Below are 106,622 nucleotides of genomic sequence, written 5' to 3' on the forward strand. Positions count from 1 at the left end.
CCACGGTGGATTTTGTCTATGTCCGCAGCGAGGGGATCGCCGCTGAACTCGAATTCAAGGGCGCTTGCAGGCTTCATGGATTGTTTGACCTTAGTCTGGGTTTAGGGACGTACCCAGTTGTAGAGAGAGTAAGCGAACGGATCTTCGAGCGAGCCCTGAGCGAAACGAACCTGTTTGCCGTCACAAAGGAAGCCGGCACTGCACGGGAAATCCCAGTGGAGCCGCGCTTCAGGGCGGCGATCGTCGACCACCACGATCCGAGTGCCAACTTTCTCGACGAGGTAGCGTGCGGCTACGTCGCCCTCGGGACGAGCATCTTCGAAGAAGTGGCCAGGTTCGAGCTCTCGCTTGAACTTCGAAAGGGAAACAGTCCCGTCGATGACATCTGGCCCAACGCGTTTTTGGAGATTGGCCCAGTAGCGCTCTGCGACCGAGACTTCGACGGAGAAGGATCGGGTGAACTGGTCCGTTTCGAATTTGGAATTGTCGAAGCCGAAACGCCAGACTTGATCGGCGATTTCCTCGAAGAGCTTTTCGCGCTCAGCCTTGGCGTCGCTTTTCTCGAAATCGATCTCGGCGGTCGCATACACTTCGACAATGATCTGGCGGTGGCCGGGCGAATTGCGGCCGGTGACCTTCATCTTCGCCGCATCGAATGATCTGTCGAGGTGGCCCTGGATTTCGGAGATGAGATCGTTGAACGGCTGGCCGACCTTGTAGAGGTCGCCCGTGAAATCGAGCGCGCCTTCGGCGTCACGCTCAGCTTTGCTGTGAAGCGGATATGTCATGCAGATAGCCTATAGCTGGTGTTTCGGATAACGGGAGCCTCGTTCGCGGAGCGAGGCGAACCCCCGATCAGCGATAGACGTCGATGCGCCAGTCGATCGGCTCGCAGCCTGAAGTGAATGCTTCTTCGACCTGGTCGGCGATGCTGTTGAGCTGTGCCTCCGAGGGCTTAACGCCGACTGCGGTGCGAAGAGTCCACTGAGGAACGATGCCGCGACGAACGCCTTTGCGAAGCAGCTCTGCGATGCGGAGCGTGGTAGGCACGTTGGGTTGCTCAACGAGGCGCGAGCCTTTGTTGCCGAGCTCGAGCTCGGAGCGGATAATGTCCGCGGCGGTTTGTGCGACAGCGCCCATTAGTCATCACTCCCAAGAGTAAGCCCTTCGGTGTTGATCTGCTCACAGAGCTCGTCGACGGCCTTCGGCGTGATCATCTCCTGCGTACCGCCGTTCGTGGCGATGTCCTTGATGGCGGGCGGAAGCCGGTCGCCATGTTCGAGAAGAAGCCGAAGTCCTGCGAGGATGGCGTTGTGACGCGCACCCTGGATGGGTTGTTTTGGCATAGAAAGATCCCTGAGAGTGGTTGAGAGTTAAGCTGCTTCGTCGAGCAAATCGCCGACGATGTCCTTGAGCCACCGCTTTACCGGAGGCTTACCCCTGCCCATTGACTTGAGGGGTAAAATCGTGTGATCGTGCTTTTCTTCCAGAGCAATTACCCTGCGAGCATACTCGCGACCTTTGGAAGAATGCTTAACGGCCGCAAGAATATCCTGCTCTTGGGAAAAAATGCAAACAAGGCAGGATAAACGCCTCGCGTTGGCGGTGGTGTAGGCCCAGTGTGGATCCTGACCGCCCGCCGCGATCGTCGCGAAAACTTGCTCTTCCGAGAAGTGGTGGATCGGGTGCCAGTCGAAGAAGACCCGGCGCGTCGCGCGAGTTTCGGCTTCGAGGATTTCTGGGTAGGGCTTAGGCGGACAGGATGCCGATTTCACGAACTGGAGAGGTTCGAGTTTCGCGCGAGCGCTGGATTCCTCGCCGCGAAGGCCCATGCAATTCAGGACGTATGGGCTGGTATGACCAATCTCCTCGCGATAGGCATTGATGGTCCGCCTGATCGGCCCGCGCTTCCAGTCGCTGGTGCAAAATCTGGCAGACGAAGACATGAACTGGCCGCGCTGGTCGACATAGTCGAGCAGGTCTTTCGCCTCGCCGTCCTTGTTCTGCGCTTTGCAGACGAGGAAGGGGATGCCGTAGGCTTCCGCGTTGGCGCGGGCGTGGTCGGCTGTGCCTTCCCACTCGGCTTCGCCCAGATCGGCGTGGATGCAAACAATCTGGGAAGTGGGGACCTTCAAGCGCTCCACGAGATGGACGAGCATGGCCTGCCCGTCCTTGCCGCCGGAGTGCGAAGCCACGACGAGCGCGCCCTGGCGCACTAGATCCATAGGGTCGGGCAGGGCATCGTCGTCTGCGAAGGCGAAGCCAGCCTGCTCTTCTGCAGGGAAGAGCCGGGGCAGCTCTACGCCGCGGCGTTCGAATTCGGCGTGGTCAAAGGCCATAAGCATTCTCCGGGGTGTTCGGCGGCGCCAGGCAATTTCCTCGCGCACGCTCCTTCACCGGAGCGAAGCAATCCTTGTCGCCTGCATAGAGAGGGTCGAATCTGCGAGTTCGGACATCTCGATATGCAGGTAATCTCCCCTTCCTTTGCGAGGAGGGTCGAAGACCCGTACGACCTTGCGGCAGTTGGGATCGAAGATGCACGCAGTCGCGGCTTCGAAGCTGCTGAGCGACATGTTGTCGACTTGGCTCTCGTCACTGTAGGAGATCACGCGAGAGCCGGGCGGTAGCTTGTTGACGCGCCGGATCAGCTCCATTTCGCTTACAGAGGCGAAGAGGAAGATGTTGGCATCCTTCATCTTGGAAACGAAGGACGCGCCCATCTCCCGGGCCGTAGCGCGCTGAATGTTCAGGGTCGGCGACACATAGATGCAGTCGCCGCGGCGCAGTCCGATGGCATTGATGACCAGCGCGTGGAGACGAGCCTCGAAGCGCTCTTCCTGCGTGACAGCAGGGAGCTTCAAGGCGCTTGCAGCGCTAGGTTCTGCAACCTGGCTCAATCGTCGGCCCCCGAACAATCCCGGAGGGATGAACGGACGCGAGAAACGGTATTGGGAATGTTCCCCCGCATGTATTCTTCCCCCGAAGAAGGTTAGTCGCAGCAAGATTTTTGCAGCGCTTGGGAAGACAATAGCGTTTCAGGAAGAATGGGCCAATGGAATTTTGCAAAACATCCAGAAAAGTTCCTGCGATGAGGAATTTACAGGAAGCTTTGGTCAGGCGGCGGCGGAGAAGAGGTTCGTCTGGCCGGTGGTTTTCTCGGTTTCGGCGGCTGTGCGAGCCGCTCGAACCTCGCGGAAATCGCAAAGAGCAATTTCGGTGCGAATGCTCGTGCCGCGCCATTGCTTTTCAGCGAAGCTCGTGTCGATGCCCATGTTGGGCTGCAGCTCGATATGCGTTTCTCGCTGAAATTTCTGGTAGGCTTCCGAGCCGTTGTCGAAGGTGTTCTGGCTGACGCCGCTCATCTTGAACGGAACTGATTCCTGAGGGATGAGGAAGACGCCAATATCGGCAAGGTCGGATGCGACGTCGATGACGCTGTATTCGCATTTCTTGCCGGTATAGCGGGGCGCGGCGCCGTTTGCAGCGTTGAGCGTGCCATAGGGAGGGTTCGCAATGGCTACGTCATAGCGCTGCTTGCGAAGCATGGCCTGAACGTCAGGGTCGAAGATCGAGCCACAGATGACGGTCGCGTCGGGCAGTAGCCGACGCGCAACCTTGCAGTATTCGGGATCGAGCTCGACCAGGGTGAACTTGTGTCGACCGGGGTTCTGCTGGTGATAGGCAAGGGTTGCGACGGAAAGCGCGCCGATGCCTGCGCACAGGTCGAGGATGTGGCCGCCAGCGGGGACTTCCATGGCGAAGTGGGTGGCGAGCTCCACCGGAGTGAAGAACGCCGAGGTTGCAGCGTTCGAATGGGTTGCGCCTTCATGGTAGCGCTCAAGGATTGCGAACCTCTCATCGATGGTCAGGTCCCGATCGACGTTGAGCATTTCCATTGCGTGGTTGTGGCCCTGGAGTTGGGCGCGGGTGAGCTTAGCCATAATTCTTTCCTGCGATAGGAGGGGTATCCCTCTAATTCGTCAGACCACTGCCCTTACTTCCTGTCGTGCGATCTTAGCGCCGGCCAAGTGACCTTCGACGACGCGGAGGCACGCGGCGGCGACTTCGTCGGCGGCCGGGGAGGCGTCGATCATTGCATAGGGCGAGCGGAGGAGAGCTCCGCAAAGGGCGAAGCGATCTGCTGCTGCGCGGTCGAACGCGTCGTCATATTCCTCGAAGCGGTCCACCGGAGCTCCGGCGCGGTGGGCAATTCGCTGCGCGCGAACCTCGTGCGGCGCATGGAGGTAGACGGTGAGATCGGGCATTTCGTTGAAGCAGTAACGCCGGTGTGCATCGAGCACTTCGTCGACCGAGAGGTCGGGGCCGCCGTCAGGCTTCAGGGTCTGAAAGACCAGGCTGGAGGAGATGAAACGATCGCACAGCACGATGCGGCCAGCTTCGACATTCGGACGGATGACGTCGAGGATGTGTGAGCGCCGCGCTGCGTTGAAGATCAGCAGCTGGGTTGTCGTATCCATCGGATGAGATGGATCAAGAAGAAGTCCGCGGAGTTCTTCGGCAAGTTTGGTTCCGCCGGGTTCGCGGGTGACGACGACGTCGCGGCCGCTAGAGCCCAATGCTTCAGCGACCGTTTTCATGGCCGAGCTTTTCCCGACACCGTTCGGGCCGTCGAATGCGATGAATGATCCAGTCATGACTTTTCAATCCGATCAGTTGTGAGGGACGTGTCCCAGGAGCTTCGAGCGCATGTCGATGCGCGCGTTGGTTTTGACGGCACCGCCGGCGACCGGGATGCTCTGGTTCACCAGCCGTTCGAAGCTGACATACGGAGCGATCAGGCGCTCATAGTCGGAGGGCGTGGTGAAACTGCCGCTCGCGTCATATGCAGGCTTGTAGAAGAAGAGGTTCTTCATGGCGCGGCTTACCGCGACGTAGAAGATGCGCATCTCCTCGCCGAAGTCCTCAGGGGACTGCGCGTAATTCGAGGGCATGTGACCACGAATGAAGGACGGGCAATGGACGGTGGGCCATTCGAGGCCTTTCGCGCCATGCACGGTAGAGATCGTGACCGGCTTCTCGTCGGTTTTCTGGGACGCTTCGGCGGCCTTCTTCTCGAGCGAATGGTCGAGAGTAATGGCGGTGAGGAAGTCGTCGAGCGTGTGATGTTCCGCTGCGATCAGCAGAACGGCATCGATATCCTTGCGCCGGTCGGCCCAGTCGTCTTTCCATACAGTCTCCCAGAAGGGGTCCATGATGGCGGCGACATTGCCGAGAAGGTCGGCTGGCGGCGCGCTCGATGCGAGTGCGCTGAGAGCGTAGCCGAGACCATCGAAGGATGTCTTGCGAGCGGCCTCCTCCTTGGCGAGGATGCGCTTCGCTTCCGCGGTATCGGTGACCTTCGAGAGTTGCTCGACGATCTGGTCAGCGGATTTCGGTCCGATCCTCGGATACCGCTGGATCAGACGCAGCCAGGCGGGCTCATGCTCAGGATTCACGGAAACCCGGGCAATTGAGAGGAGATCCTTGATATGGGCTGCCTCGTCGATACGAATTCCGCCGACAACACGGTACGGGATTTGGCGGCTGATGAACTCGGCTTCGATGCGACGGGCGTAGGACATCGAGCGAACGAGGACAGCGTGATTGGAAACTTCACCGCCTTCGTTCTTGTCTTCGATGATAGCGTCGGCGATGGCGCCGGCCTCGGCGACGTTGTCTGCGACTTCTCGGACTTCCGGCTTGGACTTCGAAGGGCCCTGGTTGGAGCGCAGGGTGCGTTCAAAGCCGATTTCCATGTCGGCGTCGATCGCATTCACGATGTCGACGATTTCCTGCGCGGATCGGTAGTTGGTCTCGAGCTTGATCACGCGGGTCTGGGGGAAGCGCTTGATGAAGCCGACCATGGTATCTGGCGCGGATCCCCGGAAGCCATAGATGGACTGGCCGGGGTCGCCGACGATAAGGACGTTCTGCTGTTCGCCGGCAAGACCGTAGACGATGTCGAGTTGCAGTGCGTTCGTGTCTTGGTATTCGTCGACCATGATGTGCGACCAGTTGCGGCGCACAAGGGGACCGATGGTCGGGTCTTCGAGCAGCGCAGCAAAGTAGATCAGGCAATCGTCGTAATCGAGAAGGCCCTTGTCGAGCTTGTAGGTGGTGAAGAGGTCGCGGGTCTGTGAGATCTCGTCGACGAATTCGAGATAGTCGGCATTCTTCCGCTCGATTGCTTCCTCGATAGGAAGCTTGGTGTTGGCGGCGAAGCTGATGATTTTCGCTATGGTGGAGGCGCGCGGCCAGTTGCGCTTATCGCCTTCCTTGAGAGGAGCGATGATGCGCTTCACGATCTCGGTCACGTCTTCGGGGTCTAGAATGGTGAAGGGCTTGTCCGCGCCAAAGACATGGGCGTTCTGGTTGATCACCTTGGTGGCGGTGGCATGGAAGGTGCCGCCCGAAATGAACTGGCAGCGGTTGTCGAGAGCCTTGGCGCGCGAGAGCATCTCCTTTGCTGAGGCACGGGAGAAGGTGATCAGAAGAATGCGCTCGGGTGCGATGCCGCTCTGGACCAGCCGAGCAGCGCGCTTGGTGAGGGTCTTGGTCTTGCCCGAGCCAGGTCCGGCGATTACAACGGCTGGTCCGTCGGTGTGAAGGACGGCCTCGCGCTGTGATGGGTTGAGGTCGGCGATGAGTTCGTCGTTCACGGATAATCCAATCAGGATGCTTCTGCGGGCGCGCGGTAGGATGCGGCCTGCTGGAGGATGGCGTAGGTGCGCGGAGCTTTGCCCGTGCCGTCGGCCAGTTCTTCGGCGTAGGTCTTCAGGAGATCGTCCCAGCGATCGATAAGAAGGGCCCACTGAGCGGAAACAGTGCGCATTTCATCCATGCGGGGCTTCCACTCGGGGACATGCTCGAGCAGGAGGAGGCATCTGCGAAGGTCGGATGGATCCTGGGGAACGCTGGGCTTTGCTCCGGCGTGCCCCATGAAGTGGTTGTAGATGGTCTTCGCGGAGAGTCCGACTTCACCGCGATATTTCCAGTTCTCGGCGCGTGTCCGCCAATGGCCGTCGGCGATGAGTGCCTTGTTTTCCTCATCGGTGAGGCCGAGGCCGATAGAGATCTTGTCTGAACCGCAATGTGGACAGCGAAGGCTCTTTGCGAAGGCGTAGTAGACTTCGACGGTGCAGTGGGTCGGCGTTTCTTTGTGAAACGGCGTTTCGCAACCGCCGCAGCGGTAACCCGCCCGGTAGGTGGTCATGTCGGACAATTTTTCCTCCGAGGAACTTAGTTCGTCGGATAGCCTACCACTTCCTGAAACATCCAGACAAAGGGTTTCTGGCGCTTGTTTGGGGGTGGCTCTGCCTCAGCGCTCGCCGGCGGGCGGCATACCGCGATTTTCGAGAAGCATGTCTAGGGCTTCTCCGACGAGAGCCTGCATCGACTTATCTTCCTGAATGGCGAGTATCTGGATTTGCTTGCTCAGCTCAGGAGAGAAGTACCCGACGATAGCCTTCTTGCCGTCGCGCGCTTTTGCGCGTGACTGCTTCCTTGGCTTGGAAGTTGGCTTGGCGGGTGAAGATTTCTGAGTGCTCATGGTCGCGTGTAAGCATGTTAGCAGCTTGTGAGGGATCCAGAAAGACCCCAAGCGACCATGAGCATTCCATTTGGGCGTTAGTCGGAAGGCTTGGCGCGCTCGTTCCATTCGGCTTCGGTAATGGTTTCCACGCCGAGGTCTTGGGCCTTCTTGAGCTTCGAGCCAGCGCCAGGGCCGTAGACGAGCATGTCTGTCTTGGCCGATACGCTGCCGGAGACCTTGGCGCCGAGGCCTTCTGCCATGGCCTTCGCTTCGTTGCGGGTCATGGTTTCGAGCGTGCCGGTGAAGACGATGGTCTTGCCGGTGAGCGCGGACTGGGTCGTTTTGTGGATCACGTCCTCGATCGTCATCTGCTCAGCCAAGCGGTCTGCGATAGCGCGGCTGGTCTCGTCTTCGTAGAAGTCGAGCAGTCGGCCGAGGATTTCGGGACCGATGCCAGGCATCTCCAGCGAAGCTGCGAGTTCGGAGATGGTCCGACGGTAGTGTTTCTTCCAGTCGTCGGGATGCATCACGGCTTCGACGTTGTTGCGCGCTTCGATGAGCTCGTCGACTTTGGCGATGAACGCATCGTACGACTGGAATTTGCGGGCAAAGTCCCGCGTGGCGCTACGGCCGACTTGGTGGATGCCGAGGCAGTAGATCACGCGGTTGAGCGGCGAAGCGCGGCGCTCTTCGATTGCGGTGAAGAGCTTGTGAACGCTCGTGGTGCCCCAGCCGGGAATGTTCACGATCTTGTCGCGCTTCTCGTGGAGGCGGAAAATGTCGGCGGGTTCGGTCACGAGGCCGAATTCGACGAACTCGCTCATGGCTTCCGAGCCGAAGCCTTCGATGTTGAGCGCGTCACGCGAGACCATGTGGATCAGGCGCTCAAGGCGCTGGGCGGTGCAGCTGAGACCTTCGGTGCAGCGGCGGACGGCTTCGCCTTCGGGACGATTGGTGTGGCCACCGCAGGCAGCGCATTCGGTGGGAAAGACGTAGGCCTCGCGGCCGCTACGGTCTTCGTCCGAAGGAGCGACACCGAGGATCTGCGGGATAACGTCGCCGGCACGCTGGAGGATGACAAGGTCGCCGACGCGGATGTCGTTCTCGCGGATGTAGTCCTCGTTGTGGAGGGTGGCGTTCGAGATGACGGTTCCGCCGACAGTGACGGGCTCGAGGCGCGCGACGGGTGTCTGGGCGCCTGTGCGGCCTACCTGGATGTCGATGGCGTTGAGGCGGGTGATTGCACGTTCTGCAGGGAACTTGTGTGCGATCGCCCAGCGCGGAGTGCGCGAGACGTTGCCGAGCTTCTTCTGGCGGCCGACCTCGTTCACCTTATAGACCACACCGTCGATGTCGTATTCGAGGTCAGCGCGCAGGGTGCCGATCTTCTCGTAATGTTCGACGAGTTCATCGACGTTGGAGCATTCGATGAAGAGAGGATTGGTCTTGAAGCCGAGGCGTTCGAGTTCCGAGATGACTTCGGTCTGGGCGATGCCGAGGTTCTCGCTCAGCTCACCGGTGGCATAGGCGAAGAAGTTGAGCCGGCGCTGTGCAGTCTTGGCCGGGTCCTTCTGACGAAGCGCACCAGATGCGCCGTTGCGCGGGTTGGCGACGAGCTTCTTGTTGTTGGCCGCGCGCTCTTCGTTGATTGCCGCGAACTCGGCTTTGGCCATGTAGACCTCGCCGCGGACCTCGAGCACGTCGGGGACGGGCGCGGGCAGCCGCTGAGGAATATCATCGAGCACGAGGGCGTTTGCGGTGACGTCTTCGCCGGTTTCGCCGTCGCCGCGGGTGGCGGCGCTGACGAGAACGCCATTCTCGTAACGAAGCGAGAGCGAGAGACCGTCGATCTTGGGCTCGGCGGTGAAGGAGATGAAATCGTCAGCCGTGAGGCCGAGGTGCGAGCGCACAGTCGCGATGAATTCCTCGACGTCTTCGCGAGTGAACGCGTTGGCCAGGCTCAGCATGGGAAGAGCATGGGTGATCTTCCCGAAGATCGGGGAGGGCGCGCTGCCGACCTTCTGGGTCGGTGCATCGGCGGATGCGAGCGAGGGGAAGGCTGCCTCGAGCTCGTTATGCCGGCGGACGAGGGCGTCATAGTCGCCGTCGCTTATCTCGGGATTGTCATCGCCGTGATACAGCTGATTGTGACGTGCGATGTCAGCGCGCAGCGTTTCCAGCTCGGCCTTTGCCTCGGCTTCGGTGGTCTCGGGCTTATCGAGAGTTTCGAAAAGGTCCACGGGCATTTCCTCATATTGGTGCGTACGCCTCAGTGGGCGCAGCAGTCTGATTGGTATCTGGATAGGTCGAATTCGCTGGAGGCGATTATTGTGGAGAGGTCACTGCCTCTTTTTCAAGCGCTTTCCCGATGGCTTTGCCCGCGCGGTACATCGCGTAGGCAGCGCTATCTCTGAGGCCGGTATAGTCGAGATCGACCTGGTCGAAGCCGCGCCAGAAGTGGACGGCCCAGCCGTTGCCTTTGCAGCGGATGCCGCTGGGATGGATAAAGTTGCGATGCTTGGTGTCGTAGGTCTGGATCGCTGCATCGAAGTTGCGGCGCATGAAGTCGGCCTTGAAGGGGTTCTTCACGAGCGAATGCATCTCGCCGTGCCGAGAGCCGATGTTCGAATTGGGTGCAAGCGCAGGCATTATCCAGCTTTCTTGACGACGTCGTCGATCATGTTGTTCATGCGCTGGTGCGCTTCGACGCGAATGCCCTTCGGTGGTTCGGCAATTCCTCGCGGGGTCACCGCCTTGGTAAAGCCGAGCTTGGCGGCTTCCTTCAGGCGAAGGCCCATGTGGGCGATGGAGCGGATCTCACCAGACAAGCTGATTTCACCGAAGGCGATCGTTTCATTGGGGACCGGCTGGTCGGCAAGGGCGGATACGAGGGCCATTGCGACAGCGAGGTCCGCGCCCGGGTCATTGATGCGGTAGCCACCGGACACCGCGAGATAGACCTCTGCGTTCGAGAAGGAGAGGCCGTAGCGGGATTCGAGCACGGCGAGGACCATCGAGAGGCGGTTGTTGTCCCAGCCGACGACGGAACGGCGCGGCGTGGCCCCTGACTGGAGGCGGACGACCAGCGCTTGGATCTCGACGAGAACAGGCCGGGTGCCTTCAAGAGCCGGAAAGACGACCGATCCTGATACAGCCTGGTCGCGTTCGGTGAGGAAGAGGCTGCTTGGGTTGGTGACTTCTTCGAGACCCTTCTCGCCCATGGAGAAGACACCGATCTCGTCGGTGCCGCCGAAGCGGTTCTTCACGGCCCGCAGCATGCGGAACTGGTGACTGCGGTCACCCTCAAAGGAGAGGACGGTGTCGACCATGTGTTCGAGGACGCGCGGGCCGGCGATGTTGCCATCCTTGGTGACGTGGCCGACGAGGATCAGCGCTGTGCCGGTCTTCTTGGCAAAGCCGATCAGTTCGTTCGAGCAGGCGCGAACTTGGCTCACGGTGCCGGGAGCGCCTTCAATCTGGTCGGAGTGAACGGTCTGGATCGAGTCCACGATGAGAACTTCGGGTCGAAGCTCGGTCATGGTGGTCAGGATATCGCGAACAGAAGAGCCAGAGGCGAGTTCAACCGGTGCATCGGCGAGGCCCAGCCGCTGGGCGCGCAGGCGCACCTGATTGTCGGATTCCTCACCGGAGACGTAGGCGACCTTGTTGCCGGCGCGCGCGAGCTGCGCGACGGTCTGGATGAGCAGGGTCGACTTGCCGATGCCCGGCTCGCCGCCAAGGAGGGTAGCGGAGCCATGAACGATGCCTCCGCCCAGGACGGTATCGAGTTCGCCGATGCCGGTCTTGAGACGTTCGGGCATGACGACCTGCGTGTTGAGCGGGGTCATCGATAGTTTCGAGCCGCCGCTCGAAAGGTCATGCTTGGCAGAGAATGGGGTTACATTGCCCCCTGCATCTTCCTGCAGGGTATTCCATTCTGAGCAGTCACTGCATTGGCCAGACCACTGGGTGCTCGCACCCCCACAAGCGGTGCAGACAAAGCGTTTCTTTGGCTTGGCCATTTTTCCTCACGAATTTCAGTTCTCAGACTGATATTCATAGGGCAGTCCGATGGCTAAATCGGACGATGAGGACTACTTTTTTTGGAGGCTAGGTCTCGTTGAGCGATGCTTCGACGAGGCCTGCATACTCTTCCTGTTCACGCCCTGACGTGACTGTAGCAGTGGAGCGCACAGGCTGGAGCGCGCGAGAGCGGCTGGCAGCTGTTGTGGATCCTGATCGCTGACTGGATGCCAGAGCATACCTATGGGGGGAGGAAGCATTTTGGATGGGGATGCTTCCGGTTCGGTCGATGGCGATCTGGATTGGTGCGCCCGGGTTAGGGCCAACTGTCAGCTGGGTTGATTCATCAGGTTTGCGGCTGGCAGCTTCCCTATAGTCCAGCGTGGTTGGGGCGGCGGTGCGAGCGACGAGGTATTGGCCTTGGGGAAGGCGGATACTGGCTGAGCTGCCCGCGCGTACGTGAACAGTTGCAGCCGGGCGCCAAGGCGCTGAGCGAGATCCGGTGGCGATGTAAAATCGGACGATGCCGTTCTGCATGCTTTCGGTATTGCCGATGCTCACAGGAATGGTCTGCTGACCAGGGCGAATGGATATGCCCCACTCAGCCGCGTTATTCGCGGGAAACCAGACTGGTTCAGGTTCGGGAGCGTGTTGGATCGGCTCGATCGATGCCTGGGGCATCTGGTGTGCTTGTGCGGATTCCGGAATCGGTGAGGCAGGTGGGGTTGCCTGCTTTTCACGGAATGTCAGGATTGTCTCAGAGACACCGTCCATGAACATGCCAGCCGCTGCTCCACTGAAGGTGAGGAATGTGGCGGCAATGCCGATCTTCAATGATCGGCTGGTCTTGGACTTCTTGCGGCGAGATTTGGCCGAACTTCGCATGTTACCTCAAACAATCTGCGTCTCCCTAGCTCTCGCTTTCGTGAGAGTGTGTAGGTAGAAATGCAGATTGAGGGCGAGAGTTTCGGTTAAGGGGCCTTCGCTCGGCGAATTGAGTGCCTGCGAGCGTTGTGTCGCAAAACACGACGCTCGATTGGGGGTTAGCTGGGCTGAAGCGCGAGCTGAATACGTACAGGCCTGCTCAGGTGACGCTTGTGAGACAGGCGCGCAAATCTGGCAGCTCCGCGCTTCATGGCGGTGTCTTTTTTGCTGTCGGGTTGCGCGATAAGGTTCACTGTTCTCTTTCAGGTCTGAGCTTTGGGTGGGACAGAATCTGTCCGCCTCTGATGCCGAGCATTCGTCACATCACCGGTGCGAATGCAAGGCCAGCCGTCCTGTTTTGAGACGAAGTGTTATGATTTGGGACGAGTTGAGGTTTCGTCGGGGATTTCAATGTCGCCGTAATCGATTTCCTGTTTTTCCTGGGGCTCATCAGGAGCGACGGGGAGGTCTGACTTGGCAGCGCGGATTGTCTGGCCTTTCCTCCGGCGCAGAGATCCACCGTCGGTTATTTCGAGGTGTTTCTGGGCAATGATGGCGGACTGGTCGCTCTCGATATTCATCTTGAGGCGAGGGGAGGCGTATTGGTCCTTCGCGATGTCCCAATCCATGTTGATGGAAGTGCTGACGACATCGAGCCGATATTCGGCCGGAGGCAATTGGATGATGGCTTTACCGTTGGCCCGAACATAGAGAACCGCTGCGAGTTGAGGGTCGCGATCCTCGCTTAGAACCTGGAAGAGGACGCGGTGGTTGTCGCGCTTGGAGAGGTTGTCGAGCTTGACCGGGATTGTCGGCACGCCGGGCCGAAGCGATATCGACCAGTCGACGCGGTTGGTCTCAGGGAAGAACTGCGGTTTCGTGCGCCCACCTGGCTTGTCGAAGCTAACCAGCTCGAGAGGAGGTGGAGGCGCCTCGGCTCGGATATTGCGGGCCTTGAATTCATCCAAGGTGGCCGCGGATTCCAGAGCTACGGTCGCGGTCGCGCCGCCAGCCGCGAATGACATGGCGGAAAAGCAGAACACGGTGAGCCAACCAGGGCCGGTGTGGCTTTCGTTCCTCTTCGCTTTGGCTTTTGCCGCAGGCTTTTTGCGAGGAGTGCTCATGAGAGGGCGATATAGTCCAGAGAGAGCCCGAGGACGCCGAAGAGGATGATTACGACGATCCCTACACCGGTGAGAGCCTTGGCAAGCTGAGCATTCAATTCGCGGCCAGTGATGCCTTCGATGGCATAGGTGGCCAGGTGGCCGCCATCGAGTGCGGGAATCGGGAGGAGGTTGATGATGCCGACGCCGATCGAGAGAATGGCCATCATGTAGAGGAAGGGCATGAAGCCCATCGATATGGTGTGGCCGGACATCTTGGCGATCCTGACAGGGCCAGAGAGTTCGACGACGGGTCGCTGCCCTGTGACGATTTGCTTCAGCGCCATGAACTGGCTGTAGGTGACGAACAGTCCTTCGCTCACACCCTTGGTGAGAGCGGCACCGACGCTTGGGGACCGTTCGAAGGCGCGGGGAAGGGTGACGCCCAACTCGCCGATCCGGCTTACATTGCCGAAGCCGTCATCGTGAGAAACGGCATTCAGCGTCGCGGTCAGGCTGTAATCGCTTCCGTAGCGATCAACATCGATGACGACTGTCTCGCCTGGTGCGATCATGATGCGCTGGCGCACGTCGTATGCGGTGATGATTTCGTTGTTGTTGAAGCGCGTAATCACGTCGCCTTCGCGCAGACCAGCTTCAGCCGCGGGACTATCGGGCATAACGGATTCAACGACCGGCTGGCCGGCAGGATAACCGTAGAAGTAGGCAATGCCTGCGAGGAGGAGACCGGCAAGAACGAAGTTGATGCCCGGACCAGCCGCAACGACCGCGGCCCGCGGCCATCGGGGAAGGTCGTTGAGGCGTTTCTGCCCCGGCTTCACCTCCACGCCTTCGTCGTCACCAGCGAACTTGACGTAGCCGCCGATAAGGAAGGGCGCGATGCGCCATTCCGTGCCGCGCTTGTCCTTCCATGACAGCAGGGCAGGGCCGAACCCGACGGAGAAGTGGGTTGCGATAAGCCCGAAGCTGCGCGCGGCGAGATAGTGCCCGAATTCATGGATGCTCACGATGGTGGAGACCATGAGGATGAAGGCGACGAAGGCGATGAGAAAGTCGGTCATATTGCCCAGTTGTTACGGGATTGTTCTGCGACAAAGATTGCGAGCTGGCGCTGGCAAGCGCCCTCGATCGTTGCAGCGCGCTGGTCGGGAAGACCGGCGAGTTCATCGCGCATGACGCCGCTGATGGCGCATGCTGCCGCATTGCGGATCTCGTGTTCGTCGAAGTGAACGAAGTCACCGTCGACTTCGAAGGCACAGACGGTCCGATTGACGAGGGGGTGGAACTCGTAGTCGAGTCCCTCCACCACCTTCGCCATGGTTGCGGTTATGACGTTCCGACTGTCGTCGGAGCTGCTGATCTTGGGGGCGCTTGCCATATCCATGCTCAGGCCTCGTTCGCGGTTGCCGGCTGGTTGCTGGCGTTCTGCAGCTGACTGATCTGCTCGTTCTGAGCGGAGATCTGCTGGTCGCGGGCGAAGTTGCCCGACGAGACGTAGCCTTCCATGTCGGCTTTGCCGAGATCGAGAACGGCCTTCACTTCTTCGCCACTGCCGCCGCCGGGGATAAGGGCGCGGATCGTGCCCTGACCGTCAGGCTTGTTCTGAGCAGTGTCGATGAAGGCGATATGGACCGGCGGCTGGTCGCCGAGCGGCCGCATGTAGAAATTCTCTCCGTCCTTGATGAGAAGAACGCGTACGGGAGATTTGTCTGCCATCTTTTCTTTACTCCAGTTTTCCGGCCATCATGGCCGGCTCATTGCGAAATGTGGGTTTGTTTAAGACGTGGGATGGGCCTCCATCACATCGTCGACCAGGAACTGCATGCTGGTTCGCCCCTGCCAGACATTGATGTCTGCCTGCCCGGCGATCAGCAGCTTCTTTCCCGATTGGAGAGCTTCGAGGATGCCGTTGTCGGCAGCCCGGAAGGCGATAGCGTCGATGCTTCCGTTATCGTCAGCGATCTGGAATTTGACGTGCCCGCCCTTGAGTTCGTGAATCCTGTCGATGCTAGCGGGGCCAAGGATGTATCGAGGTTTCGGCCAGCCCTGACCGTAAGGGCCCATCTGTTCGATTTCATTGACGAAACCGGGCGTGAGGTCGGATGTGTAGACGAAGTCATCGAACTGCGTGCTGTTTTGCTCGCGGGCCTGCGCGGTCTCGGCAGAGAGGGTGGCATTGAGATGCTCGCGAAGGCCGTCAATTTTCGAAGGCTCGATCGTGAGGCCGCATGCCATGACGTGGCCGCCGCCGGCTACTAGGTGTCCTGACTTCACGGCATCCATAATGGCCTTGCCGAGGTCGACGCCGGAGATGGAACGGCCGGAGCCTTTGCCGATGCCGTTCTCGTCGATGCCGATAACGATTGCGGGGCGGTTGAAGGTTTCTTTCAGGCGCCCAGCGACGATGCCGATTACGCCATGATGCCATCCTTCCTTGCCGACGACGATGATGTCGTCGTCGTCTGAGACCATGGAGGTGGCTTCTTCGAGGACTTGGTTCTCGATTGCGCGGCGGTCGGCGTTCAGCTGATTTAGCTCATCTGCAACCTGGTCGCAGAAGTCGGGGTCATTGCTGGCGAGAAGGTCGGCTCCCAGCCGCGCTTTCCCGATGCGGCCGCCGGCGTTGATGCGAGGACCGAGGTGGAAGCCAAGGGCGGTGGCGCCTGCACCTTCGCGGACGCCAGACACACGGGCGAGGGCGCAAAGGCCCGGGTTTTCTTTGCGCTCGAGACGTCGCAATCCGAGTTTGACGAATGATCGGTTGAGGCCGGTGAGCTTCATCACGTCGCAGACGGTGCCGAGAGCAACGAGGTCGAGGAGCGTCGAAGGGTTGGGCGCTTCGCCTTCGCTGAAGAATCCGGCGTTACGCAGGTCGCGATTGACCGCGGCGGCGAGCATGAAGGCCAAGCCAGCCGTACAGAGATTGCGCAGCTTCTGGCCGTCTTCGGTCTCGTCGTGCCGGTGTGGGTTTACCAGGGCGAGAGCGTTGGGAAGAGTGTCTGAGGGCTGGTGATGGTCGACGACGATTACATCGATGCCTTCGCCGGTGGCCTTGGCGATGGTCTCGTGGTTCTGTGTGCCGCAGTCGAGAAGAACGATGACGCCGGGCTTCTCGGCAATGGCTGCGGCGCAGTTGTCATCGCCGAAGCCGTAGCCGTTATCGCGATCGGGAACATGCGTGATTACATGCTTCGCCTTTGCAGAGGCGAGGTAGCGCTGGACGATAGCGGTAGAAGTCGCTCCGTCGACATCGTAGTCGCCGAAAACGAGGATGACCTCGTCATGCTTCACGGCCGAGGCCAGCCGCATAGCGGCCTTGTCCATGTCGGTGAGGACAGAGGGGTCGGGCATATGCTCCTTGAGCGCAGGGTTCATCAGGCCGGGTAGATCTTCCTGTGAACTCCCGCGAGCGTGCGCGACGCGCGCCTGAAGCCGTGATGGCCCGTCAGACTCCGGTGCGTAGTCAAACCCAGTTGAATCTCGCAGCGACCATTTGCGGCCAAGGGCGGATGTTCGGTTTTCGAGAATAGATGTTGTCTCGGTCACGTAAGGGAATCTTTCAAAATTTTCCTGAGCCACAAATCTGGGTTTGACAACCGGCTCAGCTACCCCCAATCCATAAACATCCACAGGGGTACTGCAAATGATCCAGATCGGGGCAATTCTTTCAGGTTTTTCTCTCTATGCGCTCTTCGCATGGAAGCCGATATGGCAAATGGCCAATGCGAGAAGCGCGGAAGAAATTTTCAGCTATTTCATCGTCGTCGGAATGCTCCTCTTCGGGGTCTTCATGACGTCGGGCGGAAAAACGAACTTCTCGATCATGCGGTTCACTCCGTCGTTCGTGGCAGGCGTGATGTGCTCGATGGGCTATGCGACCGAGACGTATTGGTTGATGGCGGCTGGTGGAGTGATCTTCGCAGCCTTCTGGATCTGGTTCGGCGAATAGACGCCAGGGTTTAGTCGGTGCCTACTCGGGCAAAGCCACCCTGCGTCTCGCTTGTGGCTGCAGGCGCTTCTGCCTCAGCGATAGCGCGCTGCCTTTCTGACCAGTCCTGAGGTCGCACCGAGCGGAACGCGCTGGCGCGCGGATCAGCTGACGTAGTCACGTCGGCCAGGGATTCATCCGCGCTTGCGAGCTCGATAGTTCCCATAACGCGTTCGCGCTGCTGAGCGGCTGGTCGCGCGGCGACTTGGGGAGCCTGGGCGATGATCGCAGGGATGTTCGTAATGCCCGGATCGAGCGGGTCACCGGTGGGAATTTGGCTGGCACTCGCGCTGAGATGCTGTTCGGGGCCGCCCATCGGAGGCTGGCGATTCATTCCGCTCTGGATGCCGGCGAGGCTGGCACGACTGTCGTTATAGCCGGGAATGACGAGAGGCGTGGTCTTCACGCTGTCGCGAGAAGCTACAGAAGATCCCGTAGGAGTTCTGGGGCATTGGACGAAGCCTGTGCTCGAGTGCGTGATGCGCAGGTAGTTGTTCCAGACCTTGCATCCGTACCAGTTGCGGCGGCGCTGAACCTTCTTGTTGTGATAGTCCATCACGCCCTCTCGCCACGACCCGCGCGAGTGTGCGAGCTGGATGAGGTAGCCAGCACCGTATTCGACGTTTGTCTTGGAATCGAGGAGGTCGGTCAACTGGCCGAACTTGTGGCCATGATACATGAGGTTGACCTGCATGCAGCCGACGTCGATCGACTTCACGCCGCGGTTCCAGTTCGCTGAGATGATGCGAGCCATCTCAGCTTTGCTCTTGGCGAAGTGGCTGCGGCCGGCGATGTTCATCGCATAAGGGCTGGGCTGCCCTTCATTGCCGGACTCGGTAATCGCGATGGCCATGAGAAGTCCGCGCGGGATCTGCCGGCGTCTTTCGACCTCTGCGATCATGGTCGAGCAGGTGTAGCCCGTTTCAGGAGCGGTCTGGGCGCTCGCGGTCCCTGAAAAACCCACGAGTGCGCTGAGACCCATGAGGGTCGTAGCCACTGTTCGAATCATTTTCTTGCCCCCCCGGCAGGATAATTGAGGAATTACGCGGCGGCCTTGATACGGGAAAGTAGACCCGTTTGTCGAGAAGTTCCATCAAGAGTTTCGATTGCGCGCTGCAAAGCGCGCTTCGATCCCACGATGACGCAGAGCTTTTTGGCTCGTGTAACGGCGGTGTAGAGGAGGTTACGCTTCAGCATCACCCAGTGGCTTGTCGTCATGGGTATCACGACGACGTCGTATTCGGAGCCTTGGCTCTTGTGGACGGTGAGAGCGTAAGCGAGATCGAGGTTCGCCCAATAGGCGCGCTCGAGAGCGACATCCTTCTTGCCGAAGTTGTTATGGAGAAACGCGTTCCGCTCAGGGTCGACCTCAATGTCTGTGATCACACCGGCGTCGCCGTTGTAGATATTGAGGTTGTAGTTGGTCTTCATGCACATAATGCGATCGCCCATGCGGGCATGGTGACCGTTGCGAATGATGACGCGGTCATTGTCGTTGCCGGCGACTTTGATGGGCTCAACGGGATTGAGAGCGTTTTGCAGCGCGACATTGAGCGCTAGAACTCCGACGGTGGAATTCTTCCCGGGGCTGAGCACCTGAATTTTCTCGGTTGGATGTCCGATGTTCGTAGGGATCTTGTCGGAAACCATTTCGATAATGCGATCGGAGGCGGCCTGGGGATCGTCCATTTCGATGAAGACTAGGTCGGATTTGCCCGGCTGGCCGAATTCAGGGAGCTTTCCGTTCTTGATGCGCTCTGCGCCGAGAGCGATGGCAGAGCCTTCGCCGGTGCGGCGAACGATGGTGAGCTTGGTGACTTCGCAAATGCCGGAAAGGATGAGGTCGTGGAGCACGCGGCCGGCATCTACTGAAGGAAGCTGGTCGGGGTCTCCTACGATGATGAGGCGGGTCTTGCCTCCGGCAACGGCCCTAATGACGGCATCTGCCATTCGGGTGTCGGACATGGAGAATTCGTCTGCGACGATTAGGTCGTAGGGGAAGGGGTTCTGGTCGTTATGGACGAACCCGTGGGTTTCTGGATCGAACTGCAAGGCCATGTGCATAGTGCTGGCCTCGTACCCCGTGGAGTCTTGCATCCTGTCGGCAGCAAGCCCCGTTGGCGCCATGAGAAGCACGCGCGGCTGCTGACCGCGCTCAGCCATCAGCTTCTTGAACGTCTCGATGATTGCTTTGATCGTGAATGTTTTGCCGGTGCCCGGCCCCCCGGTGAGGACGCTGAGGGAATTCTTGAGGGCTGCGCTGACAGCTCCGAACTGCTCGTCAGATACGCCATAGTCCTTCTTGAGGGACTTGAGGGCGCTCGTGACGGAGACGGGGTTGAGAGGCGGCGGGGTTGAGCGCGCAAGGCGGGTGATGAAACGCGCGAGACGGGTTTCGAGACGGGCGAGGGAGGGTTTCTGGATCAGCTTGTTCGGGGATTCGAGCAAGCTTCCTTCCTCGATCTCTCGGTCGAGAACAGCAGTGACAGCCTTCCGGTCGCCGAAGGTTAGGACTTCGCAGGCCTTGTCGAGGAGCTGCGTATAGGAAAGCCCCGTATGGCCGTCGAGGGCAGCGAGGTCGAGGGCGTGCTGGATCCCCATTTCGAGGCGTTGAGGGGAATCGATCTGATATGTGCCAGCGCGCTTTGCGAGCTCGTCAGCGGTGCCGAAGCCTACGCCATCAACCTCTTTGGCGATGCGGTATGGCTCTGTCTGAAGGACCGCTTCGAAGTCTGGTATGGTCTCGATGATCTTCTTGCGAATATGAGGACCTACGCCGAGATCTGCGAGGGTGGCGTGAGCAGCATGCTCCTGCATGTTGGAGGCCCACGAGGCGAGCAGCGAGTTCGCTTTGCTTTCGCCTATCAAGCCTGCGACCAGACCATCTGGGTCACCCTGGTTGAGGATGGAGATTACGCCTGACCCCAGGCTGTCAGCCAGACGCTGGGCCATTTTCGGGCCGATCCCTTTGAACTCCTTTCCAGCGAGGACCTTGGCAACGCCTTCGGGGCTGCTTGGGATTCTACGGAGAACGTCACGGGCCTGGAACTGCCGTCCAAACCTCTTGTGTTCCACGACCTTGCCGATGGCCTTGATCTGGTCATCTTTTTTGAGCGGCTGGAGGTTGTCGTATTGGCGGACAGTCATCTGCGAAGCATCGTCGAGTTGAATCTGGAATACGCGCATTTTGCCGTCGGGCGCATCGAAGATCATGCGCGTTACCCGGCCTTCGAGGGAAGCCTCGTGGCCAGTGTTCAGGGGGAGTGGCAGCCCTTGGGCTTGTGCGGTCATCTGGGATTGCCTCGACATGTGGTCTCTCGCCAGGCGCATGCGGGCGAGGGCCATTTTTCTTCCTTTGGAATTGCATTCGGCAAAGCCGATGCCTTCAACTCACCTACTCTACCAGCAGAAGCGCGAGGTTCTAGGGAATTCCTCGGCGGCGGCTGGTTCAGGATATTTCGCTTGAGAAATCCTGAAACTTCCAGAAAATATGAAATTTGTCGCTGACACAGGCTCTGTTTGGGCCTAAAAGGTGTGTGGGCTTATTTAGAACAGGGAATTTTTTATGGATACGCAAACGTCGGCCAAGCCGCAGGCTCAGGTGATCGAAGCCAAGGCTCTGATGAGCGTTACCGACCAGCAGCGGCTGGACGAGCGGTTCGCGAAGGAAAGCGATTATTACGCCATCTTCTTGATGGACGAAGTTACGGGCGATCGTGTTCGTGTTCGCACCTCGGTCTGGGAACTGGACGAAGATCGTGTTCCGATCCTCAAGGACGGCAAGCGCCAGCTTCGCAATCCGCACGATGTTGCGCTCGATGTCTGGGCGGCTCAGGGCGCCGACGATCATACGCTCGAGATGGTCCAGCGCGGCGGCTGCATCGTGGCTACGCCTCGTTCGATCGCGAATGAGATCGCGATGCGCAATGCGGCGGATGCCGAGTGAGCGCGTTCCACAAATACGGAGCGATAGTTTTCCTGCTGTCGCTCTATCTGATCGCTGCGAAGATCGGCAGCAGCTTCAGCGACGCCTTGAAGATTTTCGGGGCGATGATGTGGGTTCTTGCGATCGCGATGTTCGCTTACCTGGTCCTTTTCAAGGGCATGAAGATTTCGCTCTTCGGTAGGGAGAGCGCGAACGACAACCTCGATTTCGAAGAGTTCGAGGAAGAGGAACTTGCTGAAGACGCGGCGATCGCTGCGAATGATGCTGGGGCTGAGAAGCCTCGCTCAACCCCACCTGCGGAATAGGGATAGGCTGTAGCTATGCGACGGATTCTGGCATCATTGTTTGTGGCGTTTGCCCTTGTCTTGTCGGTGGTTTCGCCGGCTCCTGCGTATGCGCAGGAAGAGCCACCAAGCTGGTGGGACTGGGACATGGGTGGCGAGGATGCAGAGCCGAAGAAGTCGCTTGCAGAGTGGAAGGAGACCTTCAGTGCTCCGAGCGCCTGCTGGGGCTGCGAACTCTATTCCGCGATGGCGACGGTCACTATGGACATCGGGCAGAAGGGCGAAGCTCTTTTCACCGGTAGTGCGATCAATGCGATGAGCGCTTTCATGGGGCTCTGGGTTGTCTTCCAGCTCTATCTGCTGATGAGTCCGTCCTTCGCCAACGGCCCGGCGCAGTCCATCGACACGATTTTCCAGCGCCTGGTTCTGATGGTCATTCTGTTGTTCGTGCTGAGCGCGGGCCCTTATGGCTACATTATGGAAGGCTTCGTTTTTCCAGCAATCAACGGGACCATGGGCGCCGCGAATGCGCTGATTGGCGGTGGTGGTAGCTGCGGCGGCGGCGGCGGTAATCCGCTTGCTGTTTCCGGCTCGCAGTTGATCTGCTCGATGCATATCGAGATGGGGAAGGGCATCGGCCTTGGAGTGTTCCTGATCGATGATGCGGAAATGAACTTCTTCACCGGCAACTTCGAGATTTTCCAGATCATTGGCGGCCTGGTTATCGCACTTTGCTTCGGCCTCATGATGGTCATGCTGCCGTTCCGCCTTTTTGATGCAATGATCCGCCTGGCTGTTGTCTCGGTCATACTTCCGGTGATTGTTCTGGCATATCAGTTCAAGCCGACGCGTGGTGCTTGCAAACAGGCTGCGACGTCTTGCTTGACTGCCGGCCTGACGTTTCTGTTCACTGCGGTGGCGGTCGCGATTTCGGTGCAGTTGCTTTCTATCGTGGCGAGTCCGGTGATCGACTCTGCAACGGACACGAGCACCAATTCGTATATCGGCCCCCTCGACGGCAAGGCGTTTATGGTGCTCGTCGCTGCTGCATGCGGCATGGCTGCATTTATCAAGTCGGCAGGTACGCTGGCAGCTGAGTTCGCTGGTTTCCAGGGTAGCTCGGGCGGCGTTGGCGGCGGTGCGGCAACTGGCTTCGCAGCTGGCGCTGCCGGTACGGCAGTCGTCAGTGGCTATGCTGGTAAGAAGCTGGTGTCCGCAGGCCGGGCGGCTGCGACCGGCGGCTCTTCGCTGGCTTTCGACGGGGCGATGAAAGCTGGCAGGGCGACGATGGGTGCGTCGGCCGCTGCTGGCCGCGCAGCCGGTGGTGCGGATATGGGCGGACGCTAAGCGCTCCACCTTGCCAAAAAGAAAGGGGCGGTTCTCTTGTGAGAGCCGCCCCTTTTCGCAGGTGGTGAAGCTTGAGGATCGTAGGTGGTCAGCCGTCCTCGGGTGCCTCGTTTCGAGGTTCTATTGTGAGTTCGAATGTGTGGTGGTGAACCCTAGAAGGGCACGTCGAGCATCAGGTCTTCGATCTGATTGTCAGCCCCGCCGTTCTCGGCAGCCTGTTCAGCTTGCAGCGCGTGGAATTCCTCGAAGAGGTCAGGGCTGACGAAGCCGAGGTCTGCGAGGAAAAGCGAGGGCGATGCATCTTTCCCGAACCGCAACGACGATCGCGTGATGCAAAGCTTCTTGCGAGCGCGTGTGATGGCGACGTAGCCAAGGCGGCGTTCTTCTTCGAGATCGCCGTCTCCGCGGATAGCTTGGTTGGAAGGCAGGACGCCTTGCTCCCATGCGGGAAGGTAGACGTTGAAGAACTCGAGGCCCTTCGCAGCGTGGATGGTGCCAATCCAGACACCTTTGCCCTGGTCGCGTCGGGCGTCCTCGGAAAGGCCGAGGTGGTCGAGGAATTCGGCAAGGGTTTTGCCCTTGGCGATGTTGATGAGGTCGTCGATGTTCGAGAGGCGGGTGGTGAGGGCCTCTACGGCGTCCTTCTCGCCGTTGTTCCGAGCTTCCTTGAGGTCTGCCTTGATGGATTCGCGATAACCGGTGTCGTCCACGATTTTCGTTACGACCGTGTCGGCCGTAGCTCCGTGGACGGCATCGGCGGCCATCTCACGAATGACGCGGCAGAACTCAAGGACCGGCTCGCGAGCCGGCTGAGGCATTATCCCGCCGCTTGCCATGCGCCGAGCGGCGTCGGTGATGTCCGTCCGCATCTTCTTGGCGGCTTTTTCGATGTCTTCGAGGAGGGTGGCACCTACGTTGCGCTTGGGCGCAGCGATCGCACGCTCGAAAGCCATGCGGTCATGGGCATTCGCGATCAGGCGCAGATATGCGGAGATGTCTTTGATCTCCTGCCTGTCTTGGAATTTCTTGCCCCCGGAAAGGGTGTAGCGGATCCCGCGCTGGTTGAGGGCGCTCTCGACGAAGTTGAGGGCATGGCTGGCACGGACCAGCACAGCGATTTCTTCGCGCGGAACGCCAGCCTCGATGTCCTCGGCGATCTTTTCGACAATCCAGTCGGCTTCGTGGATCGCTTGCTCGAAGAACTCCTGTTCGACCTCGGCGCCGGGCTCGTCGTAGGTGTAGAGTTCTTTACCCAGGCGGTTGTTGTTGACGCAGATGAGCCGGTTGGCGGCATCGAGGATGTTCTGGCTCGAACGGAAGTTCTGCTCGAGCATGATACGGTGAGCGCCCCAGCGGCGCTCGAACTGGAGGATGTTGTCGATCTTGGCGTGGCGCCAGGTGTAAACGAGCTGGTCCTCGTCTCCGACGACAGTGAGGTTGGGATTTTCCCCCATGATGCTGCGAAGCAGCGCCTCCTGGCGACTGTCGGTATCTTGGTATTCGTCGACGAGGACATAGCTGAAGCGCTGCTGGATTTCGCCGCGGACGAATTCAGATTCCTGCAGGAGCTTGTTCATCTCGGTGATGAGATCGGAGAAGTCTTTGACGTTCTCCGCCGCCTTGCGACGCTGGTATTCGGCGGCCGCTTCGCGAACAGGCTTTTCGATCAGCTGAAGCTTTTCGTCAGGAGTGTCCGACGCGCAGTAGATTTTGTCATGTGCGTCTTGGATTTCGTCGAGCGTTTCCTTGTCGGGAGGGCTGCCAAAGCGCTCTTTCCAGCCGATGCGCATCATCTTTCGCGTGTCGTCGGAATCGAGAATGGTCCAGTCGGTCGACCAGCCAAGCTCGCCGCCGTAGTCGCGGAGCATCTTCGCGCAGAATGCATGGAAGGTGGTTGCGGTGACCGAGATTGCATCCAGCTCGAGCATGTGAGCGATGCGGGTGGCCATCTCCTTCGCAGCTTTGTTGGTGAAGGTGAGGGCGAGGATCTCGCTGGGCTGGGCCATGCCAGCCGTGACCAGGAGCGCGATGCGCGAGGTCAGTGTCTTGGTCTTGCCAGTACCTGCGCCAGCAAGGATGACCAGCGGCGTGCCGTCGTAGGTAGCCGCGTCGAACTGCTGGGGCGTCATGCCCTCGACGAGCTTGATAAGGCGTTGCTGGTTGTTTGTGGGGTGCGTGGCAGCAAGAGCTGCGTCTACGCGATCGCGGAGAGATCCGTCGCAGTATTCATCGGGTTCGACGCCGGCGTCATCCTGCCAAGGGTCGAATTCTTCGAAGCTGTCGTAGCGACCGAGCATTAGACTGGATCCATCCTTTTCCATGAAATGGGCCCCGCCGGGTGACACCGTCCGACGAGGCCCTGTCAGGAGACTTTCATCATGCCCATACAGGCATCACTTCCCCTCAATTCATTCACTTCCCTGGCTCTTGGAGCCTGAAAACGCCGCCTCCGTTGAGAGGCGGCGTTTCCCATTAGGCGGCGGCCTTCGCGCGTGCCTCGTCGTGACGGCCCCAGACGTCGCCCCAGTCGCCCTGGAGGGCGCCCTTCGAATACTCGGTGGCGCGAGTTTCGAAGAAGTTGGCGTGCTCGACGCCGTTGAGCTCGTTTTCGAGCCACGGCAGCGGATGCGTTTCGACGTGGTAGATCGGGTCGAGGTCGAGCTGGCCGAGACGGAAGTCGGCGGTGTAGCGGACGTACTGCTTGTAGTCCTCGGGGGTAGTCTTGCCCACCGGGCCGAGTTCGAACGCGCGGTCGATGAACGCGTCTTCGAGCATCACGACCTTGTGGAGACCCTGCATGATGCCTTCCTTGACGTCCGAGAGGTCGAGACCGGCTTCCTTGCGGAACTCGTGGAAGAGCTTGATGATGCTGGCGACGTGCAGCGTTTCGTCGCGGATCGACCAAGTGATAACCTGGCCCATGCCCTTCATCTTGTTCATGTTCGCCGAGAAGTTGAGCAGCATCGCGAACGACGAGAAGAGCTGCAGGCCTTCACCGAAGGCGCCGATGAGCGCGAGGCTGGTCGCGATCTCTTTCGGGTCGCGCATCTTGTAGCCGGTGAGCATGTCGTGCTTCTCGCGCATTTCTTCGACTTCGAGGAATGCGTTGTAGTGGCTGTCGGGGAAGCCGAGCGTTTCGAGGAGCAGCGAGTACGCCTCGACGTGAGTGTCTTCCATCGAGCCGAAGCGACGCAGCATGCGCGCGATTTCACCGTTGCGGAAGATGGGCGAATAGAGCGTCATGTAGTTGTTCGCGACGTCGATATCCGACTGGGTGAACAGCTTGAGGATGTTGTTGATGAGCCCACGCTCGGCATCATTGAGCGTGGCGTAGTCACGGGCATCGTAGCCCATCGTGATTTCTTCCGGCGGCCAGTCGATCTGGCGCTGGCGCTTCCACGCCTCGTGTGCCCACGGATAGTGGAACGGCTTGTAGGTTTCGGAAGGACGGCACATCGGGATGTGCTGCAAGTCTTCGCGAAGAGCGAACGGATCGAGGTTGATGGTGTCGGTCATGTGGGGTTCTCCTGAGGCTGGAATTAGCGTGCTGCGGCGGTGCCGGCCGGTTGTGCAGCGCTGGTGGTGAAATCGAAGGCTGCGCGCGCGACAGGCGTGAGAACGAAGCGGGCGATGATATCGGCCGGTTCAACCGTGACATCAGCGCCTGTAAGGTTGCTGAGGAACACGACGGCCGGACGGTCCGCAATCTGCTTGCCGAGGGTTGCCGTTACGCGCTCATCCAGGTTCCCGATGCGAGCCTGGGCTTCGTAACCCTGAGGGATTTCGGGATAGAAACCAGTGAAGAATGAGCGTGTCGCGCCTGCAGGAAGCGTGAAGGGCTCTTCGATGTCAGCTCGCAGTGCGACGCCCGGATTGAGGGGGTCGTTCTGCGTGGGCACGTAATTCTCGTTGATGAACTCGGGCGCGAATACAGCCGAGATCGAAATTGCGTTGGCTGCCTGCGGTTCGTTTTGCTGAACGGCAGGCTCATCGGCCGCCCCGAGGTTCACGAGTGTCATGACGCCGATGGACATGCCAGGACGGATCATGAGCGTAGCGGTCGTCTCGTTGAGAACGTCGACGAATACGGTGGTCTCTTCTCCGATGGGAGGGAGGAAGTATTCGCCCTGAGCAGGCACGTTTTCCTCATGCTCGTTGAGAGCGTGAGAAAGGCGGCCGGCGTGCATGTCGATGAGGGCGATTGTGTTGCCGTCTCCGGTGAATGCGATCGGGGTTGGAATGCGGGCGAACTGGCCCGGCTTGATGGTTTCGACTTTGTCGATATCCGCGAGAAGCGCGAGGCGGTTTCCGCCGATCATAACGTCTTCTTGCGCGAATGTGATCGAAGAGCCCTGAAGCTTGAGATCCATGGTAATTTTTTCTTTCTCTTTGTGCCTTTGCACCCACCCGGCCAGCTGTCGCTGACCGGGCTTAGATGCGTCTCGCTACTGACAGGCTTCGCAGGCTTCCATCGAGTAGTCGGGCTTCGGCACGAAGGCTTGGCTAGGCCGCATCGTGTTGTCCGAGGACACGTCACCGCGGCGACCGTCGAAGAGGTTGCCCGCGCGCTGGACGCTCAACGAACGCAGGTAGTAGAGCGATTTGAGGCCCTTCTTCCATGCGAGCATGTGGAACTGCATGAGGTCCCACTTGTCCATGTCAGCCCGAAGGCTGAGGTTGTTCGAGATGGCCTGGTCGATGTACGGGGCGCGGTCGCCCATGAAGTCGAGCAGCCACTTCGGATCGATTTCCATCCAGGTCTTGAAGACCTTCTTGGTATGGTCGTCGAGATCTGCGAGGTGCTGGACAGAGCCGCCATTGGCGACGATCGAGGTCCAGACTTCAGGCGTATCGAGGCCTTGAGCGGCAAGGCGCTTCTGGAGATGCGGATTGCGGATGGCGTGGTTGCCCGACAGCGTCTTGTGATTGAACGTGTTGGCAGTCGAAGGCTCGATGCAGGGCGATGCGCCGCCGGCGATGATCGAGATCGATGCGGTCGGAGCGATTGCCATCTTGTAGCTGAAGCGTTCCTTCGTGCCGCCGTCGATTGCGTCGGGGCAGGCACCGCGTTCTTCGGCAAGCAGCTGCGAGCAGCGGTCTGCCTGCGCGCGAAGCTTTTTGAAGATCATCTTGTTGAACGACTTCGCGGGCACCGATTCCCAGGCGATGTTGTTCGACTGCAGGAACGAGTGGAAGCCCATGACACCGAGGCCAACCGAGCGTTCACGCCACGCCGAATAGACGGCGTTGCGCATGCCTTCCGGAGCGCGCTGGATGAAGTTCGTGATGACGTTGTCGAGGAAGCGGTAGATGTCTTCGAAGAAGAAGTCGTCGCCGTTCCACTCATTCCAGTGAACAAGGTTGAGCGACGAGAGGCAGCACACAGCCGAACGATGACGGCCATTGTGGTCGCGGCCGGTCGGGAGCGTAATTTCCGAACACAAGTTCGAAGTCGAGACCATCAGCCCGAGCTTGACGTGGTGAAGCGGGCGGCTTTCGTTCACGCGGTCGATGAAGATGATGTAGGGCTCGCCGGTTTCCAGACGAGTTTCGACCAGCTGCTCGAAGAGCTCGCGGGCATCGACGTGCTTCGTGATTTCGCCGCTGTACGGCGACCGGAGCGGGAATTCGCGGCCTTCGTCCACGCACTTCATGAACTCGTCGGTGACGAGGACGCCGTGATGAAGATTCAGAGCCTTGCGATTGAAGTCGCCCGAAGGCTTGCGGATGGCGATGAATTCCTGAATTTCAGGGTGGCTGATATCCAGATAGGCGGCAGCCGAGCCGCGGCGGACGCCGCCCTGGTTGATGCCCTGGGTCAGCGAGTCCTGGATCTTCACGAAGGGAATGATGCCGGAGGTCTTGCCGTTGAGGCCAGCCGGACGGCCGATCTCGCGGACATTGCCCCAGTAGGTGCCGATGCCGCCACCGTTGGAGCCCATCGAAATGGTTTCGTCGTAGGTGTTGCGGATTTCGGCGAGGCTGTCGCCGACGCCCTGCAGGTAGCAGCTGATCGGGAGGCCGCGCGGCGTGCCGAGGTTCGAGAGGACCGGCGTTGCAGGCATGAACCAGTGACGGCTGATATAATCATACAGACGCTGCGCATGCTCTTCGTCATCGGCGCCAGCCCATGCGACGCGCGCGAAGATGTGCTGCGGGTCAGGGATTTCGTCGAGGTCGTCGGGGCGGTCGCCCTTGCAGCCGTAGCGATCGTTGAGGGCGTCCAATCCCTGAACAGTGAGGAGCTCGTTGCGCGAGTAGTCGACCTCGATAACCTCGCTCCAGTGCTTCGTCTTGGGATTGAGGAGCGGGAGGACCTTATCGAGCGCCTGGTCATGGCCATGCTCGCGGGAGAGCATGTCAAAGGCGATCTTCCGTTCCGGCCAGACATTCATGTCGGGATAGTCGGATTTCGTGTCGGGACGGTCGATGACGAGATCGAGCGTGGGCGCTTCCTGCTCGGCATCTCGTTCGATGGTGGTGGTCTGGGCGTTCATGGGTGGGGCTCCGTTTAAGCTTTCGGCAGCAAGGGCATTTTGAAGAGGAGAACAGGGCCTTCGTTGAGGCCCTTGCGGCGGGATGTAAGGCGGCCAAACCACTGTTCGCCGTCGATATCTGCTTCGACGACACGAACACCGAATGGACCGGCTTTGAGTTTTGCGGGCGCCGACGGTTCGTCAGCGGGTATTTCCGCTTTGGCGCGGCCGGACACGAAACGTGTCACTCGGCCGCGCTCGTACCAACCGAAACGACAGGGCTGCATTAGCCGACGCTTTCGACGCGGCCGTCCACCCAGGCAGTGCCGATGGCGTTAGCCAGCGTTTCATCGGAGAAGGTGCCGACGACGTTGAAGGTGTTGCCGGTATCGGTGCTGAATTCGAGATTGTGGGCATCGCCGTTGGTCTGGACGCGGTATGCACGTTCATCGAGCATCTTGAGGCCGTTCGCAGTGAAGGTTTCGGCCTTGTCCGAACCATCGACGACGGTGGCGATGATCTGGTCGGCATCAACCTTGGCGGTAATGCCCTTGTCCTTCAGAATTGCCTGAAGGTTGGCGATGCCGAAGGTGAGGAACTGTTCAGTCGACTGCACGCTTTCGGGAACGGGGCCGATCGACATGGTGATCGGGGCACGCACGATGACGCGGCGGGAAGTCGGGGTCTGGCTCATGAGAGTGTCCTTGTGTGAGCGTTTTCTGGATGTTTTTGGATTTGGGCGGGCTGATGAAGGAAACTTCCGAAGAAGTCCCTAATACATCGGCTCTTCGTCGCCCTGGTTCTGGTTGTCGCCGGCATCTTCCCCGGCATCTTCCGGCTTGCGCCTATGGTCGACGTTGACGCCGTAGTCGCCAGCTTCGCCGCGGGTCGAAACATTCGAGCCGGGCGCGAATACCTGGATGGCTCCGTTGTTGCGGATGACGATCGAGGTTACCCATTTTTCACCGTCGTCGCCGGTCACTTTGCGGGATTCGATTGCGCCCTCGATGGAGACGAAATCGCCCTTCTGCAGGCCGGGAGTGACATCCTTCTGGAGCTGAGCGTTCCAGACATCGATGAGATGGGTCTGGGAGCGTTCGCGCAGATCGCCATCGACGTGGTAGACGTCGGTGGTCTGCAGACGGAATTTGGTGATCGAGCTGTTGTTCTTCAGTTCGATAAGGTTCGGTTGGGACACGACCGTGCCGACAAGGATGGCGCGATTCATAAGATCTCCGTGGAAGTTTTGCATATTGTGAGGGTTTGCGAGCCCTCACGTCAAACGATTATGTTGGTTCGCTGAGGGAAATCTTTCCTTTTCCCCTTAACTCGGGGAACTTTTCCCCGTGTCTCATTATCCTTCCGTGGAACTGCCGTCTAGGTTTTCTGCGTGGTCGAGGATGTTCTGAGCCGAGGACGCTATGTTCCTCGCCGCCATCGTGTTGGGCTGGTCGCTTTGCGATTGCCGGATGGTGGTCATACTTTTTCTCTTCCTGGCGCTTTCAAGCGCATCCCTTCCAATCATTTTGGGCAAAGAAAAAGCCCCGCCGGAATGAACCGGCGGGGCTGATCTTGGCAGAGTTACTTCTGTGCTTAGCGGCCCATTCCGGCGCGCTGCTGCATGAAGTGGTTCTGGGTGTCAGCGTCGATCGCATCCTGCGAGCGGTCGCTGATTTCGCCGAAGACTGCGGCAACGTCCGCGCGAGTGTCCATGCGACTGGAGACATCGAGGAACTTGGCGTCGTTGGCGCGAGCCTGCGCGACAATGTCTGCCTCCTTCGATGCGATGTCCCGGGCATTGCCGGCCTCGACGTTGTCGAGGAATTCAGCGAGGCCCTTGCCAGCCGGGATGAACTCGGCCGGTTCGCGCCAGCTGATGCTGGCCGACATGCGCTGGCCGCTTTCGACAGCCGAATGGTCGATGTCGTTCTCGCGCTTCGGATCGTTCGGAGCGTTCTGCATGCCGGCGGTCGAGCCTTCGAAGGGGATGTAGTTGTTCTTCGTCTGCTCGGTCATGTCCGGGATGAAGTTGGGCTGGAACGCGGTGTTGCGAGTTTCGAGCATCACCGAGACACGGTCGCCACCCTGCAGAAGGCGCTGGTTGGCGCTGTAACCGGCGCCACGGAAGCGCAGGTCGTCCATGCTCGGGTCTTCCGGGTTCGACGGGCCGACGGCAGCGATGGGCTTGCCAGTCTGCAGCGCGGTGCGCAGAGCCAGCATTTCCATGTCGTTGCCGTTGCTCTTCATGACCACGGCGGCGCTAGCCTGGCGGCCCTGGAACTCGACTGCTGCGCGACGATCAGCCTTGTAGCTGACTTCGCCATCCATGCCCGCATCGGCCTTCTGGGTCGGTGCGGTGCGGGTGACGTAGCCACCGCCGGCGTGGCCGACAGCGGTGATCGCTTCACGGATCTTCGAGTCCTTGGCGGTTGCCATGTGGCCGTCACCGACGAGCAGGATGCGCGGACGCTCTGCTTCCGGCATTTCGGCAATGGCCTTGGCCATCGAAGCCGAAGTTTCACCGGAGAGGTGGAGCGACACAGCCCAGTTCTTCTGCTTGGCTTCCGAAGCGACTGCGAGTGCAGCCTCGACGTCTGCGTCGTGTGCCTTGGTCTTCTCGCCCACGATCATGGCGACGGTGGGGACGTTGAGGTCCACATCGCCCATGGTGTAGAGCATTTCGCGGCTACCAGCGTCCTTCAGCGTCTTCGGATACATCGGGTTGGTGACAGCGATCGCGTCCATACCGGCATGGTCTGCAGCGTTCTCGATCTCGTGAGCACGAGCTTCGGCACCCGCCCAGTTGGCCGGACGGGACAGGTCGTGATGCAGCGTCTTGGGCAGGGCAGCCGAGGCTTCGCCTGCTTCTGCAGCCATCATCACGTCCTGCAGGGTGTTGTAGGTTTCACCCATGCGCTCTGCGCGTTCAGCGTTGACGCCCGGAAGGCCGGCGAGGACCAGCTGACCGAATTCGCTCGTGGTCGAGACGTTGAGGTCGAGATCCTTGCGGGTGTTGTCCGAGATCGACTGAGCGAACTGGAGGCTGTGCTCGCGCGCGGCTTCGATGGGAACGGCTTTGCCGTCCTTGTCGATGACAGCGGCAAGCTTATCAGCATCGATGGCCTGACGGATCAGGTTGGCCGAGTGATAGTCCTTGCCCATGTCGGTCGCGAGGATCGCCTGCGATGCGTAGTCGACCAGCGCTTCCTGTGCGATTGCACGGGAAAGCTGCGTATTGGCGAACTTCGGCGCTTCGAGGTGGCCCTTGCCGCTCTGGACGAGCTCGCCATAGAGCTTGCCGATCTCATCGGCATCCAAGGAGTGGCCCTTGGCGCCCTTCTTGACGGCGAGTTCCTGGATGGCGTCGTAGGTCTCGCGGGTCATCGAGCCACCACCGACGACGGTGATGACAGCGCCCTTGAGGTCCTTGTGCGACCATTCGCGGACACGCGAGGCGTCCGAGCCCTTGCCGCCGACGGGAGCGTAACCGAGGTCGAGTTCGGTCTTGCGTTCCGACAGGGTAACCTGGCGGCCGTTGAGGTCGATCGGGGTCGAGTGGTCGCTGACGCGCCATGCGGTAGCCACGAGATGCGGACGGCCCGAGTTGTTGACGGCTTCAGCCGAGATCTCGTTCTTCGCATTGTGGCTGGTCAGGATCACGCCGGTCTTGGACAGGCCAGCGATACGAAGGCGCAGAGCTTCGAAGCCCTTCTTGGCGCCCTTGCTCTCGCGATAGTAGTTCGAGCCGTCGACCAGGGTCGCATTCACACCACGCTCGGCGTGGAAGAGGCGACGCAGGTTGCCGCGTTCCGAAGCGGTGCCGTTGCGCAGGCGCTGGGCCAGACGCTGAGCGACATATTCACGCTGCTCGGCAAGGTTGCCCTTCGAGGTTTCGATGACAGCACCCTTGTCGGCGTTGCCCGGAACGTAAACCTTCGTGAGCTTGCCCTGCTGCTGAGCGAGATCGACGATGGTGGCGCGGGCGAGGTCGCCCGGAGTCGAACGACGATACGCATCCTGCGATGCCTGACGCTCGATCTTGTCCATCTTCTGCTTGGCGCTGTAGAGCTTGGTCTGAGCGCGAGCTGCCTTGCTTTCGAGACCGTTGAGGTCCTTGACCAGCTGCTTGTCAGCAGTTGCGTTGGCAGCCTTGACGGCTTCCTTGTCGCTCTCGCCGGCTTCGGCAAGTTCGACCGCCTTCTGGACGAGGGCCGGGTCACGCGATGCCAGCATGGCTTCACGAGCGTTCTTCACGTCGTTCTGCGTGGCGTTGACGGCGCGCTGGGCGTTGACGATGTCGGTCATGGCTTCGCTCTGCGAAGTGATCTCGAGATCGATCGTGTTGGTGTAAGCCCAGACCTTGTCGGTGTTGGCGACGAAGATTTCGGCGTCACGCTTTTCCGCGCCGAGGATGCGATCCTCGCCGTTGTCGGCCAGCGACCAACCGCCGTGTTCGCGCGAAGCGTCGGCGCCATCCTTGAAGCCGCCGAAGGAGTGGCCGTTGGCTTCCAGCGCAGCCTTGCGAGCTTCCTGGAGTTCCGCGGCTACCTGCGGGTTTTCGGTGTGGATGATGATGCGTGCATCGTCGCGCTGGCTGAGACGCTCGATCAGGCCTTTGGCATGTTCGACGGCCGCCGGGTTGTTGGCGACGGCGAAGCCGATGGTCATGCGACCCTGCTCACCAGCAGGCATCGAGAGTTCCTTGAGGCCCTCGACGTACTGGCCAGCCTTTTCGGGACCGGGGTAGGTGCGTTCTTCGCCAGCGTAGCGAAGCAGGCTTTCCATGGCGCGAGCTTCTTCTTCCGTCGACATGCGAACGTCGAAGCGGCCGGTGCCGAGTTCCTGTTCGGGAAGGCGGATAGCCGGCGGGGTCGAGTTCACGATCGACATGCCGACTTCGATGCGCTGTGCAGGCGTCAGAGCGATCTTGGTCGCAGCGAAGGTGCGCTCGTCCATCGACATGCTCTGCCAGATTGCCTGACGGGCCTGGTAGCTGAGCTCTTCGCCCTGACCGATGTCTTCGGGGTTGAAGTCGTCGCCCATGGCTTCCGAGAGGCTGTTGACCGTTGCGGCAACTTCCTCGGGGTCCATGGCATCGTCGATGTCGTAAAGCGGCTCGTCGCGGTCGACGGCGAGGGGGAGCTGTTCTTCGAGCTGGTAGACCAGACCGCTGAAGCGGGTGATCAGTCCAGCACGAGCTTCCGCGCCGGCTTCGCTGTTGTCGGCCTTCGGGCCGCTTGCGAGACGCTCGTTGAGCGAACGAGCCCATGCGTTGGGATCAACTTCCTTGCCGACCTGCTGTTCGGTGCGGAGGAGGGTCGCCGAACGCAGAGCTTCACGGGTGATGGTATCGATCTCGTCGATGACGGCTTCAGCCGGCTGTCCGTTGGCCATGACTTCGGGAAGGAGGGCTTCGCCGATTTCGGCCTGGACCATGGCGATGTCGGCCACGGTCTGCAGCTGTTCACCGCTGAGCTCGACATCGCTGTTGGCGAGGGCGGCTGCAGCGCGGTTCTGGCGCATGCGGAGGCGGCGCTTGACGCTCTGGCTGTTGATCGATGCGCTGTCGTGCATCGTGCGCAGACGGTTGAAGTAGTCGGGGCCGCGCTGCGGGTCCGAAAGCTCACGCTGTGCGTGAACCATAAGAGCGCGGGCGGCAGTGGCGCCCGAAGCGAACGGGGCGCGGTGCTCGTTATTGAGTGCGTGGCCGTGCGGGACAGTGATCAGCGGGATATGCTGTCCCGGAACCTGCTCGCGAGTAGCGAAAGTCTTGTAAGAATAAGCGGTCATCAGAATTTTCCTCCATTGGACACTCCAATTGTCCCACTAACTGCATTCAGAATGCAACTAGCCTTCCAGAAAAATCCTGAAACTTCCTGCAAATTTTCTGCTTGCCTTAGTTCTCCTCTTCTGAACCGTTGCTGGGCCAGTCCTCGACGGCCCACGTCAGCGGGAAGCCGCTGAGGGAAACCGACTCTCGAATGAGGTCGGTCGTCCAGCCGCGGTCGAGGTGATCGTGCATGTCGTCACCTTGGCCCATTTCGTACGGCTTCTTCACGAGCTTCCCATCTTCTACGACGTAGGAGGTCGGGAAGCGCATGATGAGTGGCGCAGTCTCCAGCTCGAGCAGGATCTGCGAGACCTGAGCCACGAATTCCACGCCTGCACAGTCGTTGTCGGGCGAGATGATGACCTGGCGCCCGGCGAGGGGCTTGAAGTCGGTCATATGAGGAGCCTTGCCTCCGCCAACGGGCGTTGTGTGGATCCAGTTAGGGAAAAGCTCCTCACCGGCATCGCAAGCCTTCTCACCTTCATGGATGAGAATAGGCGCGTCCGGGTTCTTGGCGATCTTGTCCAGATTGTAGAGAATGCGAGGCTCAGGCATTGCCGTGACACACCATTCGCGCCGGCCTTCACGAATGCCGAAGGTCCAAGGCCAGATGACCTTGTCCGCCGGATCGGTTTCGGTCGCAGGGATATCATAGCGGGCGACGTGACCCATCACTCGCCCCTCGGCGTTTCGATAAGTCCAGATCTTGGTGGGCTTGCCGAACTTCTTTGTCTTGGCTTTGCGTGCGATCGGGGGCGCGTCATCCGGAACGGGAAGGATCGGGGTGATGTCAGCCCGCTTCTTCTTGATGTTGTCGCGACGAATGGGGGAGGGCTTATAGCCTTCGCCTGGGCCTTTGAGAGCGCCTGGCTCCAGACCTAGAGCGCCTTCGACGGCGGCATAGACTGCACGCTTGTCGGTGCAGCTCGTGCCGAAGCAATGAAGCATGATCTTCCCGGTTTCCGTCTCTCGGACTGAGAGGGACGGATTTATATCGTCGTGGTTCGGGCAAATGGCCATGTAGCCTTGGCCATGCGTCTTCGTGCGTGCACGGCCGCTGTTGAGGGTATCGGCAATCTGCGCTGCTGTGAGAGTAGTCACGACTTAATTTTCTTTCTCTCGGGTAGGTTTCGGAATGTCATTCGCAGTGCATTTGCGAATGGCGTCACGATGGAAGGCAACGACCTCCTCCTCAGTTGTGTCGAGGACGTCTTGGACTGCCTTCTGTACATTCTTGCTCTTGAGATCGGACACCCCAACGGTGTCGATCAGTTTTTGAAGGGCAGCGTGAGCTGTCTGCGTATCCTGATTGTTGTGGAAGTCTTCACGGCTGGGTTCGAAGCGCGCCATCATCAGGCGCTCCTCCGAGGCTTCGCCGCGACACAGTGCGCGCTCCGCCATTACGTGGGCATGGCGTGTCGCGTCGGAGACTGCGAGAGGCGAATGCCCAAGGAGGCGGATAAGCTTGTATGGTTTGAAGATGGTGCTGAGCGAGGCGTACATGACTTGGCTGCGCGTGAGGATCACGGCGCGGTTGCCTTGGATCTCTTCCGCAATGCGAACACCAAGCGTCTTCATCATGTGCTCGGTGTTGGTATCGGGTATGCCACCGCGCAGAAGGACGGTCTCTTTCTGGTCTGCCGCTTCGAAGATCGCCGCGTAGCCTCCGGCACCGGGCCGAGTGTTCATGACTACATCGACACGCACGAGCATCGTTCCGATGGGGGCCTTGAGGTTCCAACCAGGAGGGAAGGAGAGGAGCATAGTCAGGCTGCCTTCTTTAGATCTGCGGGCCTTTTAATGCCCAGTTGGTCGTATCGATTGCCAAGCTCGGTTTGCCAGCGCTTTTCAAAGTCGCGCTCAGGATGGCCGTCTTCGGCTGGCAATACAGGGAGCTTCTTGATGATCTTCTGATTTCGCCGGACGAAGCTCTTCAGCTCGCGCTCGTTTCCGAGTTCTGGAAGTTTGGCGATGAGCGTTTGCAGGCAGGAGAGCCAACCGAGGTAGTCTTCGGGGACTTTCTTGAGATCCCATTCGGCCGGCTGTTCAGCATCCGCGGCTGGCTCGGCCTCGCTGGCTTTGGTGGGCTGCCGGATCGAGCGAACATTCGTCTGCGCGCCTTCATCATCTTTGTCTGACGAGTTGTCGGCCAGCCGGAGAGTCTCGGACGAGGCCTCGAGCTGGTTACCGGTATGCAGAGGAGTACCGTACTTGGCCGAATAGTGCTCGTTGATCTTCTGGTTGAAGTACTCGAGCGGGGGAGGGAGGTCCTCTTTTTTGACCTTAGACTTGAGGTCGAAGCCGAAAGCCTTCCCAAGGTTGGAGGCAGCGCGCTTGAGGCCAAGCGATTCCGCGGAGCCGATCGCGTTGGCCATGATCGAGCCGTAGCCTTTGTCGACGCCGGCGTTGTGTGTGCATGAGCCGATCGCACTATAGACGAGCATGCGGCTGGAGCCGTCACGCGCATGGATGCGTAGCTCGATGTTCACATTGACCGTGAGGGCGAGCATTTCGACGGGCTCTTTGTCACGCTCGGTTTTCCGGATGATCTCTTTGTCGACCGAATGAAGGGTGGCAGAGAAATCCCATCGCCCGGTGCCGATGTACCGGTCGAGCACAGCCCGGATGTATTCGTGGGGAATGTAATCGTGGTTGCCACCTTTGCGGACTTGCTCGACAGCTTCCGTTGAAGGCGGATGCCTGAACGCTAGGAGTTGCCCGCGGGTGAAGAACGGCGAAGCGAGCTCGTTGCCATAGTCGACGGACTCGGCGTTGCCTGGCGCGGTTTGCATGGTTCTTCTCCTGTTTGGGCGGCCGAAAAGGCAAAGGAATGGTGCCCGGACGAGAGTTCGTTCCGGACACCTGGATGACCTAGGTCATGTTTTCCTTCTTCTTCATGCGAGTGCTTTAGCCTCTCGCTGCCTTCTTCTTGGGCCCGCCTTTAGCGGGAGCGTATTTGCGCTTGCCCTTGCCTTTGGCAGGGCTGCCGCCTCTTCCTTTACGAGGAGCCGGGGTGAGCTTGCGTGGCGCCGGGCCAGCTTTGAGCTGGGAGATCTCTCCGACCAAGGTCTGGGTGTAGCGGGTCCAGATACGGAGGGCCGAGGAGGGGTCCTTCTCGATTTCACGAAGCTCGCGCTCAAGATTGGCAGTCGCAACGACGTCGGCGAGCCGATTGCCGTCTTCACGAATGATCTTGATGAACTCGCGCGCCCGCGGAGTGGAGAGAAACTTCTTGCCCTTGAGGACAGCAAAGGTCCGCTTCTTGAGCTTTTCGAGAATGTCCTGGCGGGTGGCCTGGGTACCGAGACCCCCGTTCGAAAGGAGATCGCGGATCTCCTTGTCGTCATTCTTCGAGCCAGCCGCCATCATCGCTTTGAGCAGCGTGCCTTCGGTGAAGTGCGGCGGAGGACGAGTCATCTTGTTGAGGACGTCGACCTTGGTCGCGCGGGTTGCTTGCCCGTCTTCAACGGGAGGCAGAACGCGGTTGGTATCTTCCTCGTCGCCATTCTTCTCTTCCTCGTCAGGCTTGTCGTCCCAGACAGCTTTCCAGCCTGGAACCGAGATGATCGTGCCAGAGGTCTTGAAAAGGACGCCATCGATGATTGCACTGATGCTCGTTGTGGAGCCTTGCGCATCCGGCATGAGAGCAGCCACGAAACGCCGAGCGATAACCTCGAAGAGGTTCTCGGCTTCGGGACCGAGCTTCGAGATATCGACGTATTCTTCAGTCGGAATGATGCCGTGGTGATCCTCGACCTTCTTGGAGTCGAAAATCTTTTTTCGAATGACCGGGTCGATCGCAGCCATCTCGCTGAACTTCGGCTGTTGCCGCAGTGCGCCCAGATGCTTGGGCATGTCGTCGATCATCTCTTCGGTGAGGTATCCGCTGTCCGTACGAGGATAGGTCACAGCGCCCTTCTCGTAGAGCTGCTGAAGCACGTCGAGGGTCTTCTTGGCCGACCAACCCCAGCGCGAAGAAGCAGTCATCTGCAGCTCAGGCAGGCTGAAGGGCGGGGGAGGCGAGAATGTCTTGGGCTTCTTCGCGACCTTGAGGTTGGTTGGGACGCCCTGCGTGCGACGCGCGATGTCCTGAGCTTCAGCGGCATCGGTGATCCGCTTGTCTTCGGGCGGCGCGTGCATCAGCTCGAGCTTGCCCTGCGGAACGTCCATTGTGGCCTTCAATTCGTAGTATGGCGACGGATTGAAGTTGTCGATTTCTTCGTCACGGTCGACGAGAATGGCGAGGGTGGCCGTCTGGACGCGGCCAAGGGAAAGAGGCGCGTCGCCGTAATTACCGCTCCGCAGGTTGTAGTAGCGGCTCCAGTTGATGCCATCAGCCCAGTCCATGGAAGAGCGAATGCGTGCGGCAACGTAGAGAGGCTTCTTCTCGGCGTCGTCTATCAGCTGGTGAACAGCCTTCTTCAGATGGCTCTCGTTAAGCGAGCTAGTCCAGAAGCGAAGGCATGGGCCTTTCCAGCCGGCATGGTCGAGGATGGACCATGCGATGAACTCGCCCTCGCGTCCGGCGTCGGTCGCGATTACGACTTCGCGCGCTTGCTTGACGAGCCGAACGATAGTGTTGAGCTGTCCGGCTTTGCTTTTCTCTGGCTTGCGCAGGAACCGCTCAGGAAGAATAGGAAGGTGATCGAGATCCCACTTCTTATATTCCTCGTTGTAATCTTGCGGCATGTAGGATTCGAGCAAGTGCCCGATGGCCCAGGTTACGACATCGCCATTGGACAGTTTGATATGTCCGTTGCCGTTATGCCCTCCGCCCAGTGCCTTGGCGATCTGACGTCCTGCGTCTGGTTTTTCGGCTATCCAAAGTCTCATGTGGATCTTTGTAGGGCGGTTCTGGATCTTTCGCAAAGCGTTCTTCCTCCGTTCGGGAGGAAATTTGAAAAAAAGTGGAATGCCTCTTGCGGATGTATGAGGAACCCGTCCACAATAATGCCACGCGGTAGTTGGCGTTGCATTAGGCTTCGACCAGTCGGACCGTAGGAGAAGAGAAAATGGCGAAACCCGAATATCTGTATTCCACCCAGGAAAACAACCAGGCTCTGAAGGATGCCGCGGCCGCTGCCGGCATGCCGATCAAGTTCGATCGCGACCGCCGTGCCTACGCCATGCAGACGGAAGGCATGTCGAAGGAAGAAGTCGCCGAGAAGAAGGAAGCGCTGAGCGAATTCCGCGGTGAAAAGGCTCGCAAAGCCTGGGCCGCCGATCGCGACGCCATCGATGAGCAGAAGGCAACGCTGAAGGCAGAAGCCAAGAAGCGTGAAACCACGACCAAGGAGCCGAAGAAGCAGCGCGCTCCCGAGCCCGACACGTACAAGATGTTCCCGGCGCCGTCGCAGAAGACGGAATTCCGGAAGCTGGTGCGTGAGACGTCGTCGCGCAGCACCTATATGGCTGCCAACGATAATCGTGAGGCGCACTACCTCGTGAAAACCATGGAGCCGAAGAAGTTCGAGGCTTACATGGGCGACGAGGCGCAGGCTCGCTTCAAGGCTGAATTTGCCGAGAAGGGTGGCACGCCGAAGAACTCGTCGAACGAGCACACCGAAACGGCCCGCGACGAAGCGCGCAAGCGTGGTTCGAAGGCGTTCATGGCCCAGTATCAGGACCGCGGCTTCCGTCTGTCCGATCCGAAGCACGACAAGGACAACCACAAGAAGCAGCTCAATGAGATGTCTTCGGCTACCACGCCGCAGCTTCTCGCTGTTATCGGCAAGAGCCGTGACCTGGTGACCGAACTGCGTGACAAGGAAGCGGGCATGCGCGCTGAAGCGGCTGGTCTCTCGGTCGAGCAGGTGAAGGCGATGTCGTTCGCCGACCAGAAGAAGATCGCTGAAAAGGACGGCAAGCCGGTCGGCCTGGTCGGCGATGACTTCTCGCAGAATGTCCAGCTGTCGCGCGGTATCCGTGCGATCAACGCTGAACTGGAATCGCGCGGCGTTCGCAATAAGAACGCAGAGCAGAGCCAGGAACGCGGCGAGCAGGACAAGGGTCAGTCGAACGACAAGACCCAGGCTCGTACCAAGGGCCCGGCCAAGGTCGAGAAGGAGGAATCGCAGGACGCAGATTTCGCCCTCATGTCGGCTGGCTTCCAGAACAACCGTGGTGGCGCTGGCCGCTAAGAAATCCAGCTATACTGAAACAGGAAGGGGCGCCTCAGGGCGCCCCTTTTTTTGTCTGGAACTGAGGTGACTACGGCCGCTTTAGAGGTCTCAGTCTGCGAGGGGGTTGAAACCGTGATCGGCATAGGTGGTCCAACCCTCGAAGAAGTCGTTCAGCATTTTGCTGGCGAGCCTGAGCCCTGGGGATCGGGCTTGGATAGCGAGCATCGACGTGTGTTCGCCGGCGCAGAAGGTGTATATCTCGCTTTCACAGTAGCTGAAGCCGTTCTTGGCAACGAGCTCGAGTGTGGCTGTGTCTTCGGGAGCTGGCTTGGAGTCTGAGAGGAGCGCGAGTGCGGCCTCTATCTCGCCAAGGTATGGCTGCCATCGAGCAGCGATGAGCGGCGCGGTCTCTGGCGGCCAGGCTGGGCCTCCGCTGTCTTCACGGATCAGGTTGAGGGCACGGATTATGGAGGGGAACGAACCTTCAGCTAGCTCCATCGTAACGACATGATCGGGAATGCAGTCGCCATGTGTCGGCGTCGCGCAGATTTGGGTGTATCCCTTGGGTGGTAGGTTCTCGTGTTGGTGCATGGTGTTCTCCTGATGTGGAAGCCAGATAAAAGAACAGGCTCGTTCGCTGGTGCGGTGATCGCGCGCGAACGAGCCTGGCCAGTGTGGATGTGGAGTGATGGCTAAGCAGCGTCTTCCTGGACGCCGGCGACTGCGACCTTCTTGAGGCCTTCGGCCTGCTCGAGGGCATCCATGTCCTGCTGCTTGCGAAGCTTCGCGATCCATTCTTCACGACGTTTGAGGCGAATATGCTCAGGAAGAGGCTTTGCCGGAGCCGGGCCTTTCCCGGTGCGGAGGTTGAAAACCTTCGCGAGCATATTGTCGTCTTCGAAGAAGAACGGGCTATCCACCTTCATCGGTCGATTGAGGAAGTTCTGCGGGAGGATGAGGTGGGTGCCCGGCTTCATGGCCGTGATGTCTTCCATACGCAGGAAGTCGACACCTTCACTGGCGATGCTCTGGTTCTTCGAGAAGGGATTGGCCGACTTGGAGAAGCCGACCTGACGGGAATGGCTTTCCTTGCGGATCGTGGTCTTCCCGACCGTCTTCACGTAGTGAGACGCGGTTTCGGCGTCGTTCTGGGAAAGAAGGACGGTTACACCGCAGGTGGAGTCGATCGTTGTGCCGTCTTCCTTGGAGTAGGTTTTGATGATCTGCGAACGAGCCTGGAAGATCAGCCAATAGCTGACCTTCTTCGAACGTCCGAGGTCAGGACCGGTGAGGACGGTTTCGGACTTCGGAAGCTTCGCGAACTCGTCCATCATGAAGCAGATGGTCATCGGCCCCATCTTGCGGCCGCGCTTGTCGGTTTCGTTCGGGCCATACGAGAGGAATTCTCGGCTGAGAACCTCGTAGAGAAGCGCGGTGATGTTGGCGAATGCTTGAGCCTCCGCTTGGTTGACGCAGATGTAGAGCGTGACGGGCAGCCATTCACCGGTTTCTGGATCCTGCATGCCGCGCAGATCGGCCGGCGTGAAGTCGCAGGCCGATGTCCGTTCTTTCACGGCGCGGTTCTTGAAGGGAAGCAGGGCCTGGTCCATCGTGCCTAGGACACCGGAGCGCTCCTTGTCGGCCATGTCGATGAGAGGCGCGAGCGAGGTGAACGCGCGCTCGGAGTAACCGTTGGCCTTGATCTGGTCCGCAAGACCAGAGAGGAACAGCTTCATGCCGTCGGCCGTCGGCAGCTGCTTGTTGGCAGCTGCTTGTTCGTTTGCTTCGTCGGCTTTCTTGCCAGCTTGGAACTGCGCGTCGGCGATCCAGTCGACGAGCATGGGGAAAGAAGCTTCCATGTCATGCCAGTCAGTGGGGACGCCTTCGTTGCTCTTGGCGTCGTTCACATGGCTGACCAGGTAGTGCATGAAGCCGGTGAGGCAGTCGCGGCCTTTGTCGACGAAGTATTTGTCGCCTTTGCCGGTGTCGGGAATGAGGACCTTAGCGACAGCGTCGAGGTAGGTGTCGCGCTCTGCTGTGTTGGGCGGCGGCACAAGGTGGTTCGAAAGGAAGTTGAACCGCGGATAGAACAGCCCTTCGTGCGGCTTGTCGGTTGCCGACCAGTCGATGATGAATACGTTGCCGATCTCGGCACGATAGCCAGAAGTCATTTCGGCGAGCTCGGGCTTCGGATCGTTCACGATCATCGATACATTCGGTGATTCCACGATCGAGGGAACAACGAGAGCAGCGGTTTTACCGGTACCGGGAGGCGCCGAGCAGGCGACCGAGATGGGCTCGATGAGACGGATGTACTTGCCGTCCTTCCATTTGCCGAGGATGCCGACGTAGCCGCCGCGAATTCCGATCTGACGGCGGTCTTCCATGCGACGGATGTCTTTGTCGACGGCCCAACGCACGTCGCCGTGGGTCATTTCGTAGGATTTGTAGGGGCAGAGTGCGTAAAAAATCGCCGCGACGAAGAGTGACGCGAGGAAGCTCATGCCGAAGGTCGCCAAGCCGGCTGACCAGTGCATACGCCAGAGAGAATCGTGGGCGTGGGCGACGAAGTTCGGCTCACCGATGTGCGAGAGATAATTCGAAACCACGCTCCAGGCTGTCTGGTCGAAGGGATGCTCTGCAGCCCAGTAGATGAGCGGAGCGAAAGCCATGAACAGGCAGAAGGCTACGACCCAGAGGGCGATGGTGCCGATTACCCACTTGGTCCACGCCTCCTTCTCGGCGCGCATATGCTCTGGGCTGTAGGTCTCTGACTGAATTGTCATGGATGCTCTCGTGTCAGTTTACGGGCGTGGACTGGTCGGCGCCTGGCTGGCGCTATGCAGCTTTGCTGTCGGGCGTTTCGGCCGGAATTGGCGCGGCGATGTCGGTAATGACGCGGTTTCCGTCGAGATCGCGGCTCATTTGGATGATGCAGAAGTTCTCGCGGATCTTCTGGATCGTCTTGGCGCGGTCCATATTGGGAATGTTGGCCGAGATGCGCTCGAATAGAACGTCGTAACAGTGGTCGACCGTGGACGCGTGGATCGTAGTCATCATCGCACCGTGTCCGGTGCCGGTGAGCTTCCACAAGGTTCCAGCGTTACTGGTCGAGATCTCGCCGACAAGTACGATATCCGGCGTGAAGCGCATGATGACATCGATGGCATCGTCGTATGTGAAGATCGAATTGCGGTCGGTACGCGAGAGGATGAGGTGCGCGTGGTTTGGATGCGCCTTCAGCTTGATCTCGCGGGTGTCTTCGACGGTGATGATACGAGTGCGCTCATCGACTTCTTCGATGATGCGATTGAAGAGGGTCGTCTTACCAGTCGAGGTGCCGCCGGAGATAAGAATGTTGCAGCCCTGCTGGACAGCATCCTTGAGGCAGCGAATAGCGTCCTCGTTTGGATCAGAGAGCTTTGCAATGTGCTCGTGGCCCTTCTGGACGCCGCGCCCTTCAACCAGGCCCCAGTCGCTGAAATCGACCGTGTGGACACGCTTTGCGCCTGCACCCTTACGGATACAGAGCGCGATGCCGCCTTCGGGAATGGTCTGGTCATAGACGATGTTCATGCCCGCGATCGCCCCGAAACGGTGTTCGTGGGGCGGCAAGGTTGCGAAAACCGTGGAGGGGCGCGTAGGGTCTGCGGGATCGAATTTCTGGTCGAACGTATTCGCCACCGCACGGCAAATGAGAGTGAGGAATTTGAGTGTGAAGCGTTCGTCGGGAATCCGCACCCAGATGCGACCCTGCTTGTCGACCTTGTGTCGGCGACACCAGATTTCACCGGGCTGGTTGATCGCGACTTCTTCGTAGTCCTCAGCCTCGTAGTATTCTGCGAGCGGAGCGAGCATCCGCTGGAGCAGGTTCATATCCATAGTCAGTTCGACTCCCATGGGGGCGTGGATGACGTGGGCGGAGCTTCACGCGGCGGCAGGTCGTTGGGGCCACCGCCGGTATAATTTCCGGCGGATTCGCTGAAGGTGATGGAAGAACCATTCTGCTGCTGACCGGAGGTATCGCGAGCCGTGTATGTGGGCGCAGCTGCGCCTGCATTCTGGGCGCGCGGATAGGACATGGCCTGGACCTCGCGCCGTGACGCCGGGCGCAGGACGAGGTCCATTGTCGGGATGACGGTGATGCGTGTTCCTGCGGGCACGGTGACGATAGGCAGAACCTTCGAATTGCGCTGGACGATGTCGTTGACGATCTTCTCGAGGTCGGCGCGGACGATATCGCTGATGATAGCGCCATTGTTCCGAGCGGGCTGGGAAAGGTCTCCGTCGCTTGCCGTCTCTTCTGCGTCGAAGATACGAGCCACGCCTGCATTGAGCGTAGTGCCGAGCAGGATTGAGCCGTATCGCTTCAAGAGGCGGTTATTGATTTTGCCCGGAACACCGGCCTGGCCCATTGCGTCGCCGCTTTCAGCCTCGATAACGAAGCGCGCGCCGTCTGGCCGAATGAGCTGTGTCCACGAAATGCCTACGCGTTCTGCTCCACCTTGCGCGATACCGATGAGTTTCGATCCACGAGGAATGAGGATGGTCCGGCCGTGACCGCCGTAGACGTTGCGATCGACCTGGGCCACAACCTGCTGACTGGAGCGACTGTCGTAAGGACGAACCAGGGCTGCGGTGATGACGCGGTCCATAGTCACCACGCGGGTCATGTCGTGCGGCATCGAGGACGTCGATGTCGGAATATCGAGCTCGTCCCATCCGCCTCCACGGCGAGATGCATGCGGCGCTGCACTTCGCGGGTTTGCTCCGCTAAAAACCGCTTGACGACGAGCGAGAAGGAATTGCTCGCGCGGGGTCAGGGATGGTTGGACTGGTTGTGCCGGCGCCTGCGAATAGTCAACAGGAGGCGCTGCAGGAGCGGGGCCGTAAGGATCCACCCCTTCGCCAGAAGAGGTGAGCATGTCGCCCACACCATCGACGGGCGCTCCGCTCGGCAGGGCCGTTCCAATCGTGGCCGACGCCTCGACCGGCTTTGCGTCGCCGCCTGCGGTGCGCGAATTGCCGACGACAACGATCTGCGGAACGATCATGGAATCGGTAGCAGCTGCTGCGTACGATTTTCCGTAGGAAATTCGAACTTCGCAGCTTTCGTTGGCCGGTAGCGTCTGGCCGATCTTGATGCAGTCCGACTCCCACTTGAGGCGAGGATCGCCGCGCATCTGGATGCTGGTGGTGTTGAAGTCGTGATACATCGCCGTGATGGTGGCTGTGCCGGTTTCAACCCCGTCCGGCCCTGCTGTCATGGCAATTTGCTGCGGGAAGATCGAAACGTCGCCCGGATGATTGGTGGTCGAACTGAGGGTCGGCGTGTTGTTTTCGAGGGTAGTGCCTGACCCAGAGCTATCGCCGCTGGCGAAGATCACCCACATCAGGCCGCCAAGGGCGATTACACCGCCACCTACCACGGAGCTGATCGTCAGCGTCTTCTTCTGTTTATCGGTGAGTTTCACGAAGTAGTCCTCAAACGCGAGAGTGCGCGTGTTGGAATGTCATGCGGCGTAGAGGCGGAGTGGATCAGCTCGCAGAGATGACTGCGCAGGATTTTCCGGCAGCAGTCATAGCTTTGCAGACGCGGACGCCCTCGGCGAGACCGAAGAACGGGCCGACACGAAGGCGAACATCGCCCGGGTTCGGATCGGCATCGAGAGTTCCACCGGTGCGGAGTGATGCTGCATCGGGGAAGCGCGCTTCGGCGTTCCCGATCAGGTTTGCGTTCTGAGCCTTCAGGGTAACGAATGCGCGCTCCATTTCAGCGCGCGAGCCGGAACCGAGATCGACCTCGTACTTGCGACCAGTCGAAGGCGAGGCAAGAGCAGGCGGCATGTTGCTCTGGATCACGCCGTCCGCAACGCGCTGGGTCGCCGGAGGCGAAGTCACGGGCTGGTTGAAAGTGGCGATGTTCGGCAGGCTGCTGCCCTTGCGCTGCTTGATGCAGACGAATTTGAGGCCGTTACGAAGCACGATGTCGCCGACACCTTCGACGACGAGCATGCGGCCATTGGGACCGGCGGTGCGGACGTTTACAGGCGACTCGACGCCTTGGACGACCAGGCTGGCAACGGGCCACTCGTTGATGGCATCAGCATTCGCGCCGTAATCGATGTAGGTGTACTGACCGTCGCGGAAAACGCGTTCCGGCGGAATTCCGGCAGAGTGGCCTTCGGGAACGAAAATGCCCAGGTCGTGGATGATGTTTTCAGGACGAAAGCCGATGGAGCGGAGCCAATCCGCCTCGACCTTGAGATCGGAAGCCGAAGCGCTGCGGGACATACCGCCCATCGAGGCAGGCATGGCCTGAGCACGACGCGTCACCATGATGTCGACGGAAATATCCGTGATCGTATTGGTGTTCGCACCTTCGCCGCGAACATAGAACTGATAGAGATTGCCCGACTTGCCCATTGCAACGACGTTTCCGTCTGCACCGGGGCGGATCACGCGCACCATGACGACATTTGAGCGAGGGATAATCGCCTCGAAGGAGACGGGGTCCGAGACGTAGACGTCTTCGATAAGTTCGTCGGCGGGAAAGCGAATGGTGGTGTTCATCGCCTCGCGCAGGCGCAAGGGAATGATGCGGTCAGGCTGGTATTCGAAGCGCGAATAGCCGGGCGTTTCCTGGCTCACACCCATGCTGGTAGTGGGATTGTCCCACGCTTTCTGGATCGCACCGACAGGTTCGAGATAGGACTTGTCGAGCGAGCCGTAGTCGCCTGCAGCTTGCGCCTTCTGCTGCGAGGACTGGGCATATGCAGCCGGCGCGGCCGCGGCTGCGATCGAGGCTGCGATTACGAGGAATGTAGAGCGTTTCATATCGATGTTCCTGGCCAAATCGTGATGTTAGTCGCGGCGGGCGTCGTTGACGGAGCGAACGGTCATGCCGAAGGGGTTGTTGAGGCGATCGGAGTAGCTGACGTTCTTCGGTTCGAAGGCGACGTCGAAGGTGCTGATCCAAGTGCGGGAAGTGCCGCTCGATGCAGGAGCGAAAGGCGTTTCCTCGGCCATGTCGGTGGTTACGAACTCGACCTGCCATGTGGTGTCACCGATCTTTCGAACGGAATCGATCCGAACCTTGCGGATCATGCCAGCCTGGCGAAGCCGCTCATGCTCAGCCCGAGCCGCAGTCATGAAGGAAGTGTAGGCTTCCGGCATGGTCATCAGCTGGACGACAGATCCGTTGCCCCAGTTGATGGCCTGTTCGGCGTCGGAGCCGACGATCGAGTAGCGCTTGACGACATAGTTGCGCAGGCCGATCTCGGATACGTAGTCGACAGTCGGGCTTTCCAGCGTCGAGGGGTTGAGATGGATGATCTCATCACCCTTGTCATTGCTGGCGACGACCATGGGGACGATCTTCTGCAACGGCAGCAGGACGGCAATCACGCAGACGAGCGCGATAATGGCGAAGGCCTCGACGACCGAGATGACCGCCATCATCCTGGCGAAAGCAGCCATACGGCGCTCGGGAAGAGCGTCCGTGTCGTAATCGGCAGGATAGGCGCCGACCTTGTCGGCGACCGGTTCGTCTTCAGCCGTTGCAGCGATGTCGGTCATTATGCCTTGGCTTCCTGCTTGAGTTCAGCGCCATCCAGAAGGAAGTCGGGCAGCCCGCTTGGCTGATCTTTCTGGATGCATGCGCAAGGAGTGCGCTTCAGCTTGTTGGGACCGCCGCCGACGCCGACAGCACTGTCCTGGAAATTGCCGGCCGTGGTGCAGCCCGTGAGAAGGGCAAGCGCACATACCGCGAGAACGGGACGCATAGTGAAACTCCGTTTAGCTTGGGGATTTCGAATCGGTGCGAGCACCACTTTGGGTGTTGTCGTTCCTAATCCAGATGCCCCCTGGAACTTGTCTGGATACATTTACTAGGCGGGCAGGAATCGTCAACAACTTTTCCCCCCACCCTTTGTTCCTCAAGGCAACAAAGACCCTCACTTATCCAGAAACAAGAAGGGCGACCCGTAGGCCGCCCTTCAAACTTCCTGACTGGAAGAGGATTTTCCTCGAATCGCTTAGCGAGTATCTTCCACTCCGGGCCCGCGCGGATCGCGAGGGTTCGGAGTAGGTGTCGGCGTCGGCGGCTGAATGACCGGCACCGGATAGACAAACTCGGGAAGATTGCGCGCTGCATCGATGCCGCTGGCGGCAAGGATCTGGTCGCGCTTCCGGACAATGGCCGGCGGCGCGCTGGCAAGCTTCCGATACAGAGCGTCTACCTCGGCTTGAGCCTGTGCGATCGCTGCTGCTAGCGCCCGCGAGTCCGAGGCGTCCACGCCAATGGACTGCTCGTACTCGGCGAGAGCCTCGCGGGTCTGCCTCTCCATGTTGGCAGCATCCTGAGCGATCGGCCTGAAGAAGGCTTCCTGCTTGTATGCTTCCGCACGGCGAATGAGGCGGTCACTCCAGTTGTCGTTGACGTCGCCACGGACCATTTTGTCCATCGCGTTCTCGGCGGCAGCTGCTGCATCCCGCGCTGACTTGCCCTTGTTGGGATTGTCCCAGGTGGTGCGGTCGTACCGAGCCATATAGCTGTCTGCAGTGCCGATGAGGCGCGATGCGGCGATGCCTTTCTTACGAGCATCACTGGCGGCAATTGCTTGCACGCTCTGCTGAGCTTGGCGAGCTGCTGCCTGCATCTGGCTGTACTCGAGCTGGGTCTGACGCGAACCTTCAATACCGGCCGTAAAGCCGGTAACGATGTTCTTTGCATTCAGCAGCGCCGCGAGCTTCGCCGCAGCATTAGCCAGCTTGCCGATATCCTCGGCATACTCGCCCATCTCGACGGAAGCGACTGCCGGAGCCTCGGTGCGAGGGCTAGTCCGGCCTCCCGAAACGTGCGTCGGCAGAGCATGCACGGCGTTTAGCTGCATTCGAGCAGCTTCGACTTCACGCTTTGCCATCATCGCATCGAACAGGAGACGCTTGGCGCCCTGATTGATGCTCCAGGCGGTACGCATGTCTGCACTGTTCGAACCGACACCTTGCATCAGCTTGGTGAGCCGTTCGGCCTCGGCATTCATGCGCGAGAGCTTGTTCTTGGTCGCCATCGCCATGGCAAAGCCCTCGCCGGCAGCCGAGCGAAGGCGAAGGCGATTGCCGCGAGCAGCTTCGGCTGTGCCTTGACCGCGAAGCGACGCATCGAACGCGTTGCTTGCTTCACTGACAGAGACGCGCGGGCCGCTGCTAAGCGGAGCAAAGCCGCCGGTCTGGCTCGGCGTAATCGCGGAGGTAAGTTCAGGCGCGAGTGAGCCAATCTTACCCAAGGCGTTGTTGAGGTCGGTGTATTGCTTGACCTGCTCGATAGCTGCCTCGAGCTCTTTCTTTTTCTGAGCGATCTCAGCGACGGTTCCGGCAATCTTGCCAGGGTCGGCCACGATGCATGGAGGCGGCATGATAGGCGAGGGACATGGACCGAGCTGCGCAGCAGCCGGCGACGGAAGCGCGAGGCAGGCGGCCGCAATAGCGGCCGCTCCTCCTATGTTACGGACCCGCATCGCTTAGTTGCGCTTCGCGGTAGCATCACCAGCAAGGGTGCGCGACGCGTCCAGCTCGAGAAGCTGCGCCTGGATGGCGGTCTGCTTCTGCATCTCGGCGTACATCGCGAGGAGCGTAGCCGTGTTGACCTGGACGTCGGTCCGCAGGTCGGTCGATTCCGAGGCCTGCGCGCTGAGCTTGTCGGCGATCTGCTGGGTTTCAGCAAGGTCGGACTTGAAGGACGCAGCGGCGCCGAAGCCGGTGATAGCAGTTTCGCGTAGAGCGATGTTGCGGCGATCGCGAAGCTGACGGACCGTCTGCATGTTCATCGACTCGCTGCCGCCATAGAAGAAGATCTTGCTGGCAGCATCGCGCCCGGCGCCGAGACTGTCGATGGTCGGGATGTTGAGCGATCCTTCACCGTCGATTTTCAGACCCTTCACCGCGTTGCCGAGATTGGCGCTGGTCGAACCGAGGGTCTGGACGTCACGCAGGATGCCCTTGGCTCCGGCCATATCGATACCGGACTGCTGCATGATCGAATCCAGCTGGCCCTTGCCGACCTGGCCGATGGTGTTGCGCATCTGGTTGACCTGCTGAACCTGCTGGCGAATTTGCGCCAGCTGCTGGCTTGCCGTCGAGACGACTTCGCGAATACGCGCGATTGCAGTCGGATCGATAACGGGAATGCCGGCGCTCGCCGGGGCGGGCATCGTCATGACAGTGGCGGCAGCAGCCGCGGCGAAAAGAGCACGAGCCTTCTTGGTAAGCATCATCATCCCCTGTGAAAAATGGGTGGAACTTGCGAACAATATACTGGATTTTTCCTGCCGTATAGACGGGGTTTCAGGATTATTTAGGCAGCCATGCGGTCGGCCGCGATCTTTTCCATGTAGAGATTGCGGAAGTTCTCTGGATCCTTCTCGGCAAGTTCGCGGATGAGGCGAACGCTCGCGTTACCGGACGCGAAGGTCTGGAGACCATCACCAAGCGGAGCCATGTTGTTGTCGATGATGACGGATTCCACGCCATCCGTTTCCGACATACGCCGGAGGAGGAATGCGCGCTGGAGGTGACCATGGCTGCGGCCGAGGACGAAATCGAGCTCGCGTTCGGTGAGGCCGAAAATCTTGAAGTCTTCGGCCTTCGCCTTGACGTTCCGGAAGAAGATCTGCGTCGCACACTGGCCGATGATGGTCTGCGCGTGCGGCGTTTCTTCGATCGCATTCGGACGCTGGAAGGCGCAGATGAAGATCTGGCCGAGTTTACGACCTTCCTGAAGGCCGGCGGCGAATTTTGCAGCGAAGAAGTCGTTGCGCAGCAGCGGTGCGGTTTCGTCGACGAAGTAGAGCGCCGGATATCCCTGGTTAACCGAAACATCCATCGTTCGGTGCATGATGTAGGAGACCACGGCAGGGCCGAGGGCGTCCGTACGCTCGTCGTTGAGCACGTTGGTGAAGTCGAACGAGGTCATGCGCGCGCCGAGATCGAGACTGTCTTGCGCAGCGTTGAAGACGTGGCCGTGCTGGTTTTCGCTGATCCACGGTCGCAGAGCTGCGCGAGCCGCAGAGTCTGGCGCAAAGGCAGTGTTCCAGAGCTTTTTCAGGTTGCGGTCTTCGTGCGGGAGCAGCTCCAGCATATCGAGCGCCTGCCCGAATTCTTCCGAGCTCTTATCATCGGTGAGGCCGGAAATCAGTTTCAGCCAGGTCGAGAGATAGTCACGGTTGCGCGCGTTGAGCTCCATCTGGAGCGGGTTCATCGCGCAGCTGTCATCGTCGAAGCGAACGTAGTTACCGCCGCTCATGCGAGTGACAACTTCGGTGCCGTAGAAGCGGTCGAAGAAGAAGACGCGCAGCTCGGGATAGCGCATTGCCATGGTCGAGAGCCACGAGGTCGTGACCGTCTTACCCGAGCCGGAGGGACCGATCACGAGCATATGGCCGAGCGGCTCTTTGTTGCCGGGGTCCGACGTATCGTGGAACACGAAGTTGTAGGGGCTGCCGGTCGAAGTCTTGAGAATGGTGACAGGGCTGTCGCCCCAAACCGAGCGGTCTGCGCCCTTGTGGTTGCGCTGCATGGCCAGCAACGTCGAGACGTTGGCGGCGAGCGGCTTCCAAGGGCGAGGAAGAGTGTCGTAAGTCGGGAACTGCGACCACCAGATAGGCTGGCTCACCGCACCTTCGCGCACCGTCGTAACTTCGTACTGGGCAGCGATGGTAGTGATTTGCGCGACGCGCTTGTCGAGCTCCTCCTTGCTGCTGGCCTCGATAAGGATGTTGAGGCCATAGTTGCAGAGGACCTGGGTGTCGGTGCCGCCGCCAGCGACAATTTCGCCGACTTCAGCGAATTGTGCGTGCGCAGTTTCGCTCATGAGCGTGGTGCGCGCGAGGCGATACTGGATGTCGAGCGCGGCAGTAGCCTTCGCGCGATTGAGCGGCTCGATGTAGTGATAGATGGTGTAATCGAAGGGGAGGGAAGCCAGGTCGGCCAACATCTGCTCTTCGGTAACGTCACCCCACGTTTTCACGCCGATAGTCGCCTGATAGCGGGTCTGGTCGCCGGAGGTCCATGTGATGAGACCAGTCTTATCGTCCGCGAACTCGACAGTGTCGGCGGTGATCTGCTCCGACACATTCGCCTCGGGAATGTATTTCGGCGAGGGACGAGTGATAGGCGATGCGAGACGGCCAAGGATCTTGAGAGGGCTTTCGCCCTCCTTGGCGGTCAGAACCTGCGGCTTGAACGGCGCAAGCGAGGCGAGGGTGAGCGAAACGGCCTCTTCGAGGGCGACACGCCCGCCATCCTTCTCGACAGAGATGATCGCATAGTGGTCGGTATGGAACGAGTTGGACTCGAATCCCTTCTCCCACTGCTTCGCCAGCTTGGCGAGGTGGGGAACAGGGTGCTCCATCAGCTGACCAGGCTTGATGGCCGTGCGGACGGTGAAGACGCGAGCACGAGCCTTGCGCTCGGCAATCTGGCTGAGCCAAGTGCGGCGCGCAGTGAACAAGCCCATATGCTCGTTCTCGTTGGTGACCTGAAGCTCGGCGCCGGCGATCTTGACGATCTGCACGAGGTCGCCGCGCTTGGTAAGAATGGTTTTCTTGTCCGGGAGCATGCACAGGAATGGCATGAAGTCGACCAGACGAGTTTCCTTGGGCAGAGGCATCAGCTTGCGCGAAACCTTGGGGACCATCATGGTGATAGCAGCGGCCGTGGAGAGCAGGGCACCTGCGCCCGCAATCACTGGACCGATAGCGCCCGGCGCAAAAATCATTGAGCCGACGTCAAGCGACATAGGTCTTACCCTTGGTTTTGATGATGCCCTTCGTCCCGTGCATGAACTTTTGACGGGCGAGCATGATGTTGTGCAGATGCGGGTCTTTGAAACCCTGCGCTACTGAATAAATGCAGCCCAATATCCCGACGATGATGCCGGGGATCGGACCAAAACCTGCCGCCATACCAGCGAACCAAAGAAGCATGCCGCCACTTAGGGAGACAGCTCCCAGAAGTGGCGGCATATATGCGAACGTCTGCGGTCCTGCGACGTACTTGAGCAGCGGAGAACGCAGCATGTTCGGCTCCTAGTGGCGGTAGATCGTCAGCTGAAGGCGATTAGCCGACAGCGAGGGTCGACAGCCAGTTGATGGCACCCGGGATGACCGCGAGGCCGAACGAAACGCCGACGCCGGTGGCAACCCACTTCCAGTTGAGCTTGCCGAAGAAGCCGAGCAGGAGGCACGAGACCATGCCGATGCCGCCGACGGCGAGCGCGAAGGTGGTCAGCGACTGGCGGAAGGTTTCCGCGCCTGCGCTGGCGTTCGCGAACGGATCAGCCTGGGCCATTGCGGTGTCGGGAAACAGCGCCATCAGGCCGGCGACGAGGACGAGGCTGGCGCACTTCATGCTGGCGGCCGCGTCGAACGAGATTTTGGGCATGCGAAACTTCATGTGTGGAACTCCTGTTGAACTACCTACCGATTAGGCTGTGGAGACAGATTTTGTAGAAGGCCCCCGCCAACCGATATGGCCATACTATCGAGACTTTCAGGAACCGCCAACCGTTTTTTGCTGGCAATTCTGGATGTTTTAGGGACCGCTTAGGAAGATTGGCAGAATCGAGGGGTTAAATCCTCATTCTCTCACGCATCAGCGAAGTGAGGACCTGGCTGAACGATCTTCGCGGCAGGTTCCGTGGGAGAGCCTTTCGCTCGCTCAGGGCCTTGGTTGCTGACTAGCGTATCGAAGACAGCTTCTTCCGAGTCCTCTGTGCGAATAAGGCGAACGACGATCCCGGCTGAGGCGAGAACGCCTTCACCACCGCGAGGATGACCTTCTTGGTTGAGCTGGCCTGTAAGGACGATCGCGATGTCGAGCTCGGACGCAAGGTCGGCGAGCATTTGCGCGCTTTCCGCCTGCTTTTCCTCGCGACTCTCTCTCCCGCCAGCTAGCTTGATGAGCTGCCAGTAATCGACCAGCACGACTTTCACCCCGAAGGCATAGTAGGCGGAGAGGATCTGCGTTCGGAGTTCGGCCGCGGTGATGCCCGGCTTATGGAGGTAATGCAGACAACGCTTGGTGTTGCGATACTCCGCCCAGAATTCAGCATCCTCGGGGCGCTCGAAGTCGAGGTCCTGCTTGTCGATGTTTAACGACCGCGCGACGATGAAGCGCTCTACGTCACCCTGGCGCCGCTCGAGCGTGACCATCAAGGTTGGTATCTCACGCTTCTCGAGATTGCTGGCGATAGTCGAGAGCATCAGGGTCTTGCCATGCTTGAAGCGGGCAAAGATGCCGTTCAGCGAGCCGGGATGCAGACCGCCATGGAAAACATAATCCAGGCTCTCGATACCAGTTGAGATCGGAGGAGAGTTGCCTTTGTCGTAGAGTGCAGCAGCAACGTCCTGAGCAGACATGGCGTTGGTCTGCGCGCCTTCGAGCGTCTGGACCGCACGAGCGAGCTGCAGGGCGACACTTTCGGAGCTGGCTTCGCCGTTGTCGAGATCTGCCATTGCGCTGGCGGCGATCTTGCGCAGCTCCCGCTTGCGCTTGGTCTCGATCATATAGTCGCGCGCTCGTAAGACGGTGTCGCGCTGATAGCTCGACTTCGTGATCCGATTGACGAGAGCGTCGGTGAGGTCTTCCCCGTTGAGGCGAAGAGACAGGACGTCGCAGATGCCGGAATCCTCAGTGAGCCGGCGCCACGCATTGGCGTAGGCGCTTTCGACGAAGTGCTCCGGCGTGATGCTACCGAGATCGCTCAGATACTCGCGCTTTGCGAGAGTTGACCCGAGCAGTGATGCTTCGGCCGCCAGTTGAATTTCGATTGGACGTTGTTCGCTCATGCTGCCTTACTTTTCCTATCCAAGGTGTAGCCAGGTTCTTCCTCATGGCTGGGGAGGGCAGTGCCCGACTTGGCCGGCAGAATAACCTCCTTGCCAAAGGGATCTCGCCACACCTGACCCCGCTCCCCCTTCTTGTACTTGGGACCGGCTGGTGTTTGGGTTGGGGCCTCCCAGCCCAGCAGTGTCCATTCGGACTTTTGCAGAGCCTTGGTCTTGGAAGTTCGGCTCTTCGCTTCCTTGAGAGCCTTCGTCACATACGAAACAGGATCGGGTGAGGAAATCTCGTGAGCCTTCTCTACAGTCCGTATCAGGAGATCATCATCTTTCGCTTGCCCGCGCCACTTGCCGAGCATCGACCGCGCCTGGGCCTCTTTCATTCCAAGCTGGGTAAGCTTGTGGAGGCAGTCCCCGAAGATCCTACGGGCGCGTAATGAGGCGTCATCAGCCTTCCGCTTGAGGATGGAGTTGTAATGCGCGACCTCGAGTGCGGTCGGCTGGCGGAACCAGTCAACAGCGGGTTCGCTCTGGACAGCTGCAACTGTCATCGCTCTCCCTCCCGGTCCACGGGAATGGAAAGATCCTGCAGGGCTTTGCAGACCTTCTCCTTCGCTCCCTCATATTTTCCGGCTGGGGCATTCATGTAGTTCCAGAGATCTCCCTGGGTGAGGTCATAGCGCGCGAGAAGACGAGCGATGGTGATCTCTTGTTCGAATGCTTTCAGTAGGAGGGTGCGCGCTGGCTCGCGGCGATATAGGTCGGCCCCCTTGGTTGTAGGGGTGACAATACTTTCGGCGGTGATAGCGCCATCGGTAGCGAGCTCGATCGCCATTGCAGTCACGTAGCTACTGACCGTGCCTGTGGCAGCGATCGAACGGAGTGTGACAGCAGAGACGCCGCTTTGCAGCGATAGACGGCGAACCGCTCCATCGTTGTTTAGCAGACGCGAAAGAGCAGCACCGCCGGTGGCGGGTTTTTCAATCTGTGCGGTGGTCATTCAGGAACTATAGGGATGCTTTCAGACGCTGAAAACAAATTTATTCCAAGTTCCTGAATTATCCTCGCCCACCCTTGTCGTTGCGATGGCGCATGGCTTCGCGAAGCTGCACACCTTCGACGTACTTGTCGTAAGCGACGGCAAGGTTGGAGCCATAGCGATGAACGTCGTCGCGAGACTTGGCGCCGGCGTAGATCTTGTCGGCCGCTTCGCGAAGCTTCGCCTCTGGAGCAACCTCGCGCAGCAGACGAGCGAAGTCTGCGACTGCCTTTGTGTGGATCGTATCCGGCTCGGGATATTTCTCGGCAGCAGCTTTGCGCAGGGCTTCGATGTCCTTGCCCGTTGTCGGCTGGGCGGTTGGGGCAGGGGCTGCCTGCTCGAGCTTCTGCGCAGCGACCTTAGAAGCCTCGACACGGCGATTGTGCTCAGCACGAACTGCATCGAGGATGTCGGGGTGACGTCCCCAATTCCGCATGAGCGTCCGAACGGCTGGGCGCACGTCGCCAACCTTGGCAATTCGGTTTTCGAGGATGAGCTTTTCGGGGTCGTGCCCCTGCTCTTTGATCCAGCGGGCAAGACGCCTGATCTCTTGCTGCTGCCGATCATAGATGGACTCGAGACGAACGGTGGTCCGATAAGCGAAGCGACGGATCTTGAGAGTATCCTGGTCTTCCTCGCCGAGAGCTGGGACCGTGTATTTGGCTTTGCCACTGCGCGTCGTTTCCATCTTGATCGGAATGCGATCTTTCACGATGCGGTTCATGAGAGCATCCCAGTCCGCATGCTCAGCCTTCTTTGTGCCAGGCTTCACCGGAGCTTCCTGCTTGGGGAGTTCGAAGAGTGTCGGATCTTCTTCCTTGCGGCGCCTGTCGACCTTCTCTTGGCTAGGTTCGACCGGAGCGATGTCAGGCTGCGCTTCCGCAACTTGGTCAGGCTCAGCAGGAGCTGGCTTTCCGGCCTTATCCCGGCTGGCGTCGGATGCGTCGAGCTTGGCATCTTCACGATCGAGATCGGGGATGACGACTTCGGGCTCGACAGGCGTTTTAGGCTCGGCGACTTCTGGCCGGAGAGGCTCAAGCCCTTCCGGAGTGGGAGCAGGTTCTGCCGGTTTGTTTTGAGCCGTCTCGTCCTTCTTGGGAGGCTGGATGGTTCCTTCGGTAATCGGCAAACCTTCCATGGTCATAGGACCAGCGTTCGCCGGGGTGCTGTCTTTCTCGTTATCAGCTTCAGCGCCGATGTCGGGCTCGGCGACAACGGAGGGAGTCGGTTCGGAATGCTCTTTGGGTTCGGACTTCGCGGACTCTTCCGCCGCTCCTTTCTTGGTCTTCTTCTTACGCCCCTTTGCCGGTTCTTTTTCTGGGGCCACAGGGGAGGCAAGGGGAGCAGGGGCCTCGGTTACGACTGTGTCGTTCGCTGCTTTCTTTTCGGCATCGATGCCAAGCTGGTCGCGTAGGTCGGAGGCGATGGGTTCGATCATGCGATCGATCTGCGCGACACGGGCTTCGCGACGCTCAACGTCCCGAGCAGCTTCGAGCAGAGTGTCGCGATGAGGGGCAAGGGCCGCATCGATTTTGTTGATGTGCTCCTGAGCGTCTTTGAAGCGCGCCTCGATCGAAAACTTCATGACCCGGGTGGTACCGTCCGCAACTCCCTTTTCGATCTCTCCTAGGTAGGCGAGACAGGTCTGGCGGGTGCGGACGGCACGAGACTTGGCCTTCGCTTCCATGTTGTCGAAAGCCATGATCGCGCGGCGGTCTTCTGCGAGCGACGTGGTAAGACGTTCTCGCTCTACAAGCAGCTTGCGAAGCTCGGGTAGGGCTGGGTGCGATGAGTCCTTGCTCGCAGTTTCGCGGACGATTGTCTCGATTCGTTTTTGGTCTGCGATGAAACCACGCTCGGCCTGTTTTGCCTGACGCTCGATGTTACGTTCGGCATCGTTCCAGATGGCGATAGCGTTGAGCTGGCCAACGGTGGTCGGGACACCGATGGCTTCCAGTGCCGCGGCTTTCGTGCCGAGGTGTTCAGTGGGCGTGCGGTCGATGCCCATCTCGGTATAGCGACGTGGGTCGTACTGACGCTTGATGCCGCGAGCCTTGAGGACCGTGTTGGTGATCTTGGCAAAGTCGCGGCGCATCGCTGGAACGAAGTTACGACCTGCACGCGAATAGTCAGCGCCGTTCCCTGCGCGCGCAATCTCTCCGACCTTATGCTGTCGCAGTGGATACCGAATACGATGTTCGCTCTTGTGCTCGTAGTGCTCTTCGTATTCGAAATCCCACTGACCATGCTCGTCGAGGAAGCGAGCAGGACGGTCATGAGCGACGATGTGAAGATGATAGTTCCTGTCATCGTTGTGGGCGTCAGGGGCGTGGATGACGGCAGTGTACATCATGCCAACCTGGCGTTCGGTGCCATCAGGGTCGATGCGGGTTTCAAGCGAGCCAAGACGATCACAGAAGTTCTGAACGATGAGAGCCCGGTCCTCTGCTGAGATCTCATGAGGAAGTTCGGCAACCATTCGGATCTGGACCCGCCCGCCGCGGCCGGACTTGAATTCAATCGGCGGCTGGGAATAGTCGAAACCCGGAAGGGCAATTGCTTGCTCGATAAGCTTCCCTGCGCGTTCCGCAGTAAGCCGGTCCTTGCTATCAGGCGGGGGATAGGCGGCGCACTTGAACGGCTCTTTTGCCTCGTCGTTCGAGGTAGGTGTTTCCTGATACTGGCGGTACTGCTCGGCAACTGTGAGCAGGTGTTCCTTGAATGCTGGGTCGAGACCTTCGGCTCGCTCTACAGCAGCCCACCAGCGAGGAGAAACTTCGGGGTCGAAGAAGAGCCTGTGAGACTTCGGCTCACGCTCTGTGCGTTCGATGGCACGCCAATACTCCTGACGTTCAAAGGCATCGTCGGAGATGTTGCTAAAGACTGAGGGAATACCTTCAGGGGCGACGTCCTGAACACCGAGGATGGAAGCTTCTTCCTCGGTAGGCGTTTCGTTGTAGACGGCAGTGAGCTGACGCTCGATTGCTTCACGCACGAGAGCACTGGGATCGACGGCCTCGATTGCATCGGGCCGTTCGATGTAGTCGGCGTGCTTAGCACCTTCGGATACCTCAGCCGCACCATCACGCTCGATGTACTTGGCGTGGTCGAGGGCAGGCTGCTTCTTGCGTCCGAAGACACCATCAAGGGGCTGGCCTTTGATGGTAGGCACAGCTTCTTTGCTGATGCTCATATAGGAGAAGTGGAACGACGTTGCGCCATCAGCAGTGCGGGGTCGATCGACCATGCAAGTCGGCACCTTGAAGTCGGGCTGGGCTGACCAGCGAGCGCGACCAGCAGGCATGCGCTTTTCCTCGCGCTCCTGCTTGGGTTTTGTCTTGCCGATCTGGAGGAGCATCTCCTCCTCTTCCTGCCGACGCAGGAACTGAGCAAGCTTTGAGTTGGCCGCCTTTACGTCGGCGCTGATTGACGATTTTGCCATGAGATTTTTCCACCGTTGGTGGGAGAATTATCGGAGATACAGGATGTGCTGGCAAGCGTTATCCAGGTCAACTCAAAACTTCCAGAGAATCCCTGCCGGAAATGAGCGAAGGCTCATCAGAGGCCCCGGAGCGTGAGCGACGAAAACGATACAAAACCGGTCCCGCGGCTTTGTGAGTGCACCCTCGGAGAGCGCATAAGGGGTTGTTTCAAGGCAGTTCGTGCCGGAAAAACCCCGTCAAAGATGGGTTCCCCAACTTTGAGGTATTGCGCCAATTCAAAAGAGTTGGGCATATGCTGGATCTGCCCACCTTCTTTTGAAACTTTTGGAAAAAAGTTGAGGGTCTGTGCCCAATTTTGCTGGGTCCAATCTGGACTAGAGGAAATTGGGCACGGCCCTGTCAGGGTCTTTCAAGATGTGTCGTTGACGTCTGAGAACCTGGTCCTTATTCCTCGATGCAATTCGAGGGCCGAGTGTCAGCTCGGCGAAGGGTCACCTGAAAGGGGAAATGGTAATGGCAACGCGCAGCGAAGATGTGACGGACGGCGGCCAGAATGGTCCGTCCGGTAGTGTCGAGAATGAGAATGATGCGATGCTTGCAGCGGGTCGTTTGCTAAACGAAATTCTCATTGGGAAAAGGGGAGAGCTGACACCGGAAGCTCAGACACTAATCGACCTGAGGTCTGACGAAGGCCGTATGGAAATTCTCGATCAACTTGTGAGAGAATTGGCACCTTCGGATGTCTCTCCGGCGATGTGGCGGGAATGGCTTTCTGGCGGTTTATCGCCATTCAGTTCGAAGGGACTGAAGAAGCCTGTGAGGCTCAACCAAGGGTTGGGGAAAACGATTTCCCGAGGCCCAAAATCTCTCAAGCAACATCGCGACCGCGTAGAGAAGGCGAGGGCCGAATTGGCCTTCGCAGAAGAGACGCTTGCGTATCATGAGGCCGTAGACAAAAGCCTTATGGATTTGTCGGTGTATGATCATCTGTTGAAGGTGCTCGCGCCCATATTTGCGATGGGTCCGGCATGGACAGTGATGAGAGCTTTGTCGGGGCATGCTCCCGACAAATATGTCGAGGACATGACTGCCTTGCTCGATGGGAAGGGCAAGGAGAAAGAGGCCGAAAAAGTCCGCAAGGATTATGCAGCGGAGACTGCAGATCTCTTGGTCGGACTGGACTTCTTTTCCGGCATCGCTGAGTTCGAACTGCGCCTCCGTGCGGCAGTGAAGGAAGTGGTCGAAGAGTTCGAAGAACGGAAGGACGAAGTCGTCACTGACGGGCGCCGGAAGAGGTCGCAAGACCGTATGATGAATTCGGTCAATCCGGAGGCGGTCGATGGTGCGGAGGAAGTGATCGACGCGTTCGGATAAGAGCCTCGAGGCTCGTCGGCCGAGAGGTTATCTTGGCATAGAAAAAGCCCCGGCTGGTTCCATCCAGTCGGGGCTTTTTGTTTTCAGGGGAGAGGGAGTTGTAGGGGCTGCTGCTTCGCAGCTTTAGGCTATCGACCCTTCTCGATTTTGGTGAAGCCATCCCAGCGGTCGCAGTAGCCGGTGATGTGTGCTTTGAGCACCTTGCCTTCGGGATTGCCGCAGCGATTTCCGTACAGCCAAGCGGGGGTGGTCTTGACTTGAACGCCGCCCCTTGGGTGCGGCTTCACGGACTTCACGATCCGTTCGTATCCGACCATGTCGCGATGGCGAACGTGGTCGCCCGGCTTGAGGTCTTCGACGGGAAAACTGTTGTGCCAGTGAGGTACGAAGTGTCCCTCTGGTTTGGCGATCGGCGTTGCCGATTGAGCGACGGGTTCATCGTCCTCTGCCGTTACTCGGAGAGCGATGGCGAGGCCATCGTTGAGGCAGTAGGGGAGAAGCGTTGCATACGCTTCGTCGAGGCCTTCGGGCTCGGGCATTTCATGTCTCCGGAGTGGTTCGATTTCAGTTCACTAGAAGTGATGGAAAGAGAAAACCCCGACACGAGAAGCGGCGTAGCCGAGCTCGCGTCGGGGCCATCGGGGAGAGGCGATTGAGGGGCCTTAGTTGGCCTGTTCCCGCAGCGCCTGTTCTGTCTCGTTGAGCGCGACATCGAGGAGGTCGCGGTTCTCTTCGAGAGCCCATATGGCGCGGTCGCGGTCATGGCTGATCGGCTGGGTGTGAAGGTCGTCGATGCGCTTCACCAGATGACCGCGTTCGGTCAGAAGTTCGTCGCGCTGGGTCTGCAGACAAGCGGCCATTTTTCATTCCCCTTTTGAATTTCAATTTCGATTTATCGACATTGAGGGGGTGGCCCGGCTGGCGCCCTGGGCGCTCAGCCGGAACGGTTCTCAACGAGCCTATGCGGCGAGTTGGGATGCAGCTTCGCAGCTATCGATCCATTCCTGTTCGGAGATGTAGGGGCGATAGGTTTGGAGCAGAGAACTTTCCAGATTGATGCGCATGTCATCGCTGGCAAAGTTGCCGAGATTATCGGCAAGCTGGTTCGCGATCCGCGACGCTTCAGCTTTGAAGCGAGTGGGAACGATGACCGTCTGGTCAGGTGCTTCGACTGAGCGAAGCGAGGTGATTGCGATGGTGCAACGGACCGGCCCGTTGGTCGTGTCGACGAGGGCCTCGACGACGCTCAGACCGCGTGGCGGAATGTGCGTGAACCAGAGCACGTTGTACGAGATGCCTCCGGTGAGATGAAGGCGAATGGTGGCGAGCTTCTCTTCGGTGGCAGAGGCTTCGAGATGGGCTTGAGCTGCGCGAAGGGCGTCGAGGAAATTTGGTTCGGCCATGAGGGTCAGTCCTTCGTTTCGAGGATGGTGATCTTGGAGGGTGAGCTTGTGAGCGAGCCGTGTTCGTCGATGTCACAAACGATCGACACCTTCTGAAGCTGCACGTTGTAGATGGCGTTCCAGAAATCGTCGAACTCGTCTTCGTCGCTATCGGGGACGACATGGATGTTGGTCGTGAATTCGAACGGTTCGTTCATGTCGACCTCGAACCACGTCTCCATCCGTTTGCCACTGCCGTGACCGAGCGTGGTGACGAGTGTGACGGTGCGATTAGCTTCGTCGATTTTCAGCATCGGGTATCTCCGATTAGCGCGCGTGGCGGACGTGATGTTTCGACGGCTTCGAACCGGCGACGGGTTGAATGCGAGTGGTCGTCGCGGCTGGCTTTGGCAGCAGATGTGCGACGTCGTCTCGGATGACATTATAGAGGGAAGCGCCACCGGTCTGGACGGCGTGATACTTCTCGAAGTCGATGAGCGAGAGAAGCTCTGAGGCGTCGGTATTGAGGATGAAGCTTGCGACTTCCTCGCCGACGATGTGGACGAACTGTTCCGCGATTTCGACGGGCAGTTCATTCACGCGACGGTCGCCTCGACCAAGGTCGGTGCAGTGGCGGCGGACGTTCAGAAGACGCACGCGAGACTCGTCGTTGTTGATCGGCGAGAGGTCGATCTCGACGGTCGGTCCGTAGCCGGGCTTGGCCTCGCAGTTGGTGCTCAGGAGGAGCGACCATGCGCGCCAGTATGCGGAGAAGTGGAAGCGCGGATTGGTGTTGCGCGAACGGTGTCCCATTGGGCTGTCCTTTCGAAGAATGGCAGGGCCAGCCGCTTGTGCGACTGGCAGGGGAGAGGAGTGGTTGGAGCCTCAGGCCGCGACGTCGAACTCGACGTTCTGCGCATTGCGAGTGATGCTTTCGATCTCGTCGCGCATCTGTGCGTAGGTGCGGAAGCCGCGCGGGCGGAAGCCGTATTCTGCCTTGTGCAGATTGTGGAAGTATTCGCCGCCATCGGGGTCGGCGACGAAGGCGTGAACGTGCGGGTTGATCGCGAGGATCGCGTCACGCTTTGCGCTGTAGATCGCGTTCAGCCGATCCTTCTCTTCGCCTTCAGCGGAGTAGAGGTCGGGGAGCATTTCGAGCAGCTCGGATGAGAGTTTGTTCTGCTCTTCGGACGGTGTGGTGCTGACGAGCGGCTGGAGTTCATCGCGTAGCGGCGAGCCGAAGCGAGCGATGCCGTTGTCGTCGACGTAGACGCTCTGGAAGTCTTCGCTGTCGAACGAGACGCAAGCGGCGTAGTCGTCTGCGATCTCGGGGTAGCCAGCCGCATAAGCGCCAGCGAGGATAGCGGTGCGAGCGGCCTTGGCCTTCACGCTGTTGAGGCCCGCAGCGCGGAGCTGCTTGAAGACGCGGTTGCGGAAGGTGAGCGTGTCGGTGCGAGCCATTTTCATTCCCCTATCTGGTTTCAATTCGGCTCAGCCGACATTGAGGGGAAAGACCGGCTGGCGCGTGAGCGTCCAGCCGGCAGGGGTTGGGATTTTCAGGAGCGAGCGATGAGCTCGTCTATGGGAATCCCTGTGCTGTTTTCGAGCCGACCACGGAGCATTCCGTTCTCGGGAAGGTCGCGCGCCAGGCGGGGCTCTTCATCGATGTAGCAGGTATAGCAATCCTTGGGAGCTTTGCGCTGGCGAGCCCGTTCGACTTCGTCTCGTTGGTATCTCTCGTCGCTGCTCATGATGCGGCAGTATGCGACGATGTAAGGATAGGGGTGACGGGCATAGTCGCCCTTGGGGGTAGTCATAATGGTCGTCTTTCGATTGCAGGGCGGCGGTGTGCCGCCGGTGTGTGCAAGACGAACATTCGTTCAGGCATTTTCGCCCGAGTTGCGTCGGCTTCGCGATGTCATCCCCTTATGGGGAATTCGTAGATAGGGGCCCCAGCCGGATGGTGTCCAGCCGGGGATGTGGAGGGGCCTTAGGCCTCGCGTCCCTTCTCTCCGTCGTCGTCCCGGAGGTCTGCCATCTGGACGAGATCGAGGGCGATGGATTCGAGCAAGGCGCGGCCGGAGATGAGCTTGTCCTCATAGGCGATGAGCATGCCGAGCATGAGAGCAAGCTTGGTGAATTCTCCGTCGCGCTGGAAGCGGCGCATGGCGACGTAGATGTAGCCAGTCCAGCGATCGGGGAAGCTCTCGCTCATGAGATGTTCGAACTGACGGCGGCCGTTGACGTCCGTCGGCTGGTCGGTGGAACCGATGTCGAACTCGTCCATGGCTGCGGCCATGTAGCGCACGTTGGCGAGACGGCCTTCGAGCTTGTCGAGCGTTGCTGTACGGCGGATGGGTTCGTCGCCGCCAGGCGCGAGGGCGCCGTCCTTCGAGAAGGTGAAGCCAGCCGCAGCGAGGAGCGGGAATTTGTCGGCGCGATAAGGGCCGGTATCTTCTGCGGCGATGGTAAGAGCAGCAGCGGAGGCGGCAGCGACGAGTGCGATCTTGTTCATTTCATTCCCTTCTCAAATTCAATTCGGCTCAGCCGACATTGAGGGGGAAGACCGGCTGGCGCGGGAGCGTCCAGGCGGCAGGTCAGCAGGCAAAGAAAAAGCGGAGCCGCAGGGGAGTCGGCTCCGCTTCTTGGGGATGGCTTAGCCGAGAGCGCGCTGTATCGCTTCCCGAGTTCGGGTGAGGAGGTGCGGCGTGGGCTCGCCCATTTTGACGAGGGCGAAGTCCTTGCCGATTTCGAAGGCGCGGTAGAAGTCAGTGCCTCTGGCTTCGGGATTGCCGCAGGCATGGCCAGCCGCGGTGCAGCGGGTCTGGGCTTCGAAGCCTTCGTCGAAGCTCTGCCGGTTGTCGGCAACGCAGCGGGCGTAGCCTCCGGGGACTTGGTCGAGATGAAGGTGCATGGGTTATCCCTGTGCGGCTCAGCCGATGAGGCCGTTGGATTTCGCGATAGCGTAACCGATGAGGCCGAGCACCATGGCGGCGAAGCCTACGTAAACGAGGGTGATGTCGTTGTCGGTCGGCGCGGAGTCGTGATCGTACATTTTCATTCCCTCTAAAGCTTCAATTCGGCTCAGCCGAGATTGAGGGGGTGTACCGGTTGGCGCGTGAGCGTCCAGCCGGCAAATCGAATGCCATAGAAAAAGCGGAGCCGCAGGGGAGGCGGCTCCGCTTCTCGGGGATGGACTGAGAGGCTTACTGCTCTTCGTTGCTGTAGCGAGCGACAAGTTCGCCGAGCTTGTAGAGGCGGACGTCGACGGTGAGCAGCTGCTCGTTCATCAGGTTGAAGTCGATGTCGTTGAGCATCTTGTTGAACTCGTCTTCCTTGACGAGGCTGTAGGCGGCTTCGTTCTCGCGGAGTTCGTTCAGCATCTCATCGCCGAGGCCGGAGAGGCTGGCCCAGCGCGAGCCGCCTCCATTGTTGTAGGCGCGCACGAGTATGATGCGATAACCCTGCGAGTCGAGGTTCTCGTTGTCGCTGACCATGGCAGCCATGTGCTCCATGCTGCAGGGAGCGGCGACTTCGTCGATGCTGAGCGGGCGGAGGCTGAGAGCGCTGAGTGCGGTGTTCATCTTTTTCATTCCCTCTATTGGTTTCAATTCGGCTCAGCCGACATTGAGGGGGAAGACCGGCTGGCGCCCTGAGGCGTCCAGCCGGAAGATGAATTAGGCGGCCTGCTTCTCAAGCAGACACCAGAGGTGGAGGTCTTGGGGCAGGTTGAGGGCTTCGCGATCGGCGAGATCGTCGAAGTTCTCTCCGCCGTGGATCTGCCACTGGCCCGGCTCGACTTCGAGGTGGACGATGTTGGCCGCGTAGCAGGCGTCGTGATGGGCCTGATGGTCTGAAGGGTCGGGCAGCGTGTCCGCCTTGGCGAGATAGCTGTCCAGCTCGGCAGCGGCGTCTTCAGCGCCGCCAGCCGTCATGCGAGCAAGGACGCTCTCGCGGTCGAAGGCCATGAAGCGCCACACATCGCAGGAGAAGGAGCCGACGACTTCCCAGCCGGGGACGGCGAGGTCGCCATCGTCGTCCTGATGCTCTTCGCTGAAGCGCTCGGTGATGAGCAGGCGGCCAGCCGCATCGCGCAGGATGGCGACGGAAGTGTTGTCGGTCTGGGTGAAGGCGATCTGGTGCTCACTGGCATGAGCAGCGACGAGGTTGTTGCGGCCGAGGGCATTGCCGAGGCTGAGCTCGCCGTATTCGCGGTTCGCATCGAACGAGGTTCCCTCGTCGAAGGATTTGAGACGGAGGATGTCGGTGAGGAGCATCTTGCCAGTGGGCATGTCGAAGCTGGCGGTGACAACGCCCATGGGAGCGATGTCTTCGACGAGCACGGGCTTGTAGTCGTCGTCGCGCTTGGTGAGCATGGCTTTCCAAGCCACGAAGTTCAGTTCGCAGCGGTCGCCCGAGATGCGGTCGTTGGCTTCGATGCGCCAATCGTTGAGCGGGCCTTCTTCGGAGAAGCTGGTCCCGGTGTCGTAGGTACGGCAGATGCGCTCGTATGCGGTGCGGATGGCATCGCCGCTCGGCGGCTGGTGCGAGCCGGGGATATGGTCCTCGGACTTGCGGCGTGCCCAGCGATCTTGGTCCATGCGGACAAAGATGGCGGACCAGACGTTTTCGAGGGCTTCGAGGAGCCAATCGAAGGTACGAGGGATCTGGCCATCGGTGACGAAGGTATTCCATGCCTCAGCGATGGGAATGTCGCGGCCGCCGAGACCGGAAGCTGCGCCAAGGGCGCCAGCCGTGCGGAGGTCTTCGAGATGCCCCGTGAGGGCGGCCTTGAGCTTGACCTTGTGGTCAGCGAGGCGCGCGCGGTCGGCTTTGTCGGCTTCAGCTGCAGCGTTATAGCGTTCGAGGTCATCAGCAACGCGGTCGAAGTCGCCCGTGCGCCACCATGCGGCGTCGGCGATCGCAGTGAAGTCGATGAGCGAGTAGTGGTCGGCGAAGGCCATTTTCATTCCCCTTGAACGTATCAATTCGGCCCAGCCGACATTGAGGGGGAAGACCGGCTGGCGCCCTGGGCGTCCAGCCGGCAGGGGATATCAGGCGTCAGCCAGCGCGATGACGTTGGCGACATACTCAGCGTCGATTTCCGCGCTCTCCCATTCATGGGTGGCGGTGGAGCCGTCGGGGAGGGTGATGATGTCATCCTCCTCGGCGCAGTCCGTGTCCTTGTCGATGACGAGGACATCGAGCGGGAAGCTTGCGGCAACCTGGTTGACGCAACCGGCATCGACAGTGACGACCACGGGCGGCACGTCGACCTTGTGCTCCGAGATATGGAAGCTCGACATGACTTCGTCATCGAGCAGCTCTTCGAGCTCTTCGTCATCGATGCCCTCGGGGATCTCGACTTCGTTGTCGGAAGCGAGGCGTTCGAGCGCGATGCGACGGCTGGCATGAATGGTCGTGGTGACCTGTTCCGGATTGAGGCAAACGAGAGTGACGATGTTCATGGGCAGGTGCTCCAGAGAGAAGGGATGAGACAGGGGCCGCCGGGCGGCCAGCCGGTTAGGGCATCCAAAGGGTGGAATGATGGAAGTCGGAGCGCCAGACGCGGATCCACGCGATGTAGAAGTCGCGGGTTCCGGTGCCGTTGTCGCGCCAGACCTCGGAGAGGCCGAGGAATTTACGACGAGGCATCATCGCTGGGCTCGCGCTTGGGCAGGTTGAGCGATTTGAGGAAGTCGGTGAGCTTGACGCCCGTGGCTTCGTCACTGGTGAGGCCCCAGATGTAAGAGCCCTCGGCATCGTAGGCCCCGAAGGTCCATTCGCGCTCGTAGATGTCGAGACCGGCATCGCCGTCGGTGATGAGATAGTGCGGGCCATTGGGCTCGATCTCCCAGAGGACAGCCATGCAGCCGCCGCCGGTGTGGTGGCGCTCCCAGCCGCTCTGGCAGAGGGAAGGCAGGAGAAGCTCGCCGAGCTCGACCTTGTCGATGTCCATGACCTCGTAATACGGGTCGGTGGAGACGCCTTCCCACTTGTTCTTGGAGCTGACGTTCTCACGCGCTTCCTTCATGGCCTGCACCTCGTCTTCGGCCCAAACCGAGACGGTGGTCTCTTCGGCGACTTCGCGGCGGACGCGGACGTCATACTTGTTCACTGTGCGTCTCCCTTGGGGGCCGGGGCATCCATGTGGCGGTCGTCCTCGCTGCTGGCGAGTTCTTCCATGGCGTTCCAGCGCAAGAGGAACTGCGAGAGGACGCGGCGCTGGTGCGGAAGGATGCTCGGTTCGTGGAGAAGGTCCTCCACGGAGTATTCCGGCAGGCTCTCGGATTCGAGGAAGGCGTCGTATTCGACCTTCAGGCTTTCGTCGGTATCGTCCTCGAACTCCATGCCGCCGCCAGCCGCGATGTCCTTCAGAGCGATAAGGGCTTCGGTGAAAGTCGGATACGAGTTCTCGACGTTGCCGTCGATGACGTAGAACTCGGTGCGGCCGTTCTTCAGCTCCCAGACTTCGATGACGTAGCCCTGCTCGTAGATGTCGCGGTTCGGATCCCATGCTTCGGCATCGAACAGGTAGTAGGCAACGGTTTTGCCTTGGCCGTTCGGGTGCTGGTAGTTCTCAGGGCAGATGAGGAAGAACATGGATGCGATCCTTTCGACTGGTGTCGGAGGGTTGAGCACGGCTGGCGCGAATGCGCCAGGCGGAAGGGGCGAGGACCAGCCGCGCAGGGCGGCTGGCAGGGGCCTTACTTGTTCAGCCCGGCGGCGCGCTCGATCGAGGCAGCCGGATTGGCGGATGAAGCGAGGTCGGCATAGGCGACATGGGCGAGTTCCACATCACCGTCCCAGACCGTCACAGCATCGGCTCCGAGGTTGGCCGAGTAGAGCCGGTTCGTGCCGGGGAAGGATATCCGGCGGGCGAACTGGTTATCGGTCTTCTGGAGCCAGCCGTTGCCGGATAGCGATGCTGCGACGGCCTCGCGGGTCATTCGACGAGCTCGGCGCCGTTGGTGTAGTGCTCCTTGCTCGCGTTGGGGGTGCAGTCCTGCTCCCACTTGTGGTCGCCCTGATGGCTGAGCTGGATGGCCTTCTCCTCGGCCTCGTCTTCGTCGATCGCGTCGACTTCGAGGGTGATGGACTCGGTCGTGTCACGCGTGACGATGACGGAATAGCGCGCAGTGCTCAGGCCGTCGTCTTCGTCGGCGGCAGCGGGGAACGAGATGTTGATCTCGGAAAGAGCGTCATCGATGACCTTGAAGGCCTGAGCGAGGTCCTCAGTGTAGATGGGGAGCGAAGGGGAATCGAAGGGAAGGTCGGACATCGGGTCCATCGTAACCCGATAATTCTCGGCTTCGGACGAGGATGCGACGACCGGCTCCGTCCCGAGGAATTTGATCGGGTCGATTTCGAAGCCGCGATAGGAGATGGTGTACGGGCTTTGGGTTTCAGCTTTCTTGGCTGCGACCGCCTCGTCAATCGCCTCGACAGCTTCGTCGAAGGTGTCGATCTGGGCGTCGAGACGCGGGGTGTCTTCACCCGGCGGGTAGATTTCGAAGCCAGTTGCCTGGGCCGTAGGAACAGGCACCCAGTCATCGTCGCGAAAGTCGACGGGGACGACGGTGTAGCCGCGATGGACAATGGCGTGTTCGCTTTTGATCATTTTCATTCTTCCTCTGGGTTCATGCCAGAAGGCGTCATGTGACGCCGGCGTTGGTCAGGCAGGATCGCCGTAAGGTTCACCGCAGCGGTCGCACTCGGTATCGGCGGGGAGCTTGTCGGTCTCGTCGATCCACGAGTGCAGCCCTGCCTCGCAATCAGGGTTGGCGGGGAGCCGGGTAGGCTCCTCGACGCCGTGGACAGCCGTGATGCGGCCGCCGCGGAAGGGGAAGTCCATGCTTACCATGACGCAGGGACGGCTGCGGGTGGTAGCGGGACGCTCGGCAACCGGCTGGCCGCCAACGAAAGCGACAGCGAGGGCGTGCTTGTAGCTGTCGGCCTTAGCCTCTGCGGCAGTCAGGCTCAGTCCAATGAGGTCGGTCCAATCGGCCATGTGCGATATCCTTCGGATGGAGAGATAGGGGAGAGGAGGCTCAGGCCGCCTTGATGAGGGGCTGGTGTTGAGGAGTGGGGACGACGTAGGCCATCTCGTCGATGTCATCGCGCACGATGATGCCTTGGATGTCATCACGGTCCTCGCGAGGCGGTTCATCGGTGATCTCGATGACGAGGTCGCCTTCGACCATTCGAGGGAGAATGATGGTCGAGATGATGTCAGCTTCCGATGCAGCGACTTCCGGGTCGAGGCCCTTCTCGATGAGCGTGTTGCACAGGAGACGTTCGAATTCTTTGCTGTCGGTAGCGATCATCGCCTTTTCCTCTCTCAACGGGCTTCGTAGCCAACCATCTCATGATAGTCAGATCTGGCTTCGAGGGCTTTCCGCAGGTGAGGCTCGGCAAGCCCCCGTTTGAGCAGGCGGTCGACGCTGTCGGCCGACGCAGTGCCCGCGCGGACTTGTCCGAGCAGGGCATCGTATCCCTGCATGAAGCCGGTGATTTCCTTCTCCTGAGAGGAGGCAATCCGGGCGGCGCGCTTTTCGGCTTCGAGAGCCTCGCGATCGACGACGAGAAGCTCATCCGGCGTTTCGAGGAAACGCCGGCGCAGTTCGATGATGGGCAGGTCGGTGATTTCATCGGCCTGTTTCTCGACCCATGCCATGAAGTCCTCGAGCTCGGCTGGGGTGCGGAGATTGATCTCCTCATCCCGGCGACGCTGGAGCGCCAGCCGCTCAACGAGACGTCGGGCATGCTTCCAGTGGTCGTACCAGCCGGACTTCACTTTGACGTGGCGGCCGTCGGCATCCTCGATGACGACGCCTTCGATTTCGCGCTTGTAGAGCGCGCTCGAAGGATCGCGCAGCTTCGCGACCTGGGCGCGAAGAGCCTGCTCGTTGGGCAGGGTAGCGATGATGTCGCGGTGCTCGACTTCGATGTATTTGGCCAGCTGGACTAGGCGCTTGTAATCGAGTTTCTCGAATTCCTCGGCATTGTGGACGAAGTCGAGCAGGACGAGACGCTCCTCGTCGTATTCGACGATGTGCGGGTCTTCCGTCGGCGAGATGACTTCGAATGTCGCAGTGCCGTTGAGATCGCGCACAGCGCGAGCCAGGCGCTCGATGCCGCCCGGGCCAAGCACACGGGTGGCAATCTGCTCGAACAGAGCAGCGAAGTCATTGTCCATCGAGCCCTTGGAGGAGAACACCAGTTCGCCGAGGGAATGGTCCCACGAGGCGAGGCCAAGGTATCCGTTCTCCTTCAGGCTCATCGCCATCGGGAATGACCAGTTCGCGCAGATGAAGTCGAGTTCGGTCTCTGGCCGCTCTCCGAGATTGAAGAACTTCTCGAAGGAGCGGGCCACGATGCGGCGCGAACGGTTATCGATGAACAGGCCGCGGGCCTTGTTCGTGATGCCGTCCCAGTGCTGGCCGTAGAAAGCCGATTTGCCGAAGGCGATCGTATCGATGTGCGGGCGCGATTCCTGCGTGCGGATGTTGACGTGCTCATGCGCGTCATAGGCCGCCAGAGCCTCAGCAGAGAGGAAGCCATCCTTGGCGTAGCGGTCCTGCCATGCAGGAATGGGCATCTTGCGGGAGAAGGGCTTGCGGTTCTCCTCGGCATCAATGTCGCGCCATTCGCGGGGCGAGCGGAAGATCGTGTTACGAGCTTCCATCGTCTCCCAGCCGTAGCGGGTCTTCACAGCGAAGCGGACATGGCCGCCGAATTCGGCCTGCCCTTCGAGGTTGAAGGAATACTCGTTGACGCGCGGCGGGTGCATCTTGCGGTTCCGGTGGCCGTGAACCTGCCGCCATTGGCGGCCCTGCGTCGCGGCCCACTCGGCGAAGTCGGCGTCAACGTCGGCGCCGAAGCCGCCTGCACCGTGCATGGCCTGATAGCCAGGCACGAGGGTCAGGTTGTCCGGCACGGCTGGCAGGCCAGCGTGGGTGACGATGACGAGCTGCCCCATGTGGGTGTAGAGGAAGTATTCGCTCATCCCAGCAAGGAAGGCGCGTATATCCGCGTTCTGCGGATTGGTCTTCACCAGGTCGTAGAGCGTGCGGTTCTCGAACTCACGGCTCACGATGTCGCGGCCTTCGATGAAATCGGCGAGGTGGCGCTCGTGATTGCCCTCGATCCAGACGACGTTCTTGCCGAGGCGCGGGTTCACCTGTTCGATGATCCAGTCGAGCACAGCGCCGTTTTCGAGGCCGCGGTCCAGCGCGTCGCCGACGAAGATGTAGAAGGTGTCGTCACGCAGCTGGTAATCGAGAGGCGAGCTTTTGCAGAAGGCGGCGGAGAAGACGCCCTGCAGGTCGCCGATGTGAACGATGCGTTCGTACTCATCGAGATTGACGACTTCGGCACGGATCCACTTCTGGACTTCGTCCATGGAATGGCAGTGGGTGAAGTGGGCCGAGATGCGAGCATCGTCCTTGGGATGCGGCTGGTAGCTGGCGAGCATGCGGCGCATGGACTTCTCGGGCACGCGCTCATGCGCATCGCGCAGAGCGTTGCGGGCGAAGAGGGTGTCTTCATTCATGCCGTAGAAGTCGACGATAGCGATTTCGTAGCCAGCCGCCGCGGCGCGATCGATGATGGCTTCATAGAGTTCGGGATTGGCGAAGGTCGCGTCCATCGCGATGAACTCGCTGCGCGAGATGCGGTATTCGAGCGAGGACTGGACGACACCCCAGATCTGATGGGCGTTTTCCTGATCGATGACGAGCTGGCCCTTGTGGTTGAGCACACGGCCGCGATGCGCTTCGCGCATTACATCGGCGGAAAGGCGGTGGCCCTCTAGCTCGAGAGCCCGGACGAGGTGGGTCTTGCCCGAAGCCTGCGGCCCGCGGACGATAAGCATCTTGCGCATTGCTGCGTCTCCCCTGTTTCGATTGTGGTGGTGCCCCGAAGCAGGGGTCAGCTGACGCTGGTGAAGATCCGGACGAGTTCCTCGGCGGCGAACACCGAGATGACGAAGCTGATGAGGGCATCGACACGCGAACCGTGGCCGAGCTGGATGATGAACTCGGTGGCGAAGAACGGAGCGAGCAACGCCGCAAGGACGTTGAGGAAGCTGTAGTGGCCGTTCGCGCAGACAGCGATGGTGAGAAACACCATGGCGCACCATGTGATGACGAAGAGAACCTCGCCTGATGGCTTCTGGGTAGCTTGCGCGCAGATGCGCTGGAGACTGTTCATTTTTTCATTCCCATGTCCGGATGTACCGGAGGTCTTCAAGGCATTGGGGATGGGGCCGGCTGGGGCGTGAGCTCCCAGGCGCAATCGGGCTGGGCCATGGCAGGGGCCAGCCGTGCAGGCCACATCGGGAATCTACGGTGTGGCAGGCTCTTTTCACGAAAGAAGCGGAGCCGCCGAGGAAGGAGCGGCTCCGCTTCAGGGCGGCTGGGGCTTGAGGGGTTAGCCCCAGTAGACTTTCGTCGCGTCGTGGCGCTTGGCGCAGGCGACGAAGGCGTTGAGCGGAACGCTCATGCCGGTGTTGAGCCCGCGGGCGGCGACGGCGGCTTCGAAGGTCGTGAAGTCGACTTCGCCGGTCGCTTCATCACGCTCGAACGGAATTTCGAGAGTGGTGAGCATCTGGTCGAAGCGGCCGTTGGTGAGGCGCACCTCCACGGTGTCTGCCTCCCAGTTGACGGCATCGAGGCGAGCAGGGCCATCCTCGCTGCCGGTGAAGCCGATCTGGACGCGCAGGCTGACGACGGTGTCGAGCATGCGGGCGGCGTCGTCGCTGTGGGCCGCGAGGGTCTCGCGGAGCTTGGCGAGGATGCGCTCTTCGAGCAGGCAGGGGCCGAAGTCGCCGACGTACGAAGCATGACGGGGATTGTCGGCGACGTAGGTGAAGACGGACTGGCCGTTGGTCAGCTTCACGCCTTCGAGCAGTTCAGCGATCTGCTGAACGACTTCGTCGGTGAGAGCGATGGTGCCCTGAGGAGCAACAGCGTTGATGGCTGCCCAGAGGCTCGCGCTATCGCGCGGGGTGGCAGTGGCGAAATGGAGCGAAGTCGACATTTTTCATTCCCCTTATCGGTTTCACTGTCGGATCACCGACATTGAGGGGGAAGCCGCCCGGCGCCCTGGGGCGTCCGGGCGGAAGCAGGGGATGGGAGAAGAAGAGGCCTCAGGCCTCCTCGTCGTCCTCGTCCTCGTCCTCGGGAAAGTAGACGCCCTGATAGGGGCAGCGCTCTGAGGCCGGAAGCGAGGCATAGTCCTCGTTCGGGCTGAAGGAGAACTTCAGCGGGAATTCGAGCTCCACGCGGCGGGGGATGAGCAGGCCCGACTTGATCGCGGTATTGGCATCCATGCCATCGAAGAACTCGTGGGGAGTGCCGTAGGTGATATCGAGATGCGTGATCGGCTGGTCGACGATGGGCGGGTAGCGATGGAAGATGGTGTAGAGCTGGCCGGTCTTCGAATGCTCGAAGTAATTGCCGTGCTCCAGCGATACGCCGACCATCTTGGCGTTGCCGCATACCTCGATAGCTTCCTGAAGCTGCTCAGGGGTGAGGTTGCGCTCAGCAAGCCACTGATAGGCATCGACGCCGCCGAAGACGCCGCACCCTTCGTAGTCGTCTTCCTTGATCGGCGCTTCATCGCCGGGCTGCAGGAGATAGACGTCACGAGCGCCACGGCTGGAATCGCTGATAGCGATGGATTCGTTGGTGTCGGCGGTCTTCCACGAGAACGTGCCCATGCACATTTCCTTCCTTAAAAATTGCTGGCCACAGGCAGCATGGAACAGAAAAACGGGGCCGCCTGGTGGCGGCCCCGCTTCAGGGGAGAGGAGCGATAGGGGTCAGGCAGCGCGAGGCAGGCCGAGTATCTTCATCTGGCACCAGTAGAACCGGGCTTCGACCTCAACCTCCCTTCCGGGGAGGAGATGGCCGCGGAGGGCATGAGCCACATGGCTCTCTGCGATGACGGTTTCGTGGAAGACCACGCCGTCCTCGCGCTCGAAGCGGGTATTCTCGAAGCCGACTGCGCCGGTGGAGAAGGTGCGCCGCGACCCGGGGACGCGTGCGGGCACCTTCTCGCCGATGAGAAGCTTCGTGACGAAGTTTCCGAGGCGGGGAGTGTAAGGGGAAGGCATGTGCCTCAGCCCCAGCTGACGGTCGAGGCGCCGTGGCGCTTGGCGCAGGCGATGAACTGCTCGAGGCGATCGGGCATGTCCGTACGCCAGCCGTTCTCTTCGACTGCGGCTTCGAACTTGGCGAGTTCGATTTCGCCGTATCCGGCTGGGCCGTCGTAGTCGACGCCGAGCTGGCGGAACATCTCGTAGAGATTGCCTGACGAGCGGTTGATCTCGACCTCGTCTGCGACGCCGTTCACGCCCTTGAGGCGCGAACCGAGGTAGTCCTTGCCGGAGAGCGAGATCTGGAGGCCCAGTTCGACGATCGTGTCGAACATGGCGACTGCAGCGTCGCTCTCTTCTTCGAGCAGGGTTCGCAGCTGGCGGAAGGTGTCTTCGCCGAGCAGCGAGGGGCCGAACGAGGGGACGAAGGACGGCATGGCGAACTCATCTTCCACCGGATAGTGGTAGGCGGTGACGGTCTGGCCGTTCGAGAGAGGAGCGTTCTCGAGCAGCTTCGCTGCTTCAGCGACGGTCTCTTCGGAGATGTAGACGATGCCGTCGGCAGCGATGGCGGTGATGGCAGCCCAGTTGGCGGCTGCGTCGAAGGTGGCGGCGGTGTCGTGCATGAGGTTCATCGACATTTTCATTCCCCTATCTGGTTCAATTCGGGTCAACCGACATTGAGAGGTGAAGCGGCCGGCGCGTCAGCGTCCGGGCGAAAGGGGCACGGATGTGCCTGGGCGGGTTACCGCCCCATCTCGAGAAAGGTCTCAGCGCTCCATTTATCATCCATGGGCTCATTGCCCTTGGTGAGGATGACGATGTCCTCGTATTCGGGGTCGTTGCCAGCGTTGCTCACCGCCCGGTAACGGATACCGGCAATGGTGTGCCACTCGCCGTCGTCGATTCCATCGAGAATGGCGGCCATTGTCTGGACGGGGCGCAGCCCGGTCTGGGCAGCAGGAAGGTCTTTGACCTCTTCGTCGTCGAGCTGTTGGGCGAACTCTACGAGGTCGTTGATGCTCCAGTCGCAGGCGTCCGGCAGAGTTCTCGGGCCGGAATTGTCGTCGATGCGGCGGGTCTCGATGTGGATCGCGAAGGCCTCTGGGCTCTCAGTCATGACCTGCATCCGCTCCGAATTGTCGAAGTAGAGCCGCTCGCGGGTCTCGAAGCCGCGCCGCGCGGGACGCCAGCCGGCGGTGAAGCCGTCGGTGCAGATGGCCGAGACGACGCGCAGGATGCGATCTTTGGCGGGCTGTATGTCGGTCATGGAGCGGTCCTTGGCGGAAGGTGCATAGGGCGTGACGGCTGGCCGCCGGTTATCGCCGGCGGCCAGGTCCGGTCACATGAACGGGTTCGAACTGCCGAGTGCGGCGAGGAAGCCGAAGGCGGCGACTGCGGTACCAGCAGCAGCAGGGGCGGGGATGCGGGCAGCGGCAAGCTTCTCGCAGTCATCGCCGGTGTAGTGCTCGAGGCGAAGCTCGAAGTGCTCGTCGATGACGATTTCGCCGTCGTAGGAGAGCAGGGCGTCATGGAAGCGGCTGCGCGCACGCTCGGTCAGGCCGCAGCGACCGCCGGCGCCCGATGCGTCGTGCATGCGGGGGAGAGCGTCGTGCAGGAGCCATGCGTTAGCGGCATTCCATGCACCGCGGTCATCGCGTGCGCCGGGGAATTCCTCGGAGAGGACGGAGCCATCGGGTGCGCGCAGCGAGGCGTGCCACATAGACTGGTTGACGCAAGGAACAGTCTGGTCGGTCGGAGCCGGAGCGGGAGCATTGCGGTTGAACGGCATTTTTCATTCCCCTTTCAAGATTTCACCCGGTGAAAATCAGATAGTGGGGAATGGCCCGGCTGGCGCCTTGGGGCGTTCAGTCGGCCTTCGCGTGAGCCTGGGGCTCACCGCGCAGCTGGACAGCCTTGGCCAGCTGGTTGGCGAAGAAGGGCATGAGCAGGAAGTGATCAGCACCTTCAGGGGCGGTCGCATCGTAGTGGCGGCCGTCATGGATGAGCCAAGTATGGGTCGCAGAGCCAATGATGTGAGCGAGGCGCTCGTCGTCGAGCTCGCAGGGGAGAGGAGCATTCTCGGCCCGCAGGCGGGGAATGTCGGCGTAGAAGACTTCGCAGGAGCTATCGCCGACAGGGAGCCACCAGGCGTCGGTCTCGCCGATCGCGATGAGCTTGCTCATCTCAGGGTGGGTCTCGTGAATGCGGTCGAGGACGGCATAGGCGAATTCTTCGCAGAGGCCGTCGCCGACTTCGTCAGCGCAGGTGACATCGCCTTCAGCGATGAACGCATCGAGCTGGTAACGGATAGCGCCTGCGATCACATCAGCAGGGGCGGGAGACTGGGCAGAGTCCATCGGTCAGGCTTCCTCGCGGATCTGGGCGGCAGAGAGCGCGCCCCGGTAGACGACCGAGCCGATCCCGTCGAGCGAAGCGCGCCAGGCGCGGGGATCATGGTCCCAAGCGGCGTGGACGTCAGCTTCGCTGCATCCGAGGACCGAGGTGATGGGTTCTTCCCAGCCGGGCGTGTCCTCCTCGAGCTGTGCTTCATCGAAAGCAGCGAGTTCGGCGGAGAGGATGACGGATGTCGTCCCTTCGTCGTCGAGGACCTCGGCGTAATACTCGGCGATGTCGAGAACGCCCCAGAAGGACCGGTGCGGCGACAGGCCTTCGGCCAGCACCTTGTCGGCGATTGCGCGGCTGGTCGCGTGATAGAGACGTCCGTCGAGGGCGGCGGTCATATCCGGCTGGGCCATGGAGGAATTCCTGAGAAGGGATGGACTGGCACGAAAACGCCCCCGGCGCGATCTTCGCGGCGGGGGCGTTCGGGTACGTCTCGGACGAGCAAGGGAGGGAGGAAACGAGACGTAGACTTGGGAGACTTAAACTAGAGAGGAGAATTTCTTCATCCCCTCAAGGGACACTTCCACTTTTACACTTCATTCCCCGCCAGGCGCCTCAAGCAACTGGCGTAACCTTCAGGCGCTGCCAGCCGGTTCGGCGTTGGCCAGCTCATCCTTCTCGAGGAAGTCGAGAAGGATGCGGTAATCGGCCAAGCCATCGGATACCGTGGCTTGGATCTCTTCATCGTAAACGCCGCGATCCATCTTTAGGAATGCGTTGGTCATTTTCTCGACCGTGAGCAGTTTCGGGAATTGTTTCTTGAGGAAGCGAGCTGGCGGGAGCAGGTCGGCCTCGCGAAGCCTCACGTAAGTTGTCGCCAGCTGGAAGCAGAGATAGATGTCGAGCCGGTAAGGGGGGGACTTCGTCATGAGGTGGACGGATGGGAGCACGTCCTGCTGATAAGCCTCGTCCAAGAACGGGCTGATTCGATCGGCGAGTTCTTGGGGGTCTGCTGGCATGTTTTTGGCAAACAGCGAAGTGAGAGAGTCGTTGACGACGGATTCTGCTGTTTCGCCGTCTCCGAGACCAGCGAAGTCGGTGAGCGCTTCGTCGATGCTTTCCACCGAAGCGCGGGGATCATGCCAGTCGGTCTCCTCGTCTGATGCGCACGGATGGGCAGCTTTGATCATGTCATCGAGAATAGCGTCCATGGCTTTGTCTTGGATCTCGTCGACACCTTCGAGTTCGAGGAGTTCCTTGTAGGCACGCACGCCGTCTTCGACGGTCTGGGTGATTTCGGGTGTTTCGTCACCGGGAATCATCGAGACCGAGGCCTGACGGTAATCCTCGCGAGTGATGAGGTCGAGCAGACCGCATTCGAAGGGCCCTTCGTTCTCTTCGGAAATCTTCGCGATCGAAATCGCGAGTTTCAGGTAGAGGTAGTAGTGGGTCCGGTCTGCGAGATTGAGCGAAAGGAGATAGTCGGTGGCCGTCTCGCCGTTGACGGAGAAGTGAACGAAGCGGGTGAGGTCTTCGATAAGAGCTTCGAAATTTTCAGGAGGGCCACTCCGGCGGTTCGAGATCGGTTCGACGGCAGGATCGGTTGCAGAGCCGAATATGGCTTCGATAGAACCGGTGATGCCTTCGGGTGTAGCCGCAATCTCGGCGAGACGGGCGAAGGCTTCTTGTTCGAGCTTCTCGTCGCCGTCGCTTGCGATGACATCCATGACGTCGAGGATGGTGTCGAAGTCATCATCCATGTGAACTTCCAAGCCGAGGGTTATGTCGTGCTGGCGCGCTTCAATGGAAGTGCGCGGGGCCAACGGCATGGCAGCGCCGAGAAGGTCGTAGGCGCGGTCGAGGTCTTCGACAGAACCGTCATACGCAAGTTCCGGGCAGAACCTGACGGTGGGAATGCGGCACACGCGGAGGTGGTCCTCGCCGAGGCCGGTGATGCCGAACATTTGGGGAAGCACGAAGCGATTGGCGTGTATCGGCGTTTCGAAGAGAGGAAGTGCCACGCCGTCATGGTTGAGGAGAGTGGAAAGCTCTTCGGTATCGGGATCGCTATCGAGCGAAAGATGTGGCCGGCGCATCTGTCCTTCAGCCGTCATGCGGGCGTGAAGTGTCGGAAGTTCGCGGCGGATCGCGGCCATGGCGAATTTGAGAGTGCCGGAGATGAGGCCGGGCACACCGGGGATGCCCTCGAGATCGCAGCTCTCGATATCGGGGAAGGTCGGGCTGGCGCCATGGGCATGCCAGTCGATCAGGCGCGAGTTCTCGATAATGCCATCGAGCAGTGCGAAGGAGGCATGAAGCTCTGCCGAAATCTCGTCCTCGGTGAGAGAGCGAGGATTGATGTCCTTGAGGTTCGGCATCTGCAGGAAGAGGCCGCGGGTCGGACGCTCGAGGCTGACGAGGATGTCGCCGACCTCGTTGAAGAAGAAGCGCATCCTGCGACTGTCATGCTCGAGAGCGAAGAACTCGGTATCGGACGAGGAGGGAAGCGGAGTGCCGTGGGCGGCGATCGCGATGAACATCTCGCGCATTTCCCGAACCAGGGTGAGGGCGGCGACCTGACTTTTGCGGATCACTCTGCTGCCTTCCACAGGGATGGCGAGAATGGTGCTGGGCGGGGAATTGTGCGACTGGTCCAAGGGAGGCTCCGGGATAAATAGGATTGCTAGTATCCTTATAGGAGGCTCGGGGACGTTCCTGACGGAGCGGCAAAGAAAAAGCCCGCGCGGCTGGTGCCGGGCGGGCCATTTTTGGGTTAGGTCGTCGTCAGGACTTGGGACCGGGGGTCATCCCCTTGAGAGCCTCCCCGCCAAGTTGCTCAAGGATCAGTTGATACCCTCGGGTTGAATCTTCGAGAACCTGAAGAATGGTTTCTGTGCCACCGTTTGGGACAGGGGAGGTGTTGATCAGAACGTACTTGAGCAACTCTTCGCTGAAGAGGGATGGGACCTGAATATCGACAAGGTTCTCACCCTTAGAGACCCGACGATAAAGATTGGCGGCCATCGTCATGCCAATGTGCATCGAAATGTATTCGTCAAGGTCATCATCCGCGATGATGTCCGGAAGGCTTCGCCCCTCTCCCTGCATTTGATGCATGGGTGCCATCGACTCGGCCAACGCGAGCAAGGTGCTTGGCAATTTCTCGGCGGTGGTGCTTTCTTGGATGGTCTTTTCGTAGTCTTTTAGGAAGGCCATGTTTTGTTCTTCGAGGCGATCGGCCAATTCGTTGAGTTCAGCTTCTCGGATTTCGTCGCGCTGGAGCGTGATGTCGAGATCACGCGCCTGGAGGCTGGCGCAGGGGGAGTGAGAATTGGCGGGCCTCAAACTCTCGTAGAGTTCTTCCAATTCTGAGGCGGGCGGAATGGGCTGCTCATCACGGTCGCGAAAAATAACGACACGCGAAAGCTCGGAGAATTGAACGAAATAATCCTCGCATTGCTCAAGGCAGATCATGGTTGGGAAGCGGAGGTCTTGATCGATTGTTATATCGGCGAATAGGCGCTCGCTTCCCTCGAAATCAGTGAGCAATGAGGTTGCACCGGATGGCGACGTCGCCAGAGCAAAGCCCGGAAATGGATCGAGCGGCCGCGCGGGCTGAGTTATGTTGGCGTAGGTCCATGGAAGCTCTCTACGAGCAACCGCAAGACAGCGGTTAAAGGCGGTGTTTAGTGTTTGGTGGAGATTGTCGGTAAGCGGCATGTCGACGCTCAGAATATACTTATTCTCGTCCAGACATTCTTCATCTTGCCAAAAGAAGGGGGTGGCGTCTGCCAGCAACGCCTGAAACTTCGAGAGGATGTAAGAGAGCATTTCGCCGAGAGCGTCGTGCGGGATAAGGTGAGGAGCTAACACATAATAGTAGGGGATGATGAGGGTGAAAGTATCGTCCTCAGCATCAAGGCGAAACTCGTACCATTCCAGAGGGACATGAAACACATCAAGGATTACATCACCGTCAGTGATGCAGAGTATCTGGCCCTCTTCCTCGGCTGGTTGCTCCTCCCCCTCCGAGCGAAGGCGCGCGAACTCGGACGAGACCATCTTAACGGCGTTTTTGGCCGCCTCGAGAGCCTCTTCTAGGTCTTCGTGCTCTTCGGGAGGGACGGCCAATAAAGTTGTTGGGTCGGACATGCAGAACTCCTTCAGCCAGGCAGGACCTTCCCAAGTAGTCCTGTCGTCGCGCTAACATGCTGATTGAGTTCTGTCAGCTTTCCTGACGGAACGGTAAAGAAAAAGCCCGCGCGGCTGGTGCCGGGCGGGCTTCTTTGTGATCGCTGCCGTTATCGACCGACTGGGACGTGGCGCACCGGGTTTTGCTCCCGGCCCCGAGTAGCGACCTCGGGGGTTCTGCAGTTTTGCCCAGCTCGTATCCGAGCCTTGAGCCCAGCCAGTTGATAACGGCAGCAATAGGCAGGTCGGCCTCGCTGTAGTACCGACCTGCCTAAGGGCGATTAGCCTTCGGCTGCTGCCGGGGCTTCTTCGCGCGGAAGGCCGATGACCTTCAGCGAACCGCCGTCGAACTGAACGGCGAGGTCGATAGCGCGGCCCTTGCGGAGCTTGCCCTGGATGGCTTCGAAGCCCTTGCCGAACGCCATCAGCGTGATTTCGCGCGGCTGGTCGTTCTTCGCGGTCGTGAACTGCGACTTCTGCGAGACGACGTACTTGCCGTTCTTGCCGTTGCGCGTCGAGACGCTGCCCGGGGTCACGGTTGCCGTGAAGATCGGCTGGAACTTGCGGGCTGCGGGTGCGGTCTGCGTGGTCATGATGTCAAATCCTTCTGACTGTCTGTTTTCATCCTCACCATGAGGATCACATCTCTTCTGACCCTCGATTGTCGGGACTGGCGCACGGGCCGCAGGGCTCCGGGCGTTGCAGCCTCTGGCTGCCTCGGAACTCTTCTCTTGAAGCCCTGCCGCTTCACGGCTGGGCGCTAGAGGCGCGCGCTGCCTGGCAGCGTGTTCGGCTGTCGATTGGTTTTCCTCTGCGTCGAGCAGAGAAAAACCCCGCCGGCTGATACCGGCGGGGTCTTCGATGTGGCGGAGGCGGAAGCCTTAGCCTTCAGCGGCTGCGGGAGCTTCTTCGCGCGGCAGGCCGATGGCCTTGAGCGTGCCGCCGTCGAACTGCACAGCGAGTTCGACTGCGCGGCCCTTGCGGATCTTGCCGCGGACGGCGTCGAAGCACTTGCCGAATGCCATGAGCGTGATTTCGCGCGGTGCGTCCATCTTCTCGGTCTGGTAGGTTGCGCCCTGCGAGACGATGTACTTGCCGTTCTTACCGTCGCGGGTCGAAACGCTGCCCGGGGTCACGGTTGCGGTGAAGATCGGCGAGAAGCTGCGAGCTGCGGTGTTGGTCTGCGTGGTCATGATGTTCAGTTCCTTCAATTTTTCATCCTCATCATTGAGGACACCCATCTTTCTGGGTCTCATTGTCGGGACTGGCGGCCGGGCATCGTGAGAGGCTCCGGTCGTTGCAGCCTTCAGGCTGCCTTGGGTCTCTTCTTTCCTGAAGCCTGGCCGCTTCACGGCTGGGCGCCAGAGGGTGCCTTGGATGAGCATCAGCAGTGGCAGTCGTCGCCTCAGCGAACCGATCTGCCCACCTGCGGTGAAATGCGAATGATGGAGATGCATCCACCGCGCGGCTGGGCCGTCGCGCTTTTGCGAATTGCCACAAGGCAAAGAGAAACCCCGCCGGCCGGAGCCGACGGGGTTCTGCAATAGGCGGTGGCGTTGAGCTTACGCCTATAGCGTGACGATCTAGTGTTAGAAGCGAAGTCCGAGACCGGCGACGAGCTGGTCGGTAGTGACATCGCCCTGGTCGATATCGGCCAGATCCTTGTACTTGGACCGGCGGTATTCGATGCGGCCTTCAAGGGGACCGGGCAGCTGGACCTGCAAGCCGTAGCCAAAGCGGAAGCCATCGGCGTTCTCGTCGAGGTCCGAAAGCGATCCACTGTCGGAGAATGCGCTGGTGTCGAGCGCGGTGTAACCGACCTTGCCATAGGCAGCGATGCCGGGGGTCAGGGCGAGACCGGCGCGGGCGCCGATGTAATACTGGCCGTTGGCCTCCAGCCCTTCGCGGGCACCGCCGAAGCTGTCGGGGAAGCTGGTCGAGCCTTCGCTCGTCGAGAGTTCACCTTCGACGCCGATGAAGGCGCTGCCGAGACTGAGATCATAACCGGCAGTGATGCCGTAGACGGCATTGCCGGCTTCAGCGGTCGCGCTGCCGTCGGCTGCGTCGAGATCGAGGCCTTCATAGCCAGCAATGACGCCGATGTGCAGGCCGCCAGGCGCGGTGTTGTCATCCTGCGCCATGGCCGGCGCAGCTGCGAAGCCTGCGCCAATGATGGCGAGGGCGGTAATCTTCTTCATGTTCAGGATTTTCCTTGATTGCGTTCCCGTTGGGACGGGCGCTTTGGGAAAATCTCCCTTGCAAGTTCCTGAACAGGATGACGAGACAAAGAAAAACCCCGCCTACCGGTGAGGGTAGGCGGGGTGTCTAGGCTTGGGGAGGATGCCCGAGGGGAGCGGGCAGGGGAAACTCAGTAGTCGCGGTGCTCAGCGAAGCCGGCGGCGTCGAGGCAGGCGCCGAGGAGGTTCTTGGGAGCCTTGTTGGCTGCGGCTGCCTTGCGGCGTGCGATCATGGCGGCGAGCTGGCGCTTGGGCATCTTTTCATCTCCTGATTAGGTTCAATTCCCTCTTCCAGATAATTGAGGGAGTGCTCCAGACGTCGCTCTGTGTGCGGCTGGACTGACGTTACTGGTGGTTACCAGTTGCGGTCGAAGTCTCTTTGGCGGTCGGCTTTGCGACCGGTGAGGCGCGAGTGACCTGGCTTGTCGCGGCCGAGGTCGATGCCGACGGCGTCATCAAACGGGCCCATTTCGGGAGCGATTTCGAGTGCGTCATCGAGTGGATTCATCTCGGGAACGATGTCGCGAACGACGCGAGCGCTGCCACGGAGACTTTTGCACTCCATGGGGACGTAGAGTTTGAGCTCGCTGCAGGGAACGCCATTGTGGGCGTACTTCACTCCGTCGACGACGCGCGCGCTGCCGCGGAGAGCTTTGCACTCGGTCGGGACGTAGAGCTTGAGCTCGCTGCAGGGGACGCCATTGTCGGAGATTTTCACGAGAGCGGGGATGCGCTTGCTGACCTGTTCAGGCTCGGCTTGTGCGCCGGTCTGCTCGCCGGTCGTGGCTGCAAGTGCGTAGAGGATGGCAATCGCGCCGAGGGCCACGAGAGTGATGTTCTGGCGGATGGTCATTTCATCTTCCTTATCTGATTCAATTCCCTGTTCCAGCGAATTGAGGGGAAGCCCGGCCAGGCAGCGCGCAGGCGATGCATTGGGAGGAAAATTTGCGACGCGCCCCGATTGGGGGTGGAGCCCTCTATAATGGAATCATCCAGAAACTTCCTGAGATGATGGGGGCATGTAATGAAAAGCACACTTCGCGGTCTGACCGCAGGACTGGCAATGGCCGTTTCGATGACGGCAATGGCATCAACGGCTGAAGCGAAAGCGGAAGCGCCGGAAGCGGGTATCGCTCTCGAAGAGAATGACGACCTGCTGTTCGTAGGACCGGTCGACGAGGACTTCGACCTCGCGCTGGCATCGAAGGAAGCTGAGACGGCTCAGGTCATGGGCCCGAAGCACAGCTCGGCGCCGCATCTCGAGATGACGCGTGAGGAGGCGGCAAAACTCGCGGGTGAGCGCGCTGATCGCGCTTTCTGGAAGAGGGAGATTGCCTATCAGGTTCTGAACGCGGTCGACGCAGCCCAGACCATCCACTTCTTGGACAAGGGTTCGGCACATGAAGCCAACCCGATCCTCGGAAAATATCCGAGCGAAAAAAAGATCATCGGGTTCAAGCTGGCGGCCGCTGGCGCGCATCTGCTCGGCAGCCTAGCATTCCGCGAATTCACGGATGATGAAACGACCGAGATGTTCCAGGTTGTCTCGGTCGGGGTGCAGGGCATCGTGGTTGGCTGGAACATGCAGTTCATGTAGGCCAGCCGAACAACGAGTTGTCGGCGCGGTGGGGGCAGCGCGCCGGTCAAGGACGGGGGAGACGCTTAGGCGTACTCCCCCGTTTCGTCATCGATATGATCGATGTGGTCAGGGAAGAAGAGGTCGACGGGCTTGCCTTCCCAAGTGCCCTTCTGGACCCAGCCGTGGCGCTTGCCGATCTCGAGGCCCATGCCGTGGAGAGCCATCATCAGGCCCTGACGGTCGATATCGTCGACCTGGCGGATCCGGTAGAACAGAATGTCCACGTCCTTGCGGGGCCCGGGCTTGTAAAGCGTGCCGCCGGTGAGAGCGACATGACACCCGAACTTCGGAGCGAACTCCTCGATCTGAGCGCAGAGGGCCATAGCCGCCTCGGTGGTCCAAGGCTTCGGCGGCAAGAGGATAGGCTCAAAAGCCTCCTCGATGGCGTGATCCATAGCGAGTGCAGCAGACATACCGGTCCTCAGTGTTTCGTGGGAGCGTGGTTGAAGCAGAAGCTGTCACCGTTCTCGTCGATGATGAGCAGATACTCACCAGCCGTCCGGCAGATCGCCTTGGCGAGATCGATGGAGGTGTTGCCGGCGCGAAGCGTCAGGCTATCGGCATCGAGCGACATGCTGTCCGGCTGGATGGTGGAGGCGTTGAGGCCCCAGCATTCCAGACGGCTGGCATTGATGAAGGGCTGGGCAGCGAGCTTGCCCTTGTCATCGAAAAAGGGCGCAGCGGCGCCAAGGGCGGCAGCGAGAGGGCAGCTCATCAGCTGAGCTCCTGAATGACAGCATCGTAGATGCCATGCCCGTCGACGGCTTCGCAGAAACCGAGGATCGAAAGTACATCGTCGAGTGCCTGTTCTTGGGTGCATTCCTCGGTCTGCATAAGATGCGCGGCCAATGCAGTGAGCACGTCTTTGGTTGAAATCGTCTGAGGTATCTCGTCCATGGAACGGTTCCTGTCCAAACTATGGGGGAGGGTCGGATATGCGAAATCCCCGCCTGCACAGGGGAAGGCAGGCGGGGTGTGGGGATCATGCGAAGGCGCGCTTGTCGCCGGTGGGCTTGAGCAGTTCGTCTGCGTAAGCCCAGCCGAGGATGCCCGAGCCGGTATCGTTGACGGAGTCACCGGTGATGTCGCGCCAGGGCGATTTCGGACGATAGTCCGGCCGATACATCGCGGTGATGATTTCGAACTCGCAGCTGAGGTAGCCGGATTCGCGGATTGCGAGGACCGGATGGTCATCTTTGGGCAGAGCGTCTTCTACGGAGGTGTAGCCTTCAGGAAGTGCGATCGTCATGGCGTAGGTCCCTTTCATGTCCTGTCTAGAATTCGACACGGACACCCGGGTCATTCGCCTTCACTTCACCGGGCCAGGACTTTCAAGCACTGGACCGGGCGGGCATCGAGGATGTCCGCGATTGGAAGTTCGGTGAGGATGTCGCTCCAGCGGACAGACTTATCGGCCATCGTCCCATGGAGATTGTCGACGATCTGTCCGACATCCATGGACTGGTCGACGCAGGTATGAAGCCACTTGGTAGTGGTCTCCTGCGAATAGCCGAGCGAGTAGGCAGCAAACCGGATGATGCCGATGAAGTCGCTCAGCACCATCTTGGAGACGAGTGCGTTGAGAGCGAGATCGCGTTCGGCCTCAAGTTCGGAATCGAGCTTGGAGAGCAGAGCGGAAACGCGGCGTGCATCCTTGCCGGAATACTTCCCGGTTCGGTCGATCGGCTTGGAGGTGTGAATAGCGCGTCCCATGGTTAGAGGACGAAGCTCACGCCCAGCCGCCCGAGGATGCCGCGAGCCTCATCGAGACGCGGGTGGCCAGCATTGTGCAGGGCCATATTGCGACCGAGCCAGCGAAGGGAGCCTTCACCCAGCGCGGTCTTTTTCTCCACAGGGAGATCCATCGTCGCCAGAGCATCATGAAGGGATGCAACCTCAACGATGGGAAGATCGAGACCGGGATTGGTGCGCAGGATGTTGGCCTGCGCCTTCAGCTTGGCAATGGAGCGACCAAGGCCTGCTTTCTGTGCCGGGTCAGCGTCCTTCTGGCGCCCCTCGAGCTGCTGCAAGCGGCGTTCGATAGAGACGAGGCGCTCGTCGTTGATGAGTACTTCCGACATTAGTCTTCCTTCGGGATGACTTTGAGGAGATGGTCTTCAGGGAAGCCGACGAGCCAGCCGTCACCGCCGATGCGAATGCAGTCAGCGGTTTCGCGCTCAACTTCGTGCACCGGCTGGTACTCGTATTCGAAGTTGTTGGCGTGATCGTCCGTAGGACGGTCAGCGAACTCGTCGCCCTCGAGGTCGAGAACGTCACCCTCGCGGATGTTCTTGGCCGCCACAAGTCGGGGAATTACGGTCATTGTCAGGGATTCCTTAGGAATTCAGGCAGCTTTCCGGATCGGAGCGAAGGCGCCAGTGATGTTGGTATCATCGCGGTGCATCCCGCCACCGATAGGAATGAAGGTGGAGATGCGGGGTGCGGGAGCGGGACGCGAAACGATGAGGTGACGGTCGCGCGCAGAACTGAAGCGGCCGGCAGTCATGGCGGAGATTGCGGTTTCGCGCAGGATGTGGGCCTCGGTGTCCACGAAGCGGAACTCCCGCATCGGAGCGCGGAAGACGCCAGCGGCGCGAGCGCGGGTAACGACGTGGGCGTTGAAGTTGCGCATGGCGATTTCCTTATCCTGATGCCTACACAGCAAAGCTGCAGGGTCATTGGCCTCTTAGGAGGCGAGGAAGCGGCGGATCTTCGACGCGGTGAGCCAGTCGATGCCGTCGACGTCATTGGCCGCGACGCGGGCGATGATCGTGCCCTGCTGGAAGCAGGAGTGGCTCTGGCCGAGTTCCGGAGCCTTCGGGTCGCGGCTGGGGATGGCAACGCCAGCCTTCATCGACTGGATCGCTACAGCATAGCCGCGACGAACCTGGTGGATCGTCTGCGGCGTGAATGCCGACTGCATGTGCATGGGCAGGGCCGAGATGTCTTTTGAGGAATGATCTGCAAATGCCATGGAAGGTCTCCTTGAAGCCGGAAGAAGGGGAAGCCGGGAGGCGTGTTCAGTCGAACGCGCGCGCCTTGTGCTTCGTCTTGCGGGTGTAGGAGCCGCGGCCCTTGCGAGCGCTCACGACCTGGTGGCGGTGGTTACCGTGACGCAGTGCGCCAGCGACGGGGTTGCGGGTCTTGAGAGCGTGAGCGGCCATTTTTCATTCCTCTGTCTGGATACAATTCGGTCTCCCGAAATTGTCAGAGGTTGGCCGGCTGGCGGGCTTGTCCCGTCGCCGCTCTCGGCTGGTCTTCAGCGATGCAGCTGACCAGCCGAGAGGAGCATCCTTTCAGTCTTCAGGCCGCCTGAGGCGTCCACCCGGGGACGTTGAGGCGGACGAGGGAGCGGCAGCAATCAGACGCGACCGGCAATGACTCGTGCAGGCAGTTCACATTGCCAGCGTAAACGCGGCCTGCCTGCATCGGCAGGACATCGAGTTTCGAGATGTCGATATGGGCGCAATCGCCCATGTCACCGATCGGCCCTTCGTACTCGCCGAGGTATCCCTGCGCAGCAGATACCGTAGAGGCGAGGATAATGCCCTCTGGAGCATCGAAACGGGCCGAAGCCCAGTCGGAGCCCATGGAGCCCTCAGAAGCGACGTGGCAGTGCTTTCCGGCCCAGGCGCTGTGTGTGCCGTGCATACCCGGCTGGGTAGAGCGATGACGGGCAGGGGATGCCCGATGCAGCGGGCGCGGCTGGTCGTTGTGCTTGCCGGGCTGGCTGGAGACGGGGAGATGCCCCTGGTGACCCGCATATGCAGGGTTCCAGTAACCGTCGATGTGGAGGCCGGGGCGACGCTGGCAGACGCCGGCCTTCACTTCGCTCTCGTCGATCATGAGATAGACGGGCAGGTCGGTGTCGATGCCATCGAGCATGGCGTCGATCGTGGGCTGCCAGCGCGACAGGTGAGCCGGAAGGCCTTCAGCCTTCAGGAACGGCTCCATGTAGACGCGTTCGCCGTGCCAGGCGGGGAATGCGGCTTCGCCGCGGGCTTCGATGATGGAACGATGCAGCATGGGGATCCTCAGAGGCCTTTGCGGGAAGAAGCAATGAAGCTGTCGGCAGTGCCAGCGAACTTGTCGTGACCATCGAGGCTGCGGACCTTCCAGAACTTGGTTCCGTCGGGCTGGGTGTAAGCGAGGCCATCGACGCGGAAGGTGACGCCTTCGCCGTCAGCGACGAGCTTGCCTGCGTGCATGTCGGCGTCGGTGAGGCAGTTGTCTGCCCACCACTGGTCGGGATCGTATGCTGGCTGGCCCATAATTTTCCTTCCTTCGAGAGAATTCAACGGAAGGAAGCCTGACATTCCTCAGTGGGAATGAGGGACCGGCTGGTCGGCATAGAAGGAATCGGCGATTGCGTATCCGAGCGCAGAGAAGGATGCGCTGACGGCTATGAGCAGAAGAGTGATGATGACCCAGTCGAGCTTGCGATCGAAGTCCATGGTCAGATGCCAGCCGCTTCGTGGCGAGGTGCGATGAGCATGTCGAGCGCTTGGTTCGAGAGAGCCTTGGCAAACTCGAGAGCATCGTAATCGGTCATGACGACCTCGACACGAGTGTCGTTGACGCCGTTCTCGAAGATGAGAATTGTTCGGCCTCGCTCGCCGTTTGGCTGGCGATCTTCGCGCATGATCGTGGCCTTGCCCGAGATATAGCTGGCATTGAAGATATCTTCAGCGGCGCCCACGGCGAAGTCGGTAAGGCCAAATCCGAGAACGATGGCATCCTTCTCGGTCATTATGACACGCTCTTGGTCGCATTCAGGGCCGGAGCCCATAATTTGGGCAACGATTTCGAAGCCCGTCGTTCCGACAGACCAACTGCCGACGTCCTTCAGGTTCTCGTGACGGCGAAGATAGTTGTGACGCATGATGCGGTTCCTTGGGAATGCGAATTGAGGGCTGGTATCAGGCCGCTTGGTCGATTGCGAGTTCGGCTGCAGCTATGCTGGCTGAGACTTCAATGTCGACAGCCTGGTTGAAGATGGCCTTGGCGAACTCCCAGAGGTCGTAGCGCGCGAAGAGGACTTCCACGTCAGCGGAAGCAACCCCGTCCTTGAAGCGGACAGCGAAGAATTTGCCGAGCGCGCGGACGGACGCGTTGCCCTTGAAGAAGGGGTGGGTCGGAAAATGCTCAAGGCGGCCATGGGCCATCTCGCTGAAGTCCCGGGCGAAGGACTGAGCTTGATAGGGCGTCATGCGCAGGCGCTCCATCTCGCATTCGGGCGCAGCACCCGTCAGCTGGATGAGGACATCGGTGTTGTTGGTCCCGACAGACCAGCCGCCGACGCTTTCCAGCTTCTCGAGGCGGCGAACAGGGTTGAGCTTCATGGTGCTATTCCTTCGGAATGGTAGGCGGGAAGTGGTTTAGGCGGGCTCGAAGGCGGCGAGGGCTTCGACCTCGTCCCAGCTGAGAATGGCGCCGGAGCGATCGCCCGGTGTCCAGGTCTTCGGCTCGCCGATGAGGACGTGATCCATGTTGCGGAACGCCACACCTTTGGTGGGCATCCAGCGCATGGGCTCGCCTTCGAACTCGGCTTCGATGAAGTCGCCAGCAAAGCCGCAGGGATGACCGCCACCGAGCATCCCGCATCCGGGGCCGCCTTCAAGGAAGAGCAGGCCCTCATCGGCTTCGATGAAATCGAGCGTGCAGTCGAAATCGCCGTCGGCAAAGCCCGCAGCGTCCATAGCGCGGGTGAACTTGTCGTTCTGGCGTGCAAGCACGTTGTCCATGGCGCGCGGCGTCTGGCCGTTGGCGATGGCCTCATCGACCATGGCCTGGGCGAGCTCGCGCACCTTGAGCGCCATCTCGGCCGAGAGAGCATCGGCCTGACCGGCCCACGGGTAGTAGGCGGATACGCCGACGACCTTGCCAGCGCGCACGAATGCTCGCCATTCGGCTGGCCATGTGCCGGGAATATCGATGGGCGTGCCAGCGCGGTGGGGATCGCGACCCTCAAGCCAACGGCTGGCCACGACCCACGGGCGGGCGAGGAAAGCGATGTCGACGGTGTCGTTGCGAACGTAGAGCTGCATCGTACGCTTGTCCTGGATGTCGATCCGGCGACGATTGCCGGTGCGCACCCAGCCGGGCCCGACTTCGAGGTCCGGCCCAAAGCGCACTTCGGGAATGAAGGTCTCGGTCACGCCGCAACCGGCCAGAGCCTTCAGATTGTCGCCGCCGCACACGCTCGAGCGGACCATCCAGCCTTCAGGGATGTCATCCATGGCGGAATGGAGACGCTCGACGAGCTCGTTCATATCGAGTTCGGGGCTGTCGCTCTTTGCGGCAGCCTTGGCCTCTTCGATTTCGGCTTCGCTGTAATCGGCCTCGATGCCCTTGCGAATGGCTTCGAGAGTGCGCGCAACGCGCGGGTCGTCCGGGTTGAGACCATAGACGCCGACAAGCGCAGCGTACTCGTCAGAGGTGAAAGAGGCGATTTCACGGGCAGGTATGGCGGCGACGCCGGCACGCGCAGCGATAGCGAGCCAGTTGCGCAGGTCCGAGGAATCGAAGCGACCAGACTGACCGGCAGCAACGGCCTCATGGTCCATCCAGGTCGCGGCTTCAGCGATCTGGGCCTGTTCGGTTTCGGCGATGCCGTTAATGGCAGCGCGCAGGCCGCCAGCCGAGCGGGCGAGCTTTGCCGCCCCGATGACGAGGGTGCGGACCGAACGATCTTCGGAGGACTGTGCGCCCATCTGGGCCATGCCGACGAGGAGTTGGCGCAGCTTTGCTCCCATGCTCTCCTGAGCAGGGGCAGCGTTGCGAGAACCGGGGATCAGCGAACGGAGACGGCGCTTGCGCATTGATAGGCTCCTGAGAGACGGAAGAGAGGACCGGCGGGTGAGAAGAGGCTCTTACTTCAAGAGGCTCTTCGTGAACTCGTCGGGGGAGAGCAGGTCGCCAAGGTGAACCGGCTCCGGGTTCACCGCATGGTCGACAGCGCACTCGACGGCGTGGCAGCGGCCGGCGAGGTCGTACATGCGATCGCGAGCATGGTCGATCTGCTTCAGGAGATGGCTGGGCGCTTTGTTGACGCCCACAGCCATGATGCGTGCGCCGAGTTTCTCGTAGCGCGCGCAAGCCCGCTGAAACGAACGGTGAAGCGTGGGCTTGAGGTGAATGAGCTTGCTCATGAATTTTCCTTCCTCGGGATGATTTCGTCAGACGGGGAAGCGCCTGTGAAATTCTTATAGAGTCCTCTGGGAGGAAGCTGCCGCGTTGAGCCGGATTTTCCGGTTAGGCGGCAGCTTTGAGCTCGGGCTCGTCGGCAGCCAGGTTGGCTGCGTTCATGCCGTAGTGGGGAGCCAGCTTGATGGCTTCTTCGCGCCCTTTGGGCGTGAACACGACCCAGGTCGTGCGCGGCTTGTAACCCTGAGGGCGGGTTACCTTCAGGTAGCCACCCTTGATGAGCTGCTTGAAGACGCGGAGCGGCGGCTGGTGGCGCCGATTGACGGGATGCTGGCCGTGGCGACGAGCAACGGTCATGAGCAGGTCGGCCTTGTCGTGATTGGGCTTGAGCATCTCAGGACCTCAGGTTCGGAGTGGGCGAGAGGCGAGCGTTGAGCTTGGCCTCGACGCGTGCAGCGACGGCGATGCAGGTCTGAAGGCCGAAGCGGGCGCGGGTGGCGCTGTTGACCAGAGCGAATTCCATGCGGACGAGGCGTCCGGTGAGCGTGGTCTTCATCGTCTTTCCTTTCGAGAACTGCAGTCGCTCTTGGATCGAGTGCATTGAGGGAAGGGCGAGGTGACCTCGCCAGCTCAGTAGCGGATGCTGGCGAGGTCGTAGGTGGGCTTGCGCAGGTCGCGGACGAGGTCCGCAGCCAGCAGCGACGTCGAGTAGGAAGTTCCGTCCACGACGCGCGAAGCACCCGAAGGGTCGACGGTGTGGATGTCTTCGCCGGGGTACCAGCGGAAGAGGTCCTGCCCGTCGTCGTCGTCGCTGAAGCGAGCCTTGTCGCCGTCCTTGTCGAGAGCACCCACGACGTGGATGTAATCCCGGTTGAGGGAGGCGAGACGGATGTACGGCGAGGTGCCGCCGTTGTTGCCGGCCGAGAAGACGAGGTGCACGCCCTGAGCGGCGATATCGGCGAACATGTCCTGCACGGATGCGGGCATGGCACCGGCCGACGAGATGATCAGGATCTTCGCATCCTGAGCAACGGCGTGGAGTGCGGCATTGTAGATTTCGCGAAGGCGAATATCGCACTCGTTGCCGCGGCACTTGCTCTCGACACGGTACGAGAGGATTTCGACGTCGTCCTGGACTTCGTTCAGGAGAGCGCCGGCGACCCAAGTGCCGTGCTTCGAGCCCCACTGGCGGCCGGAGCGGGTATCAACCGCAATTTCGCGGCCCGGGCGGGCGTCGTAGCGCGTGACGACAGCGTCGGGGTAGGAGTTCTCGACGACCACGCCGGTGTCGATGATAGCGACCTTGACGCGCTCAGCCTGAGCGTAGGCAGGGTTCGCAATGAGGATCGAAGCAACGAGAAGTGCAACGATCGTGTAGAGCTTGCTGATGATCTTCATCGTTTTTCCTTTCCAGATTTGAATTCAACCGAAACATCGGGTTCATTCATGCTGCTCTTCAGCAGACGATCTGGATTCCCTCAGGGAATTTCAGGAGGCGCAAAAAAGCCCGCCGGACATCGTCCGACGGGCTGAATGTTCAGGCTGCGAGCGCGGTTGGAGCGGAGCGGCGCGGGAGCTTGCGTTCGCCGGTGACGAGGCGATAGACGATCTCGCCGGCGGCGCTGAGGGTGATGCCGAGGCTTCCACCCGAAAACTGGCTCGAGATGTTGAGAGCCAGGCCCTCTTCGATGAGACGGGCAAAGCCCTTGGCCATCGGGTCGTTCTCCTCGTAGCGATGACGCTTATCGGCGGTCAGCGAGAGGAGAGCGATGCCAGCCTCGTAATCGAGGCCAGCCGCGAGCAGGACGTGGCTGAGGTCGTATTCGACATCTTCCATCACGGCCTGAATGGTGTTGTTGAGCGTGATTTCCTCGGCGAGCGTGGAATCGAAGTGCGCGCCGTTCTTCTCGGTGCGCGGGGCGGTGCGGTCGTGACGAGCCTTGGCTTCGCCATGGCGACGGTGGAGCGTAGCGAGGATACGGCCCGAGGTGCGCGTGTCATCGACATGGCCGAAGCGCACGAGCAGCTCTTGGACGATGGCGAAACGGTCGAGCCCCTTCTCGACCAGGTTGTGGGCTTCCTGGATGACTTCAGCGGAAGCCTCGGCGGTCTTCGTGGCACCGGTGAGCGCGATGTAAGCCTTGAGGGCCATGTGGCGCTCTACGAGCTGGATGTTTGCCATGGGAAACTCCTGAAAGTGGGTAGGGGAGGATCAAAGACCCACCCCTACAGGGAAAAGGGTTACGAATTTTCCTCGATTATCTCGGGGTCGTAAAGGAAAAGGTTCATAATCCAGTCCGCACCGTCGGGATTGTGCTTTTCTGCCACAGGGATCATGAGGCAGGGGAAGCGCTCGGGATCTTCGTCCCAGAGCTTCTGGTGCGGAATAGGGCGGGTGCGCCCCTGCCATTCGTGGGACCGCCCGATGAGGGAGGCCTTGTACTCGTCGAGCTGCTCTTGGTTTTCGAAGAGCAGCGGATTGTGGGTGAGCGAAAGCGTGCCCGCAATGCGAGCGTCGGAGTCGATGTAGTTCATGGTATGGTCCTTGTTAGAGGACCGTCATCGCGCTTTAGCGTGCGAGAGTGAGCACGTCGTTTGCGTTGCAGAACCGGCCGGTACCGAAACCGGGGATCTTGAGCGTGATGAGGTCCGCCTTCTTATCGTGGCTCGCGATGAATGCGCGGCCGGGAATGAGCTCGACCTTCTGGCCGAAGTTGGTGACAAGTGCCTCATTTAAGGCTGCAATCGCCGGATTTTGGAAGTTCGGCTCGGGCAGCTTCGCGATAAGCTCGGCGGGGAGATGCTGGATCCAGTCGAGCAGTTCGTCGATGGTCCAATCGGTCGGCTCGGGAGGATTCTGCGAGACGTTGCGGCCGCGGGCGACCATGATCTTGTGAGTGAGCACGGTGTCGCTTCCCGTCAGGGCGCGATTGCGGACACTCGTCGTGAAGCCGATGGTCTCACGGGTGCTGATGTTGATGGTGTTCACCAGTCCGTAGGTCAGCTCGCTCCAGCTGGTGGTGATACCAGTGGTCACGATAGCGCTCAGCGCGCGGACGATAGCCTTGCAGCGATCGGCCATCGGCACGTTGTCGTTGTCGACGACAATACCGAGGTCGTTGTAGGCTTCGCCTTTGGTTGCGACTTTGAGCATGTTGTTTCCTTCTTACGGGTGCGTTCCCAATCCCCATTGTAGAGGATCGCAGGATGTTTTGGGAACATGTGGGAAGCACTATGTTTCAGTCACTCGCCACATCGCTCTGGAGGGGTGGTGCCGCCCGTCGGGCTCGAACCGACGACCTTCGCTTTACAAAAGCGTTGCTCTACCAGCTGAGCTAGAGCGGCTGGGATTTGGTCAGGCCGCCATCGGCAGGGGCTGAATCCATTCGACGTCGGCGTCCATGCACATCTCGAGGATGGGCAGGTCGCCGGCGATGTCCTTGCGCTTGGCGCGGGGAGCCTCTTCGATGAAGAGGATCAGGTCGTCACCGACACGGCCGTTCGCGTAAGACAGAACTTCCTGCGGCGTGCCGATCTCGACCAGCATGGCCATGTCGCGCACGCCTGCGGCGGTCTCGACCGAGACGATCAGGCGCTCTTCGCTGTCGGGGCGAGCCGAGAGGATCTTGCCTTCGACCATATCGCAGGCGTCGCGGAAGAACTGGACGCCCTCAGGGATGGCGTAAGCCTCTTCGAGGGGGAGACGCTTCCAGCGCACGAGGTCTTCGTCGTCCAGAGTCAGCTTGGTGACCTCGACGTAGTAGCCGGTGTCTCCGCTGGGCGCGTAGATCGAGAGGTAGAGGAACCCGGCACCGGTGCGGCTGTCCTGGTCGACGATTGCGACACAGCGGTCGTAGTCAGAGCGGAAGAGGGTCAGCTCATACTCGTTCTTGAGGATGACCGAGCGAGCCTGGCGGTCGGTGAGGCGCAGGGTAGCCTTGATGGCCTTGAGCACCTTGCGTTCTGCGGTCTTGGTGAGCAGCATCGGGAATCCCCTTTTCATGATCGATATTGGTTTTGAGAAACCCCATCCGGACATATCGGATTGGTCTTGGCGGCGATTAACCGCGCAGGCGCGCGTCGCGCAGTTCGAGCGAGGCTTCGAGCTCCTCGTCCATTTCTTCGGTCCACTCGAAGTTCGGCTTGGTGAACTTCTCGAGAAGGATGAAGGCGAAGACGATAAGGCCCGGAACGGCGAAGATGGCACTGAGGCCGATGAGAATTGCGGGGTTGATGCCGAACATGGTTCTGTTCTCTGTGCGTCGAGGTCAGAAGAGCGGCTGGCGGTTCAGAGCCTGCAGCTGGACGATGATGCCGCGCTTGTCGGCTTCGGTCAGGTTTTCGAACAGCATGCGCGGAAGGATGCGGACGAAGAAGCGAACGTAGGGAGCGAGGACGAGGTAGATCGTGACGAGAACAGCTGCGATGGCGATTGCGAGCAGAGTGAACATGGTCGAAAGTCCTTTTCATGCCGATATTGGCTTCAGGACCCTCTCAGGGGACATTATCGACTGGGCTTAGGCTTCCGCCTCTCCGTCAGATGAGGCGGCTTTGCGGGTAGCAACCTTCTGACGAGCCCACTGGTCATTCCAAGCGGCGCGATCGCCGCGGACATTGACGGCCAGGGTGTCGGCCTGCATCCAAGCAGCGCCAAGCTCGTCATCTCCATCAAATCGCTCGTCAGCGATCTGGCAGGCGCGTTTCGCCTGCATCATGGAGAAGCCGGTGTCTGCGCGGCAGGCGCGGATACGGTCGGGCGTGAGCATTACGAAATCTCCGACTTAACGCCTTGCGTAGAGGCTGGGATTTTGGGTCGCGTAGTCATAGCGACGCTGACGGGCACGAAGCGTGTCAGGTTCGCCAGCCTCACGCTCCAGCAGGGCAGCGAGCAGGGCGCCGTCGCGCTCAAGCAGCTGGTCTGCATATTCCACCGCGACCAGGTTGGGCGTGGTGCCGGGGCGGACAGCTGCAAGCGCATCGAGGGCTTCGACCTCGCGGCCCGGGCCCAGCCGATCAGCGAGGATGGCAAGGCCAACGGCCGCCGACCTTCCGACACCGTGGAAGCAGTGGACGAGGAGAGAACCGCCGGCGTGAGCTCGAGCGAACTCAAGAGCGGCTCGGACATCGTCCGGCAGGGCGGTGGCGTAGCCAAAGACTTCGCTGTCTGCGTCCTCGAAGGAGAGGACCAGGTGGGCAGGCGCGGGTGAGGCAGAGAAGCGGAGCTGATCGCCCGGACGCGCCTCGGGGTCCTCGATAGTCAGGACCGCATCCCACTTGCGCTTGTGGCGACGGGCCTGCGCGAGTGAAGCAACGGCCACTAGGCCAGGTGCGGGTTGTGGAAGCGGTGCTGACACGAGACTTTCCTTTTTCGAATGGTGACATGGTTCACACGGGAAATCATTCCTCTGCCTGAAGGGCAGAAACGAGAAAGGCCCCGCACCGCGCGAGCGGGCAGGGCCTTCTCTTTAGAGGGCGGAGAAATCCTACGGTTCGTCGCGCTGGGTCCAGGCATCTGGGCCCTTGTCGAGCGCGCCTTCCGCCTCATCGTAGGTCGGCCAGTACTCAGCGCTCTCGCGGCTGACGGGTCCACCGTCGTCGGCTGTGCCGAGATAGAAGCCGCGGCCCGACTGGAGGACCTGCAGGGGAAGCCGGCGATTGCCGAACTCATAGGCGAGCTTGCCGGTCGGGGTCATGGTTGAGACAGCCATGCGATTTCCTTTCAGGATTGGGTGGCGAGGCGGCTCGGACTGGTTAGCTATAGAAGTGGAACGGCCAGTTGTCGTGCTTGCGACCGCTAAGGAGGGCTTCGACTTCCTCGAAGCTGTCGCCGTGGGCATCGACGCAGCCGATTTCCCAACCGTCGCCAGTGATGAAGATCGGCAGGACCTCGCCATTGATGGCGATGGTCATGTGGGTGGTGCCGGTCGGGTCGACATAGGTGCTCGAAGGAAGGTTGCCAACGCGATCAGCGTGTTCTTCGGGAGCGTCGACCTTCTTCCAGCCGAGCTGCGGCTCGAAGTCATGGCGATGCCGACCTTCGAGATTGCTCTGCCAGCCGGGGATGACGGCATCGAGAAACATCCACCCGAAATTTTCGGGGATCGCGTTGCGCAGAAGTTCGTGGGTGAGGGTCAGCATAGAGAGCCTTTCGGGCCTGGGGTGAATATCGATGAAGAAAGCCCCGCGCGCATCTCTGCGGCGGGGCTGTTCATTCGAACTTGTAAGCGTTGCTTACAGGTTGGGTTCGAGCCCTCAGTTCTTGAGGAGGTCGATCTGGTTCTCGACGTCGGCGGTGACGCTCATGAGGTCGATGCCGTAGGCGTGTGCGAGGCCAGCGATGCGGTCCGAGTTGTCTTCGCCTTCGAGGGCTTCCAGCGCGACGTCGCGGATGGCCTCGTGGTAGGCATCCTTCGAAGCCTGGATGAGCGCAGCGAAGTCGATGGTGCCGGTCGAAGCGAGTTGTGCGAGTGCCATTTTCATTTCCCCTTGTGGTTTCAATCAGGGGTTTCACCCGATTGAGGGGGTGGCCCGGCTGGTGCGCGGAGCATCCAGCCGGAAACCGGCGTAGCCGTGATTACTGACTTCCGGGCAGCTCGAGCATGACGGCAATCCAGGAGAGGTTCTCGTGCTGCTCAAGTGCGGCGTTGAGAGCCTTGGCCATCTTCACGGCCTCTTCGCGACATGCACTGTGACAGAAGATGCCATCGAATTCGAAGGCTTCGGGATTGGCGGTGAGATGTTCGATAACGAACTCCACCGCGTCGTGGCCGTTCGGCTGGCCGTATCCGAGGTCCCAATCGAGGGCTAGGCCGCCGAGCTTCTCAGGCGGGCATTCGGTGACAGCCCGGATGAACTGCCCGAGGCTACGCGTCAGCGTCCAGCCGGGAGGGCAAGGACGCTCGTCATCGAGGAAGATCCGGACGAGGTCGTCCTTGTACGGGCTCGGAGGGGTCTCATTCGCAACTGCCTTGAGCGCAGGCTTCTTTGCAGTGCCCTGGCGTCCATACTGGGTGCGACGGGGCGAATGGCGGAGCTGGTTACGGCCCATGAGATCTCCTTGGGAGGCGAATTATGCGATGGGCAGGATTTCATCCCCATCGTGGCTACATATTGCAGCTGGAAGTTTTCTCTGGATCAAGGGAATATCCAGAAGCACAAAACCCCGCCGGCCGAAGCCGACGGGGTCTTTGTGGAAGCGCGGGTGCGAGGCTTAGCCTTCAGCAGCGGCCGGTGCTTCTTCGCGCGGCAGGCCGATGGCCTTGAGCGTGCCGCCGTCGAACTGGACGGCGAGTTCGACTGCGCGGCCCTTGCGGATCTTGCCGCGGACGGCGTCGACGCACTTGCCGAATGCCATCAGGGTGATTTCGCGCGGTGCGTCCATCTTTTCCGTCTGGTAGGTGGCGCCCTGCGAGACGATGTACTTGCCGTTCTTGCCGTCGCGGGTCGAAACGCTGCCCGGGACGATGGTTGCGGTGAAGATCGGCGAGAAGCTGCGGGCTGCGGGTGCGGTCTGCGTGGTCATGATGTCAAATCCTTGTGACTGTCTGTTTTCATCCTCATCATTGAGGACACCCATTTTTCTGGGTCTCATTGTCGGGATTGGCGCTCGGGCTTCTGTGGCTCCGAGCGTTGCAGCCTCTGGCTGCCTTGGCCTCTCTCTTCGGAGCCCGGCCGTTTACGGCTGGGCGCTAGAGGCGCGCGTTGGATGCGGTCAGCAGACAGTGTGCCGATGGTCGCTTGCGGATCCTGGTCGCCTGTCGAGGTCGACCTATTTCCTCGTGAGATCGGTTAGATCGAACGCAAGAAGCCCCGCTGGCAAACCAGCGGGGCTCTCGGTGCGCGGGTGAAGCCGCCTGAGGTCGGCATGTCGCGCGCTAGCCGGGGTGGGAGCGTGCGGACCGAGCGCAGGGTAGGCTGCCGTGGCGCGGGGTAGCTGGTTGAGGCTTACGCGGCCTTGGCGCGCGGCAGGCCGATGACCTTGAGCGAGCCGCCGTCGTACTGGACAGCGAGGTCGACCGGCTGGCCTTCGATGAGGTGGTCAGCGACTTCGGCGTGCTGGTCTCCGAAAGCCATGACAGTCATGGTCTTGTCGGCCTTGCCGTCCTGCTGGACGGTCGCGCCCTGCATCTTGGCGTAGTCATTGCCGTTCTTGGCAGTGCCGGTGGCGATCGATGCCGGGGTAACGGTCGCGACGAAGATCGGCGAGAAGCGGCGTGCGTTGGTCATGATTTCAAAATCCCTTGTCTGTTTTTCATCTCCCATCTGGGAGCACATCCTTTCTGAAAATTGATTCTCAGGATGCAGACCCGGGCCGTCGGGCTCCGGGAGGGGACGCTATGCGCCCCTGGGATTATGCTGACCTTGGAGGGAAGCTCAGTAGCTGTGGTCGGACTGGGTGAGGCCAAGAACCCGGTCTTCAGCTACCTCTTCGCCGTCGAGTGTGAAGGTCCAGCCGTCAGAGGGACCTGCTATGACGAGGAGGCCCTCCTCACAGGGGATCGAGAGACTGCCGCCTGCGGTGCGGCAGTCAGCCTTGTGTAAGCCAAGGCGTTCTTCGGTCATTGGGCCAGTGCGTTCGGTCATGAGATGCTTTCTTGAAAGTGGCTCAGCGAGGAGGAGTAATATCGTAGCAGGTGATGCCGAGCATCACCGGGTGGATTGCACCGCGCAGGCTCTTGTTGACCGTAAGGTATCCGAGCAGCTTGCCGCCCTTGACGATCATCGGCGGTGTCCGAGTGGTCGGATGGAATGCCGAGCTCTGGCGGTATGGGCTGCCGTATTCGCGATACTCGTTCCAGATCGTGTTGCGATATGGGCTGCCGTACTCGCGATATTCGTTGAAGATGCTCTCGGGATCGTAGGGGCCGGCAATCTTGCCGAGATAGCTCCCGTTGTCGTGGATGATCCGCGCACCGTCGAGAGTATAGCAGGCCTCGGGAGCGCCAGCAGTGACCTGAGCAAGAGCCGGTGAGGCGGCTAACGCGAGTGGAACAGCGCTGAGCGCGAGCAGGAGGCGATGGGTCTTCAAGTCGGTTCTCCGGTAATGGTCGACGGGACTTCTCTGCCCCGGCGATCCGTCGATAGTGAGGGATCGTTTCCCGATGCTTACGATAGAAGAACCTCAGTTCTTCTCGATGATGTCGGTGCCGTACTTGGCCGCCAGGCGCTCGGCAGCGGCGCGGGCCTCGTTTTCGGTCTCGATGTCGTCGACTTCCTCGAAGACCTCGAACGTGCCGCCATCGTCAGGCTCGTTGCGCACATAGGCGGACCAGCTGACAATCTTGTCGGGTTCGTCGGTGTGGGTGAAGCCGCCCGCGCCATCATCAGCGACAGCGTGATAGACAGCATAGACGATCTCGGAGGGTGCTTTGTCGGTCACGCTTTCATCCTTCTCTGAATTCTCCTTGGCTCGAAGAACCTCATTGCCAGATGGGGTCAATTCGTAGCCGAAGACATTGCGCCTGTTCGTCTTGAGCAGGCCTTTCTCGACGAGGGCGACGGCAGCCATGCCCCGGCCCCGGCCGACATACCCCTTGGGGTGCTTGGCTACATTCCGTAGCGCACGCTGTTGGGGCTCAGGCAAGTCGTCGAAGGTGTAGGTCTGGGTCATCGAAACTCTCAGTTTTGCAGCCAGCGGGTGAGGGTGGGATAGGCGCGGACATTCTCGCACATGCCACCATGGACGAGGCCATTGATGCCGAGATAGCAGTTGGCCTTCAGGCCAGCACGGACACTCGCACCTTCTCGGTCGTATTCGTGGTCCTGGATGATGGTCTCATCAGGCAGGCCGCAGGCGAGACCAGCCGCAAAGGCCCATGCAGTGGCTTCGCACTCGCCAGCTTGCATCACGGCGCGGATCTCCGGCGCATCCGGGTCGAAGTCGTCATTGGTCGACTGCTTCTCGACCTCCTCCATCATGTCGAGCTGAACCTGGAGGATGTTGTCATCCGCCCAGCTCCGATACCGCGTGGGCAGGACGGCGAGATGTCCGGCTTCGTGAAGGAGGTCGGAGGCTTCGGCCTTCATCGGGTCGTAGAGCAGCTTGCCCTGCTTGATGGCGGTTCCTTGAAGGAAGCCTGCTGCGCCAGGCTGTTCGACGACGTCGAGACCGATCGAACGCAGGAACTCCGCAGCGATCTCAAGGGGAGACTGCTGCGGAGCCGAGCCGTTGTCACAGGGGAGGGTAAGCGAAGGGGCCATCAGGCGCCGAGATAGGTCGAAGCGCAGTTGGCGATCTCACGGTCTGTTTCCGGGAGCATCATCCAGCCGGCACACATGCTGTCGGAATAGCCCATCCACGCTTGGTAGGCTTCGCGCAGGCTGACCTGGCGGCCATCGGCCATAAGGGCGGCCGCGATGCGGACAATGTCGTCGCGGTAGCTCAAGAGGTCGTTCTCGATGATGAAGGCGTCCTGCGCGCTTGCGTCGGGAAGGCGACTCTTGGCGTAGTAGATGATTTCATCATCATCGTCGTCGGGGACGCGCATCCAACCAGCACACATGCTGTCGGAGTACGAGCGCCATGCGTCGTAGGCTTCGTCCAGCGTAGTCGGGCGGCCCGACGCTGTGATGACCGCGGCGATCTTCTCGATGTCGTGGCGGTGTTCGCGCATCTCTTCAGCGCGCTGCGTGTCTTCGCAGTAGATCATGAGACTAGCTCCGATAGGTGAAATGGGGAGGGGAGAAGAAGGGGCCTCAGGCCGCCAGCTTCTCTTCGGCCTCGTAGCCTGCGATCGCGTCGAAGACGCGGGTCGGCTGGCCGGGGACGCCGAGGTGGGCGATCAGGCTGAGCGTCGTGCTCTCGGGCCAGGCGGCGATGAGCGTGTCGAGGGCAGCATTGGCCTCGTCTGCGCTGTCGTAGGTGACGAAGGCGATGTCGTTCTGGTGAAGCTCGTTCTTCACCTCGAGATCGATGCCTTCGATAGCGTCGTAGCGCATCGAGTTGGCGTTGGAGCCATCGGTGCTGAGGACGAGGATCGGGGTGGAGGTCTTGGCGGCGAGGGCGGCGGCGAATGCGGTCGCGCTGTAGTTGCGATGGCTCATCGTTTCATGTCCTTCTCTGGTATCGAGAAATCGAGCAGATTCATTGATGGGGAACGGAGGGATGAAGGGTGCAGGCGTGATGCAGCCTGCACCCCTGGTTTGGGCGGCGCTATTCGCCGAGGACGTCGCGGACGTAGTCCGAAAGTCCCTTTTCAGCGCTGGCCTTGTCGGCAAAGCCGCCGTGCCAGTCGCACCAAACTTCATCCCAAAAACCCCAGTCGTCGCCGATGCGCCCGACTGGGTCTCCGTCGCGGCCGGTTGCCGATACGAATTCCGGGTGCAGGGTCACCGGTTCGGTCGTCGCGAACTGCTGCATGATCTTCGCCATATTTCCTCCATCTGTGGCTTACCACGATGGGCGAGAAAATCATCCAGACTTTCCTGCGGCTGGTAATTGGCCAGACGCAAAAAGGGCGCGGAACCTCTTGGTTGCCGCGCCCTTCCAACGGGGGTCATTGAGGATAATCCTCAGATGCGGTTGGGGTTCCGCGTAGCGAGAACGAAAAGGCCATAGCCTTTGAAGATTAGAGCAGCGATGAGCATGGTCAGCGCGTTCTTCTCGTGAGGCTCATCAAGCGTGAAGTCGAGGTTCGGAGCGGTGTCGTTGGCAAGCCAGATGAGGGCTACGCTTAGGACCAGGAAGAAGATGGCATCGAAACGCATGTGTGTTTCCTCTCAAGAATTGTTCTACCCATGGCTAGCAAGCCTTGGATTTTCCGGGACGGGGGACCGGGTTTGGATGCCTTGATGGTCGCGAGGTCATCCGTGTGATGAGCATGTCGATCGGCTCGGAGCCGGATTTTGCCGGCTTCCAGCGAAGCTTGTCGTAGGCGGCCTGGATGGCTGCCTGGCTCTCGTCGAGGATCGGGCGCCAGAACCAGAAGCCCGGTTCACCCTCCTCGAGGTCGAGACGCTCATGCTCGAACAGGAGGCATGAGCAATCGGCGAAACGCCAGATGTTGGGGCGGTCGCCTCGGCCCGAAGAGCGCGCCGGACCGCGGTCATGATATTCGCCGTCGGCGATGTAGCTGAGCTCGACCCATGTGCCGTCGCGTGGCGCGGTCGCAATGTCGAGCCATTCGTTGAGGATGGGCGAGGGCATGTTCAGGCCGCCTGCGGAACCAGCGAGCGGATCTCGCGGGCCGCCAGCAGGTCGCTCTTCTGCTGACACCAGTCGGCGAGCGACTTGCGTGCAGCGACGTGCATGAGACCGAGGTTCTTGGTAGCGTAGCCGCCCCAGGATAC

General features: G+C 60.3%; 138 protein-coding genes and 1 tRNA gene (2 of these 139 cut by a window edge). 8 read left to right on the forward strand and 131 right to left on the reverse strand.

The window, feature by feature from the left end; genetic code table 11:
- From DVR09_RS18055 to recJ, 20 genes are all read right to left on the reverse strand, one after another.
- Positions 1–77, reverse strand: partial view of an Eco57I restriction-modification methylase domain-containing protein gene (locus tag DVR09_RS18055; RefSeq protein ID WP_115418051.1) — the start only. Its footprint begins 1,327 nt before the window's first position; only the first 77 of its 1,404 coding nucleotides appear in the window; the start codon lies at positions 75–77; its stop codon lies off the left edge, out of view.
- A 24-nt stretch (positions 78–101) separates the two neighbouring features.
- Positions 102–788, reverse strand: a complete 687-nt coding sequence (locus DVR09_RS14880) for a hypothetical protein (RefSeq protein ID WP_115418052.1) — start codon at positions 786–788, stop codon at positions 102–104.
- Positions 789–855: 67 nt separating this feature from the next.
- On the reverse strand, positions 856–1,140 hold the full coding sequence (locus DVR09_RS14885; RefSeq protein WP_115418053.1) for a hypothetical protein: 285 nt from the start codon (positions 1,138–1,140) through the stop codon (positions 856–858).
- Positions 1,140–1,346, reverse strand: a complete 207-nt coding sequence (locus tag DVR09_RS14890) for a hypothetical protein (protein ID WP_115418054.1) — start codon at positions 1,344–1,346, stop codon at positions 1,140–1,142. Before DVR09_RS14890 ends, DVR09_RS14885 begins: the two co-directional genes overlap by 1 nt.
- 27 nt (positions 1,347–1,373) lie before the next feature.
- On the reverse strand, positions 1,374–2,339 hold the full coding sequence (locus tag DVR09_RS14895; protein ID WP_162815002.1) for a phosphoadenosine phosphosulfate reductase domain-containing protein: 966 nt from the start codon (positions 2,337–2,339) through the stop codon (positions 1,374–1,376).
- A gap of 54 nt (positions 2,340–2,393) precedes the next feature.
- Positions 2,394–2,861: a hypothetical protein gene (locus DVR09_RS14900; protein WP_115418056.1), complete on the reverse strand. Its 468-nt coding sequence runs from the start codon at positions 2,859–2,861 to the stop codon at positions 2,394–2,396.
- 252 nt (positions 2,862–3,113) lie between these two features.
- On the reverse strand, positions 3,114–3,941 hold the full coding sequence (locus tag DVR09_RS14905) for a methyltransferase (protein ID WP_115418057.1): 828 nt from the start codon (positions 3,939–3,941) through the stop codon (positions 3,114–3,116).
- Between the two features lie 39 nt (positions 3,942–3,980).
- Entirely contained in the window at positions 3,981–4,655 is a 675-nt protein-coding gene (gene tmk, locus DVR09_RS14910) for a dTMP kinase (RefSeq protein WP_115418058.1), read from the reverse strand.
- 15 nt (positions 4,656–4,670) lie between these two features.
- The gene (locus tag DVR09_RS14915) at positions 4,671–6,659 is read right to left on the reverse strand and encodes an ATP-dependent helicase (protein WP_162815003.1); all 1,989 of its coding nucleotides are present in this window, start codon (positions 6,657–6,659) and stop codon (positions 4,671–4,673) included.
- An 11-nt stretch (positions 6,660–6,670) separates the two neighbouring features.
- Complete coding sequence (locus DVR09_RS17255; RefSeq protein WP_162815004.1) at positions 6,671–7,213, reverse strand: hypothetical protein; 543 nt, start codon at positions 7,211–7,213, stop codon at positions 6,671–6,673.
- Between the two features lie 105 nt (positions 7,214–7,318).
- Positions 7,319–7,549, reverse strand: a complete 231-nt coding sequence (locus DVR09_RS14920) for a ribbon-helix-helix domain-containing protein (RefSeq protein ID WP_162815005.1) — start codon at positions 7,547–7,549, stop codon at positions 7,319–7,321.
- A 77-nt stretch (positions 7,550–7,626) separates the two neighbouring features.
- Positions 7,627–9,771, reverse strand: coding sequence for an NAD-dependent DNA ligase LigA (ligA, locus tag DVR09_RS14925; protein ID WP_234041646.1), 2,145 nt, complete (start codon positions 9,769–9,771; stop codon positions 7,627–7,629).
- A gap of 85 nt (positions 9,772–9,856) precedes the next feature.
- Positions 9,857–10,180, reverse strand: a complete 324-nt coding sequence (locus DVR09_RS14930) for a hypothetical protein (protein ID WP_115418062.1) — start codon at positions 10,178–10,180, stop codon at positions 9,857–9,859.
- On the reverse strand, positions 10,180–11,553 hold the full coding sequence (gene radA / locus DVR09_RS14935; protein WP_115418063.1) for a DNA repair protein RadA: 1,374 nt from the start codon (positions 11,551–11,553) through the stop codon (positions 10,180–10,182). Before radA ends, DVR09_RS14930 begins: the two co-directional genes overlap by 1 nt.
- Positions 11,554–11,641: 88 nt before the next feature.
- On the reverse strand, positions 11,642–12,439 hold the full coding sequence (locus DVR09_RS17260; protein ID WP_162815006.1) for a hypothetical protein: 798 nt from the start codon (positions 12,437–12,439) through the stop codon (positions 11,642–11,644).
- Positions 12,440–12,849: 410 nt separating this feature from the next.
- Positions 12,850–13,602, reverse strand: a complete 753-nt coding sequence (locus tag DVR09_RS14940) for a hypothetical protein (RefSeq protein ID WP_115418064.1) — start codon at positions 13,600–13,602, stop codon at positions 12,850–12,852.
- The gene (locus tag DVR09_RS14945; protein ID WP_115418065.1) at positions 13,599–14,663 is read right to left on the reverse strand and encodes a M50 family metallopeptidase; all 1,065 of its coding nucleotides are present in this window, start codon (positions 14,661–14,663) and stop codon (positions 13,599–13,601) included. The genes DVR09_RS14940 and DVR09_RS14945 overlap by 4 nt, the downstream gene beginning before the upstream one ends.
- Positions 14,660–14,986, reverse strand: a complete 327-nt coding sequence (locus DVR09_RS14950; protein ID WP_115418066.1) for a hypothetical protein — start codon at positions 14,984–14,986, stop codon at positions 14,660–14,662. The genes DVR09_RS14945 and DVR09_RS14950 overlap by 4 nt, the downstream gene beginning before the upstream one ends.
- Before the next feature lie 2 nt (positions 14,987–14,988).
- The gene (locus DVR09_RS14955; RefSeq protein WP_115418067.1) at positions 14,989–15,318 is read right to left on the reverse strand and encodes a hypothetical protein; all 330 of its coding nucleotides are present in this window, start codon (positions 15,316–15,318) and stop codon (positions 14,989–14,991) included.
- Positions 15,319–15,378: 60 nt separating this feature from the next.
- Entirely contained in the window at positions 15,379–17,232 is a 1,854-nt protein-coding gene (gene recJ / locus DVR09_RS14960; protein ID WP_162815007.1) for a single-stranded-DNA-specific exonuclease RecJ, read from the reverse strand.
- 13 nt (positions 17,233–17,245) lie between these two features.
- On the opposite strand from recJ, the gene DVR09_RS14965 reads away from it, so the two are divergent.
- Complete coding sequence (locus DVR09_RS14965; RefSeq protein WP_115418069.1) at positions 17,246–17,551, forward strand: hypothetical protein; 306 nt, start codon at positions 17,246–17,248, stop codon at positions 17,549–17,551.
- A gap of 10 nt (positions 17,552–17,561) precedes the next feature.
- Here the strand turns inward: DVR09_RS14965 and DVR09_RS14970 are convergent, their stop codons facing one another.
- Positions 17,562–18,443, reverse strand: a complete 882-nt coding sequence (locus DVR09_RS14970; protein WP_234041647.1) for a lysozyme family protein — start codon at positions 18,441–18,443, stop codon at positions 17,562–17,564.
- 188 nt (positions 18,444–18,631) lie between these two features.
- Positions 18,632–20,881 carry an SF1B family DNA helicase RecD2 gene (gene recD2, locus DVR09_RS14975; RefSeq protein WP_162815009.1) on the reverse strand — a complete coding sequence of 750 codons (2,250 nt, stop codon included), beginning with the start codon at positions 20,879–20,881 and terminating at the stop codon, positions 18,632–18,634.
- A 274-nt stretch (positions 20,882–21,155) separates the two neighbouring features.
- On the opposite strand from recD2, the gene DVR09_RS14980 reads away from it, so the two are divergent.
- From DVR09_RS14980 to DVR09_RS14990, 3 genes are read left to right on the forward strand one after another with little or no spacing between them, the layout of a single operon-like run.
- Positions 21,156–21,536 carry a hypothetical protein gene (locus tag DVR09_RS14980; RefSeq protein WP_115418072.1) on the forward strand — a complete coding sequence of 127 codons (381 nt, stop codon included), beginning with the start codon at positions 21,156–21,158 and terminating at the stop codon, positions 21,534–21,536.
- Positions 21,533–21,841, forward strand: a complete 309-nt coding sequence (locus DVR09_RS14985; protein ID WP_115418073.1) for a hypothetical protein — start codon at positions 21,533–21,535, stop codon at positions 21,839–21,841. Before DVR09_RS14980 ends, DVR09_RS14985 begins: the two co-directional genes overlap by 4 nt.
- 15 nt (positions 21,842–21,856) lie before the next feature.
- Positions 21,857–23,167, forward strand: coding sequence for a type IV secretion system protein (locus tag DVR09_RS14990; RefSeq protein WP_115418074.1), 1,311 nt, complete (start codon positions 21,857–21,859; stop codon positions 23,165–23,167).
- A 152-nt stretch (positions 23,168–23,319) separates the two neighbouring features.
- Here the strand turns inward: DVR09_RS14990 and DVR09_RS14995 are convergent, their stop codons facing one another.
- From DVR09_RS14995 to DVR09_RS15025, 7 genes are all read right to left on the reverse strand, one after another.
- Positions 23,320–25,464, reverse strand: a complete 2,145-nt coding sequence (locus tag DVR09_RS14995) for an ATP-dependent helicase (RefSeq protein ID WP_162815010.1) — start codon at positions 25,462–25,464, stop codon at positions 23,320–23,322.
- 175 nt (positions 25,465–25,639) lie between these two features.
- Positions 25,640–26,683 (reverse strand): ribonucleotide-diphosphate reductase subunit beta, encoded by a 1,044-nt coding sequence (locus DVR09_RS15000; RefSeq protein WP_234041648.1) that lies wholly within the window; start codon positions 26,681–26,683, stop codon positions 25,640–25,642.
- Between the two features lie 23 nt (positions 26,684–26,706).
- Positions 26,707–27,537, reverse strand: coding sequence for a dCTP deaminase/dUTPase family protein (locus DVR09_RS15005; protein ID WP_115418076.1), 831 nt, complete (start codon positions 27,535–27,537; stop codon positions 26,707–26,709).
- 75 nt (positions 27,538–27,612) lie between these two features.
- Positions 27,613–29,664 carry a ribonucleoside-diphosphate reductase subunit alpha gene (locus DVR09_RS15010; protein WP_234041649.1) on the reverse strand — a complete coding sequence of 684 codons (2,052 nt, stop codon included), beginning with the start codon at positions 29,662–29,664 and terminating at the stop codon, positions 27,613–27,615.
- 14 nt (positions 29,665–29,678) lie between these two features.
- On the reverse strand, positions 29,679–29,879 hold the full coding sequence (locus DVR09_RS15015) for a hypothetical protein (protein ID WP_162815011.1): 201 nt from the start codon (positions 29,877–29,879) through the stop codon (positions 29,679–29,681).
- A 50-nt stretch (positions 29,880–29,929) separates the two neighbouring features.
- Positions 29,930–30,337 (reverse strand): hypothetical protein, encoded by a 408-nt coding sequence (locus DVR09_RS15020; RefSeq protein ID WP_115418078.1) that lies wholly within the window; start codon positions 30,335–30,337, stop codon positions 29,930–29,932.
- A 78-nt stretch (positions 30,338–30,415) separates the two neighbouring features.
- Positions 30,416–30,871, reverse strand: coding sequence for a single-stranded DNA-binding protein (locus DVR09_RS15025; protein ID WP_162815012.1), 456 nt, complete (start codon positions 30,869–30,871; stop codon positions 30,416–30,418).
- Between the two features lie 193 nt (positions 30,872–31,064).
- Here DVR09_RS15025 and DVR09_RS17795 point away from each other — a divergent pair, with 193 nt between their 5' ends.
- On the forward strand, positions 31,065–31,199 hold the full coding sequence (locus tag DVR09_RS17795) for a hypothetical protein (RefSeq protein WP_267899720.1): 135 nt from the start codon (positions 31,065–31,067) through the stop codon (positions 31,197–31,199).
- Positions 31,200–31,236: 37 nt separating this feature from the next.
- Here the strand turns inward: DVR09_RS17795 and DVR09_RS15030 are convergent, their stop codons facing one another.
- From DVR09_RS15030 to topB, 5 genes are all read right to left on the reverse strand, one after another.
- Complete coding sequence (locus DVR09_RS15030; RefSeq protein WP_115418080.1) at positions 31,237–35,433, reverse strand: hypothetical protein; 4,197 nt, start codon at positions 35,431–35,433, stop codon at positions 31,237–31,239.
- Positions 35,434–35,539: 106 nt separating this feature from the next.
- Positions 35,540–36,574, reverse strand: a complete 1,035-nt coding sequence (locus DVR09_RS15035; RefSeq protein ID WP_115418081.1) for a CHC2 zinc finger domain-containing protein — start codon at positions 36,572–36,574, stop codon at positions 35,540–35,542.
- Between the two features lie 3 nt (positions 36,575–36,577).
- Positions 36,578–37,237, reverse strand: a complete 660-nt coding sequence (locus tag DVR09_RS15040; protein WP_115418082.1) for a hypothetical protein — start codon at positions 37,235–37,237, stop codon at positions 36,578–36,580.
- Positions 37,238–37,239: 2 nt separating this feature from the next.
- Positions 37,240–38,265 carry a Rad52/Rad22 family DNA repair protein gene (locus DVR09_RS15045; RefSeq protein ID WP_115418083.1) on the reverse strand — a complete coding sequence of 342 codons (1,026 nt, stop codon included), beginning with the start codon at positions 38,263–38,265 and terminating at the stop codon, positions 37,240–37,242.
- 115 nt (positions 38,266–38,380) lie between these two features.
- Positions 38,381–40,306 (reverse strand): DNA topoisomerase III, encoded by a 1,926-nt coding sequence (topB, locus tag DVR09_RS15050; protein ID WP_115418084.1) that lies wholly within the window; start codon positions 40,304–40,306, stop codon positions 38,381–38,383.
- A gap of 179 nt (positions 40,307–40,485) precedes the next feature.
- Between topB and DVR09_RS15055 the strand changes: the two genes are divergently transcribed.
- Positions 40,486–41,613 (forward strand): hypothetical protein, encoded by a 1,128-nt coding sequence (locus DVR09_RS15055; protein WP_115418085.1) that lies wholly within the window; start codon positions 40,486–40,488, stop codon positions 41,611–41,613.
- Positions 41,614–41,703: 90 nt separating this feature from the next.
- On the opposite strand, the gene DVR09_RS15060 is transcribed toward DVR09_RS15055, so the two are convergent.
- The 16 genes from DVR09_RS15060 to DVR09_RS15135 all read right to left on the reverse strand — a co-directional run bounded on the left by DVR09_RS15060 (position 41,704) and on the right by DVR09_RS15135 (position 60,916).
- The gene (locus DVR09_RS15060) at positions 41,704–42,186 is read right to left on the reverse strand and encodes a hypothetical protein (protein ID WP_115418086.1); all 483 of its coding nucleotides are present in this window, start codon (positions 42,184–42,186) and stop codon (positions 41,704–41,706) included.
- A gap of 101 nt (positions 42,187–42,287) precedes the next feature.
- Positions 42,288–44,381, reverse strand: coding sequence for a type IV secretory system conjugative DNA transfer family protein (locus tag DVR09_RS15065; protein ID WP_115418087.1), 2,094 nt, complete (start codon positions 44,379–44,381; stop codon positions 42,288–42,290).
- A gap of 52 nt (positions 44,382–44,433) precedes the next feature.
- Entirely contained in the window at positions 44,434–45,477 is a 1,044-nt protein-coding gene (locus DVR09_RS15070; RefSeq protein WP_162815013.1) for a CpaF/VirB11 family protein, read from the reverse strand.
- A gap of 2 nt (positions 45,478–45,479) precedes the next feature.
- Entirely contained in the window at positions 45,480–47,069 is a 1,590-nt protein-coding gene (locus DVR09_RS15075; RefSeq protein ID WP_115418089.1) for a TraB/TrbI/VirB10 family type IV secretion system protein, read from the reverse strand.
- A 64-nt stretch (positions 47,070–47,133) separates the two neighbouring features.
- Positions 47,134–48,432 carry a TrbG/VirB9 family P-type conjugative transfer protein gene (locus DVR09_RS15080; RefSeq protein ID WP_115418090.1) on the reverse strand — a complete coding sequence of 433 codons (1,299 nt, stop codon included), beginning with the start codon at positions 48,430–48,432 and terminating at the stop codon, positions 47,134–47,136.
- Positions 48,433–48,459: 27 nt separating this feature from the next.
- Positions 48,460–49,173 (reverse strand): VirB8/TrbF family protein, encoded by a 714-nt coding sequence (locus tag DVR09_RS15085; RefSeq protein WP_115418091.1) that lies wholly within the window; start codon positions 49,171–49,173, stop codon positions 48,460–48,462.
- Positions 49,173–49,379 carry a hypothetical protein gene (locus tag DVR09_RS15090; RefSeq protein ID WP_115418092.1) on the reverse strand — a complete coding sequence of 69 codons (207 nt, stop codon included), beginning with the start codon at positions 49,377–49,379 and terminating at the stop codon, positions 49,173–49,175. The genes DVR09_RS15085 and DVR09_RS15090 overlap by 1 nt, the downstream gene beginning before the upstream one ends.
- 252 nt (positions 49,380–49,631) lie before the next feature.
- The gene (locus tag DVR09_RS15095; RefSeq protein WP_162815014.1) at positions 49,632–50,993 is read right to left on the reverse strand and encodes a hypothetical protein; all 1,362 of its coding nucleotides are present in this window, start codon (positions 50,991–50,993) and stop codon (positions 49,632–49,634) included.
- Positions 50,994–51,116: 123 nt separating this feature from the next.
- Complete coding sequence (locus DVR09_RS15100; RefSeq protein WP_115418094.1) at positions 51,117–51,872, reverse strand: type IV secretion system protein; 756 nt, start codon at positions 51,870–51,872, stop codon at positions 51,117–51,119.
- Positions 51,873–51,949: 77 nt separating this feature from the next.
- On the reverse strand, positions 51,950–54,391 hold the full coding sequence (locus DVR09_RS15105) for a VirB4 family type IV secretion/conjugal transfer ATPase (protein WP_115418095.1): 2,442 nt from the start codon (positions 54,389–54,391) through the stop codon (positions 51,950–51,952).
- Positions 54,381–54,671: a hypothetical protein gene (locus DVR09_RS15110; protein WP_115418096.1), complete on the reverse strand. Its 291-nt coding sequence runs from the start codon at positions 54,669–54,671 to the stop codon at positions 54,381–54,383. Before DVR09_RS15110 ends, DVR09_RS15105 begins: the two co-directional genes overlap by 11 nt.
- A 40-nt stretch (positions 54,672–54,711) precedes the next feature.
- The gene (locus DVR09_RS15115) at positions 54,712–55,047 is read right to left on the reverse strand and encodes a TrbC/VirB2 family protein (protein ID WP_115418097.1); all 336 of its coding nucleotides are present in this window, start codon (positions 55,045–55,047) and stop codon (positions 54,712–54,714) included.
- A gap of 191 nt (positions 55,048–55,238) precedes the next feature.
- Positions 55,239–56,441, reverse strand: coding sequence for a DnaB-like helicase C-terminal domain-containing protein (locus tag DVR09_RS15120; protein ID WP_115418098.1), 1,203 nt, complete (start codon positions 56,439–56,441; stop codon positions 55,239–55,241).
- Positions 56,438–56,986, reverse strand: a complete 549-nt coding sequence (locus DVR09_RS15125) for a longin-like domain-containing protein (protein ID WP_115418099.1) — start codon at positions 56,984–56,986, stop codon at positions 56,438–56,440. Before DVR09_RS15125 ends, DVR09_RS15120 begins: the two co-directional genes overlap by 4 nt.
- Complete coding sequence (locus DVR09_RS15130) at positions 56,983–57,435, reverse strand: hypothetical protein (protein WP_115418100.1); 453 nt, start codon at positions 57,433–57,435, stop codon at positions 56,983–56,985. Before DVR09_RS15130 ends, DVR09_RS15125 begins: the two co-directional genes overlap by 4 nt.
- A gap of 58 nt (positions 57,436–57,493) precedes the next feature.
- Entirely contained in the window at positions 57,494–60,916 is a 3,423-nt protein-coding gene (locus tag DVR09_RS15135; RefSeq protein ID WP_115418101.1) for a MobA/MobL family protein, read from the reverse strand.
- Positions 60,917–61,430: 514 nt separating this feature from the next.
- Between DVR09_RS15135 and DVR09_RS15140 the strand changes: the two genes are divergently transcribed.
- Positions 61,431–62,291, forward strand: coding sequence for a hypothetical protein (locus DVR09_RS15140; RefSeq protein WP_115418102.1), 861 nt, complete (start codon positions 61,431–61,433; stop codon positions 62,289–62,291).
- Between the two features lie 128 nt (positions 62,292–62,419).
- Here the strand turns inward: DVR09_RS15140 and DVR09_RS15145 are convergent, their stop codons facing one another.
- The 36 genes from DVR09_RS15145 to DVR09_RS15305 all read right to left on the reverse strand — a co-directional run bounded on the left by DVR09_RS15145 (position 62,420) and on the right by DVR09_RS15305 (position 86,402).
- Positions 62,420–62,830 carry a hypothetical protein gene (locus tag DVR09_RS15145; RefSeq protein WP_115418103.1) on the reverse strand — a complete coding sequence of 137 codons (411 nt, stop codon included), beginning with the start codon at positions 62,828–62,830 and terminating at the stop codon, positions 62,420–62,422.
- A gap of 123 nt (positions 62,831–62,953) precedes the next feature.
- The gene (locus tag DVR09_RS15150) at positions 62,954–63,151 is read right to left on the reverse strand and encodes a hypothetical protein (RefSeq protein ID WP_115418104.1); all 198 of its coding nucleotides are present in this window, start codon (positions 63,149–63,151) and stop codon (positions 62,954–62,956) included.
- Between the two features lie 99 nt (positions 63,152–63,250).
- Positions 63,251–63,694 carry a hypothetical protein gene (locus DVR09_RS15155; protein ID WP_115418105.1) on the reverse strand — a complete coding sequence of 148 codons (444 nt, stop codon included), beginning with the start codon at positions 63,692–63,694 and terminating at the stop codon, positions 63,251–63,253.
- Between the two features lie 5 nt (positions 63,695–63,699).
- On the reverse strand, positions 63,700–63,987 hold the full coding sequence (locus DVR09_RS15160; protein WP_115418106.1) for a hypothetical protein: 288 nt from the start codon (positions 63,985–63,987) through the stop codon (positions 63,700–63,702).
- Between the two features lie 13 nt (positions 63,988–64,000).
- Positions 64,001–64,486 carry a hypothetical protein gene (locus DVR09_RS15165; protein WP_115418107.1) on the reverse strand — a complete coding sequence of 162 codons (486 nt, stop codon included), beginning with the start codon at positions 64,484–64,486 and terminating at the stop codon, positions 64,001–64,003.
- A 72-nt stretch (positions 64,487–64,558) separates the two neighbouring features.
- Positions 64,559–65,134 carry a hypothetical protein gene (locus DVR09_RS15170; RefSeq protein ID WP_162815016.1) on the reverse strand — a complete coding sequence of 192 codons (576 nt, stop codon included), beginning with the start codon at positions 65,132–65,134 and terminating at the stop codon, positions 64,559–64,561.
- Positions 65,135–65,229: 95 nt separating this feature from the next.
- Positions 65,230–65,490, reverse strand: coding sequence for a hypothetical protein (locus DVR09_RS15175; protein WP_115418109.1), 261 nt, complete (start codon positions 65,488–65,490; stop codon positions 65,230–65,232).
- A gap of 173 nt (positions 65,491–65,663) precedes the next feature.
- Entirely contained in the window at positions 65,664–66,188 is a 525-nt protein-coding gene (locus DVR09_RS15180) for a hypothetical protein (RefSeq protein WP_115418110.1), read from the reverse strand.
- A gap of 141 nt (positions 66,189–66,329) precedes the next feature.
- Positions 66,330–66,587 carry a hypothetical protein gene (locus tag DVR09_RS15185; protein ID WP_115418111.1) on the reverse strand — a complete coding sequence of 86 codons (258 nt, stop codon included), beginning with the start codon at positions 66,585–66,587 and terminating at the stop codon, positions 66,330–66,332.
- An 18-nt stretch (positions 66,588–66,605) separates the two neighbouring features.
- On the reverse strand, positions 66,606–66,728 hold the full coding sequence (locus DVR09_RS17800; protein ID WP_267899721.1) for a hypothetical protein: 123 nt from the start codon (positions 66,726–66,728) through the stop codon (positions 66,606–66,608).
- Positions 66,729–66,879: 151 nt separating this feature from the next.
- Positions 66,880–67,257, reverse strand: coding sequence for a hypothetical protein (locus DVR09_RS15190; RefSeq protein WP_115418112.1), 378 nt, complete (start codon positions 67,255–67,257; stop codon positions 66,880–66,882).
- Positions 67,258–67,350: 93 nt separating this feature from the next.
- On the reverse strand, positions 67,351–68,637 hold the full coding sequence (locus DVR09_RS15195) for a hypothetical protein (RefSeq protein ID WP_115418113.1): 1,287 nt from the start codon (positions 68,635–68,637) through the stop codon (positions 67,351–67,353).
- 90 nt (positions 68,638–68,727) lie between these two features.
- On the reverse strand, positions 68,728–69,141 hold the full coding sequence (locus DVR09_RS15200) for a hypothetical protein (protein WP_115418114.1): 414 nt from the start codon (positions 69,139–69,141) through the stop codon (positions 68,728–68,730).
- Positions 69,142–69,314: 173 nt separating this feature from the next.
- Positions 69,315–69,791, reverse strand: a complete 477-nt coding sequence (locus DVR09_RS15205; protein ID WP_115418115.1) for a lytic transglycosylase domain-containing protein — start codon at positions 69,789–69,791, stop codon at positions 69,315–69,317.
- Entirely contained in the window at positions 69,788–70,276 is a 489-nt protein-coding gene (locus DVR09_RS15210) for a hypothetical protein (protein ID WP_115418116.1), read from the reverse strand. The genes DVR09_RS15205 and DVR09_RS15210 overlap by 4 nt, the downstream gene beginning before the upstream one ends.
- A 104-nt stretch (positions 70,277–70,380) precedes the next feature.
- Positions 70,381–70,623, reverse strand: coding sequence for a hypothetical protein (locus DVR09_RS15215; RefSeq protein WP_115418117.1), 243 nt, complete (start codon positions 70,621–70,623; stop codon positions 70,381–70,383).
- Positions 70,620–71,294, reverse strand: a complete 675-nt coding sequence (locus DVR09_RS17710; protein ID WP_234041650.1) for a hypothetical protein — start codon at positions 71,292–71,294, stop codon at positions 70,620–70,622. The genes DVR09_RS15215 and DVR09_RS17710 overlap by 4 nt, the downstream gene beginning before the upstream one ends.
- Positions 71,295–71,348: 54 nt before the next feature.
- Positions 71,349–71,684, reverse strand: a complete 336-nt coding sequence (locus DVR09_RS15225; RefSeq protein ID WP_115418118.1) for a hypothetical protein — start codon at positions 71,682–71,684, stop codon at positions 71,349–71,351.
- A gap of 40 nt (positions 71,685–71,724) precedes the next feature.
- A complete protein-coding gene (locus tag DVR09_RS15230) occupies positions 71,725–72,000 on the reverse strand; it encodes a hypothetical protein (protein ID WP_115418119.1) in 276 nt (91 codons plus the stop codon).
- 14 nt (positions 72,001–72,014) lie between these two features.
- Positions 72,015–74,558: an RNA ligase gene (locus DVR09_RS15235; RefSeq protein WP_162815017.1), complete on the reverse strand. Its 2,544-nt coding sequence runs from the start codon at positions 74,556–74,558 to the stop codon at positions 72,015–72,017.
- Between the two features lie 47 nt (positions 74,559–74,605).
- The gene (locus DVR09_RS17265; protein ID WP_162815018.1) at positions 74,606–74,887 is read right to left on the reverse strand and encodes a hypothetical protein; all 282 of its coding nucleotides are present in this window, start codon (positions 74,885–74,887) and stop codon (positions 74,606–74,608) included.
- A gap of 219 nt (positions 74,888–75,106) precedes the next feature.
- Positions 75,107–75,715: a hypothetical protein gene (locus tag DVR09_RS15240; RefSeq protein WP_115418121.1), complete on the reverse strand. Its 609-nt coding sequence runs from the start codon at positions 75,713–75,715 to the stop codon at positions 75,107–75,109.
- 109 nt (positions 75,716–75,824) lie between these two features.
- Positions 75,825–76,397, reverse strand: coding sequence for a hypothetical protein (locus DVR09_RS15245; protein WP_115418122.1), 573 nt, complete (start codon positions 76,395–76,397; stop codon positions 75,825–75,827).
- Positions 76,398–76,499: 102 nt separating this feature from the next.
- Complete coding sequence (locus DVR09_RS15250) at positions 76,500–76,793, reverse strand: hypothetical protein (protein WP_115418123.1); 294 nt, start codon at positions 76,791–76,793, stop codon at positions 76,500–76,502.
- A gap of 5 nt (positions 76,794–76,798) precedes the next feature.
- Complete coding sequence (locus DVR09_RS15255; protein ID WP_162815019.1) at positions 76,799–77,416, reverse strand: hypothetical protein; 618 nt, start codon at positions 77,414–77,416, stop codon at positions 76,799–76,801.
- A gap of 104 nt (positions 77,417–77,520) precedes the next feature.
- Positions 77,521–78,045: a hypothetical protein gene (locus DVR09_RS15260; RefSeq protein ID WP_115418125.1), complete on the reverse strand. Its 525-nt coding sequence runs from the start codon at positions 78,043–78,045 to the stop codon at positions 77,521–77,523.
- A 72-nt stretch (positions 78,046–78,117) separates the two neighbouring features.
- Positions 78,118–78,567 (reverse strand): hypothetical protein, encoded by a 450-nt coding sequence (locus DVR09_RS15265; protein WP_115418126.1) that lies wholly within the window; start codon positions 78,565–78,567, stop codon positions 78,118–78,120.
- 76 nt (positions 78,568–78,643) lie between these two features.
- Entirely contained in the window at positions 78,644–79,135 is a 492-nt protein-coding gene (locus DVR09_RS15270) for a hypothetical protein (protein ID WP_115418127.1), read from the reverse strand.
- Between the two features lie 3 nt (positions 79,136–79,138).
- The gene (locus DVR09_RS15275) at positions 79,139–79,534 is read right to left on the reverse strand and encodes a hypothetical protein (RefSeq protein WP_115418128.1); all 396 of its coding nucleotides are present in this window, start codon (positions 79,532–79,534) and stop codon (positions 79,139–79,141) included.
- 222 nt (positions 79,535–79,756) lie between these two features.
- A complete protein-coding gene (locus tag DVR09_RS15280) occupies positions 79,757–81,715 on the reverse strand; it encodes a hypothetical protein (RefSeq protein ID WP_162815020.1) in 1,959 nt (652 codons plus the stop codon).
- A gap of 190 nt (positions 81,716–81,905) precedes the next feature.
- Positions 81,906–83,273, reverse strand: coding sequence for a hypothetical protein (locus DVR09_RS15285; RefSeq protein ID WP_115418130.1), 1,368 nt, complete (start codon positions 83,271–83,273; stop codon positions 81,906–81,908).
- 320 nt (positions 83,274–83,593) lie between these two features.
- Positions 83,594–83,905 (reverse strand): hypothetical protein, encoded by a 312-nt coding sequence (locus tag DVR09_RS15290; protein WP_115418131.1) that lies wholly within the window; start codon positions 83,903–83,905, stop codon positions 83,594–83,596.
- 288 nt (positions 83,906–84,193) lie between these two features.
- Positions 84,194–84,505 carry a hypothetical protein gene (locus tag DVR09_RS17270; RefSeq protein WP_162815021.1) on the reverse strand — a complete coding sequence of 104 codons (312 nt, stop codon included), beginning with the start codon at positions 84,503–84,505 and terminating at the stop codon, positions 84,194–84,196.
- A gap of 396 nt (positions 84,506–84,901) precedes the next feature.
- Positions 84,902–85,510 carry an outer membrane protein gene (locus tag DVR09_RS15300; protein ID WP_115418133.1) on the reverse strand — a complete coding sequence of 203 codons (609 nt, stop codon included), beginning with the start codon at positions 85,508–85,510 and terminating at the stop codon, positions 84,902–84,904.
- A 170-nt stretch (positions 85,511–85,680) separates the two neighbouring features.
- Positions 85,681–85,806, reverse strand: coding sequence for a hypothetical protein (locus tag DVR09_RS17805; RefSeq protein ID WP_267899722.1), 126 nt, complete (start codon positions 85,804–85,806; stop codon positions 85,681–85,683).
- A 98-nt stretch (positions 85,807–85,904) separates the two neighbouring features.
- Positions 85,905–86,402: a hypothetical protein gene (locus DVR09_RS15305; protein WP_115418134.1), complete on the reverse strand. Its 498-nt coding sequence runs from the start codon at positions 86,400–86,402 to the stop codon at positions 85,905–85,907.
- A gap of 171 nt (positions 86,403–86,573) precedes the next feature.
- On the opposite strand from DVR09_RS15305, the gene DVR09_RS15310 reads away from it, so the two are divergent.
- Positions 86,574–87,146: a hypothetical protein gene (locus DVR09_RS15310; protein ID WP_162815022.1), complete on the forward strand. Its 573-nt coding sequence runs from the start codon at positions 86,574–86,576 to the stop codon at positions 87,144–87,146.
- A gap of 65 nt (positions 87,147–87,211) precedes the next feature.
- Here the strand turns inward: DVR09_RS15310 and DVR09_RS15315 are convergent, their stop codons facing one another.
- From DVR09_RS15315 to DVR09_RS15525, 45 genes are all read right to left on the reverse strand, one after another.
- Positions 87,212–87,601 carry a hypothetical protein gene (locus DVR09_RS15315; protein WP_115418136.1) on the reverse strand — a complete coding sequence of 130 codons (390 nt, stop codon included), beginning with the start codon at positions 87,599–87,601 and terminating at the stop codon, positions 87,212–87,214.
- A gap of 8 nt (positions 87,602–87,609) precedes the next feature.
- Positions 87,610–87,903 (reverse strand): hypothetical protein, encoded by a 294-nt coding sequence (locus DVR09_RS15320; protein WP_115418137.1) that lies wholly within the window; start codon positions 87,901–87,903, stop codon positions 87,610–87,612.
- Entirely contained in the window at positions 87,903–88,085 is a 183-nt protein-coding gene (locus tag DVR09_RS15325) for a hypothetical protein (RefSeq protein ID WP_115418138.1), read from the reverse strand. Before DVR09_RS15325 ends, DVR09_RS15320 begins: the two co-directional genes overlap by 1 nt.
- Positions 88,086–88,170: 85 nt before the next feature.
- Positions 88,171–88,437 carry a hypothetical protein gene (locus tag DVR09_RS15330; protein ID WP_115418139.1) on the reverse strand — a complete coding sequence of 89 codons (267 nt, stop codon included), beginning with the start codon at positions 88,435–88,437 and terminating at the stop codon, positions 88,171–88,173.
- A gap of 65 nt (positions 88,438–88,502) precedes the next feature.
- Positions 88,503–88,901 carry a hypothetical protein gene (locus tag DVR09_RS15335; protein ID WP_115418140.1) on the reverse strand — a complete coding sequence of 133 codons (399 nt, stop codon included), beginning with the start codon at positions 88,899–88,901 and terminating at the stop codon, positions 88,503–88,505.
- A 2-nt stretch (positions 88,902–88,903) separates the two neighbouring features.
- Positions 88,904–89,269 carry a hypothetical protein gene (locus DVR09_RS15340; protein WP_115418141.1) on the reverse strand — a complete coding sequence of 122 codons (366 nt, stop codon included), beginning with the start codon at positions 89,267–89,269 and terminating at the stop codon, positions 88,904–88,906.
- Positions 89,269–89,511 carry a hypothetical protein gene (locus DVR09_RS15345; protein ID WP_115418142.1) on the reverse strand — a complete coding sequence of 81 codons (243 nt, stop codon included), beginning with the start codon at positions 89,509–89,511 and terminating at the stop codon, positions 89,269–89,271. The genes DVR09_RS15340 and DVR09_RS15345 overlap by 1 nt, the downstream gene beginning before the upstream one ends.
- A 21-nt stretch (positions 89,512–89,532) precedes the next feature.
- On the reverse strand, positions 89,533–89,820 hold the full coding sequence (locus DVR09_RS15350; protein WP_115418143.1) for a hypothetical protein: 288 nt from the start codon (positions 89,818–89,820) through the stop codon (positions 89,533–89,535).
- A gap of 54 nt (positions 89,821–89,874) precedes the next feature.
- Entirely contained in the window at positions 89,875–90,162 is a 288-nt protein-coding gene (locus DVR09_RS15355) for a hypothetical protein (protein WP_115418144.1), read from the reverse strand.
- Positions 90,163–90,208: 46 nt separating this feature from the next.
- Positions 90,209–90,352, reverse strand: a complete 144-nt coding sequence (gene arfA, locus DVR09_RS15360; RefSeq protein WP_115418145.1) for an alternative ribosome rescue factor ArfA — start codon at positions 90,350–90,352, stop codon at positions 90,209–90,211.
- Between the two features lie 139 nt (positions 90,353–90,491).
- On the reverse strand, positions 90,492–91,214 hold the full coding sequence (locus tag DVR09_RS15365; RefSeq protein ID WP_234041651.1) for a hypothetical protein: 723 nt from the start codon (positions 91,212–91,214) through the stop codon (positions 90,492–90,494).
- Positions 91,215–91,222: 8 nt separating this feature from the next.
- Entirely contained in the window at positions 91,223–91,459 is a 237-nt protein-coding gene (locus DVR09_RS15370; protein ID WP_115418146.1) for a hypothetical protein, read from the reverse strand.
- Positions 91,460–91,507: 48 nt separating this feature from the next.
- Positions 91,508–91,642, reverse strand: a complete 135-nt coding sequence (locus tag DVR09_RS17810; RefSeq protein WP_267899723.1) for a hypothetical protein — start codon at positions 91,640–91,642, stop codon at positions 91,508–91,510.
- A gap of 2 nt (positions 91,643–91,644) precedes the next feature.
- On the reverse strand, positions 91,645–92,070 hold the full coding sequence (locus DVR09_RS15375; RefSeq protein WP_115418147.1) for a hypothetical protein: 426 nt from the start codon (positions 92,068–92,070) through the stop codon (positions 91,645–91,647).
- Between the two features lie 37 nt (positions 92,071–92,107).
- Complete coding sequence (locus DVR09_RS15380) at positions 92,108–92,530, reverse strand: hypothetical protein (protein ID WP_115418148.1); 423 nt, start codon at positions 92,528–92,530, stop codon at positions 92,108–92,110.
- A 36-nt stretch (positions 92,531–92,566) separates the two neighbouring features.
- A complete protein-coding gene (locus DVR09_RS15385) occupies positions 92,567–94,009 on the reverse strand; it encodes a hypothetical protein (protein ID WP_162815023.1) in 1,443 nt (480 codons plus the stop codon).
- A gap of 51 nt (positions 94,010–94,060) precedes the next feature.
- Positions 94,061–94,339, reverse strand: coding sequence for a hypothetical protein (locus DVR09_RS15390; protein ID WP_115418150.1), 279 nt, complete (start codon positions 94,337–94,339; stop codon positions 94,061–94,063).
- 103 nt (positions 94,340–94,442) lie between these two features.
- Positions 94,443–94,727, reverse strand: coding sequence for a helix-turn-helix domain-containing protein (locus DVR09_RS15395; RefSeq protein WP_115418151.1), 285 nt, complete (start codon positions 94,725–94,727; stop codon positions 94,443–94,445).
- A gap of 1 nt (position 94,728) precedes the next feature.
- Positions 94,729–94,890 (reverse strand): hypothetical protein, encoded by a 162-nt coding sequence (locus DVR09_RS17275; RefSeq protein WP_162815024.1) that lies wholly within the window; start codon positions 94,888–94,890, stop codon positions 94,729–94,731.
- A 74-nt stretch (positions 94,891–94,964) separates the two neighbouring features.
- The gene (locus DVR09_RS15400) at positions 94,965–95,732 is read right to left on the reverse strand and encodes a S8/S53 family peptidase (RefSeq protein ID WP_115418152.1); all 768 of its coding nucleotides are present in this window, start codon (positions 95,730–95,732) and stop codon (positions 94,965–94,967) included.
- A gap of 139 nt (positions 95,733–95,871) precedes the next feature.
- A complete protein-coding gene (locus DVR09_RS15405) occupies positions 95,872–96,516 on the reverse strand; it encodes a hypothetical protein (protein ID WP_162815025.1) in 645 nt (214 codons plus the stop codon).
- 59 nt (positions 96,517–96,575) lie between these two features.
- On the reverse strand, positions 96,576–96,869 hold the full coding sequence (locus tag DVR09_RS15410) for a hypothetical protein (RefSeq protein WP_115418154.1): 294 nt from the start codon (positions 96,867–96,869) through the stop codon (positions 96,576–96,578).
- A gap of 34 nt (positions 96,870–96,903) precedes the next feature.
- On the reverse strand, positions 96,904–97,488 hold the full coding sequence (locus tag DVR09_RS15415; protein WP_115418155.1) for a hypothetical protein: 585 nt from the start codon (positions 97,486–97,488) through the stop codon (positions 96,904–96,906).
- Between the two features lie 115 nt (positions 97,489–97,603).
- Positions 97,604–97,679, reverse strand: a tRNA-Thr gene (locus DVR09_RS15420).
- Between the two features lie 10 nt (positions 97,680–97,689).
- Positions 97,690–98,319 carry a hypothetical protein gene (locus DVR09_RS15425; protein ID WP_115418156.1) on the reverse strand — a complete coding sequence of 210 codons (630 nt, stop codon included), beginning with the start codon at positions 98,317–98,319 and terminating at the stop codon, positions 97,690–97,692.
- 76 nt (positions 98,320–98,395) lie between these two features.
- Positions 98,396–98,578, reverse strand: a complete 183-nt coding sequence (locus DVR09_RS15430) for a hypothetical protein (RefSeq protein WP_115418157.1) — start codon at positions 98,576–98,578, stop codon at positions 98,396–98,398.
- 24 nt (positions 98,579–98,602) lie between these two features.
- Positions 98,603–98,785 carry a hypothetical protein gene (locus tag DVR09_RS15435; RefSeq protein ID WP_115418158.1) on the reverse strand — a complete coding sequence of 61 codons (183 nt, stop codon included), beginning with the start codon at positions 98,783–98,785 and terminating at the stop codon, positions 98,603–98,605.
- A 66-nt stretch (positions 98,786–98,851) separates the two neighbouring features.
- Positions 98,852–99,100, reverse strand: a complete 249-nt coding sequence (locus tag DVR09_RS15440; RefSeq protein ID WP_115418159.1) for a hypothetical protein — start codon at positions 99,098–99,100, stop codon at positions 98,852–98,854.
- Between the two features lie 15 nt (positions 99,101–99,115).
- Positions 99,116–99,688 carry a tyrosine phosphatase family protein gene (locus DVR09_RS17280; RefSeq protein ID WP_162815026.1) on the reverse strand — a complete coding sequence of 191 codons (573 nt, stop codon included), beginning with the start codon at positions 99,686–99,688 and terminating at the stop codon, positions 99,116–99,118.
- A gap of 129 nt (positions 99,689–99,817) precedes the next feature.
- Positions 99,818–100,042, reverse strand: a complete 225-nt coding sequence (locus tag DVR09_RS15450; protein ID WP_115418161.1) for a hypothetical protein — start codon at positions 100,040–100,042, stop codon at positions 99,818–99,820.
- Between the two features lie 43 nt (positions 100,043–100,085).
- The gene (locus DVR09_RS15455; protein WP_115418162.1) at positions 100,086–100,472 is read right to left on the reverse strand and encodes a hypothetical protein; all 387 of its coding nucleotides are present in this window, start codon (positions 100,470–100,472) and stop codon (positions 100,086–100,088) included.
- A gap of 114 nt (positions 100,473–100,586) precedes the next feature.
- Positions 100,587–100,808 carry a hypothetical protein gene (locus tag DVR09_RS15460; RefSeq protein ID WP_115418163.1) on the reverse strand — a complete coding sequence of 74 codons (222 nt, stop codon included), beginning with the start codon at positions 100,806–100,808 and terminating at the stop codon, positions 100,587–100,589.
- A gap of 100 nt (positions 100,809–100,908) precedes the next feature.
- Positions 100,909–101,382 (reverse strand): cyclic-phosphate processing receiver domain-containing protein, encoded by a 474-nt coding sequence (locus tag DVR09_RS15465; protein ID WP_115418164.1) that lies wholly within the window; start codon positions 101,380–101,382, stop codon positions 100,909–100,911.
- A 162-nt stretch (positions 101,383–101,544) separates the two neighbouring features.
- Positions 101,545–101,856 (reverse strand): hypothetical protein, encoded by a 312-nt coding sequence (locus DVR09_RS15470; RefSeq protein ID WP_115418165.1) that lies wholly within the window; start codon positions 101,854–101,856, stop codon positions 101,545–101,547.
- A 422-nt stretch (positions 101,857–102,278) separates the two neighbouring features.
- Positions 102,279–102,560: a hypothetical protein gene (locus DVR09_RS15475; protein WP_115418166.1), complete on the reverse strand. Its 282-nt coding sequence runs from the start codon at positions 102,558–102,560 to the stop codon at positions 102,279–102,281.
- A gap of 147 nt (positions 102,561–102,707) precedes the next feature.
- Positions 102,708–102,917 carry a hypothetical protein gene (locus DVR09_RS17285; protein ID WP_162815027.1) on the reverse strand — a complete coding sequence of 70 codons (210 nt, stop codon included), beginning with the start codon at positions 102,915–102,917 and terminating at the stop codon, positions 102,708–102,710.
- A 22-nt stretch (positions 102,918–102,939) separates the two neighbouring features.
- The gene (locus DVR09_RS15485) at positions 102,940–103,362 is read right to left on the reverse strand and encodes a hypothetical protein (RefSeq protein WP_115418168.1); all 423 of its coding nucleotides are present in this window, start codon (positions 103,360–103,362) and stop codon (positions 102,940–102,942) included.
- Between the two features lie 93 nt (positions 103,363–103,455).
- Positions 103,456–103,944 (reverse strand): hypothetical protein, encoded by a 489-nt coding sequence (locus DVR09_RS15490; protein ID WP_115418169.1) that lies wholly within the window; start codon positions 103,942–103,944, stop codon positions 103,456–103,458.
- Between the two features lie 8 nt (positions 103,945–103,952).
- Positions 103,953–104,534: a hypothetical protein gene (locus DVR09_RS15495; RefSeq protein WP_115418170.1), complete on the reverse strand. Its 582-nt coding sequence runs from the start codon at positions 104,532–104,534 to the stop codon at positions 103,953–103,955.
- Entirely contained in the window at positions 104,534–104,983 is a 450-nt protein-coding gene (locus DVR09_RS15500; RefSeq protein WP_115418171.1) for a hypothetical protein, read from the reverse strand. Before DVR09_RS15500 ends, DVR09_RS15495 begins: the two co-directional genes overlap by 1 nt.
- Positions 104,984–105,029: 46 nt before the next feature.
- The gene (locus tag DVR09_RS15505) at positions 105,030–105,377 is read right to left on the reverse strand and encodes an RNA-binding protein (protein WP_115418172.1); all 348 of its coding nucleotides are present in this window, start codon (positions 105,375–105,377) and stop codon (positions 105,030–105,032) included.
- 109 nt (positions 105,378–105,486) lie between these two features.
- The gene (locus DVR09_RS15510; RefSeq protein ID WP_115418173.1) at positions 105,487–105,705 is read right to left on the reverse strand and encodes a hypothetical protein; all 219 of its coding nucleotides are present in this window, start codon (positions 105,703–105,705) and stop codon (positions 105,487–105,489) included.
- A 140-nt stretch (positions 105,706–105,845) separates the two neighbouring features.
- A complete protein-coding gene (locus tag DVR09_RS15515; RefSeq protein ID WP_115418174.1) occupies positions 105,846–106,040 on the reverse strand; it encodes a hypothetical protein in 195 nt (64 codons plus the stop codon).
- A 34-nt stretch (positions 106,041–106,074) separates the two neighbouring features.
- Positions 106,075–106,479: a hypothetical protein gene (locus DVR09_RS15520; RefSeq protein ID WP_115418175.1), complete on the reverse strand. Its 405-nt coding sequence runs from the start codon at positions 106,477–106,479 to the stop codon at positions 106,075–106,077.
- A 2-nt stretch (positions 106,480–106,481) separates the two neighbouring features.
- On the reverse strand, positions 106,482–106,622 hold the 3' portion of the coding sequence (locus DVR09_RS15525; protein ID WP_162815028.1) for a hypothetical protein. The gene runs 531 nt beyond the window's last position; 141 of the gene's 672 nt are visible here — the last part of the coding sequence; its start codon lies off the right edge, out of view — the gene reads right to left on this strand; its stop codon occupies positions 106,482–106,484.

Origin of the sequence: Erythrobacter aureus (assembly GCF_003355455.1) — a bacterium.
Lineage (GTDB): Bacteria > Pseudomonadota > Alphaproteobacteria > Sphingomonadales > Sphingomonadaceae > Qipengyuania > Qipengyuania aurea.

Coding starts and splice junctions, on each gene's coding strand:
- DVR09_RS15115 (WP_115418097.1), bottom strand. CDS start 55,047: ATGAAGTTTCGCATGCCCAAAATCTCGTTCGACGCGGCCGCCAGCATG.
- DVR09_RS15060 (WP_115418086.1), bottom strand. CDS start 42,186: ATGCACCAACACGAGAACCTACCACCCAAGGGATACACCCAAATCTGC.
- DVR09_RS15355 (WP_115418144.1), bottom strand. CDS start 90,162: ATGGCATTTGCAGATCATTCCTCAAAAGACATCTCGGCCCTGCCCATG.
- DVR09_RS15080 (WP_115418090.1), bottom strand. CDS start 48,432: ATGAAACGCTCTACATTCCTCGTAATCGCAGCCTCGATCGCAGCCGCG.
- DVR09_RS15425 (WP_115418156.1), bottom strand. CDS start 98,319: ATGCTGCTCACCAAGACCGCAGAACGCAAGGTGCTCAAGGCCATCAAG.
- DVR09_RS17275 (WP_162815024.1), bottom strand. CDS start 94,890: ATGAAGACCACGCTCACCGGACGCCTCGTCCGCATGGAATTCGCTCTG.
- DVR09_RS15370 (WP_115418146.1), bottom strand. CDS start 91,459: ATGGGCCAGCCAGCATACGATCCCGACCAGTGGTGGGCAGACAACTGC.
- DVR09_RS15065 (WP_115418087.1), bottom strand. CDS start 44,381: ATGACAATTCAGTCAGAGACCTACAGCCCAGAGCATATGCGCGCCGAG.
- DVR09_RS15465 (WP_115418164.1), bottom strand. CDS start 101,382: ATGGGCCGTAACCAGCTCCGCCATTCGCCCCGTCGCACCCAGTATGGA.
- DVR09_RS15365 (WP_234041651.1), bottom strand. CDS start 91,214: ATGCTGCATCGTTCCATCATCGAAGCCCGCGGCGAAGCCGCATTCCCC.
- DVR09_RS15430 (WP_115418157.1), bottom strand. CDS start 98,578: ATGTTCGGCATCAACCCCGCAATTCTCATCGGCCTCAGTGCCATCTTC.
- DVR09_RS15500 (WP_115418171.1), bottom strand. CDS start 104,983: ATGATCTACTGCGAAGACACGCAGCGCGCTGAAGAGATGCGCGAACAC.
- DVR09_RS15250 (WP_115418123.1), bottom strand. CDS start 76,793: ATGCCTTCCCCTTACACTCCCCGCCTCGGAAACTTCGTCACGAAGCTT.
- DVR09_RS15470 (WP_115418165.1), bottom strand. CDS start 101,856: ATGACCACGCAGACCGCACCCGCAGCCCGCAGCTTCTCGCCGATCTTC.
- DVR09_RS17810 (WP_267899723.1), bottom strand. CDS start 91,642: ATGGACTTCGATCGCAAGCTCGACTGGGTCATCATCACTCTTCTGCTC.
- DVR09_RS15090 (WP_115418092.1), bottom strand. CDS start 49,379: ATGCGTCCCGTTCTCGCGGTATGTGCGCTTGCCCTTCTCACGGGCTGC.
- DVR09_RS15300 (WP_115418133.1), bottom strand. CDS start 85,510: ATGAAGAAGATTACCGCCCTCGCCATCATTGGCGCAGGCTTCGCAGCT.
- DVR09_RS15400 (WP_115418152.1), bottom strand. CDS start 95,732: ATGAAGATCATCAGCAAGCTCTACACGATCGTTGCACTTCTCGTTGCT.
- DVR09_RS15135 (WP_115418101.1), bottom strand. CDS start 60,916: ATGGCAAAATCGTCAATCAGCGCCGACGTAAAGGCGGCCAACTCAAAG.
- DVR09_RS15110 (WP_115418096.1), bottom strand. CDS start 54,671: ATGCTGCGTTCTCCGCTGCTCAAGTACGTCGCAGGACCGCAGACGTTC.
- DVR09_RS15165 (WP_115418107.1), bottom strand. CDS start 64,486: ATGGGACACCGTTCGCGCAACACCAATCCGCGCTTCCACTTCTCCGCA.
- DVR09_RS15225 (WP_115418118.1), bottom strand. CDS start 71,684: ATGGCCGATTGGACCGACCTCATTGGACTGAGCCTGACTGCCGCAGAG.
- DVR09_RS14965 (WP_115418069.1), top strand. CDS start 17,246: ATGATCCAGATCGGGGCAATTCTTTCAGGTTTTTCTCTCTATGCGCTC.
- DVR09_RS17255 (WP_162815004.1), bottom strand. CDS start 7,213: ATGACCACCTACCGGGCGGGTTACCGCTGCGGCGGTTGCGAAACGCCG.
- radA (WP_115418063.1), bottom strand. CDS start 11,553: ATGGCCAAGCCAAAGAAACGCTTTGTCTGCACCGCTTGTGGGGGTGCG.
- DVR09_RS14940 (WP_115418064.1), bottom strand. CDS start 13,602: ATGAGCACTCCTCGCAAAAAGCCTGCGGCAAAAGCCAAAGCGAAGAGG.
- DVR09_RS15040 (WP_115418082.1), bottom strand. CDS start 37,237: ATGCTCCTCTCCTTCCCTCCTGGTTGGAACCTCAAGGCCCCCATCGGA.
- DVR09_RS15410 (WP_115418154.1), bottom strand. CDS start 96,869: ATGAACTACATCGACTCCGACGCTCGCATTGCGGGCACGCTTTCGCTC.
- DVR09_RS15005 (WP_115418076.1), bottom strand. CDS start 27,537: ATGGATCTCAAGCTTCAGGGCTCTTCGATCACATTCGCGCAAGAAGAC.
- DVR09_RS15435 (WP_115418158.1), bottom strand. CDS start 98,785: ATGTTCACTCTGCTCGCAATCGCCATCGCAGCTGTTCTCGTCACGATC.
- DVR09_RS15125 (WP_115418099.1), bottom strand. CDS start 56,986: ATGACAGTTGCAGCTGTCCAGAGCGAACCCGCTGTTGACTGGTTCCGC.
- DVR09_RS17795 (WP_267899720.1), top strand. CDS start 31,065: ATGTTCCTCGCCGCCATCGTGTTGGGCTGGTCGCTTTGCGATTGCCGG.
- DVR09_RS15190 (WP_115418112.1), bottom strand. CDS start 67,257: ATGAACACCGCACTCAGCGCTCTCAGCCTCCGCCCGCTCAGCATCGAC.
- DVR09_RS15460 (WP_115418163.1), bottom strand. CDS start 100,808: ATGGCACTCGCACAACTCGCTTCGACCGGCACCATCGACTTCGCTGCG.
- DVR09_RS15230 (WP_115418119.1), bottom strand. CDS start 72,000: ATGATCGCTACCGACAGCAAAGAATTCGAACGTCTCCTGTGCAACACG.
- DVR09_RS14885 (WP_115418053.1), bottom strand. CDS start 1,140: ATGGGCGCTGTCGCACAAACCGCCGCGGACATTATCCGCTCCGAGCTC.
- DVR09_RS15070 (WP_162815013.1), bottom strand. CDS start 45,477: ATGGATATGAACCTGCTCCAGCGGATGCTCGCTCCGCTCGCAGAATAC.
- DVR09_RS15305 (WP_115418134.1), bottom strand. CDS start 86,402: ATGACCATCCGCCAGAACATCACTCTCGTGGCCCTCGGCGCGATTGCC.
- DVR09_RS15210 (WP_115418116.1), bottom strand. CDS start 70,276: ATGTTCTTCCTCATCTGCCCTGAGAACTACCAGCACCCGAACGGCCAA.
- DVR09_RS15520 (WP_115418175.1), bottom strand. CDS start 106,479: ATGCCCTCGCCCATCCTCAACGAATGGCTCGACATTGCGACCGCGCCA.
- DVR09_RS17800 (WP_267899721.1), bottom strand. CDS start 66,728: ATGTACGATCACGACTCCGCGCCGACCGACAACGACATCACCCTCGTT.
- DVR09_RS15260 (WP_115418125.1), bottom strand. CDS start 78,045: ATGACCGACATACAGCCCGCCAAAGATCGCATCCTGCGCGTCGTCTCG.
- DVR09_RS15330 (WP_115418139.1), bottom strand. CDS start 88,437: ATGACGATCGCACTTCCTGAAGGCTACACCTCCGTAGAAGACGCTCTG.
- DVR09_RS15475 (WP_115418166.1), bottom strand. CDS start 102,560: ATGACCAACGCACGCCGCTTCTCGCCGATCTTCGTCGCGACCGTTACC.
- DVR09_RS15385 (WP_162815023.1), bottom strand. CDS start 94,009: ATGCGCAAGCGCCGTCTCCGTTCGCTGATCCCCGGTTCTCGCAACGCT.
- DVR09_RS15140 (WP_115418102.1), top strand. CDS start 61,431: ATGGCAACGCGCAGCGAAGATGTGACGGACGGCGGCCAGAATGGTCCG.
- DVR09_RS15265 (WP_115418126.1), bottom strand. CDS start 78,567: ATGCCGTTCAACCGCAATGCTCCCGCTCCGGCTCCGACCGACCAGACT.
- DVR09_RS15415 (WP_115418155.1), bottom strand. CDS start 97,488: ATGCTCAAAGTCGCAACCAAAGGCGAAGCCTACAACGACCTCGGTATT.
- DVR09_RS15515 (WP_115418174.1), bottom strand. CDS start 106,040: ATGCGTTTCGATGCCATCTTCTTCCTGGTCCTAAGCGTAGCCCTCATC.
- DVR09_RS17285 (WP_162815027.1), bottom strand. CDS start 102,917: ATGACCGAACGCACTGGCCCAATGACCGAAGAACGCCTTGGCTTACAC.
- DVR09_RS15350 (WP_115418143.1), bottom strand. CDS start 89,820: ATGCGCAACTTCAACGCCCACGTCGTTACCCGCGCTCGCGCCGCTGGC.
- DVR09_RS15315 (WP_115418136.1), bottom strand. CDS start 87,601: ATGTCTGCTGCACTCGCTATGGATCACGCCATCGAGGAGGCTTTTGAG.
- DVR09_RS15450 (WP_115418161.1), bottom strand. CDS start 100,042: ATGGCTGTCTCAACCATGACCCCGACCGGCAAGCTCGCCTATGAGTTC.
- DVR09_RS15185 (WP_115418111.1), bottom strand. CDS start 66,587: ATGCACCTTCATCTCGACCAAGTCCCCGGAGGCTACGCCCGCTGCGTT.
- DVR09_RS15105 (WP_115418095.1), bottom strand. CDS start 54,391: ATGTCGCTTGACGTCGGCTCAATGATTTTTGCGCCGGGCGCTATCGGT.
- DVR09_RS15510 (WP_115418173.1), bottom strand. CDS start 105,705: ATGGCGAAGATCATGCAGCAGTTCGCGACGACCGAACCGGTGACCCTG.
- DVR09_RS15025 (WP_162815012.1), bottom strand. CDS start 30,871: ATGAATCGCGCCATCCTTGTCGGCACGGTCGTGTCCCAACCGAACCTT.
- DVR09_RS14895 (WP_162815002.1), bottom strand. CDS start 2,339: ATGGCCTTTGACCACGCCGAATTCGAACGCCGCGGCGTAGAGCTGCCC.
- DVR09_RS15055 (WP_115418085.1), top strand. CDS start 40,486: ATGGCGAAACCCGAATATCTGTATTCCACCCAGGAAAACAACCAGGCT.
- DVR09_RS15240 (WP_115418121.1), bottom strand. CDS start 75,715: ATGTCGACTTCGCTCCATTTCGCCACTGCCACCCCGCGCGATAGCGCG.
- DVR09_RS15150 (WP_115418104.1), bottom strand. CDS start 63,151: ATGGCCGCTTGTCTGCAGACCCAGCGCGACGAACTTCTGACCGAACGC.
- recD2 (WP_162815009.1), bottom strand. CDS start 20,881: ATGACCGCACAAGCCCAAGGGCTGCCACTCCCCCTGAACACTGGCCAC.
- DVR09_RS14970 (WP_234041647.1), bottom strand. CDS start 18,443: ATGGCCATCGCGATTACCGAGTCCGGCAATGAAGGGCAGCCCAGCCCT.
- DVR09_RS15180 (WP_115418110.1), bottom strand. CDS start 66,188: ATGAACAAGATCGCACTCGTCGCTGCCGCCTCCGCTGCTGCTCTTACC.
- DVR09_RS17265 (WP_162815018.1), bottom strand. CDS start 74,887: ATGAACAGTCTCCAGCGCATCTGCGCGCAAGCTACCCAGAAGCCATCA.
- DVR09_RS15235 (WP_162815017.1), bottom strand. CDS start 74,558: ATGCGCAAGATGCTTATCGTCCGCGGGCCGCAGGCTTCGGGCAAGACC.
- DVR09_RS15390 (WP_115418150.1), bottom strand. CDS start 94,339: ATGAGCAAGCTCATTCACCTCAAGCCCACGCTTCACCGTTCGTTTCAG.
- DVR09_RS17710 (WP_234041650.1), bottom strand. CDS start 71,294: ATGATCAAAAGCGAACACGCCATTGTCCATCGCGGCTACACCGTCGTC.
- DVR09_RS15215 (WP_115418117.1), bottom strand. CDS start 70,623: ATGACCCGCGAGGCCGTCGCAGCATCGCTATCCGGCAACGGCTGGCTC.
- DVR09_RS15160 (WP_115418106.1), bottom strand. CDS start 63,987: ATGCTGAAAATCGACGAAGCTAATCGCACCGTCACACTCGTCACCACG.
- arfA (WP_115418145.1), bottom strand. CDS start 90,352: ATGGCCGCTCACGCTCTCAAGACCCGCAACCCCGTCGCTGGCGCACTG.
- DVR09_RS15335 (WP_115418140.1), bottom strand. CDS start 88,901: ATGGGACGCGCTATTCACACCTCCAAGCCGATCGACCGAACCGGGAAG.
- DVR09_RS15100 (WP_115418094.1), bottom strand. CDS start 51,872: ATGATGATGCTTACCAAGAAGGCTCGTGCTCTTTTCGCCGCGGCTGCT.
- DVR09_RS15505 (WP_115418172.1), bottom strand. CDS start 105,377: ATGAGCCATCGCAACTACAGCGCGACCGCATTCGCCGCCGCCCTCGCC.
- DVR09_RS14980 (WP_115418072.1), top strand. CDS start 21,156: ATGGATACGCAAACGTCGGCCAAGCCGCAGGCTCAGGTGATCGAAGCC.
- DVR09_RS15325 (WP_115418138.1), bottom strand. CDS start 88,085: ATGGACGAGATACCTCAGACGATTTCAACCAAAGACGTGCTCACTGCA.
- DVR09_RS15495 (WP_115418170.1), bottom strand. CDS start 104,534: ATGGCCCCTTCGCTTACCCTCCCCTGTGACAACGGCTCGGCTCCGCAG.
- DVR09_RS14905 (WP_115418057.1), bottom strand. CDS start 3,941: ATGGCTAAGCTCACCCGCGCCCAACTCCAGGGCCACAACCACGCAATG.
- topB (WP_115418084.1), bottom strand. CDS start 40,306: ATGAGACTTTGGATAGCCGAAAAACCAGACGCAGGACGTCAGATCGCC.
- DVR09_RS14990 (WP_115418074.1), top strand. CDS start 21,857: ATGCGACGGATTCTGGCATCATTGTTTGTGGCGTTTGCCCTTGTCTTG.
- DVR09_RS15245 (WP_115418122.1), bottom strand. CDS start 76,397: ATGGGCACGTTCTCGTGGAAGACCGCCGACACCAACGAATCCATCGCT.
- DVR09_RS15275 (WP_115418128.1), bottom strand. CDS start 79,534: ATGGCCCAGCCGGATATGACCGCCGCCCTCGACGGACGTCTCTATCAC.
- DVR09_RS15000 (WP_234041648.1), bottom strand. CDS start 26,683: ATGACCGACACCATCAACCTCGATCCGTTCGCTCTTCGCGAAGACTTG.
- DVR09_RS15170 (WP_162815016.1), bottom strand. CDS start 65,134: ATGGCTCGCACCGACACGCTCACCTTCCGCAACCGCGTCTTCAAGCAG.
- DVR09_RS15045 (WP_115418083.1), bottom strand. CDS start 38,265: ATGCAAACCGCGCCAGGCAACGCCGAGTCCGTCGACTATGGCAACGAG.
- DVR09_RS15010 (WP_234041649.1), bottom strand. CDS start 29,664: ATGAACGCCCAGACCACCACCATCGAACGAGATGCCGAGCAGGAAGCG.
- DVR09_RS14950 (WP_115418066.1), bottom strand. CDS start 14,986: ATGGATATGGCAAGCGCCCCCAAGATCAGCAGCTCCGACGACAGTCGG.
- DVR09_RS14945 (WP_115418065.1), bottom strand. CDS start 14,663: ATGACCGACTTTCTCATCGCCTTCGTCGCCTTCATCCTCATGGTCTCC.
- DVR09_RS15375 (WP_115418147.1), bottom strand. CDS start 92,070: ATGCGTCACAACTATCTTCGCCGTCACGAGAACCTGAAGGACGTCGGC.
- DVR09_RS17805 (WP_267899722.1), bottom strand. CDS start 85,806: ATGCCCAAGCGCCAGCTCGCCGCCATGATCGCACGCCGCAAGGCAGCC.
- DVR09_RS14995 (WP_162815010.1), bottom strand. CDS start 25,464: ATGCTCGGTCGCTACGACAGCTTCGAAGAATTCGACCCTTGGCAGGAT.
- DVR09_RS15270 (WP_115418127.1), bottom strand. CDS start 79,135: ATGGACTCTGCCCAGTCTCCCGCCCCTGCTGATGTGATCGCAGGCGCT.
- DVR09_RS15130 (WP_115418100.1), bottom strand. CDS start 57,435: ATGACCACCGCACAGATTGAAAAACCCGCCACCGGCGGTGCTGCTCTT.
- DVR09_RS15310 (WP_162815022.1), top strand. CDS start 86,574: ATGAAAAGCACACTTCGCGGTCTGACCGCAGGACTGGCAATGGCCGTT.
- DVR09_RS15320 (WP_115418137.1), bottom strand. CDS start 87,903: ATGAGCTGCCCTCTCGCTGCCGCCCTTGGCGCCGCTGCGCCCTTTTTC.
- tmk (WP_115418058.1), bottom strand. CDS start 4,655: ATGACTGGATCATTCATCGCATTCGACGGCCCGAACGGTGTCGGGAAA.
- DVR09_RS14930 (WP_115418062.1), bottom strand. CDS start 10,180: ATGCCTGCGCTTGCACCCAATTCGAACATCGGCTCTCGGCACGGCGAG.
- DVR09_RS17260 (WP_162815006.1), bottom strand. CDS start 12,439: ATGCGAAGTTCGGCCAAATCTCGCCGCAAGAAGTCCAAGACCAGCCGA.
- DVR09_RS15175 (WP_115418109.1), bottom strand. CDS start 65,490: ATGACTACCCCCAAGGGCGACTATGCCCGTCACCCCTATCCTTACATC.
- DVR09_RS15440 (WP_115418159.1), bottom strand. CDS start 99,100: ATGCTCACGCCCGACCGTATCCGCGCCTGCCGCGCAGACACCGGCTTC.
- DVR09_RS15340 (WP_115418141.1), bottom strand. CDS start 89,269: ATGTCGGAAGTACTCATCAACGACGAGCGCCTCGTCTCTATCGAACGC.
- DVR09_RS15255 (WP_162815019.1), bottom strand. CDS start 77,416: ATGTCGATGAACCTCATGCACGACACCGCCGCCACCTTCGACGCAGCC.
- DVR09_RS15145 (WP_115418103.1), bottom strand. CDS start 62,830: ATGCCCGAGCCCGAAGGCCTCGACGAAGCGTATGCAACGCTTCTCCCC.
- DVR09_RS14880 (WP_115418052.1), bottom strand. CDS start 788: ATGACATATCCGCTTCACAGCAAAGCTGAGCGTGACGCCGAAGGCGCG.
- DVR09_RS15405 (WP_162815025.1), bottom strand. CDS start 96,516: ATGGCAAACATCCAGCTCGTAGAGCGCCACATGGCCCTCAAGGCTTAC.
- DVR09_RS15120 (WP_115418098.1), bottom strand. CDS start 56,441: ATGAGCGAACAACGTCCAATCGAAATTCAACTGGCGGCCGAAGCATCA.
- DVR09_RS15030 (WP_115418080.1), bottom strand. CDS start 35,433: ATGACCGCTTATTCTTACAAGACTTTCGCTACTCGCGAGCAGGTTCCG.
- DVR09_RS14955 (WP_115418067.1), bottom strand. CDS start 15,318: ATGGCAGACAAATCTCCCGTACGCGTTCTTCTCATCAAGGACGGAGAG.
- DVR09_RS17270 (WP_162815021.1), bottom strand. CDS start 84,505: ATGACCACGCAGACCAACACCGCAGCTCGCAGCTTCTCGCCGATCTTC.
- DVR09_RS15085 (WP_115418091.1), bottom strand. CDS start 49,173: ATGACCGACATCGCTGCAACGGCTGAAGACGAACCGGTCGCCGACAAG.
- DVR09_RS15285 (WP_115418130.1), bottom strand. CDS start 83,273: ATGTCCGACCCAACAACTTTATTGGCCGTCCCTCCCGAAGAGCACGAA.
- DVR09_RS15345 (WP_115418142.1), bottom strand. CDS start 89,511: ATGACCGTAATTCCCCGACTTGTGGCGGCCAAGAACATCCGCGAGGGT.
- DVR09_RS15380 (WP_115418148.1), bottom strand. CDS start 92,530: ATGAAGCTCAACCCTGTTCGCCGCCTCGAGAAGCTGGAAAGCGTCGGC.
- DVR09_RS14920 (WP_162815005.1), bottom strand. CDS start 7,549: ATGAGCACTCAGAAATCTTCACCCGCCAAGCCAACTTCCAAGCCAAGG.
- DVR09_RS15155 (WP_115418105.1), bottom strand. CDS start 63,694: ATGGCCGAACCAAATTTCCTCGACGCCCTTCGCGCAGCTCAAGCCCAT.
- DVR09_RS15195 (WP_115418113.1), bottom strand. CDS start 68,637: ATGGCCTTCGCCGACCACTACTCGCTCATCGACTTCACTGCGATCGCC.
- DVR09_RS15395 (WP_115418151.1), bottom strand. CDS start 94,727: ATGCTCAAGCCCAATCACGACAAGGCCGACCTGCTCATGACCGTTGCT.
- DVR09_RS15200 (WP_115418114.1), bottom strand. CDS start 69,141: ATGAACATCGTCACTCTCGTTTGCCTCAATCCGGAACAGGTCACCACG.
- DVR09_RS15290 (WP_115418131.1), bottom strand. CDS start 83,905: ATGACCACGCAGACCGCACCCGCAGCCCGCAAGTTCCAGCCGATCTTC.
- DVR09_RS15455 (WP_115418162.1), bottom strand. CDS start 100,472: ATGCTGACCCTCACCCACGAACTTCTGCGCAACGCGATCCCCGAAAAT.
- DVR09_RS14890 (WP_115418054.1), bottom strand. CDS start 1,346: ATGCCAAAACAACCCATCCAGGGTGCGCGTCACAACGCCATCCTCGCA.
- DVR09_RS15020 (WP_115418078.1), bottom strand. CDS start 30,337: ATGAGCCAGACCCCGACTTCCCGCCGCGTCATCGTGCGTGCCCCGATC.
- DVR09_RS15490 (WP_115418169.1), bottom strand. CDS start 103,944: ATGACCCAGACCTACACCTTCGACGACTTGCCTGAGCCCCAACAGCGT.